A 115343-nucleotide genomic window follows, 5' to 3' on the forward strand; every position below is an offset into this window, starting at 1 on the left:
TGGAATGATCGCCGCCATCACTGCGCTTGTTCTGTCTAACCGCCATCCGATTAATCTTGGTTCACCGCTGTGGAATCGGGTTATACTGCGCGAATTGGCAGGCTGGGGGTGTCCATGGCGGGTGGCCGTCTTGGGCTGAGAAAGACCCTTACTACCTGATCCGGTTAATACCGGCGGAGGGAAGCTGAAACCTTACTGGGCTCATCTTCGCCTCTGCCACAGCGAGGTTTCAAGCATGAGCGTAATCCCTGAAGATTTCATCAAAAAGACCGCCACGCTTTCCGAAGCGGTGACCGGCCCCTTCTACAAATCTCGCAAAATCCATGTCGATGGCTCCCGCCCGGATATCCGTGTGCCCATGCGTGAAATCAGCCAGGAGGCGACAGCCGCCAGCTTTGGTGAAGAGGAGAATCCTCCGATCCCTGTCTACGATACTTCAGGCCCCTTCACCGATCCGGCCCATAAGATAGATCTGCTCAAGGGGATGCCCGACCTCCGCTCCGGCTGGATTCAGGAGCGTGGCGACAGTGAGCTGCTTGACGGCCCCAGTTCGGAATATGGCCGGGTCCGGCAGAATGACCCTGCCCTTACCCATCTTCGTTTCGAGCATATTCATGCCCCGCGACGGGCGAAACCCGGGAAAAATGTCACCCAAATGCACTATGCCCGCCAGGGAATCATTACCCCTGAAATGGAGTTCGTGGCTATCCGGGAAAATTGCCGCCTGCAGGAACTGCGTGATGATCCGCGCTATGCCAAACTGCTGCGTCAGCATCAGGGTGAGCCCTACGGCGCCCGTATCCCCGATGAGATCACCCCGGAGTTCGTGCGCGATGAAGTGGCGGCCGGACGGGCAATCATTCCCGCCAACATCAACCATCCCGAGTTGGAACCGATGATCATCGGCCGCAACTTCCGGGTCAAGATAAATACCAATATAGGCAACAGCGCCATTACCTCATCCATACAGGAGGAGGTGGAGAAGATGGCCTGGTCGGCCCGCTGGGGCGGCGATACCCTGATGGACCTCTCCACCGGTGACAACATCCACGAAACCCGGGAGTGGATATTGCGCAACGCCCCCATGCCGATCGGCACCGTGCCCATCTACCAGGCGCTGGAGAAGGTCAACGGCAAAGCGGAAGAGCTGAGCTGGGAGATTATGCGCGATACCCTCATCGAGCAGGCGGAGCAGGGGGTCGACTATTTCACCATTCATGCCGGCGTATTGCTGCGTTATGTCCCCCTGACTGCCGAGCGGGTCACCGGCATCGTCTCCCGCGGCGGCTCGATCCTGGCCAAATGGTGCCTGGCCCACCATCAGGAGAATTTTCTCTACACCCACTTCGAGGAGATCTGCGAGATCATGAAGGCCTACGACGTGGCCTTCTCCCTGGGCGACGGCCTGCGTCCCGGCTGCCTGGCCGACGCCAACGATGCTGCCCAGTTCGGCGAACTGGAGACCCTGGGCGAGCTGACCAGGATCGCCTGGGAACACGACGTACAGGTTATGATCGAGGGGCCGGGTCATGTGCCGATGCAGATGATCAAGGAGAACATGGACAAGGAGCTGCGGGACTGTTTCGAGGCGCCTTTCTATACCCTAGGCCCCCTGGTCACCGACATCTCCCCCGGCTACGACCATTTCAGTTCCGGAATCGGCGCTGCGCAGATCGGCTGGTATGGTACCGCCATGCTCTGCTATGTGACACCCAAGGAGCACCTGGGGCTGCCCAATAAAGAGGATGTGCGCGAAGGGATAATTACCTACAAAGTCGCCGCTCATGCTGCGGATCTGGCGAAAGGCTTTCCCGGTGCCCAGTTGCAGGACAACGCCATGTCCAAGGCGCGATTCGAGTTTCGCTGGAGCGATCAGTTCGCCCTTAGCCTCGATCCTGAGAAGGCGATGGCATTTCACGATGAGACACTCCCCCACCAGGCCCATAAAGTGGCCCATTTCTGTTCCATGTGCGGGCCACACTTCTGCTCCATGAAGATCACCCAGGATGTGAGGGAATACGCCCTTTCCCAAGGGGTGGGCGAGGATCAGGCACTACAACAGGGAATGCAGGAGAAGGCGGTGGAGTTCAAACACCAGGGTGGTGAGATCTATAAGGAGCTGTGAGACTTGATCGCTATCTCTGCCAAACCACCGATCTGACCCGGTCCCAGGCGCGCAGCATCATCCGGGGAGGCAGAGTCAGTGTGGGGGGCGCTCCGGTCACACAACCCGCCAGCCAAGTGGATATGCAGGCCGAGGTGGTGCTTGATGACAGCTTGCTGTCCCCGCCTTTACCGCGCTATTTCATGCTCAACAAACCCCTGGGCGTGGTTTGCGCCACCCGCGATCCCAGTCAAAGGACAGTTCTGGATCTGTTCGACGTCCCCAAGCGGAATGCGCTGCATATTGCAGGGCGGCTCGATATCGATAGCACGGGATTGGTGTTGGTTACCGACGACGGCCAATGGTCGCATCGAATCACCGCTCCCTCGAATCACTGCCCCAAAACATACCATGTCATACTCGCTGAGCCGCTGACGGTGGAACAGGCCTCCAGCGTGGGTGCAGGTCTGTTGCTCAAGGGCGAAAGCAGACCCACAAAACCGGCAACCATTGAGAGGGTATCGGAGCTTGAGTTGCACCTGACGATCACCGAAGGCAGATATCACCAGGTGAAGCGTATGTTTGCGGCACTGGGAAATCGTGTTATGGCGCTGCACCGGCTGTCGATTGGAGGGCTGTCATTGGACCAGTCTCTCGTGCCTGGAGGGTATCGTTCATTGAAGCGACAAGAGATCGAACTGTTTTAGGGCCTGTTAACACTAATCCAATACACCCTGCTGGGGCTGATTTTGTGCCCAGCAAGGCAGAATGAGCGTAGTGTAGTTATTCTACATGAGCGAATGATAACGCCGCTGGGGGCGAAAACAGCCCCAGCCCTTCGGGTTGTGCCTGAAAAAGCGCCACTCGGCGTTGCTCGTCGCTCATTTGGAATAACCAAACCTCTCTCCTCGCGCCTTGATTGGCGCTTTTTCAGACACAACAGGGCGCATTGGATTAGTGTTAACAGGCCCTAGGGCCTGTTAACAGGACCTAACCATCTGCTGCTCACTTCTCTAATCCCCGGTTTACCATTGTGGATTAAAGTTCCAGTAAGGGTCGGCCGATCCTATATCAAGTCAACCTGCTTACGGGCAGGTCTTCGTATGCGGAATAATAAGGACAATGACCTGATGTTTCCTATCATTGTTAACCGCCTGAGACGGCGGATAATTTCAGGAACTGATGACCAGGCGCTGAAAGACTCGGCCGCTGCATATCTCATTGAGTATTTATGACTACGATATAAAGTGTTTTACGAGAGGTAAGGTCGTGCAGGGGAAGGGGTCAACAGAGGCGCTGCAGACAGGGGTCTTTAGCCAGAGTGATCTGGTGCAGCTGCAGGAAGTGATCGACGCTTGCGATGTTGGGCTCTGCCTCATAAACACCGATCGCCGGGTGGTTGCCTGGAATCGACATCTATCTGACATTACCGGAAAGACGGATCAAGAGGCGCTAACCGAACCGCTGGAAGAGCTTATCCCACAGCTGGCCGGACCCCGTTTCTCTAAAATGGTGCACACTGCAGCGCAGGTGCCTCAATCCGATAGATCGCTGCAGGCCTATTTCTCCCTCTCCGGTTCCCGCCACCTGTTCAGAATCGATGAGAATTGTTTTATTCGGGTCAGTGTCAAGCCGCTGATGATGCACCCGGGCTACTGTCTGGTGCAGATCAGTGAAATCGACTCAACACTGGCTCAACGGGATAAGCTGACTACGAACACCCTAGCGGAACAGCGGACTCGTGCGATGCTTTCATCTGTGGAAGATGCTGTCATTCTGCTCGATGCCTCTGGCAGGGTCGAATTTGCCAATCTGGCTGCGGAAGGGATGACAGGCTATTCCAACCGGCAGATGACGGGACGTCGATTGACAGAGGTGTATCGGGTTTTCGACGAGTCGGATACGGAGAAAAAACCGCTTCCATTTGAAAAGATCGTCGACAGCGAGGGACGTCAGCTGGTATTGATGCACAGAGAGGGCTTGAGTCTGCCGGTACAGCAATCGATTACCAGTCTCAGGGATGAAGCGGGGAATCTGGAGAGTATCGTGCTGGTTTTCAAAGACACCAGTCAATCAAGAAAACTGGCGGCGCAGTTGAGCTGGCAATCGAGTCATGATCCGGTAACCCGGCTCTACAACAGAACCGAATTTGATCGTCAATTGACCGGTTTGTTGGAGCAGCCTGCGATAGAGGATTGTGTGCATTGCCTGCTCTATCTCGATATCGACCGCTTCAAGATCGTCAATGATAACTGTGGCCATGCCGCAGGGGATGAATTGCTGCGTCAACTGGCCAGTCTGATCAAACGTTCCATCCGTAACAGCGATCTGCTGGCCAGATTGGGCGGAGATGAGTTCGGCATACTGTTGACACAGTGTTCCGTTGAGGCGGCTGAACGTATCGCGGACAGCATTCGCCTTTCAATCCAGGGTTTTCGCTTTGTCTATGGAGATAAGAGCTTTTCGCAAAGTGTCAGTATCGGCATGGTACCGATAGACAATCAGAGCAATAATCCGGAACAGATTTTGAGTTTGGCGGATTCAGCCTGCTTCTCCGCCAAGGAGGAGGGCAGGAACAAAATCCATATCTACGATCCTCTTGGGAGTTCTGCCGCCAGGCGGCACGGTGAAGCGAAATGGGTAACCCATATCCGCAGTGCGCTGGATGAAGACCGCTTCACGCTCTATGTGCAGCCTATTATATCGATCAACAACAATGCAGCAGAGCATGTGGAAGTATTGATACGCATGTTGGATGAGTCGGGTGAATTGATTCTTCCACGGGCCTTTATTCCAGCGGCGGAAAGGTTCGGCCTGATGCCGAATGTGGACCGCTGGGTGATCGATCGACTTATACGCTATATAGTCGATAACCGGGAGGTGTGTCTCGCGGCGGGACGGCGTTACTTTATCAATTTGTCGGGCCACTCTTTATGTGACGAGGATGTCCTGCAGATGATCCTGGACAGAATTAAACGTTATGACATTCCAAAGGGGATGCTCTGTTTCGAAGTCACTGAAACCGCGGCCATATCCAATCTGACTTCAGCCGAGCACTTCATGCGCACGCTGCAGCGAATCGGCTGCGAATTTGCCCTGGACGATTTCGGCAGCGGCCTCTCATCTTTCAGCTATCTCAAGCATCTGCCGGTGGAATATCTGAAGATAGACGGGGCGTTCGTCAAAGAGATGCTCGATAACCTAATCGATGATTCGATGGTGGATGCTATCAATCGGATCGGGCATATCATGGGATTGGAGACCATTGCGGAGTTTGTGGAAAACGACAGCGTTTTGCATCGCCTGAAGGATATCGGAATCGATTACGCCCAGGGCTATGGCATCTGCCGGCCATACCCTATCGAGAAACTCTTCGAGTAGGCGGGTTCAGCACACAACTATCGCTTCACCTATAGTCCTTCCCGGCTGCCCACTTTATTCAGTTACCTGATTACTCACAATACTCAGCCGCCGATCAGGTGATCGTGATCTTTGCAAACAAGCCGCAAATACTCGCCAAATAGTTCTAAGTCCGTAAATGAACGCAAATCTATCTATTAACTCTCCAACAAAGTTGATTGGATGGACCCAATCCTGCAGTTTATGCAACACCCTTTTCCGATTGAGTGTGTCACGAGACCTGTGATGACTGTCTCACCTAAGCTTTTGGATTAAACCGCTAAGAATGTGTCTATTCGCGTATATTTGCGGATTATTAATATTATGCGTCAATTTGCGGCCTGCATTCACAGCACCCTCAGTGACGGAGAAGTAGGCTAAAGCAGATAGTTGAGCATGATGGGTAATCGGGTTGCTCTTTACGTAAACAGTTTCGGGTCACAACGTGACAATCAGGCGCACTGCATCCAGACGAACCCTGGTGGCCTGCAGATGCTTGTGTAGTGCAAGGCCCTGATCCTGCATCAGGCGGATCTCCTCCTCGCGTATCCCCGGGTTGTGTTTTCTGAGTGCCATCATCCGTTGAATCTCTTCCGTGTAGTGCTCCATCATTCCATTGACGGCACTGTTTTTAAGCGGCTCCATGCTGCGATGAGCGGCGGTTTCAGTTTCTTTGACCATTGCTCTTATTTGTTGACGGTAGCTATCGATGACCGGTAGCAGGGTCTGTGTCTCCAGGGGCTGGGCATTCTCCAGCAGATCGTCGCAAGCGATCAGTTGATCCCATCTCTTGCCGTTGGCATCGAGCATGATGCGGATCAGTGTCGGTGGCAGGAAACGGGCGACATGCAGTTTGCGCGGAGCCAGACACTCGACCACGAACAGGGACTCCAACAGAAGCTGTCCCGCTTTCAGTTTGGCGTGCTTGCAGGCGAGAGCGGTGCTGTTACCGGTCTGCTGACCGATGACATGTTCCATAGCCCCGCTGACCAGGGGATGTTCCCAGGTCAACAGTTGACGCTCCTCATGGGCAAGGGCATCGCTGCGACTGTAGGTCACCGTCATCCCCTCGCTTGGCAGGCCAGGCAGCTGGCCCGCGATAACCTGTTCCCCGGGACGCAGAATAAAGCCTGACCCCAGCTCCTCTGTGTCGATGTTGTAACTGTTGAACAGTTGCTCGAGATAGTCGCGAAGATGATGAGATCGGTCTTGCGCACGCAGCTCCTTGACCAGCCAGCTGGCAGTGGGCTCACGGCAGGCACCCAACTCCAGCAGATGGTCGCGACCCTGTTGCAGGCGCTGTTGGGTCACCGTCCTGAGTTGTCGGGTCTGTTCCAGGAGCCGTTCCAGATTGCCTTCCCCGCCGATATCCTCCAGTGATTCCCATAGTACCGGACTGAGCTGTTTGTACAGTTCATGGGCGCCAGGCACCGGGTGGCTAAAGGCATCCAATCCATCCCTGTACCAATGCAGCAGTATCGATTGCGGGCCCGGTTCCAGATAGGGGAGATGAATCTGTACGGTCTCTTTCTGGCCGATCCGGTCGAGTCTGCCAATACGTTGCTCCAAAAGATCCGGATCGAGAGGGAGGTCGAAGAGGATCAGGTGGTGGGCGAATTGAAAGTTGCGACCCTCGCTCCCGATCTCGGAGCAGATCATCAGTCTGGCCCCCTCCGGGTCGGCGAACCAGGCTGCCGATCGATCACGCTCGATGATGCTCATCCCCTCGTGAAACAGGGCGGCACCGATCCCGGTCTGTACCCGGATAGCCTCCTGCAGCTCGATGGCAGTCTCGGCATGGGCGCAGATCAGCAGGTATTTCCTGGAAACATGTTGCTTCAACTGTTCGATCACCCATGCAACCCGGGGATCGACAAGCCACCAGGCGGGGTGTCCCCGGTCGGCATGTAAACGTTCAGGGGTGAGGCACAGTTCCGGTGGAACATCGCTTTCTGTCCCTGCCCCCTCATATTCCACAGGCAAGGGTAGTGGGTAGTTGTGCAACTCCCGTTTGGGGAAGCCGCTAACACCGACACGGGTGTTTCGAAACAGCACCCGGCCGGTACCGTGTCGATCAAGTAGCATTGAAATCAGGGTTTCCCTGGCCGTATTCCGCTGCTCTTCATCGGCATCGCTCTCTTCGAGCAGAGTAAGGAGGGGCTGTTGTTCACTCTCGTCCAGGATATCCCACAGTTGACTTGCAGCCGCCTTCGATATCCTGTTGTGTCGGAGTAGTTGCTCTACCGCCTCTGCAACAGGCTGGTAGTGGTGCTCCTCCTCCTGAAAGGCCTGCAAATCATAGTAGCGATCCGGATCGAGCAGTCGCAGACGGGCAAAGTGTCCTGCCCGCCCCAACTGTTCCGGCGTGGCGGTCAGAAGCAGTACTCCCGGTGTTTTAAGCGCCAGGGCCTCAACCAGTAGATACTCGGCACTGGGATCGTCGGCGGACCAGGTCAGATGGTGTGCCTCGTCCACAATCAGCATATCCCAGCCACCATCCAGGGCCTGGCTGAGGCGTTGAGTATTGTGATGAAAAAGATCAAGGCTGCAGAGCACCAGCTGTTCAGCGTGGAAGGGGTTGTCGGCCTGTCCGGAATCCTGGATGGCCTGGCAGGTCTCTTCATCGAATATGCGGAACTTGAGATTGAAACGTCGCAACAGTTCCACCAGCCATTGGTGTACCAGGGGGTCCGGAACCAGGATCAGGGCTCGGCATGTGCGCCCTGTCATGAGTTGATGATGCAGTATCAGGCAGGCCTCGATGGTTTTGCCAAGTCCCACCTCGTCGGCCAGCAATACCCGTGGATTTGGCCGGTTGGCCACTTCGTGGGCGATGTACAGTTGATGAGGGATCAGATCGATCCTGGGTCCGCCCAGGCCGAGTATGGGGGACTGCAGGTGTCGTCCGAACCGGCGCAGTGTGTGATAGCGCAGATTGAACCAGTGGGGTGGATCGATCTGGCCCGCGGAGAGGCGTTGCTGGGGTTGGTCGATACGCAGTGAGTCGTTCAGATCCGCTTCTGCCAGTGTGGTCTGCCTGCCGGTCTGATCTTCTCCCAGATAGTTCAGGCAGCCTTTCTTCTCGATCACGCGGGAGACCAGCAGCGTGTCGCCATTACGGCTTTCAACCCTGTCTCCGACCGAAAAGGCGACCCGTGTCAGGGGAGCCCCTTGTCGGGCGTAGACCCGGGTTTCTCCCACTGCGGGAAAATGGATGGAGACTGTGCGTCCTTGGCACTCAACGACACTGCCCAAACCCAGCTCCGATTCGCTATCACTGATCCAGCGCTGGCCGGGTAAGAAAACTGGCATTTGGGTATGATCCTGGCAAAAAGAGGCAGATGATATCATTTCACTGTTTTTGATCCAGTGCGACCATGTCTGTTCGTGCGGCCTGTGGATGGTATTGGGGCGGGAAAAGACTTGAGTCTGGGCGGCGGCTGGGAATAATAGTCCGACGACAAACTGAGTATGGTGAATTGTGGAAAAGAAGTTTGAAAAGATTCTCTGGAGCAGCCGGCTTGTAGTCCTGGCTGCCGTTGTGGCAAGCATGGCTGCGGCCATCGCAATGTTCTATATGGCTTCGGTGGACGCTGTTTACATGATCTCTCACCTCGGAGATTATGCCTCCCCTTCGCTGAGTGCAGAGCAACGGATCGATTTACGATCCTCCACTGTTACCCATGTGGTGGAGATTGTGGACGGTTATCTGTTGGCGACGGTGCTACTGATCTTCTCCCTCGGCCTATATGAACTGTTCATCAGTAAAATCGATTACGCCGAGAACTCTGAGAGCGCCTCGAATGTTCTGATGATCACCAGTCTGGACGATCTCAAAAGCCGACTGGCGAAGGTCGTGATGATGATTCTGGTGGTGCGCTATTTTGAGTTTGCGCTGAGCATGGAATTCTCCACACCGATGGATCTCCTGCAATTTGCGGGTGGCATTGCTCTGCTTGGATTGGCGCTTTATCTGGCCCATTTGTCAGACAAGGATGGTGCCCATTGATTTGCCTGAGCTTTGTAACAAGTTGATTAATAAATGGAATTTCATGACAGTGAGTGTGTCATTAAGTTGTCGTCAATGGGGTAAAGTGTGTTGTGATTTAATGTAAACTAACCTGATTGATAATTGTCTTTGATAGCCAATGGTGGTCTATTTACTTTATAATCCGCCGGGTTTAAGGGAAGGGTGATACTGTTCCCTCCAGGTGTGTAAGTGATAACTGTTTGAATTTAGAGGATAATACCTGATGAATAAGATGAAGATGATGCTGCTGGCAACCAGCGCGACAGTTCTGTCTCTGGGCGCCGTGGCAACTGCTAGCGCTGATCCTGTGGCACTTGCGACTCAACGTGGCTGCATGGCCTGCCACCAGCTTGAAACCAAGGTAGTCGGACCTGCTTATAAAGAGGTCGCTGCCAAGTATAAGGGCCAGGAAGGCGCCGCCGAGATGCTGGCCGCAAAGGTTAAGGCAGGCGGATCCGGTGTATGGGGTCCTGTACCCATGCCGCCTAATGCGCATGTCAGTGATGAAGACATCAAGGTCATCGTCGACTGGCTGTTGACGCTCTGATCCAGTACATCCATCCAAATTGGATGTCGGAAAAGCGCCTGCTCCAGTGTCAGGCGCTTTTTTTTTGTACAAATAATCAGAAATTGCGATCTATCGGATGGGTCAAATGACGCGTCTTGTGTCAAATGGCCTATAAATGCCATGAATTGACATAATTCACTTCGATTTGGATTGCCTTGGGGTAGGCATTGATGTCATTCTCGTCAGCCTTTGAGTCAGCCATATACGGCTACTTCCGTCGAAGATTGATTGAAGATAGTGATACGCACGAGGAGTTCAGCAAGATGTCCTGTTTCAAACGTTTTTCTCTAGTCGGATTGTTTCTCATCTGTGCCGGTCAGGCAGCTGTCGCGGGCAATGTCGCTGATGGCATTATGGTGGACGATCCCTATGTCAGGGCTGTTCCGCCGGGTCAGCCGAACTCTGCATCTTTCATGGGTTTGCACAATATGGGTAAAGCGGGGAGTGCCTTGACGGCTGCCAGCAGTCCTGCCGCTGAAGTGGTGGAGTTGCATACCCATACAATGGAAGAGGGAATGATGCGTATGCGCAAGGTGGAGAAGATTGATCTGCCTGCCGGCGAGATGGTCAAGTTGCAGCCCGGTGGGCTGCATTTGATGCTGATCGGTCTGAAGCAGAAACTGGTCCCGGATGCGAAGGTGTCGTTGACCCTGACCTTCGAGGATGGATCGAGCCTGCAAGTGGATACCCCGGTGCGTAAATTGCAGATGCGTATGAAACAGGATGGCCAACAGGGCCATATGCATTGATAGTTGATTACTGCGCCGCCCTTTAATTCCCTTGAGGTACTGAAACAGGCATTCACTTCCGGGTTGCAGCGGTTGCTGAGCAATCCCGGTCTTGGCAGCTATATCCTGGTGCATGCCAACGCCTGTTTTGACGCTGATATCTATCAGATACTCAAGCGGAATTTGGCGCACCGTTTCGATAACCTGTCCGCATACTGCCGGGAAGCCTTGAGCGAAGGCCGTGAACTGGCTGGCGCCGAGGATGATCAACTGGTCTTCCTGAAGCTGATGGCGATCGGATTTGAGGGTATACAGGCCACCGAGTTTCGCGAATCGGGGGAGTGGGAACTGCAGTTCAATCATGTTCGGGCATTTCGGCCCTCCCGCATGAGCCGGCAGCCTGTGCAGGGAATCAGTCGTCCCTTCGACCCGAACGGATTCAACTTCAATAAGCCCTATATTCGTAAAGAAGTCCTCTGGGCGGGGGAGTTGCGGGGGAATGAGGTCGAACTGCTCTATAACAAATTCCCCTTCGCACCACTGCATGGGTTGCTGGTACCGGACAGGCGTGCGCGACATCCACAGCTGTTGAGTGCTGGCTACCATGACTATGTCTGGTCTCTGGCAGAGGAATTGGGGTCAGGATTGCCGGGGCTGGGTATCGCCTACAACAGTTATGGTGCCTACGCTTCCGTTAATCACCTTCATTTTCAATTCTATGTGCGCTCATCTCCTTTGCCCATTGAAAGGGCATGTTGGCATCATAATGGTGGTAGATTGCATTATCCCCTGTCGTGCGAGGTGTTCAGCTCTGCAGCTGCGGCCTGGGCGCATATACGGACACTGCATGAACACAAGACCAGTTATAATCTGATCTTTCGGCCAGGCCGGCTCTACTGTCTCTCACGCAAACGGCAAGGTCATTATCAGCATGCGCCCTGGACGAATGGTTTTGCCTGGTATGAACTCGCCGGCGGTATTACCACATTCAGTCGATCGGATTTCGAAACCCTGGATGGCATGGCGATCGAGCAGGAGATGGGTAAGCTCAGGGTGTGATCGGGATTCGTGGGGGATGGGGCATGACTATAACCATCTCAACAGGTAATAGAGGCGAAATCCTTCGGACGAGCGTGAAGGCCCCATCACCTCCGCTGCGTGACGGTCTTTCTGCTCTGAGGCGGCTGCCAGGGCATCTTCAGCGCTGGCGAACGGTTGTACGCAGTTTTCCGGGAAGCGCTTACGGCGTTGGCTGGGGGTGTAGATAACCGCGTAACAGCGCTTCACGATGGTTTGGTCGGGGTCTTTCTGCATAGATAGAACCTATGTCGAATCGGAGTGTCTGATTTTGACCTTTATTAGAAAATTCTGCTATAGTTTCGCAGCTTTTTTGGTGGCTTTTGAGGTTTCCGCCGATGGGTAGGTGGGGCAGCAAAGCTCGGAATTTCAACATATCCAGCAGAATCTAGAGCAGGATTGATCATGAATAAATGGTTCATAACCGCAACTATCGCCCTTGGCATCGGTTTCAATCTGGCCCATGCCGCCGGGAATGCAGATGAGGGAAAAAACAAGGCTGCAATCTGTGCAGGATGCCATGGCGCTGATGGGAATAGCCCTATCAATCCCCTGTGGCCGAAAATTGCGGCACAGTCTCCAAGATACATCGAGAAGCAGATCAAGGATTTTAAATCGGGCGCCCGTGTCGATCAAACCATGTCACCGATGGCAATGCCGCTCTCCGATCAGGATATTGCAGACCTGGCTGCCTACTACTCCAGTCAACCACGGCAGATCGGTGAGGCTGCAGCGGACAAGGTCAGTGCCGGTGAAGCGATCTATAGAGCCGGGAATTCCGAGACCGGCGTGGCTGCCTGTATGGCCTGCCATGGCCCTGCAGGATCAGGTAACCCGCAAGCTAACTTTCCTGCCATAGCCGGCCAGCATGCTCCCTATGTGGAAAAGGCGCTGAAAGATTTTCGTGACGGTAAGCGTACCAACGATGCGAGCAAGATGATGCAGGGAGTTGTATCCCGTATGAGTGACGAAGAAATGGCGGCGGTTGCCCAGTATGTCCAGGGTCTGAGCAGGTAATCACCATTTTCTGTACCTATAACCGATACAATAAGGCGGCTTATGGCCGCCTTTTTACGTTTGCATGCTATTGTATTAACAACTTGTGCGATGACGCTCAAGTTTTAAACCAGTGTTGCCGTAAAGACTAGTGCGGTAGAGGTAATAATCAAAACACGCGCCAGAACAACGATGCACAATCAAATCATTCAGAACCAGTCCATGCTGGACGGTACAGACAGACTGCGCCTGCTCAGCTACAACATACAGGCCGGTGCCGATACCAGGCGCTACCATGAGTATGTCACCCGTGGCTGGAAGCAGATGCTGCCGCATAAGCAGCAGCTGGGGAACCTGAATCGGATTGCGCATCTGTTGAAGGATTTCGATGTGGTGGGGCTGCAGGAAGTCGATTCAGGCAGTCTGCGCAGCGGTTTTATCGACCAGACCGCCTATCTGGCCGAGCATGCGGGCTTTCCCTACTGGTACCGGCAGGTGAATCGTAAGTTGGGCAAGCTGGCTCAACATAGCAACGGTGTGCTCAGCCGGGTTGAACCAAGCATCATTTCAGAGTACCGACTGCCCGGATTACCCGGCCGTGGTGCCGTATTGATGGAGTTTGAGACCAGCGAGAAGCCTTTGGGTATCTGCATGATGCACCTGGCATTGGGCCGTCGGGCACGTCTGCGCCAGCTCTCCTATGTCAGCGATCTGGTATCTCACTACTCACATCTGGTTTTGATGGGGGATTTCAATTGTGGCTGCAGTTCCCAGGAATTTCGCTACCTGATCGAACGGACCAACCTGCAAGGCAGTCCCTGCGACATGATGACCTTCCCCAGTTGGCGCCCGAGTCGCAAGCTGGACCATATCCTGGCTTCGCCCACCCTGAAAGTGGCCAAGTCGGAAGTGCTCAACTATGCACACTCGGACCACTTGCCGGTCAGTCTGGAGATCGAACTGCCGAAAGATGTTGTGCTGCCCATGGCCGCATGAGGGATTTCCTCGACAATACCTGGATTTGGTTGCTGACAGCATTACGGTTACGCTTTACATACTCTCGCGAGAATGGCGATAAGCGATGAATGAGAAAGACTGGAAAGAGCGATACGAAGAACTGCTGCGTCAACATGAAAGCGAGGATGAAGCCAACCGCGAGCTGGAAGAGTTACTGACTCGCACCATCATACGCTTGACCCTTGCAGCCAACGGTCTCGATCCCCGCCTGGACCCCCACCTGAAAGGTGTCCGTGACGCTGTCCGCGGTGGCGTCAACGATAAACTGAAGAGTAAACTGAACGCTCTGTCGGATGGATTGCTCCACTTCTCGGAAGATGCCGGTGAAGAGGATGTCGATACGACAGGCGACTATATCAAGCTGCTCGATTCCCTTCAATTAAACAAAAAACAGGCACAGGAAGCGGCTGGGTTAATGCATCAGCTGGCCGATGATCCGTCACAGATGGAGATTGGTCAGTTCTCCCGATTGGTTCAGCTCTTGAGCAGGGACCAGCCCGCAAAAGTGAAAAAGACAGGGTTGTTCGAACGTCTGCTGGGTGGTGCTCAAGGTGAACATGAGCAGGGACCGAAACCCAATGATATTCTGCTCAATTTACTGGAGCAGGCCTCGTGGCCGGGACATTGGGGAGATGAAATCAGTCAATTGAAACGGCGTCTCGACGGAAAGGCATCAACCGATGCCTGGTCGGAAGTCCTGCGTGATCTGCTCGAACTCTCGGCAAAATCCTATGGCCAGGTCCAGATGGAGATCAAGGAGGCAGAGGATTTTCTGGAAGAACTGACCCAGCGGCTGCAGGATCTGGGTGTGCATCTGCAAAGTGCCCACGATGGACGAAATCAGATCATCGAGTACGGTCGGAGTTTGAGCGAGAAGGTGACCGGCCATGTCGGTGATCTGGGTGAGAGTGTCCAGACGGCGACCGATCTGCAACAGTTGAAGACGGCCGTGCGTGAACGCTTGAGCCTTATCCAGAGTAATATCGATGACTACCTTCACGAAGAGAAACAGTGGCACCAAAAGACCGAAGAGAGTGAACAGGAGTTGAAACATCGGTTGGCGAAACTGGAGAAGGAGTCCAGCGAACTGCGTTCACGCATGGTGGAGGCCCATCATCTGGCGCTGATTGATGCCGTGACCGGATTACCCAACCGACTGGCCTACGAAGAACGGGTGGAGCAAGAGTATGCCCGCTGGAAGCGATTCAACGACCCACTCTGCATGCTGGTCTGGGACATCGATGATTTTAAATCGATCAATGACCGCTTTGGTCATCAGGCCGGAGACAAGGCCCTGCGGGTCATCGCAAAGAGTCTGCAGTCGCGTCTCAGAGTAACTGACTTTATTGCCCGCTATGGTGGTGAGGAGTTCGTCTGCCTGCTTTGCGGTACCGAAGGTGGCGAGGCATTGAAGGTTGCTGATGAGATGCGCAGGTCGGTAGAGACCAATGGCTTCCATTCAGCCGGAAAACCGGTTCCGGTGACCATCTCGTGCGGTATTGCGCCCTTTACGGGGAGTGATTCAATCGACAGCGTGTTTTTACGGGCGGACAAGGCCCTCTATGAGGCGAAGAAGGCCGGCAAAAACCGTTGTCAGTTGGGTTAAGCGTCGGCAACATATCCGAGCCTGGGGGACAGAGCCCGGGATGTTCAACCCGGAGATCATATCTGCTGATAGAAATAGCGCCACGGATGCCCAATGCAGGCCAGTTCCAGAGCCGTGAGCAGTGTGGGTGATGGGATCGCTTCCTGGGGGAAGATGTTTTCCACAAATAGAAACAGGCGTCCGCAACCGGCGCTCTGCCGGAAGTCGTAGGTAAACGGATCCTGACGGTGACCGCAATGGGGACAACCGACCTTGCAGCCGTGATTATCCGTCAGGCAGGATTCGAAACTGTCACGCCACTCAATCAATCGTTTGCGGCAGGCCTCGCAACGAGGGGGCTGAGTGTTCGTGCCGCAAAGCAATTTGGGGCGGGGGTAAGGGCCGTCTAGTAAAAGGTGGCAGAAAGGCTCGCCAGACGCATCCGCTTGCAACCGGATATAGGGAGAGCACCCCATGAAGGTCACCAGCTGCATGAAATGTTCCCCCAGCAGATACCCAGGGCCGCTCTCCAGGGCTCCTTCTATCAAACCTATCTCATGTAGTTTGGTGAGGATAGCTTCAGGATCATCAGGTAGCAGATAGGGATCTTCCGGTGTCAGCACCAGGCGACCGGTATGCAGCGGTTGGTTCATTGGCTGTCCGGGCCGGGTGCCGGGAGTGGTGCCGGTCGATAGAGTGGTACCGCTGTGATGCTGTTTTTCGGCGAACCATCCACCAGTTTATCGCTGTAAGTCATATAGACCAGGGTATTGCGTTTTTCATCATAGAACCTGACAACCTGCATCGTTTTGAACAAAATGGATGTGCGTTGTTTAAAGACCTCTTCACCATCCCGTGATTTGTTCAGAATGTCTGTGGCCAGCTTCACCGGACCTGTCTGTCGGCAGGCGATTGAGGCGTCTGAGGTGTCCTCTGCAATACCGATGGCGCCACCGACGCCTCCTGTTTTAGCCCTGCTCAGATAGCAGGTGACACCGGGAACAGCCGGATCATCGAAGGCTTCGATGATGATCTTATCGTTTGGACCTACAACCCGGAATTTGGTACTTACCTGCCCCAGCTCTTCCCCTTGCAGCAGAGAGGAAAAAAGCATAAACAGCAGCGCGGCCGTGATGGTGTATCGCCTCGGATGGTCTGGGTTGTGTGTGGGCTGTAAAGCGACTTGCGGCTTGAGAGTCATGGTTCAAGGTTTTTTTGTGTCCCGATTGTTCAGGGCCGGCTGGGATGGATCCAATCTCAGTACTGCCGGAGCAGTTTTTCATCCAGCAAAGTGGAATGAGCGAATGATAACACCGCTGGGCGTGAAAATGGTCCCAGTGCTTCGGGTTGCGCCCCGAAGGAAGTGCCCTTGGGGTGTGTCTGAAAAAGGCGTCGCTCTGTGTGGTCCGTTGTTCAGTTGGATATTTCCAGACTATACCACGCCATCACTGGCGTTTTATCAGGCACGACAGAGCCGGATGAATCAGTGCTAACAGTATCTGGGAAAGAGTACAGGAGCCCCTGAGCAAGGCGCCCCTGTGTCACTACTGCTCGTGTTGTTGGGTAACGCCAGACTGCGAAAGTCTGTCGACTACAGGCAGCTGCGCCCGACAGGCCTTGTCAGGCCAGCAAAACGGCATGCCATCTTTGCGCCACCGGGAAAAAGGGTCTCAATATAGCGTTTGGTCCAGCGGCAATCGTTTTGGTCCTTGCATAGATTGCGGGCCAGGATCGGTATCTCCGGTGCGATCTCATACTCTTTGTAAAAACGATGCAGAAAATCGATCAACAACCAATGTTCTTCGGTCAGTTTTACACCAGCGGCTTCTGCCAGGGCTTCAGTTACTGCAGGACTCCAGTCATCGAAGTCGAGTAGATACCCTTCATCATCAATAGCGATCATCCGACCTTCTACTTCGATGGTCCTGTTAGCCTTTACCGCCTCAGGCGGATCGGCTATATCGGGGTGTTCAAGCCTCATGTTGGTCTCCTTGGTGTGCATTTTGCCGTGTTTTTATTGTTGTTGTCTTTTAAAAATAGCAGGATAAACCGGTGATTTTCCAACCTGATGTTGATATAAATCAACTCTTTTATACTTAAGAGATATTGAATATAGTCGGTTTCTATAACCAACTGTTCATAAAAAGATTTTTTGGATCAGTGGGCTATTAATCCGCACCATTATTTCCCCACGGAAATTGTGCCGACCCGGCATCAGGCATTGGCCGGAAGTTAATAGGAGTGCGTCATAGATCAATTCGATGATCCTGAGCCTGGCCATTTACGGAGACGACATATTTCCGCTCCAACTCTTCATTGGGAGGGCTGGTGAGTCGATGAGGATTGTGAAATCGAAACCTTGAACAAGGGTCTCATGCCTGTTGTAACAGATTGTGAATCGCCTGATTCCAACCAGCAGGGCCGGGCAGATCAGTGATCGTGGCATCGGGTCGTTGTTCAAGTGTGATATGAGTGCCGTCAGGTTTGCGTACTATGATCGGAATATCGACTGCCAGCAGCATCTCCCGATCAATGTTGCTGTCACCCAGGCCCACGGTTTTGGTGACTGCATATCCGTTCCGCTTCAGATGTCTGGTCACATATCCGATTGCCTTGCCTTTGTCCGTATCACCCAACAGGTGGTGGAATCGGTCGCCTTGTAAAAGTCGCAAACCAGCATGGGTGACATCCAGCCGGAACTGGCTTAGTCCGGCTTCGCTGCCTTGCCAGAAAAACGCCTCTGAACCGAGTCTGTGCATGGCGAGCTGCGCCATCTCCTTTTCCAGTCCGGTATATGCCATGACCTCATCCACGGTCATGTCTCCGAATCCCAGGGTGTCGTAGCTGGGATTTGTCCGGCTATCGACGAGAAAATCACGGATCTGCAGATAGCCCGGAGGAGCGATCTGTGGGGCCTCACCGGGATAGATGATAACGGCGCCATTCTCACCGATCATGGGTCCTTCGAGTCCGAGTCTTTGCATTAAAACAGCAAGTTCAGCATGGGTCTTGCTTGACACGGGAATGACCGGAATATGCCGTTCTCTGAGTCTCTGCAGCGCGGGAAGCGCCTCATGATGATCGCGACTATTGTGATCCAATAGTGTGCCGTCAAGGTCTGTGAATACAAGCCATCCCATTGTCATTGCTCGGAATTCTATGCCTTCTGAGGGATTAAATCAGGTGTGCTGTATAAAGCCCACAGTCAAACAGTGCGCATTAGCATACCTTGAGATTGGTATATCTGAATGATCTGGCGCAATTGACTGACTATTCGTCACACCGCAGGATAGGGTGAATATTAACCTGGCACCTGAATTGTGATAATCATGCACTGTAAAAAACAGAGAGTGGATGAATTCCATGCTCGGCCTTTGGGATGAGATCTGATACCAATGCAGCTGTCACAACACACCATATGCCCTGATATTGCTAAATCACATGTTTAAGCTACTCCATCGACAGCTATCATTATATCCTTGTCAACAGGCCCTAAAAGCGTTTGCAGTATTCTGACCCGCATTGTGTCGCCATGGAACTCGACCGGCAGCTATGCTTTCAAAATGCTATTAAACCCATTATCAATAAAACCTCTCCCGCTGAGGGATATAGTGAATAGACTTTCAATAGCCACTGCACTGTTAAATTTCAAAGGAGTGCTGACTGAGACAATCAGTTGGGATTCTGCCGCCAATTTCTTTCCGGCAAGAAACAATGTGGACGTGACGCTTGTGACTCCCATGGCTGGAAAATATTCCGCCAATGGCTTGTTGGTCTGGCCATACCTGTTGTTTTTGATACTGATCTCCACGTCCGGCTGGGGTGCGGATAAGCCGGCCCCCCTGGTAATCGTTGCGGAAGTCCTCGAGGATGATTTCATCGAGCGGATCGAGGCATTGGGTACACTCAGAGCGAATGAATCGGTCGAATTGACAGTGAATGTGACGGAGACGGTCAGCGCGATTCATTTCGATGACGGTGAGCGGGTTGAGACCGGACAGGTGTTGGTGGAGATGACAAACCGTGAGGAGCATGCCCTTTTGCAGGAGGCCAGGGCCACTCTCAATGAGGCCAAGCGCCAATATAACCGGGTCAGTCGGCTCGAATCTCAGGGAATCGAGGCGCAGTCACTGCTCGATCAGAGACGACGCGAAGTGGATACCGCTCGCGCCCGCCTGGCGGCCATCCAATCCCGTCTTGCGGATCGGCTGATCACAGCGCCCTTTTCGGGTGTCATCGGTCTGCGCAACATCAGTGTCGGTGCTTTGGTTGAAACCGGCGATACCATCACCACCCTGGACGATGACACCACCATGAAGCTGGAATTCGCTGTGTCATCCGTCTATCTCGCGGATCTGCAACCCGGCTTGATGATTCGTGCCCGCAGTCGTGCCTTCCTGGATCGTATCTTCGAGGGTGAAGTGAAGGTCGTGGATAGTCGGGTCGATCCGGTCAATCGCTCGGTCCTGGTGCGAGCCATGATTGCCAATCCGGAGCGATGGTTGAAGCCGGGCATGCTGATGACAGTCGAACTGTTGCACAATCCCCGTCGTACCCTGCTGATACCCGAGTCTGCGCTCATGCCAAAGGGTAGCGATCAGTTTGTTTTCGTTGTTGAGGGTGAAGAGAATCGGGTGAAGAAAAGGAAAATCTCCATCGGCTCACGCCGCCCTGGCGAGGTGGAGGTGGTCAGCGGATTGATGATAGGGGAGCGTGTCATCACCCATGGCACGGATAAGGCCAAGGCCGATGGGAAGGTACGTATCAAGGGCGTGCAGAAAGGCGAGGTTGCCATCGACGCCTTACTCAAGCCATTGGTCAAGGCCACCAAGGGCAAGCCATGATCCTTTCTGACATCTCAGTCAAAAGACCGGTCTTCGCTTCTGTCCTCTCGCTGTTATTGATTGCCTTCGGTTTGGTTGCCTTCGATCAGCTGCCGTTGCGCGAGTACCCCAATATCGATTCACCGATCGTTTCAGTGGAGACGATCTATCCCGGAGCGGCCGCCAATGTGGTGGAGACCCGTATCACCCAATTGATCGAGGATAGAATCTCCGGTGTCGAAGGGATCCGTTTTATCTCATCGGTGAGCGAGGATGGACGCTCCGTGGTCACCATCGAGTTTGACGTGCAGCGGGACATAGACGGTGCTGCCAATGACGTGCGTGACCGGGTATCGGCCATTCTGGACAACTTGCCGTTGGAAGCCGAGCCGCCGGAGATCCAGAAGGTCGACAGTAATGAAGATGTCATTATGTGGCTCAACCTGGTCAGTGACCGGATGACCGTACCCGAGCTGTCCGATTATGCGCGGCGCTACCTGGTCGATCGCTTCTCGGTGCTCGATGGCGTGGCCCGGGTGCGGGTGGGCGGCGGCCAGACTTTTGCCATGCGCATCTGGATCGACCGACAGGCCCTTGCGGCACGCGGCTTGACGGTAACCGATGTGGAGCAGGCCTTGCGCGCCGGGAATCTGGAGTTACCCGCTGGGAGCATCGATTCGGTCGACAGGGCGTTCACGGTACGGGTGGACCGGACATTTCACTCCGCTGACGATTTCGCCAGGCTGGTGCTCGCCCGGGGTGATGACGGTTATCTGGTGCGGCTGGGTGAAGTGGCCCGGGTTGAAAAAGGTGCCGCAGAGACACGTACCTTCTTCCGCGGCAATGGTGTGCCGATGGTCGGTATCGGTATCATCAAGCAGTCCACCGCCAACACCCTGGCTGTGGCCGAGGCGGCCAAGGCAGAGACGGAGCGGGTCAATACCACCCTGCCCGAGGGTATGGAGATCAAGCAGAGCTTCGATAGTTCTGTATTCATTGAAAGAGCTATCAGCGAGGTTTACAAGACCCTGTTTATCGCCATTCTTTTGGTGGTTACCGTGATCTTTCTCTTCCTCGGCAGCGTGCGTGCAATGATAGTACCGGCGGTGGCGGTGCCGGTTTCACTGATCGCCACGTTTCTGGTGCTGCTGATACTCGGTTTCACCATCAATATACTGACCCTGCTCGCCCTTGTGTTGGCGATCGGCCTGGTGGTGGATGATGCCATCGTGATGTTGGAGAATATCCATCGTCGTATGGAGGAGTATGGTGAGTCAAGGCTTGTGGCGGCCTTTCGCGGCGCCAAGCAGGTTGCCTTTGCGGTGATCTCAACCACCGTAGTGTTGGTGTCCGTGTTCACCCCCATCGCTTTCCTCGGGGGTGATCTCGGACGGCTCTTTTCAGAGTTTGCCCTGACCATGGCCGCAGCGGTCGGCTTCTCCAGTCTGGTCGCCCTGACGCTGTCACCCATGCTGGCATCCCAGATCCTGCCTGCCGGCAATGTCGGCAGGGTAAGCCTCAGCCGATGGGTGGATGGACTGTTTGGGCGTATCCGGGATATCTATATCAAGACACTTCATGTGGCAATGCGCCATGTATGGCTGATGCTGTTGTTGTTCGCCGGTATGGTGGCGATGGCTTACTGGCTGTTGCAGCAGATACCGGATGAGTATGCCCCCAAGGAGGACAGGGGTGCCTTCTATCTGATCGTCAACGGTCCGGAGGGTGCCTCCTATGAATATATGAAGGAATATATGGATGAGATCGAACGGCGCATGATGTCCTATGTGGAGTCCGGCGAAATAACGCGCTTGCTGGTAAGGGCGCCCAGGCGATTCAGTAACTTCGCGATCTTCAACGGCGGTATCGTCATCAATGTGTTGAATGAGTGGAACTCGCGCCGTAGTGCCTGGACGATCATGAATGAACTGCGTAAAAATCTGTCCGATCTTCCCGGTGTGAAGGTCTTCCCGGTGATGCGCCAGGGCTTTGGCCGACGCATACAGAAACCGATCCAGTTTGTGATTGGAGGGGGTACCTATGACGAGTTGGCGGAATGGCGGGATAGGCTGCTGCAACAGATCGAGCAAGACAATCCGGGTTTAGTGGGTCTCAACTGGGACTATAAGGAGACCAAACCGCAGTTGAAGGTGGATATCGACTACGATCGGGCGGCGGAACTGGGTGTAACCGTCGAGACCATCGGCCGTACACTGGAAACCATGTTCGGTTCGCGCAGGGTAACGACCTATATCGAGCAAGGGGAGGAGTACGATGTCATTCTTGAAGGTGAGCGCAGCGATCAGCGTACTCCCACAGATCTGAATCATCTCTATGTCCGCTCCACAGCAAGCGGTCAGCTGGTGCAGCTCTCCAATCTGGTGACGCTGCGGGAGGTTGCCGACTCGATCAGCCTGAATCGCTATAATCGTGTGCGTGCCCTGACTATCGAGGCCAATCTGAAACAGGGGTTGGCCTTGGGTGCGGCGTTGGGATACCTTGAGGGATTGGTGAGGGAGCATCTGCCCGCCCATGCCATCATCGACTATAAGGGGCAGTCCAGGGACTACAAGACCGCAGGCAGCTCCGTCGTATTCGTGCTGATACTCGGCGTGGTGGTGGTCTATCTGGTACTTGCCGCACAGTTCGAGAGTTGGTTGCACCCATTGGTTATCATGTTGACCGTGCCCTTAGCCATGGCGGGGGCGCTGCTGGGTCTCTATCTGACAGACCAGACGCTGAATATCTACAGCCAGATAGGTTTGATCATGCTGGTGGGACTGGCGGCAAAAAACGGTATCCTTATCGTTGAATTCGCCAATCAGCTCAGAGACGCGGGCAAGGCATTTTCAGATGCCCTGATAGAGGCGGCCCATGTGCGATTTCGCCCGATCGTGATGACCGGTATAACCACGGCTGCCGGCTCCCTGCCTTTGCTATTATCAGCCGGTGCGGGTTCCGAGACACGCACTGTGATAGGTACTGTCATCCTCTCGGGTGTCATTGCCGCGACCCTGTTTACCCTCTATATCGTACCTGTCGCGTACCATCTCCTGGCCAGGCACAGCGGATCACCTAAGCAGCTCAGCCAGCAACTGGAGAAGGAACTGACGGAACAGCAGAACCAGCTGGAATAGCGTGAATAATCATAGAACCAACCATGAAAGCAGCATTATTTCACCGCTAATATACGCAAATCACCACAAACCAACGCTAGTGGAATATTAATGGCTTCAGCGGTAGCCATGCACATCGTCATACCTTTAACGCTTGTTATGCAGTGATTGGCGTTCATTTGCGGCTTATTCCTTGTCTGGATAGTGGCTTCTTGATTAAGGGTAGAATCCTTAATACATATGTTGACCCCCATTCACAGAAAGTGTCGATCCGGTGATGAAGCTTGCATCGTCAGCAACCAGGAACAACACGGAACGGGCAATATCTTCCGGTTCTCCGAGACGCCCAACCGGTATTGTCTTGATGATTTTCACCAAAATATCCTCCGGTACGGCACGCACCATGTCGGTTGCCACATAGCCCGGCGCCACAGCGTTGACGGTAATGCCTTTGGTGGCGCCCTCCAAGGCCAAGGCTTTTGTGAAACCATGGATACCTGATTTCGCCGCCGCATAATTGACCTGTCCATACTGTCCGGCCTGGCCGTTCACAGAACCGATATTGACAATGCGGCCGAAACCCCGCTCACGCATACCACTGATGACAGCGTGACAGGCATTGAAGCATGAGGCCAGATTGGTCTGGATGACCTTGTCCCATTTTTCAAAGTTCATTTTATGCATGGTACCGTCTCGGGTAATTCCGGCATTGTTGACCAGGACCTCAATTGGCCCGATCTCTTCTTCAATCTTTGCGATTCCAGCCTGGACCGCATCAAAATCACCGACATCGAACTTATAGGCGGGGATGCCGGTACGTTCAGTAAATGCCTTGGCCGCCTCTTCATTGCCGCCGAAGTTTGCGGCAACCGTGTAACCCGCATCTTTCAATGCTACAGAGATTGCCTCACCAATTCCGCGTGTTCCTCCAGTCACTAATGCTACACGTCCCATAGATCATCTCCTCTGCTTGATTGTTGATTTATTGTTTATTCAGATACGCTCGAAGGCTGCTGCGATACCCTGACCGCCACCGATGCACATGGTGACCAGCGCATTGCGTCCACCGGTACGCTGTAGTTCATGGATTGCCTTGGTTGTGACGATTGAACCTGTCGCTCCGATGGGGTGGCCCAGGGAGATACCGCTGCCGTTGGGATTGGTTTTATCCATTGGAAGATCGAGGTCTCTAATCACAGCCAGGGCCTGGGCCGCAAAGGCCTCATTGACCTCCAATACATCAAAGTCGGTGATTGACATACCCGTATCCTCCAGAAGCCGCTTGACCGCGGGTACGGGACCTATGCCCATGTATTTGGGATCACAACCGGCAAAAGCGTAGCCTATCAGCCGTGCCATCGGTTTGAGCCCCATGGCTTGCGCCGTCTCCGCCGCCGCCAACACAACGGCTGATGCGGCATCGTTGATGCCTGAGGCGTTTGCAGCCGTGACTGTGCCGTCTTTCTTGAAAATGGGGCGTAGCTTGGCCATGCCGCCCATATCGGCATCGGTACGAAAATGTTCGTCTTTTTCGAACAGTATGGTGCCTTTACGGGACTTAATCTCGATTGGCACAATCTGATCTTTAAAACGACCTTCTTGCCAGGCGGTTGAAGCGCGTTTATGGCTTTCGACGGCCAGTTGGTCCTGTTCCTCACGGGTTATTCCCCACTTCTCGGCAATATTCTCCGCTGTGATCCCCATATGGACATTATCGAAGGGGTCCGTGAGTGCGCCTACCATCATGTCGACAATTTTGCTGTCCCCCATGCGCGCCCCCCAGCGCTGGTTGACTGAAGTGTACCCGGCGCGGCTCATACACTCGGCGCCACCACCAATTGCGACATCGCAATGGCCGGTTTCAATTTGCTGGGTGGCTGAGACAATCGCCTGCAGACCGCTACCGCACAGGCGGTTCAAGGTAAATGCAGGGGTATCGACCGGCAGGCCTGCGTTTACCGACGCAACGCGGGACAGATACATATCTCTCGGTTCTGTGTGGATAACGTTTCCCAATACGGTATGTCCAACAGTATCGGGATCAACCCCGGCACGTGCGACCGCCTCTTTTATGACGGTTGCCGCCAATTCGCACGGAGCAATATCTTTAAGGGTGCCGCCATATCCGCCGACGGCTGTACGTACTGCGCTCAATACGACTATGTCGCGGGTTGTTCCCATCTCCCCCTCCGTATCATTAGTGAATTCTATCTCAGCATAAATATATTAGCATGGAAAAATCATCCGTTTGTAAATTGCTCGTCCCTACAGTGGCACAAAGTGAGAAATGGCTGTAACTGCAAGGGTCATCACTCCCGGTTTTATTTGTCATTATGGGGCATGCGGATTCGGGCAGTGGCATGTCTGATCCGTAAAGGCAGCCGATCTCAAAAAACTCACGAATCTAAAAAATTTCCGTCCGCGTATTTAGATACAGTCTCCTGTTCTCCACGAATATAGCCCTTGGAGGAAAATAACAACACCAATAACACAGCATCGATAATAACCGCCCTGTGATCCTGGCTGATAACTCAACACGCATATTTCCGTAACGCTTATCCACTGAAAAAAGAGGAGAGTAACGAGATATCTAATATATGTGTAAAAATGCCTGGAATCGGCGTGCTAACCATGCTTTTTATAATGCTATTGAACGCATCGGCCTACGATTTGAGCGATGTCTTCGGAGGTGACGTAAATTCAGTATCGGCGGCTATGCCAAACTGAGTGCAATGTGGACGGATACCGACAGCGGCAGCCTCGCAGGCGAGGCGGGCGGTACCGGGCGCACATTCTATCTGCCATCATCCATACCCACTGGTGGATCTGATGGTGATGCGGTATTCGATATGACCGCGTGTGAATCTTACTCCTAAGCATGAAGACAAGCACATGGAGAGCAAGGCATACTCAGAAGCATGCGCCAAGGTTGTCAAGGCTATTGATAAAATACTTGCCTGATCATATTACGTTTATTAAATGATTCAACATCGCTGGTTCCCCAACACTTTGAGGGTGTTGGGGAGTTGTATCGCTCTATGACTTTCATTCAAGAAATAATGCCTTCGTCCAGACGGCTTGATTCAATCAGGAAATCGTAGCAGCGATCGCGATTCCTCTTGTCCGCGCGCAGCTTCATGGCGGCACGCGGGTGTTGATTGAGGTGTCCGCTGATGCCATAGATGTCATTGAATCCCCATTCGATCTCTTTGCGTAGAGGGACGAACTCATCCTGGATCGCTTTGTATATGGGTTCGACGTCAAACTTGGGGTTTTTCAAGAAATTGAGCAGCAGTTCAAGGTTGCAGTTACCAGCACCGCGACCGATGCCATTGATGGTTGCGTCGAGAAGGTTTACCCCGTCGATTATCGCCTGCTGGGTATTGGAGAAGGCGAGCTGTTGATTGTTGTGTGCATGGAATCCCAGTTCCTTGCTTGGCGCGTATTTCTTGTAGAGATTCAGGTAATCGGTCACCTGTTCGGAATAGAATGCGCCGTAGCTGTCGACGAGATAAAGGTAATCAAGTTCGGCAGTCTCCTCAACCTGGTTGAGGGCCTCGATCAACTCGGTACGAATGGCGGCAGAGCAGGCCATGATATTGATGGTTGTTTCGTACCCCATGTCCTTTGAGCGTTTGACCAGGTCCAATCCTTTGTCGATGTCGGGGACATAACAGGCCACGCGCGCCATGTCGAACGGACTTTGATCTCTGGGTTTCAGGCTATTGATATCCACCCGGCCGATATCGAACATCACCGCGATCAAAGGTGGGTTTTCACATTCATGGGAGTCGATAATCATCTTCAGATCATCATCGTCACAGAAGTTCCATTTGCCGAATTTATCCCGACTGTATTCCTCACTGACGGCAAGCTTCTTGCCCAGTTCGATAATATCCACGGCGGAATCACAGGCAGCGCGATAGACCGCCTTTACGAAATCATCGGTAAAATGGTAGTTGTTGATCAGACCGCCGTCGCGAATGGTACAGTCAAGTACTTTGAGCTCTTTGCGAAACACGTTGGGATTCCTCGTGACATCAGGTGGGATTGAATCTGCTGATTCTAGCCGATCGCATGCGCACGTACTATAGGTGAGTTTCTGAACGGATCGATATCATCATGAAATGAATTACAGGTTTATTCGATAATCTGTGCGTTGACAGTCAGAGCTATGCCATTGGGGTCAGTGATGAATGGCCCTAGGAGGCTTTACTGAGTGGTGCGAGTGTTTCCAATAGCTTATCAACCTCAGATTCGACGGTTTCCGATATTTCGAGGCAGATATCAGATGAGACATTGGCGCTGTCCAATGCCGATGGATGAGGTTGCAGCGTCCCCTGGTCAAAGGGCTGGTCTTCATTCCAGGATCTGGATAGAAGCACGGCGATGTGTACGATAGAGGTTTCCAAAAAGAATTTTCTGGAGCGCAGGGGTTCCGGGTGAAATTCGGTTGTTTCGATCAGGGAGTCCGGCAGTTGCCATTGTCGCATCAGGACAGCGCCAACCCGGGCATAATCCAGACCCAGCAATTCGCGTTCGACCTCCACTGGTGGCAGTTGTTGCTCTCGAGCGAGGTTATCGGCCCTTATGATCTCCTGGGGAACGCTTTGATAAAGGATCAGGTGGCCGATGTCACTCAGTAGGCCGGCGACAAACAGTCGCTCACTATCCAGCACGCCCCGCCGCTTGGCGAGCTGTTGGGCGGCAAGTCCGCTGAACACGCTGCTTCTCCAAAAACTGCGCATATCCAGGTGGGCGGGATCGATACCGCTGAAGGCGTGGGCGACGCAGGTTGTCAGCGCCAGATCGTGGATTTGCTGGGCGCCGAGCATACTGACGGCTCTTATCACGGTCTTTATTCGGCCGGCAAGGCCGAAATAGGGGCTGTTAACCAGTTTGAGCACTCGGGTCGTCAATGCCGGATCTGTACTGACGGCATCGGCAATTTCGGTAATCTCGTAGTCGGGTCGCTCGACCACCGATTTCAGTCTTAAGTAGGCTTCAGGCAGGCTTATGAGTTTGGCTTCGCTGGTCACCTTTTCCCAGAGGGTTGGCATTTTATTACCTCAAATCGCTGCGTACCCGATCACTTGGCGCCACGGTACTATTGCTAGCCTCCGGTTTCAATGCGCAGCATGAATAAATATTGGTCGGTGGCGTATAGGGGAATTATATCAGCCCTGCGCTATAATCGAAGTGCGGATTATAAGGCGGGAGTGTATGGCCGTGGTGTTTGACTCACCAAAGGAAGGTGTGATTCCGTCGCATTGAATTGGCAGTGGCCCGGGATGGGTGCCTGTGAGTTGCCTGTTTGGCGTCCGGCTTACTGCTTTTATAGTGCCACCAGGCGTCCAACCAACCGAATGACTGTCAACTGTTATAGATTCGAAGTAGATCAGTGGCTTGTTCCATAGTGACGGGATCGCTGTAAAAGGATCCCTGTATCTCATCGCATTCAAGCTGCGAAAGCATATGCTTTTGAGTCTCGGTTTCCACACCGATGGCTGCGACCTTTAAGCCGAGGCTTTTAGCCATCGAGATGATTGCTTTAACAATAATCAGGTTTTGGCTGTCGGGGAGGGTGCTGTCGATGAATTCCCGGTCGATCTTGATATTCCTGATCGGCAGATTAGGCAGGTAGCTGAGGGATGAAAATCCCTTCCCAAAATCATCCAGGGTGAACTGAATTCCGGCTTTACTCATGGCATGCATTGCTGCTTGAGTCTGATCGAAGTTTTCAATAAGTGTACTCTCAGTGATTTCAAGTTCGACTTTGTTGGGCGGTATCTTGCGCTTGTTGCATATTCGAAGGAACCTTTCACTGAGTGTGGACTCATCCCTTAATTGGACAGGTGAAAGATTGACTGCGATACGTAGATCACGGAAGCCCATTTTATGCCAGCGACGCAGATCCAAACAGGCTTTTTTAAAGACCCAGTTTCCCAGCTTGTTAATCAGACCGGTATGTTCGGCAACAGGAATAAAGTCGTCTGGCGGTATGGGTCCGACCTTGGGATGTGTCCAGCGGGTGAGTGCTTCCATGGATGTAATAAGGCCGGTTTTGGCATCGATCTTCGGTTGGTATACGACCTCAAACTGTTGCTGAATTATGGCTTTATAAAATTGCATCTCCAGCCAAATGTCGTGGAATGCATTTCTGTTGAGGTCTCTCGAAAAGAATTTGATGTTATTGCTTCCAGGATTGCTTTTGGCAGCGTGTCTGGCGCTATAGGCCATTTGCAGAAGGTCGAAAGTGGTGTCGCCGTCGTGCGGATAGAATGCGGCGCCAACACTGAAAGAGACAAACAGTTCCTGGTTATCGACCTCCATGGTTTTCTTTAATCTGCCAAGAATACGGCGTATCACCCATGTTACGGACTGAATATCTTTGATATCGCTGAGAACCAGGGCGAATTCGTCGTTGTTCAAGCGGGTTATGGCAGGGATTTCATCGTTCTCCTCTTTATCCAGCACTGCAACGGTGTCGGATCTGCGGAGTGAATCGATCAGTCGTTCAGCTACGATTTTCAGGATCTGATCGCCTATTCCTTGCCCAAAAGCCTTGTTGATGCGTGAAAAGTTATCGATGTCCAAGGAGACCACGGCAACCGCGTGTTTGTTACGCTCTGCCCTGATAATGTCTCTCGATACGCGGTCATCGAACAAAAGTTTGACGGGTAAACCGGTTAATTCATCGCTTTTACCCCGTTTGCTTATCTCATCCCGGGTGTACTCAAGCTCGGATTCAAGCCGCTTGACGATCGTTTGAAGATTATCTACTTCGGCCTGCAACAGACCTGCTGTGGCCGTGTCGATCGCATTTTCAGGTACCGGAATGATCTCTTCTGCTTTGTCGTTATCCCGTTTTACATTTTTCTTTAATCCGGGTTTCCAAACGATGACCTGATTTTTGCCTTGCTGCTTGGCCGCATAAAGCGCATCGTCCGCATTGTTGACCAGTAATATCGAATCTTCCATCTGCTGTTGTAAGGCAGCAAGGCCAAAGCACAGCGTAACCTGCTGGCGATTGGTGAACAATGTGCGGCATTTATTCTGTATGTCCAGGCGTAGTCGATCTGCGATGGTCGTCGCCTGTTTGATATCTGCATTCGGTAATGCCAGTGTAAACTCGTCACCACCATATCTGCCGACTACATCCTCGGGTCTTGAATTGCTGTTCAGGATCTCCGCTACAAGCTTAATGATTTTATCGCCGTTTGCATGGCCATACAGGTCATTTATCCACTTGAAATTGTCGATATCGACCATCATGAAAACCAGGTCGTGTCCTTTCGATTTGGACTGCTCGAATAACATATCAAGCTTATTGAAAAAGGCGCGGCGATTGAGGCATCCGGTGAGTGGATCTCTTGTCGCGAGATACTCCAACTCAACGGTTTTGTCCCGCAGTGCCTTTTCGGAAATCCTCAGTTTGCTGAGTGTAGAGCTGAGTTTTCTATGCTGCTTTTCCAGATCGGTAAGATCATCGAATGTGGCGAGTACGCCACGGATGGTTCCTAGCGAATCAAAAATGGGTGCTGTATTGACTGAGAAGGTTTTTGTCTTATTGCTATATTCCAGACGTACCGGTACCCCGGTTTTGCGTTCACAATTGTACAAGCTGAAATGCCAGGGCAGGATATCACCATCCATGCCGCCCTCTCTCTGCTTCCACTGCATATGGCCGATTTTTTTACCAATAACCTCTTCTCTATTTTTTTGTCCAGTTTTCGCAATAAACGAGTCATTGGCCAAGACAATCCTCTCTTTCTCATTGACAATGACGAGTCCTTCGGAAAGCGCATTAAACGCGTTTCTGACTTTTTCGGGGATAATTGAAATCGTATCGAAATGGTGAGTGAATTTCTTGTTGAAAAATAGATAAGTGATCAGGATGAGTAATATGGTGATGAGTACGAATACAGCCAGTTCGATCAGCGAATATCTCATCACATCCGATTGGTGGCCAAAGGCCAATTCAAGCGTTCCCACCACCCGGTCATTTTTCTCTATGGGGACCTTTATCTCCTTGTAGATCGGGCGGTCCGGGACAAGCTCCCCGGGATGCGAATGGTGTCCTCCGACTTCCAAGTGTATTCCGTCATTGAGATAGACGGCCGCGGATATAATTGCAGCATGCTCTTCTACGACTTCATTCAGTAGGGACTCAACGGATGGATGGTGGTCAAGCGATACCAGCGATGACAGGCGTGAAGCTGTGTCTGTGGCCGTCTTCATCTGGTTTGATACTTGTCGCCGGTCCCCCTCTGGGACACTGTTCGACAGCTGGAGCAGGGTGAGTACTCCAAGTGTGATGATGATAGCGACGATGCCTAGTTTGTACGAGAGGATGAGTGGACGCATCTGAATGGTAGAGGTTCGGCCGGTTCGACAGTTGTTTGGTTGGTTGTCACGGTATCTAATTCAGCATTTTGTTAAATATATGTCACAGTTTCTGTATCGACGGATTCCTCGTTTTATTTAGTACGCATATCAATACGAGCATCATTGAGTTGAGAGATGCGCAGGTGGCGTGAATGGACATGGAAGTGTCTGCCTGAGTAATGTAACCAATTGAATAAAAAACAATAATATGTGTCATGTACTTTTTTCTCTGTGCCCGGACCGAAACGACGGCATGCCCCGTTTGTGGTGTGCAGACTAACCAAACGGATCATACTTTACAGGTGTAGGGGCCACGTCTGATCAAGTGTGCAATAACAACAGGTGATTTATTGCGGATCTCAATGGGGACTTTTTATAATTTACACAAGTCGGCAGATCAACCGTGAATGGGTAATGCCATGACAGACAGCCGTGTTGAGTTGAATACCCGCGCCTTAATTGCCATATATCGATTCCATCTTGTTGGCGATACGGCTTTGATTCTTTACTTCATTCAATGGGTATTTCACGATGACGCCATATCGTTTCAGTTCACCGATCCTGATTTCCGCATAGGGAACTTCGTTGCCCAATTCTGCCGTGACTTTCACGTTATGTCGTTCAAGACAGTCGCTCTTATTGGTCAGGCCGCAGTAGTTTGCCGGCTGACTGATAATATCGATCAATTGTTCAAGGTAGTTGCTGATGTTCTCCAGTCCACGTGAGGATTTAGCGGGTTTCTGTTCCATATCGGCTTTTTTCCGTTATGACGGTTTATGGTCACGGGTCATCAGCTTCTTGACTACACTTGGTTAACTGTAACAGAACTGTCATAAAGGATTGCTATGGTCATTGGAAACACGGGTGGAGAGCGTGAATATTTAAGGCGCCAAGGGGCAAGATATGGGTAAATTTGCAAGCAAGTTACGCATTGGGGAGAAGATAGGATTCGGCTTTGGTCTGGTGGGTCTGCTGTTTCTTGGTGTAATTTGGCAGTATCACTCGACACTGCAGCAATCGCTGGGTGACTACCAGCGACTCCAGGATGTCTATGGTGCAAAAAAGAGCTATGCGCTGGAGATCGAAAACAGCATGCTCGAGGCACGCCGGGTAGAAAAGCTGTTTCTTATCGATCGCAGCGAAGCGCGTGTGGAGGAGGTAGGCGGGCATGTGCAGGATGTACTCCGGTATGCAGAAGAACTGGGAAATATCGATCAGTCCGCCGCCAAAACATCGAGTCGAATCTCTGAGCTCAGCCATGCCTACAATCAGCAATTCCTGATGATTGCAGACGCCTGGCGAACAAAAGGACTGGATCATAATTCAGGTCTGCAGGGGGCATTTCGTAATACCGTGCATGAGCTGGAAGCAATGGCCGGCCGTTTTAAAGTGGGAAACCTCTATTTGCAACTACTGCAAATACGTCGAGGAGAGAAGGATCTCGGACTAAGACGAGAAGCGCAATACCGCGACAGGGTTTTTCAGCTTATCGAGGAGTATAAACAGAAGTTAGCCGACTCAGAGCTGGAGCAGCCGGTACAGGAAAAGTTTTTGCAGGAGATCAATACCTACCGTGATACTTTTACGGTCTATGCGCGTGATGTGCTTGCGAATCAAAACGTTGCAGGCGGTAAGGGGCCGTTTCGGCAAGCAGCCCACCGGCTCGAAGCGCTCATCAACGGTCATTATATACCCGACCTGGAACAACATATTCTGCAACTTAGGCGACGGGAAAAGGACTACCTGCTCAGGGGTGACAAGGTCTATGTGGACATGGCGCTCCACGAACTCGAGCTTATCAATGCCCAGGTCGAGGGGTCTGGTATCTCCATCAAGGATAAAGCCATGTTTGGTGGTTTATTGGCAAAATATAAAAATGACTTCCTGGCACTGGTAGAGCAAAACGGGAGAATTGAACAGGTCACTGAGGAGATGAAAAAGGCGGTATCCGAAATTGCCGGCCTTGTGGAAGCCAATGTGGTCAGCGCCAACCAAACGATGAATCAGATGGCATCGGATATCAATTTCACGTCCAGAGAGAACGAGAAACTGATGTTGTGGATTGTAGCCGGTGCTGTCTTATTGGGAATATTCTTTGCCATTACCATCACACTGCGTATCGTCCACCCGCTGCGGAAAATGGCGGGTATACTGGATCAACTGGCGTATGAAGAACCGGCGGAACGAATGCCGTTTGTTCCTGAAGGACGGGATGAGGTTAATTCCATGGCCGAGTCGGTCAACACGATGGCCGACCATAAGGCGCGTTTTATAGCCTGGTGGAAGATGTCGATGGAAGAGGCCGATGTCTGTGAGCAGCTTAAGAAGGTCATCACGGCGGGTGACGGGCAAAAGACTCAATCGCTTGGAGAGGCTGAAAAGGAGCTGTTGAACGCAATCGCGGCAAGGAGAGAGTTACTCACGGAACAGTACCGTGAGATATCGCGACTCAACAGGGGCATATCCGAGCGGGCGGAAAGGTTGCTGAAGGAGCACCACAAGGGTGAATCGGGTACATCGATCAATACGATTTACCATTTGACGCAATCGATACGCAATATTCTTGAGATGACGGCGACACCGCACAATTCCAAAGCGATGACAGGCTAGTGTTGGATTCGGGGGAGTGAACGGCGTAGCTGACGAAAGGCCTCATATTCGTCTATCAGCCGGGCGTATCGCTTATCGGTTACTTAGGCATGCGGGTCATACCGGAATGGGTATTACCATGACCGGCACCTTGGAGTGACGGATGACGCGACGTGCGGTGTCTCCCATCAGGCCACCTCGCAGAATGCCTTGGCCACGCTTACCGATAACCACCAGGTCGTAGCCGCCGGAGTGGGCCTTTTCCACGATTCTGTCACCCGGTTCGCCAATGTCGACGGCCACGTCGTAGGTTACATAGGGTGAATCGTCGCTGCTGTCCATGCATTCTTCGCAGAACTGTTCGATACCCTCTTTAATCGAGGCGTCGCTGCGTTTCCGATTCACCAGGATCTCCCTGGCGTCTTCCACGTTGCGGTTTCTGATCTCGTTCCAAAGCTCCTCATTGAAGTAGCCTTCGAGAAACTTCTCGAACTCACGGGATTCCACCACGTGGAAGACGGTCAGTGCGGCATCGTAGGTATGTGCCAGACTGGCGGCATGAGGAAAGGCCAGGCGGCCCTCTTCAGAGAGATCGGTGACATAGAGGATCTTTTTATAGCCGATACGGGGTAGTTTTCTATTAGGCATATCCGATCTCGCTTATCAGGTCTTTACCGGTGATTTCTTGAACCAATCCAGCCAGATGCCGCTGAGCAGCCAAGCGTAACCGTAGGTGCCGATGAGGATCAGTATGAAGGTGACGGCGATATCCTTCGCTGTGCCATCCAGTGAAAAGCCGGGTACATAACCAAACAGGAAGGGACCGAGGTAGAGGAACTTGGCGAATTTGAATGATGTGAAAGCGGTCTTCCACATATTCGCCTTGGCGATGGTGGCGCCGGCGAAAGCGGCGATACAGACCGGCGGCGTGATGTTGGAGTCCTGCGACAGCCAATAGACAATCATATGTGCGGCAATCGGGTTGACGCCCAGTTCGGTGAGTGCGGGTACCGCAACTACCGCTGTAATCAGATAGGCTGCAGTGACCGGAACACCCATACCGAGAATCAGCGAAGCCAGGGCGATTAACAGGATGGTCAGCCAGAGTGCGCCATCCGCAAGCTCGATGACGATATCGGCAAAGGTAAGCACCAGGCCACTGTAGGTGAGTACGCCGATGATAATACCGATGACGCCTACAGTGGCACCGATCTTCAAGCTTGATTCGGCGCCGGCGCGGGACGCTTCCAGGAAACCTTTCAGATCGATGCGTGTATCCTTGCGGAACCAGCTGACGACAATACAGGCCACGATGCCGAGGATGGCTGAGTAGCCGGGCGAGTAACCGAGCAACATGAAGATGGTGATAATGACCAGCGGCAGGACGTAGAACCACTCCTTTTTGAGTATCTCCTTGGCGCTCTCTTTCGATCTCTCACCCACGATGTTGAACCGCTTGGCCTCATAGTGGACCATGACGAATACACTGAAGAAGTACATCAGGGCCGGAAAGATGGCCACCAGCATGATCGTGGAGTAGGGCACGCCGGTCAATTCGGCCATGATAAAGCCACCGGCTCCCATGATAGGCGGCATGAACATACCGCCGATGGAGGCGGCCGGTTCGATGCCGCCAGCCACGTGCGGCCTGAATCCGGCCTTCTTCATCATCGGAATGGTAAAGGCGCCGGTGGATACGGTGTTGGCGATGGCGCTGCCGGAGATGGAACCGAACAGTCCTGATGCGATGACAGATACCTTGGCTGGACCGCCGATCTTGTGACCGACAGCGGCAAGGGGGAAATCGATGAAAAAGCGTTGAGCGCCGCTCCTCTCCAGGAAAGCGCCAAAAATCACGAACAGGATGATATAGGTCGCCAATACATTGGCCATGATGCCGAACACACCATCGCTCTTGTAAAAGATGCTGGTGCACAGGTCAGGGAAGGTGTCTCCCGCATGCGATATTATCTCCGGGGCGTACTCGCCATACACGCCATAGAGCAGCATGATCGCACCGATAATGACAAACACGCTGCCGACTACCCGCCTGGCAAGTTCGACGCCTATCAGCACACCGACCATGGCAATCCACTTATCGAGTTCGGTCTCTGCACCGGCACGATAGTTGATGGCCTCGAAATTGACAATCCAGTAGCCGATCGACCCGATGGATGCCGCGATCAGTATATAGTCCCACACCCGACCCCAGACAGTGGGTGTGCGGTAGAGCATGAAGACGAGCATATAGGTGATGATGATATAGATGCCACGATGGTACTGGGTGGCGGCGGGTTCCAAAACTGCGGAGTAGGAGTAGAAGAGCACCAGTCCCAGTGCCAAGGCGTCGAACATGATCTGTTCGATTTTATGGAGTTTTTCATAAAGCATCGTATGATCCGCTAGCTGGGGCCTGTTAACAGGCCCTTAGACTTTTCAACGCCGAAAGAGATCGCCTTATGAGAGGTTATCCTTCCGGCTATGTTGAACATTTTACTCTTATCCTTTCTCTACCCAGTATTGCTTTGCGTCTGGATGTGACGGTGTGACGATCCCGTTGACACCGGTGCGAAATGAACATCCGGATTATGAAGCCGATTGTTAAAACGCTATATGCTGTAGTGATAATGCGCCATTCTCGTTGTTATCTTGGCATTTAAACATGATGCGGTCGAACTGAGTTCTTACGCCTTTTGATCCATACAACATAGACGAAAAAGATGATCTATGCCAGCAGATGACCAAACAATCAGCCAATTCATGACCCATGAAGCGGATCATGATATTGGCTTCATGTTGAATGGCTTAAGCGGATGACTCACGCAGTAGACCTGCGGCCCGCTGCATGGCTTCAAGCGCCGGTACGACTTCCTGCCAGCGTCTGGTCTTGAGACCGCAGTCGGGATTGATCCACAGTCGATCTGCCGGGATCCGCTGCATTGCCCGCCGCATTAGCGTCATGATCTTATCGAGGGATGGGATGTTTGGGTTGTGGATGTCATAGACACCCGGTCCGATTGCGTTAGGGTAGTCGAATGCCTCAAACACCTCCAGCAGCTCCATGTCCGAACGGGATGTTTCGATGGTGATCACATCCGCGTCCATGGCGGCAATTGCCCCGATTATGTCGTTGAACTCCGAATAGCACATATGTGTATGAATCTGGGTCGAATCCTTCACGCCGTTGGCACACACGCCGAATGCATGAGTGGCCCATTCCAGGTAACCCTGCCATTCACTGCGTCTCAGGGGTAGTCCTTCCCGCAATGCCGCCTCGTCAATCTGGATGATTGCAATCCCGGCCTGTTCCAGGTCAAGCACCTCGTCTCTCAAGGCGAGCGCCAGCTGAAGACAGGTGGCCGCACGGGGCTGATCATCGCGCACGAATGACCAATTGAGCATGGTGACCGGGCCGGTGAGCATCCCTTTCAAAGGTTTTGTCGTAAGGGACTGGGCATAGTCTGTCCATTCACCGGTCATGCAGTGATGACGCTCGATATCACCGTAAATAATCGGCGGCTTTACGCAGCGTGAACCATAGGATTGCACCCAAGCGTGCTCCATAAAGGCAAAGCCATCCAGCTGTTCGCCGAAATATTCCACCATGTCGTTGCGTTCCGGTTCACCATGTACCAGCACATCCAAGCCGATCTTCTCCTGTTGCCGGATGCAGTAGGCGATCTCCTGTTTCATGGCCTTTTTATAACGGTTCCAGGTCAGCTTGCCGTTACGATAATCCCTGCGGCATTGACGTATTGAACCGGTTTGGGGGAAGGAGCCGATAGTGGTGGTGGGGAGGGGTGGCAGATTTAATCTCTGTGCCTGTACCTGGCTGCGGACCTCATAGGGACTTCGACGTTGTGCCATCGATGGAGTGATTTCCGCTATACGCTGATGAACAGACGGCTTGATCACCCGGTGAGATCGCTTGCGTGTGAGCAGAGCGTTGGCGTTGTTCTCCAGTTCGGTTGTCACGCTGTCTCGCCCCTGATTGAGCGCAGTGGCGACGAGTTCAAGCTCAATCAGTTTCTGTTTGCCAAAGCTGCACCACGCTTTAATCTCCGGATCGAGTCTTTGTTCACGTTCCAGGTCGAGTGGAACGTGCAGTAGTGAACATGAGGGGGCGAGCCATAGCCGTTGCCGGAGGCGGCTATGGATCGGCTCCAGCCACGCCAAAATAGCCTTGAGGTCACTCTTCCAGATATTTCGGCCATCGATAATACCCAGGGACAGGATCTTATGCATGGGCAGCCAATCGATGATCCGGTCGACCTCCTCCTGTTGTCGGCTCACATCGATATGCAGCCCGGCAACGGGCAGTTCACATGCCAGTTGCAGGTTTTCCCGCAACTGACCGAAATAGGTGGTCAGCAGCAGTTTGACCGGACTGCTTTGCAGTTGGTAATAACTATTGCGCAGGGCATGTTGCCAGGTTGCGCTGAGTTCGGTCGCCAGTATCGGTTCGTCGACCTGCACCCACTCTACGCCAGCCGCTGCAAGTTGAGTCAAAAGATCGGCATAGATGGGCAGCAAGCGCTGCAGTAGATCGAGTTTGTCGCTACCGTCCTTGCTTTTACCCAACCAAAGATAGGTGACCGGGCCAATGATGACCGGTTTAATCCGCTGGGTGTCAGTGCCGGTTTCGGTGATTTGTGTGAGCAGTGTATCGATCGCCAACCGAAATTCCGTGGCGTGCTGAAATTCCGGTACGATATAGTGGTAGTTGGTGTCGAACCATTTGGTCATTTCAGCAGCCGCCTCCGGTGGCGTATCCTGATTGGAAGCGCCCCGGGCAACCTGAAAATAGTTGTCAAGGGTGGTGATCCCAGCTTCCTGCCGGAAACGGGGTGGGATATTGCCGAATAGAAAACTGCTATCCAATACCTGGTCGTAGAGCGAAAAATCTCCCACTGTCAGCATGTCCAGTCGAGACTGCAACAGCAGATTGTCCCGGCGAATTTGACGGGCCGTCCGTTCCAGCTCCCGCTGGTCAAGCTCCCCCCGCCAATAGGCCTCGAGGGCAAATTTCAATTGTCGCTTGGTACCGATGCGGGGTAGTCCGAGGTGATGTGTTGTGGCCATAGTCCTTGCTCTGAGATGTCGTTATTACCAGGGCGCTATTGTAAGGAGGCAAATTATGAAAATATAATGATCATATTGCTATAAAATATGAAGAAAACTCATACTATGATAGAGCTGACCCACCTCAAGATCATCGCTGCCCTGAAGCGTCATGGAACGCTCACTGCCGCAGCCGATGCGCTCTTTCTCAGCCAGTCTGCGCTTTCACACCAAATACGATATTTAGAGGGAAAGCTGGGTGTTGAACTCTGGGAGAGGCAGGGGCGCCGGTTGAGGTTGACCCGTGCCGGCATACAGTTATTGAAGACGGCGCATGAAATTCTGCCCATCCTGGAGCAGACTGAGCAGACCTTAAAAGCCTTGGCTGAAGGGAAGCAGGGGACATTGCGTATCGGAGTAGAGTGCTATCCCTGTTATGAATGGTTGAAGGACGTTATTGCTGACTACTTGAGCCGTGAACCGGATGTGGAGGTGGATATTTTTCACCGTTTTCAATTTGCCGGGCTGGAAGGGCTGTTGAATCGTCATATCGATCTACTGATCACTCCGGATAGGGTGGATCAGCCTGGGCTTGGTTTCGATACGCTTTTCCATTATGAGTTGATGCTTTTGGTATCCGATTCCCACCCGTTGGCTGATGCATCATGGATTAAGCCGGAGCAGTTGGCGCAGGAGAACCTTGTCACTTTTCCGGTGGCGCCGGAGCGTCTGGATATCCTCACCCTGTTCCTATGGCCGGCGGCGGTGAGAACAATAAAACAGAAGCAGATTGAATCATTCGAGATTATGCTGCAGATGGTGGCCTATAATCGTGGCATCTGTACTTTACCGGACTGGTTGGCCGTCAAAGTAAGTGCGGAGCTGCCTTTGAAAGCGCTACATTTAGGGAGTCAAGGCATCAATAGGAAGTTGTATGCGGCCTATCGTCATGAAGATGGAGGGATCGGCTATTTGCAGCGATTTCTGATTAGGGCAAAACGATTTAAACCCTAAGATAGGCATTTTCAGGATAAAATAAGATCCTCGCACCATGGAAACAAAACAGCTGAGCAGACGTATGTTTCCTCAATCTCATCATGGATATACCGACCTATGAAGATCAGGTACAAGGTTGCAAGTGGAATCTTTGGCTAGTACGGGGCAGTGCAATAGATCGGTGGCGGACCAATGAAGAGATTTCTTACTTGGCGGGATGACTGGTATCTGGGGATCGATGAAATCGATCAGCAACATCTCCATCTGGTGGATCTGGTCAATCAGGTGGCAGACTCGGTTATGACGCAAAATTCAGAATCGAATGATGACGGAGCTGCGATGCGGCTGGTGCTGCAACTTCAAGAGGAGACCAGGCAGCATTTCAGGGATGAGGAGGCCTTTATGCGTAATCATGAATATCCTCAGGTCAGCAGTCATCATCGGGAACATGCACTGCTTCAGGCTGAGATGAGTGATTTGATAAGAGAGATAGAAGAGGGGAAACGCAGGCTCGATATAGAAACCCTGACTTCACTCAAGTATTGGCTTATCGATCATGTCATAGACAGCGATATGGATATAGCCCGTTACATGAACAGTCGATAAAGACCATGCAGGGACAGAGGCTGTTGGCCTGTACCTTACATCTTCAAAAGCCTACCATGACAATACAGCAGTATATGCGGCGATACCGTCCGCAGCTCAGGCTGGCTGTGTACGCGGTCAATGACAGAGCCTAACAATCAGCATGGACTGAATGATGCTTAAAGCGGTCGGTGATAAAGAACAATGCATTGAATCAGTCGGGAGTTGGCTGGCATGGCGGTGAGTGTTTTCGATCTCTTCAAAATCGGCATAGGCCCTTCCAGTTCCCACACCGTCGGGCCGATGCTGGCGGCCAAGCGATTTGTGGAAACACTGTCGGATGAGCGCCTGCTAAAGGTTGCACACAGAATTCAGATAGAGCTGTTCGGGTCATTGGGAGCTACCGGCAAGGGGCATGGGACGGATAAGGCACTATTGCTCGGACTCATGGGAGAGTCGCCCTCAACGGTGGATGTCCAGGCCATACCGCAGCGGATCGATGCTATCCGTGAGCAGAAATCAGTGGTGCTGGGCAGTGGACTGCGGCTCTGCTTCGATATGGAGGGTGATCTTCAGTTTCATCGGAAAAAACAGCTCAAACTGCATGCCAACGGTATGCGGTTCACGGCCTTCGACGATAAGGGGAAGGAGATTTCACAAAACCATTTTTATTCCGTTGGAGGTGGTTTTGTAATTGAGGAAAATGCGCAAGGCGAGGTTGTTATCAGTGAGGATAAAACCCTACTCAAGTATCCTTTTCATAGTGGCGAAGAGTTGTTGCGGGTCTGTGACGAGCAGGGGCTCTCCATCAGCCGGCTGATGTTGGAGAATGAAAAGTCATGGCGTAGTGAACAGACGATTCGCGACAGTTTGCTGCAGATATGGCATGTCATGCAGCAATGCGTGGAACAGGGTTGCACGACTGAAGGGGTGCTGCCGGGTGGATTAAAGGTTAAACGACGCGCTCCACGTCTCTACAGGCAGCTCAGTAACGATGCGGAACTCAATCAGGTGCCGCTTGGCACCATGGACTGGGTCAATCTGTTTGCTCTGGCGGTCAACGAGGAGAATGCCGCCGGAGGCCGGGTGGTGACCGCTCCCACTAATGGGGCTGCCGGAATTGTTCCCGCGGTACTCCACTACTATTGGCGTTTTTCACCGGGAGCAACGGAGGATGGTGTGATCAGATTCCTACTCTGTGCCGGTGCGATCGGTATCCTGTACAAAGAGAATGCCTCGATTTCCGGTGCCGAGGTGGGTTGTCAGGGTGAGGTCGGTGCTGCCTGTTCCATGGCTGCGGGTGCATTGGCCGAGGTATTGGGCGGCACGCCGCGCCAGGTTGAAAATGCCGCGGAGATAGGAATGGAGCACAATCTGGGCTTGACCTGCGATCCGGTAGGCGGCCTGGTGCAGGTGCCGTGTATCGAGCGTAATGCCATGGGTGCGGTAAAAGCCATAAATGCCGCGCGCATGGCCTTACGGGGAGACGGGTCGCACTTTGTTTCACTGGATAAAGTCATAAAAACCATGCGAGAGACCGGCGCGGATATGAAGACAAAATATAAAGAGACATCGAGGGGAGGGCTGGCAGTCAATCTTGTCGAGTGTTGAAATTGATCTAAAAAAGGGGAAGGATTAGCTGAATCTGACCGATAAAGGATGATAGAAACCAATATGAATGAACAAGGCGTCTTTTACAGCTGGGAACAGGCCTGTGACTACGTCGGTGACAGTCGTTTTCTGCATGAACTTGAAGAGTTCTATTTCCACTTCAACGGGTTCGCTTCTGTCGAGGTGGAGAGCGGAACCTTTGACAGGGTCTATGTGGACGGTTATCTCAAGCTCTACGCCACTGATGTCAACGAGCTGAAAAAGAATCTGCCGGTCACCTACAGCAGTGCCATTATCGATCACAACATCACAATTAATGGTGTTGTTCGTGATGACCTGTTTCAGAAGTTTCTGGTATTCGACGAAGAGCTGCTCATTGGCGACGGGAAGGGCGAAATGGATAATGAGTTCAACTATCCTGCCGACATGCACTTCAACCACGACGATTTGAATCGTGTCTGTGATACTTACGGTATACAGCGTCCGGATTCAGAACCTCAATCCAAGCCTATTGTTGTCAAGGATGAGGTAACGCTGCAGGTGATCGGAGCACTTGCCTGTATGCTGGCCATGAACAACGATCTCGAGGCCTCGCTGCACAACCAACAGCACATATCGGAAATCATTATCGACGATCTTTTTATTATGCTCAGCGGTATGGGGATCGAGGTCGACGGTAAACAGAAATTCCTCTATGAAAAACTCATTTCAGAAGGTGTGAGAAGCGTCATCGAAGCTTGATCTGTGTAGCGGGAAACCCTTGTGCCACTGGGGTATGGTGTCCCTGCAAATAAGTAATGAATGCTGTTACTTATTGTATTTGATAGTTATTTTCAGCCCATCCGATTTCACGCCAGTGATTACCTTAGTATTTCTCTAGGGTATAGCCCTTGCAAATTATAATACCTGACTATATTACTGTGTTATTAAGTTTCAGCAGTCGGCCGGCATTGGCCAGGGGCAGTAAAAAATGAATCTATTCCCGCAATCTGTTTACCCCATTTCTTTTGCTGTAACAGCCGCAATTGCATACCGCAGGGGAGATGAGACATGGGTATGACCGATAGTAGTGTGGAGAATCTCATAAGCACCGGATATGCAGAGGGATTCGTCACTCGGATTGAATCGGATACGCTGCCGCCAGGTTTGGACGAGTCGGTAATCCGTGCCATATCGTCACGCAAAGACGAGCCGGAATGGATGCTTGAAAAGCGCCTCCAGGCGTATCGCCATTGGCTGAATATGCAGCAACCGGACTGGGCAGCCATCCGTTATCCCGCTATCGATTTCCAGGCAATCTCCTACTACTCCTCACCGAAGAAAAAACCGCAACTTGCCAGCCTTGACGATGTGGACCCGGAGTTGCTGGCCACCTACGAAAAGTTGGGGATTCCCCTTGACGAGCAGAAGGCACTGGCCGGCGTGGCGGTGGATGCAGTCTTTGACAGTGTTTCGGTGGCGACAACATTCCGGGAGACACTGGCTGAAGCGGGTGTGATCTTCTGCTCCATGTCGGAGGCGATACGCGAATATCCGGAACTGGTGCAGCGCTACATGGGATCGGTGGTCCCCTATAAGGATAACTATTTCGCCGCTTTGAACAGCGCGGTGTTCAGTGACGGAACCTTTGTCTATATACCCAGGGGTGTGATGTGTCCGATGGAGTTGTCCACCTATTTTCGTATCAATGAGGCACAGACAGGGCAGTTTGAACGCACCCTGATCGTCGCCGAAGAGGCTAGTCAGGTAAGCTACCTTGAAGGCTGTACCGCTCCGATGCGGGATGAGAATCAACTCCATGCGGCAGTCGTGGAGTTGGTGGCCATGACTGATGCAAAGATTAAATATTCAACGGTGCAAAACTGGTATCCGGGCGACAGTGAGGGCCGTGGCGGTATATACAACTTCGTGACCAAACGGGGGGATTGCCGGGGTGACCGTTCACACATCTCGTGGACCCAGGTTGAGACAGGGTCCGCGGTTACCTGGAAGTATCCCAGTTGTATCCTGCGTGGGGATGACAGTGTGGGTGAGTTCTATTCCGTGGCTGTGACCAAGGGCAGGCAACAGGCGGATACCGGCACCAAGATGATCCATATGGGCAAGAACAGCCGCAGCACCATAGTATCCAAGGGTATATCGGCGATGCAGGGCAGCAATGCCTATCGGGGTCTGGTACGCATTGCGGCGAAGGCGGAAAACGCGAGAAACCACACCCAGTGCGATTCCCTCTTGATCGGTGATCGTTGTGGCGCCCATACCTTTCCCTATATCGAAGTGAAGAATCCCACCGCCCAGGTGGAGCATGAAGCCACAACCTCGAAGGTGAGTGAGGATCAACTGTTCTACTGTCGTCAGCGTGGCCTCTCGGATGAGGATGCGGTGTCGATGATCATTAACGGCTTCTGCAAAGAGGTCTTCAACGAGCTGCCGATGGAGTTTGCCGTTGAGGCTCAGAAGCTGCTTGCTGTGAGTCTGGAAGGGGCGGTTGGTTGAGATGGAAGAGAGGTTTCCGATGTTGACGATAAAGAATTTACGGGCCAGCGTGGAAGACAAAACGATCCTGAATGGGGTCGATCTGCAGATCAATGCAGGCGAAGTGCATGCCATCATGGGACCTAACGGGTCGGGAAAGAGCACTTTGGCGCATGTCCTTTCAGGAAGGGATGGTTATCATGTGACTGACGGTAATGTGAGTTATATGGGTGAGAATCTGCTCGACCTGGAGGTTGAAGAACGGGCGCACAGAGGGCTTTTTCTCGCATTGCAATATCCGGTTGAGCTACCCGGAGTGAACAACATGACCTTCTTGCGGGAATCGATGAATGCGATACGCAAGGCTAACGGTGAAGAGGAGATTGATGCGGTCAGTTTCATGAAGCTTGTACGCGCCAAAGCAAAACAGGTGAAGCTGGATGAAAAGCTGCTCAAGCGTTCGGTGAATACGGGTTTCTCGGGGGGTGAAAAAAAGCGCAACGAGATTTTTCAGATGGCTATGCTGGAACCGCGGCTGGCTATTTTGGATGAGACGGATTCCGGTCTCGACATAGATGCCCTGCGAACAGTCGCGGATGGTGTGAATATGCTGCGTTCAGAAGAGAGAGCCTTGCTGGTGGTAACCCATTATCAGCGTTTGCTTGACTATATTCAGCCGGATTTCGTCCATGTGCTGGTGGCGGGCCGCATTATTCGTTCCGGAGGCAAGGAGTTGGCGTTGGAGTTGGAGGAGAAGGGGTATGGCTGGCTGATTGATGAGGATGCGGCATGAATATGCACGGCTACCGAGAGACGGCGCAACGTACCATTGACAGCCTGGCCCATGACAATGGAGATTGGCTCATTGAACAGCGACGTGCTGCGATGGAGCGCATGACTGAACTCGGCTTTCCCCATGCCCGCCAGGAGGCCTGGCGTTATACGGGTGTGGAGGGTTTGTTGCAAAAGGGGTTTATATCGACCCCTTCAGTATTGGATTCATCCCGGGATATCGCCATCGATCGTATGCTCGAGGGTCCTGTTGCTGGGCGTCTGGTGTTCGTGGACGGTAGCTACCACCCCGGGCTGTCGATGGACATTGAGCAGACAGGGTTCAGGATAGGAAATCTGCGCGCAGCCATGGCCACAGGTGATCAGTCGGTGCTCAGCTCGGTGGGTAATCTGTCCGGGGTGGGAGATCATGCCTTCGCCGCCATGAATATGGCGACCCAACAGGATGGCGCCGTAATTCAGCTGTCGAAAGGTGTTGTGATCGAGCAGCCCATAGAGTTGTTGCATATAACAACCCGTAAGAGAGGCGGGCATGCACAACAGATACGCCACCTGGTCGAGTTGGATGCGGATGCTTCGGTTAGCCTCATAGAGCGTTATCTGTCGGCGGGTGATGACCACGACTACTTCAACAATGTCGTTTGCGAGATCGATCTGGCGGAGGGAGCAACCCTGAGACACCAACGTGTGCAGCAGGAGAGCAATCATGCCTATCATCTGTGCGGCCTCTATGTCAGTTTGGGCCGGGATGCCCGCTATCTGGGTGTGAATGCGGCACTGGGCGGTGCATGGTCACGTACTGAGTTCCATCATCGGTTCTCCGGGGAAGGTGCGGAATGTGAAATCGACGGCCTCTATGTGGCGGGTGATGGTCAATTGACGGATTTCCATCTCGATGTGGATCACAGCGTGCCCCGTTGCCGAAGCCGGGAGAATTTCAAAGGTATTCTGCATGGGGTGGGAAGAGCGGTATTTGACGGTTTGATCCGGGTCGGGATCGATTCGCAGAAGAGCCAGGCGCATCTGCACAACGCTAATCTGATGCTCTCAAACAAGGCCGAAATCGACACTAAACCCCAGTTGGTTATCCTCGCGGATGATGTGCAGTGCAGCCATGGTACAAGTGTGGGCCGGCTGGATGAACAGGCACTCTTCTATCTTCGCTCGCGGGGAATCGATGCGCATCAGGCACGGCGTCTGTTGTGTCTCGGCTTTGCCGAAGAAATTATCGACAGGTTTGTCACAGATTCCCTGCGTGTAGAGATCAGGAGTGATCTGGAAAAGCGGATGCGGTTTTGATTTTCGTGGGTTTTTCGCACTGAAACGGCAATTGACGGTATTGGCAGATGAGTGGACTGCAAATCAACGAAACCGGCAGCAGAACGCTACCCACACGGGATGCGTTGATTGAGGCCCTGTGCACTGTTTACGATCCTGAGATACCGGTCAATATCTATGATCTGGGATTGATCTATCGCCTGGAAGTGGATGCCGAGGGCAAGGTCGAAGTCGATATGACCCTCACGGCACCCGCCTGTCCGGTGGCGGGTACGCTGCCATACGAGGTCGGCAGAGTGATCGATGCAGTGCCGGGCGTCACCGATGCCACCATAAGGTTGGTGTGGCAGCCTCCCTGGAGCCAGGAGAGGATGAGTGATGAAGCAAAATTTCAGCTGGGACTACTTTAAAAATCCTTGCTGATTATACGGCAGGGCAGTTATTGGAAAGAGATGGTTTAGATCGTAAAAGCTGCTGAAAAGTTTTGAGTTGATAGGCTGCGCTTGTTTTTACATAAATTCTAAACTCAAAATTGTGGAAAGTCGCTTGCCAAATGGCTGATTAGAGTGGGCAACCAGGGTCCGTTTCGGTACTTTGTTTGCCTTAATTAGAGGTGTGTTATGGCAATTCAACTGACTGAGAGCGCCGCCGGGCATGTCAAATCGATGCTGTCTCATAGAGATGGCGCAATTGGATTGCGTCTGGGTACCAGAAAGAGCGGCTGTACCGGTTTCGCTTATGTGGTCGACTATGCAGTACGGGTGGGAGAGGATGATCGATTGTTCGAATCCCATGGTGTAAAAATCGTTGTCGATAGTAAGAGCTTGCCGATGCTCGACGGTATGACAGTGGATTATGTCAAGGCGAATATGCTCAATGAGGGTTTCGATTTCATCAATCCGAATAGCAAGGAACAGTGTGGTTGCGGTGAGTCTTTCAGTGTGTAAACAGCCGCCTCAAGGTCTGGAGAACGGGATGAGCGAAATCGACGAGATCGTGGAAAACTTCGAGTTTTTCGACAATTGGGACGGGCGTTATCAATACCTCATTGAACTGGGAGAGGCGTTGCCCGCCATGCCGGATGTTTTGAAGGTGGAAGAGAACTGGGTCAAGCCCTGTATGAGTACCGTTCACGTCTCAGCACATCGGGATGAAGACAATCCGGCGCTGATCTTTTTCAAAGGCGATTGTGATACCGCGATCATCAAGGGTGTGCTGGCGCTTTTGATAGACCTGCTATCCCATCGTACCTTGAGTGAAATTCATGAGTTGGACGTGGATGCTCTCTTCACGCGACTTAAGCTGCAGGAGCATCTGAGTCCGAGCAGGCATGTCGGCATCTATGCCATTGTGGAAAAAATGATCGAGAGGGCCGAGGCCCTCTCGAAAGTCGAGACATCAAAGCTCGAGCCAACCATTTTGTCGTAATCTGTAACGGCCTTCAAAGGCGTCTGCCATGGCCGTCTCTATCATTGTGCATCATCCGTGCACAGGATATGCGCATTAGACTCGCCAGACTGTGCCAATCCCTCAAGGTTCGATATGACCTGCATACTGGCCTCTTCCATCATGCCGATGTTGTTGATACTGGCCTGTTTATCCCCGCTTTCAAGATGAATAAGGGCCTGTTTGCCGTATTTGTGAACGTCCTGATGGGGTGCTTCGATTTCACGATAACCGGGAAGGTTGGAGAAGCAAGAAACCCCTTCGCCGTTATAATACCACTGGCCCAGGCGGCAACTCCTGTGATCAGAGAGCGCGTCGGCGGGGAGCTCGGCCAGACCGAGAAAGGCCTTGTAGATGCTGAACTTGAAAACCAGATGATCGAACTTCGCCAGCTCCACGAAGGTCCGCAGTGAGGTTGAGGAGATGGTCTCCTCCATCGATTTCGAAAGCTCGAATTGCTGTTTGATGGTTGCGATGGAATCTGAGACCTGATTCTGAAAATTGTGGGTTACATCCATCATCGATGACATGGTATCCATCGATTTCTTTGTCTCTTGCGTGATGGTGTCAACCAATGCGGCGATTTCCGTTGTAGCCTCCCGTGTACGCCCGGCCAGACTGCGAACTTCATCGGCGACCACGGCAAACCCCCTTCCCATCTCGCCAGCACGCGCAGCCTCGATTGCCGCATTCAATGCCAGCAGGTTGGTCTGTTCCGATATGCCCTGAATGATACTGACGAAATTACTGATGTTATCGGCGATCGTACCCAGTTTATCAACACTTTCGGAACTCTGTTGGGAGATCTGGGTGACACTGTCGATTTCACTGTGCATGACCTCGACGCTGGCGATTGCCTGGGTTGAAATCTCAGAACCGCGGATGGCATTCACCTTTTCATCTTTCATGTTCGTGGCTGTATGCATCAAAGAGTGCTGAAGCTCACTGAAAGAGTCACTCAGTGTGGAAAAATTTCCCAGTAACTGTTGTTGCAGATGCAGTTCTTTTGATTCCTCTTCAATCCGTTGACGCAATTGTGCATTCTCTTCCTGGAGTGTGGAGATCTGTGCGGCCTGCAATTCGACCTGACCGCTCTTCTCTTCCAACTGCTGTTGTAACTGAGAGATCTGTTTCTTATTAGATATGCCAAACATAAGAATTCTCGGATGAAGAAAGTTAACGACTACGAGTTTTACTGAATTAGATATGCCTATAGCGGCCGATAATCGCAAAAATAAAGGTTAAAAAGGTTACGAAAATGTAAAATACTGTGAGAAAACATAGACATCTTTATTAAAGGTATTGCTGTCGGTGCTGTCCCGGCCATATGTTGTATAACCTGGGGTCTTGCTTGGTTATAAGGTTTTGGATTAAATCCGGAGTGATCTATAACAGCTTTCGATGGGCAGCGAAATGTATGATTTCTTGTATCCAGCCGGGAGACATCAGCGGTCTCCTAGGGTACTTCAATCTTCATGGAGAGACGGTCCGATCGGTTATTAGCGATTCAGGGGCGTCGTTACCGGTCTAACTGCAACTCGATGGTGCCGGTGGCCTCGATGCGCAGTGTCTGACTTCCCGCAGCGAGTGTAGGGGCAGCAGATGCTCCCTCCAGGGCCATCATGTTGGCGCGCATTCGGAAAGGCTGAACCGGCCGGTCCGATGCCTGTATTGATATTTCCACCAGGCGATATGCGTTTCGTCCAAACTGTTTCGTCACCAGGTCAGCACGTTTGCGGAAGGCGTCGATCGCCTGCAGCGTCAGCGACTCCTCCACCTTTTCCCTTTGCGCCGGCGAGATTGCATAGCTGATTGAGTCCAGAGCCAGGGTTGACTGCAGCTGATTCAGCAGTTTACTCAGCCTGTCGCTGTGGGTGCTCTGCAGGCGGATCGATTGGCGTACACGCCAGCCAGTCAGCCTCTGCTGCTGGTAGATTGGCGAAGTCTGATAGCCGAGGGTCTGTACCTTGATGCCTTCTCTGCCTGTTGCTTCACTAACGGCCTGAGCGATCAGGCGGTTGACGCTATCAGTCAGCGATCCAGGGTCACTCCCCTCCTTCTGTGCATAGAGGACCGCGATCAGGGTGTCGTTCTCAACTTCAGCCGAAGCACTGCTGTGTAGTTTCACATGATCGTAGTGGTGGGTCTGTCCCTCAGCCTGTAGTGGGGATTGCGGCACCATCAGGCTGAGACAGACGAGGAGAGATGCGGGTAGTTTCTGTATGCTCGATCTGGACATGCAACCTCCTGTCATCGTTTTGGTTATGCCCATCTGCAATGGGTCGGCTGGTATCAGTCGCTGCTACCCGCTCACACACTGTCCGGGTTCAGACCTGTCGGTATAATCCTATAGTAATTGTCTGATAATTATGTACAACTGCCAATTTGTATCCATTAATGGGTAGGTGGAGCGGATCCACAGGCTTCCAGGGAAGATCGGATTCTTATCCTCCCGGCGAACTTAAAGTTATTGTCCAGTCAGGCGATATAGATTACTGCAGCTTGCAGGAAATAGTTGAAATTCCGCGGGTTGAAATGGAAGGCAATATTCCGCCCTCAGGTAATGAAGTGGTTCTGGAAAACAATAACATTATCGTATCAACATCGGGTGCTAAAGGGAGAATCAGGTAGGTAAACCGGGATTTCATGCATAGCAGCGGTCTCTGTAAAAGTGGACTGCTGGGTAAGCCGCACAATATCATCCGCCACCCGGATAACCCGCGTGGTGTTGTCAACAGGCTTTGGGAGACCATTGCTATTGGCGTAGCGTGTTTCGCGAACCACATTAGTGGGTCAAGCCATATGTGTGGAAGGGTTTAAGAGTTATGAAACGTCTGTACTTAGCCACCAGGCTGAAGGTCCTTGTAGCGGTTTTCGTTATCCTGAACCTGCTGACCATTCTATCGGTCCTGTTGTCGGGCGGTTACCAACACTGGCTCTGGATATTTCCTTTGCTTTCCATCTCAACTGCCGTGCTGGTCGGACATCGGATGAAGATGCCGTTCTATGTCATGCAGGAGATCGAAAGGGCATTGCAGGAGATGCTTCAGGGGCAGTTCACTTCCCGCATTACCAGGGTGCCCTGGATGGGGGAAGCAGGGCATATCGCATGGAACCTGAATGAATCGCTGGATCAGTTAGAGACATTCTTCAGAGAGGTCAAGACCAGTTTTGAGCTGGTTTCCAACGGCCGCTATTATCGCCGCACCTTGCCTACTGGATTGCATGGTGAATTGGAAAAGACTCTGGCGCGTATCAATGAATCACTGGATGCAATGTCAGAAAATGCAAATTATATCAAACGCAATGAAATGGCGGCTGAGCTGCAGGAACTGAATACCAGTCAGATCATGAGCAATCTGTTGCTGAGCCAGAATGATCTTATACGTATCACCGATGAGATGCAGAAAGTCTCTTCCATAGCCACTGACAACATGCAAAAGGCCGAAGAGAATCAAGAGGCGGTGTCACATGTCGTCGATTCCCAGACCAGAACCCTTGGCCTGATAGAGCAGAGTCACCAGACCATGGGTAAACTCAATACCATGAGCGATGAGATAACCGGCATCCTGGGCATGATCGGTGAGATTGCCGACAAGACCAATCTATTGGCCCTGAACGCCTCCATTGAGGCGGCACGGGCCGGTGAGCACGGCCGTGGTTTCGCGGTGGTGGCGGACGAGGTGAAAAAGCTGGCCGAGAGCACCAAGACAGCGACCGATGAAATTCGTGGTGTGGTGACCACCTTTCAGGGTGAAACTACAGTGATGCAGTCCCACTCCGATGAAATGCTGGAAATGGCGAACAGTGTGCAGAAGGCTGTGGAGGAGATGAACACCAGTTTCAATCACTTCGCAGACAGGGCGCAAAAGACCTATGTCTCCGTCAATTTTGCACATGACATCTGCTATGCCTCACTGATCAAAGTGGATCATATGATCTACAAGCAGAAGGCCTACAAGTCGTTTTATGCGGGAACCGATAATCCCGATGCTCAGGCCGTGCTGGTGGATCACCATAATTGCCGGCTTGGCAAGTGGTATTATGAAGGTATTGGCAAGGAGAGCTTCGGTCACCTGCCAACCTTCAAGCAACTCGAGACGCCGCACACGGCAGTACACAGCCACGGCCATGCAGCACTCAACTATCTGTCGGAGGATTGGCAAAAGGATCAGCAACTGCAGAAAAAGATTATAAGCACTTACACGGAGATGGAACACGCAAGTGACCAGGTGATGGATCGTATCGATGCCATGATTTCTGAGAAACACAACTAGCAGGGGTGGGGCCATGAAGCGAGCTATCACGCCGACCGATCGGGAAATCCTTATGGATGAGAACGATTTCATCGTCTCCAAGACGGATTTGAAGGGACGCATAACCTACGCCAACCGTATCTTCATGAAGATTGCCGGTTACAATGAAGGGGAACTGCTTGGTGTACAGCACAATATTATTCGTCATCCCGACATGCCGAGAGGGGTCTTTCGTCTGTTGTGGAATGTGATCGAGTCAGGGAATGAGTGCTTTGCCTATGTCAAGAATATGGCGAAGAGCGGTGACTTCTATTGGGTTTATGCGAATGTCACGGTCGATTACGACGATAACAACAATCCCATCGGCTATTTTTCGGTTCGCCGCAAACCCAGCAGGGAAGGAATCGAAGCCATGATTCCAGTCTACAAGGAGATGTTGAGGATCGAGCAGCAGGCCGGTGCGCGCGATGCCCCCAATGCATCGTTGCAATGGCTGGTGGATGTGCTGAAGAGCAAGAATACGACCTATGAAGAGTTCATTCATACCTTGGGTCATTGATATTCAGTCAAGCTATTGAAACTGATTCGCCATGCTATTGACAGTCATTGTTGTTCACATTCCTGAATCCGGGTGATTTCTTTGTTCGATTCGGAATGCGGCATTCCGGAGTAACCTGTCGATTCTCCCTGATTAATTTTGAGTCCTGATTCATAGGTATTTGTAACCCACTCGTTATTGTTGGATGGGCTGTTATTTATGAATTGATCGAAGGGTTGCAAATCAATGATGGCTCGAAATTAAGAGAGGGCCAAATTTATCAGTCACGGGATTGTTCCCATAGGGTGTGTTGTAACGGAAAAGGTACATCCTTTCCAAACAGCGCTACACTAAACACTCTATGAGTCAGGGAAAACGAATATCTGATCCGTTTCGTCTACTGTTCGGTCGTGAGAACAGTGCCATCTGGCTGGTTGCCGTCGTAGGTTTGAGTCTCTCGTTTGCCGCCATGTTGCTGATGCGGCAGCAACTGGAGGCACACAGCATGCTGGACTTTGAATGGGTTGCGCACAATCGTATCCGTGCCCTGACGCATGGTATAGATAACAGCATGCTCGCAGTGACTACTCTTCGCGACCATGTCATAGCATCCGGCGAGGTCAAGGGTGAGGAGTTCCAACTGTTCGCCAGCTCCCTGCTGGATCGCTACCAGGGTGTTCAAGCGCTGATCTGGACGCCGCGGGTCAAAGGTACGGATCGGGATCGATTCGAAGCCTCAGTTACATCGGGCAGTAAAACCTTTCAAATTTCGGAAGGCGACGGACATTTCGAGCTGCTGCCAGCCGCTGAACGGACAGAATATTTTCCAGTGAGCCATGTCGCCCCTGAGAACAATGGCACCATACCGTCCGGGTTTGACCTGGGGTCGATACCCAAATTTGCTGACGCCTTGTCACGCGCCAGAGATCTGGGACGGATGGAAGCGAGCGGAAGAATCGCATACCCGGTGTCACAGGATGGCGTTGAGTACGGTTTCATGGTCGCCAGTCCGGTGTACGCTGAAGGTGAAGCAACTGATACGGTAAGCCAACGCCGTGCAAACCTGAGTGGATTCTTAGTTGGTTTTTTTCGCCTTGCCAGTCTGACCAATGCCGCCATATCGTTACTGGAACCACGGGGCGTTGAGATCTTGATTCTGGATGAATCGGCTCCGGCAGCTGAACAATTTTTGCATTTTTACACCAGCCGACTCTCCCCCAGGCGAATCGGGGTTGACGAGTATGAGGGTTGGATGAATGATCCGGATGAGGCGAAGGTCATGGAACGCGTGCGGATCGCCGATCGTGTGTTGGCGATCGTCTGCGGCCGAACCAATATGTTCCGCAGTGCCGAGGCATTTCAGGAAGGCCCCTGGATGGTGTTGATAGCGGGATTGCTGTTTACCATGTTGTTGGCATTCTATCTGGCCAGAATACGCGAGAATATCCGACAGCGCTCGGCCATGGAACTGCAATTGGTCGAGCGGGAGGAGTTGTTCCGGCAAATGACAGAGACAGTGGACGAGGCGTTCTGGTCCACGGCGGTGAATGAAGGCAGATTGCTCTATCTCAGTCCCACCTACGGCAGGATGCTGGGTATCGCCAGTGATATCAAACGCCAATCCTTACTCGATGCGGCCTATCCCGAAGATCGGATGAAATTAAGTGAGGCGCTGCTACGTATCAGCCGCGAGGGTGGCGATGTTGAGGTCACACACCGGATTCAACGTGCAGATGGTACCCTGCGATGGGTGCGAACGCGGGGATTTGCTGTGCGCGACATGGATGATCGGATTTACCGCCTGGTAGGCTTCATCGAGGATATTACCGAGCGAAAGCTGGCTGACGAGGCGCTGCGCGAATCCGAAGCCAAGTTGAGAGATCTGTTTCAGCAGACACCTGATATCATTATGACCGTCGATCGCAAGGGTAAGATCCTATTGATGAACCGGTCGATTCCGGCACTGCCGGCAGAGAGGGCGGTTGGGCGAAACTCCCTGGCACTGATGCCGAGAGATTTTCGTAAATGGTTCCGCAAAGCGTTGAAAAAGGTGTTCCGCAAGGGAAGTACCCGGCAATTTCAATATTCGGCAGACGATGGCACCTATTGGGAGGGGCGTATTGTACCCATATCCAGTAGCGAGGGTGCAGTGACGGCCGCGATGGTTATCGCCGGTGATGTCACGGAAAAGCGCAATCTGGAGGCTCAGGCTTTGCGTAACGCCCGTCTCGCCTCCATCGGTGTGCTGGCTGCCGGTGTGGCGCATGAGATTAACAACCCCAACAACGCGATACAGTTCAACGCGTCATTGATTTCACGGGGTTGGCAGGATATCACACCCATATTGAACGAATATTATGAGACGCATGGCAATTTTGCGTTGGGCGGTATGCCTTTCTCAGAGGCCAGGGAGAGTTTTCAACAACTCCTTGCGGGAATAACCGGTAACTCAGACCGCATTCGTCGCATCGTGCAAAACTTAAAGCACATGTCCCGGCAAGATGCTGGTGAGCTCACCGAAAAGGTGGATATCCAGCAGGTCCTGGAGGAGACAGTTATGATTCTCCACAATCAGATCCAGAAGTTCACCGATAACTGTTCCACGGATATACCGGACGACCTGCCTCCGGTGCAGGGTAATTCACAGCAACTCGAACAAGTATTCATCAATGTTTTATTGAATGCGTTGCAGGCTCTGCCCGATCGAAGCAAACGAGTGAATATCGAGACCGGCTACGATAGTGACGAGAGTGAATTATGGGTGGCTGTCCATGATCAGGGTCGGGGCATATCGGAAAGGGACCTGAGTAAATTGACTGAACCCTTTTTCACCACTCGGACAGACGCCGGCGGTACCGGTCTGGGCCTGTCCATTTCACGCTCAATTGTGGAGCGGCATGGTGGCAGTATGGGTTTCGAATCGGTATTGGGTGAAGGGACCTGTGTGACAATCCGCTTCCCGGTCATTCAGAAGGCATGAGGGTACAACAAGATGGAGCATGAATCGAAGATGGCTTTCCCGGTTGTACTGGTGGACGATGAATCCAGTGTACTGTTCAGTTCCAAGATGATTCTGCAAAGTGCGGGTATCAAGGAGGTACTTACGCTCGGGGATAGCCGGGAATTGATGCCATTGCTGGCTGAGCAGGATGTGGCGGTGGTGGTATTGGATTTGTTCATGCCTTATCTGTCCGGTACACAGTTGCTGCCGGAGGTCGTCAGAGAGCATCCAGAGCTTCCGGTAATCGTCATGACCGCAACCCAGGAAGTGGAGACTGCGGTTGCCTGTATGAAAGGGGGAGGTTTTGACTACCTTGTAAAACCGGTGGAGGAGAATCGCTTCGTCTCGAGTGTGAAGCATGCCATGGAAGTCAGGGCTTTACGCCAACAGGTGAGTGCCCTCAGACGCAGTCTGATGACGGATCAGCTGGAGCATGGGGAGGTATTTTCCAATATTGTTACAGTCAGTCGGAAAATGCGCTCTCTATTCCAGTATTTGGAGGCTATCGCAGTCTCTACGGAGCCTGTGCTTATTTCGGGTGAGACAGGCACCGGCAAGGAACTGCTGGCAAAGGCCATTCACCGGTTGAGTCATTGCAAAGGCGCCTTTGTTCCGGTCAATGCGGCTGGACTGGATGACACTCTGTTTTCGGATACCTTGTTCGGTCATCGCAAAGGCGCGTTCTCCGGAGCGGACACAACTCGAGAAGGCATGGTTGCCAAAGCAGAGGGCGGCACCCTTTTTCTTGACGAAATAGGTGATCTGACAAACGCCTCCCAGGTTAAGCTGCTGCGGCTTCTGCAGGAGCGACGCTACTATCCTCTGGGTTCGGATATGGCTAAGGTTTGTAACACCAGGATCCTATGTGCGACCAACCGCAATCTGAATGAACGCATGTCTGCCGAGTCATTTCGCTCCGACCTCTACTACCGTCTTAGCGTGCATCAAGTGGAGATACCGCCATTACGTGAGCGCGAAGAGGATATTCCTGCACTGGTGGCCTACTTTATCTCAGAGGCCGCTGATTCCCTGGGAAAAGGCGCGCCTGAAGCGAGCCCTGAATTGTTGACTCTACTTGCGAACTATCATTTTCCGGGCAATATCCGAGAGTTAAGGGCGATGGTCTTCGATGCGGTGGCGCGCCATAAATCGGGTCATGTGCTTGGGATAGAGAGTTTCCGCAACACGGTCAAGTTACAGCAGGTGGCTACTGAAGAGAGACAGGATGAGATTGCCGCCGTGGAAGGGCGATTTCCAACCCTGAAAGAGGCAGAGCAGTTGCACATTGAGAAAGCGCTGGATCGGGCGGGGGGAAATCAGGGTACCGCCGCCGCCCTGTTGGGTATTTCACGACCCGCTCTAAACAGACGCTTGGCTCGCATGCGGGCACGCTGATTTGAGGGCTGTCAATATGAAATGTTGTTACCGGTAACAGCCACTAGATCAGGCTCAGTATCGCAACGATGGAAAAAATGCCGATGATAAACAGCATTGGCATCAAAAAGAAACTGAATGAAGGTTTGACCATTCCGGCATTGTTTCTAGACTGCATATTTCGCTCCTTTAAAATAGTGTCATTGTATATGGCATGCTATGGCTGACGGGGTGAGTGTAAGTACGCTATGCGTTGAGCATGCTGTAGACTTTATTTGCCGCATCCAGCTCCTTCTTCAGCTTTTTACGATTCGTCGTTGAACTCTCCCTGGTCAGTTTCTTTCGCAGTTTTTGTTTCTCCGCCTTGACTTGGCTGAGATAGCACTTCAGTTTTTTCCGTTGTTTTTCCCGCTTTTTCTCAACGGTGTCTAGAAGGAAGTTTATTTCTTTAACCAACTCTTGATGTTTCATTGATTTCCTTTGCCTCCACATAGGGATTTGAATGCTATCTACATTACTCACACGCATGAATAGTGCCAACCAGATGGATTTGTGATTAGCGGTTGAAAATCAGATAGATAGGGTGATTTATAGAAACAGGGGAGGCAAATGATAGGTGTAACAAGATGAACGCACTTCCCTGCTGTCGTCAGGTCTATATTGCTATAGGTCTTGTAGATCAGAAGGTTATAATGCCTTATTCGTCATACTGTACGGCATGTAACAGGTTAAAATGTTACACCCCCCTTGATGACATCATCCCAGTAATCGCCTTTCACCCAACCAGATGGCAAGGCGTTGCAGAGGGTGGCGATTCCCGCCGGGTCGCCAGGTACGGCGTAATCGGTTTTGGTAAGCATCGAACTGGAGACCCCATGGTGCGGCCAGGACCTTCCCTCTACCGAGTAGGATTTTCAATACCTGGGTTGCGGCAAGGCCCGCGCACAATTCGCATCCCATTGGTGTGGAAGGCCCCTTTTTGGCCACCAGGTCAATCCGTTCGGGTAATACCAGAGAGGTGGCGTGAAGTGCGGCTGGCGCCAGGCCGACGAGAAAGTGCAGATATTGCTGATACTCGCCTTTTCCTTCCAGCTGAAAGTACGCTTCAAAGTTCATTCCATCAGGCAAAAAATTGAGCAATGCCGATCCCATCCCCAGAGGTGCAGCGGTGACTGCAGGGATCTTCATCCGATCACAGGCGGAAAAAAGAGCCCGTCTCGCTTCGAGGGCAAAGAAATCAAGTCCATCCAGATAGAGATCACAATCACTGAGAAAGTACTCTGCCCGGGCAGGTTCCACTCCCCGCTGGAACTGATTGATATCGAGTTCGGGATTGATCGACAGGGCCATTTCCAGCAGTACATCGAGCTTGGGTCGGCCAATCGTTGTCAGGTTGGCGCCCGCCTGGCGATTGAAATTCTCGATTGCAAAGGTATCGAAGTCAGCCAGATTGAAGCCCCCCACGCCAAGCCGGGTCAGGGTCAAAAGATGGCTGCCCCCCACCCCTCCCAATCCGGCAATGGCGACTCGGGAGTTGCGCAGTCGCTGCAGCTCCGACTCCGTTACCCAGCCGGTGGTACGTGAAAATGCCTTATGGAAATCAAACTGGATCATTGTACTGCCGATCGTCCATTTGCGATTTTCCCTGCCATGACTGGCTATCCAATTCACTACGAATTAAATCGTATAGCGTTAAGATTTGGGGGTTCATGTGACATGTCAGATCACTGCGTGGCAACTCATACAGCGCTCGCTCGCCTTTCAGCTCAAAGGTGGAGCTGATCTGCCTGAACAGTAATCCATAACGTTTCAGATGGCGTTGCAATCTCGGTTCCATCACCACCAGGGCGAAATCGAGCTTGCAGATATCCACCATGGCGATGGCCGAAAGATAGAGACCGATGGAGATGTTGGGGAAATTGCGCCGTTCATCCTTGGTAAAAAGTGTAGGATTATGACTGCCGAGGATAAAAGGTTTACCGGCCTCATTGGCCCGCCGGCGAAAACAGCTCGGTACCGCCAGGCGGGATATCTCCCCAACTTTGCTCTGGGTAAGGCGACTCAGATTATCACTCCCGGTGATATCGATGTCGTGGAGCTGACAGGGCAGGCGGGCCTGCCTGTTGCCGGCCGGTGGTACTACCAGACGTACGCAACCGGCGATATCCCCCGTCCGTTTGTGCTCCAATAGGCAGTGATGTGCGTAGTTGTCACATTCATCACGCTCGAGACGACTCTCATTCAACGGTTCCCAGCCCAGTTCCTCGGCATAGACCTGATAACGAATGCTATAGCTGAATCGCCTTTGGTGGTGTGTTGCTGCGTAACGGGGATAAAAGTAGATCGAAAAATTCCTTGCCAGGTTATCCATTCCTATCTCCCTGATATAGTACTAATGCCGGATATAAGGTTATGGCATGATTTCCTGATGGCGCTCAGTCTCAACAGACTATCGAAATAGTGTGATTGATCCGCTGCAGTTGCCATGTGAGACAGGCAGTAGTCCTATAAACATAGTCAGTCTCCGGAGAAGAGACAAATGTTTCAGATCGCTTGGAAACCCGAACTGCAGCAAAGAATTGCTTTGTCCCGGATCCATACCCTTTCCTCAGGCTGTGGACAGGTTTGAGAATGGTGCTGTGTGCGGTAATTGACCTGGATCACGGTTTGCTCTTTTGATTGTTAATTAAATGTTACATTGAGCGCTATATTTACGTCCACATTGGTGTCGGAAGATATAGGGATGTGGTAGGGATGCAGTAGACATGAAGTACTTAATAAAGATGTATATATCACTGATCGAGTCATTAGGAATTTACACCACGGATCAGCTCTATGAGTTGATCAGCACCAAACAGCACGGAATGCCCATCTCCCGTCATCGTGCTGCGGTCATGCAGAGTCGCATTTTTTTCTTCAGTGTGATTTTTGCGGTATTGGTGCCCGCCTGGTCGGTAATCGATATCCTCTATCTGCCCCAAGCGCTGTGGAGTGAATTATTGCTGATCCGTTTACTGGCTGCCGCCAGCTTCGCAATCATTGCCTGGCAAACCCGCAGAGAACCCAATCTCAAGCTGGCCCGCATGCTGCTTGCCGCCATGTTGGCGATAACGCCACTTTTCTACCTCCTCTCGGATCAGATCATTGCAGATCAACAACTCGGCGGAACGGCCATGATACTGGCGGAAGTCTATGCCCTGCTACCCTTTGTCATGGTGGCTGGTCTGACACTGTTTCCATTGACTATATCTGAGTTTCTCAGCTATGCCGTGCCGATCTTCCTGGTGGTGGTTTACTCCGTCTATCCGGAGAACCCGGCTGAGATTGCCGAAGCCGTCTCAACGCTCTGGCTGCTGATACTGTTGCTGGGTGTCGGCCTGTTTGCCTCAATGACCCAGCTTCGCTACATGCTGTCGCAGGTCAGTCATGCCAGTTACGATATCCTGACAGGCATGCTCTCCCGTCGTGCCGGCATCGAGATACTCGAATTGCAGTTTCGTCTGGCGCTGATGAGTGAAAAACCCCTGTCCATCCTCTATTTTGATCTGGATAATTTCAAGGCAATCAACGACACTTACGGCCATGATACGGGTGATACCGTATTGAGAGTCGCCTCCCGGCAGATTCGCGATACGGTGAGAAAAGGGGATAGTGTCATTCGCTGGGGCGGTGAAGAATTCATTGTCGTACTCCCCACTGCCGATCATAAAGAGGCAAACGATGTCATTACACGGATTATGCTGGCCGGTCTCGGTAATCGACCGGATGGCTCACCCGTCACCGCCAGCATCGGTATAGCTGAAGTTCAGCAGGACAGATTAAAAGACTGGAAATCCCAGGTCGAATTGGCGGATCATCGCATGTATACCGCCAAATCCAACGGCAGGGCACGCTGCGTTGGGGTCGGTGGGCATTCGACGGAGTGGGTGACGGCCCTGGAGCAGTCCGCTGGTTTTTAATTGTCTGTCCAAGGCAGATTCGTTTGTCTTCAATTTACACCTCCCCCGTGTCTAATGACGCTGGGTAGTCTGTCTATGAATCGATCTGCTTGTGTCAGTGGTCGGGATGAACCCTGTTGCCGTTGACGCTAACGGCCTTTAGTTCCTGGCCTCGATTTCGATTCCCTCCGCAATCTTGTCGCCAGGGTGCACAACCACGCGTTCACCGGTTGATAGTCCTGAAAGGACTTCAGCCTCCAAGCCGGTACGTTTCCCCAGTGTGACCCGGCGTTGTCTTGCTTTGCCTTCATGCTCCACGAATACCGCCCACTCATCGCCATTTCTGAACAAGGCGGTCAAGGGCAGTTTGAGCACACCGCTGCCGCGCCACAGGACAATGCGCACATCAACCTGATAGCCGTGGGCGATGCGCGACCACGCTTCCTTCGGAGAGGTGAAATCGATGATCACATTCACCCGCTGCTCTTCGATGCCCAGGGCCGAGACCTTGGTGAAACCGAAGGGTTCCACCCGGCGTACTTTACCCGCCAGATCGGTTTTACCCCCCCAGTTTTCTATGGTCACCTGTTGTCCGGGTTGAACCTTGACCGCATCTGAAGAGAGCAGATCAGCGACGATCTCCAGTTCGGTTGGATCACCTATCTCCACCAGTGGTTCACCGGCGTTAACCACCCCCTCGCTCTTGTGCAGGATCTTCAGGATTCGGCCATCCACGGGTGCCTTGATCGGTACACATTGGCAAGCCTCAGAGTTGTTCCGTGTCTCAACGGGGGAGATCAGTTGTGCCCGCGCCCTTTCCAGTTCCGCCTGGCGTGCCTGGCGGGTGGCGATGGCAGTTTCCAATGCCGCCTGGCGGGTCTGGTGGGTGCGCTCCGCCGCCTCCAGCTCCCGTTCCGAGATCACGGCTTCCTGGCGCAGGCTGCGTGCCCGTTTCAGTTCACTGAGGGCGAACGCGAGTTCAACCCTGGCTTCCTTCACTGTCGCTTCGGCAAGTATCAGGTTCGCTTCGGCCGCGCGGATATCGGCCCTGGCCTGGGCTTCGCTACGAGGATCGAGCAGGGTCGGGTCGATGGGCTCGATCTCCGCTATCAGGGTCTCTGACGCGACGACTTCATCGCCTACTTCCGCATCGATACGCATTGCCCTGCCGCTGATCGGGGCCGACAACACGAACACGTCCTCTACCCGGGTCTCACCCTCTTCATCCACGGTCACCACCAGTTCGCCGGGGCTCAGGGTGAGCAGATCCACCGGGATCGGTTTGGGGATGAAAGCCCATACCAGTGTGCCTATCAGGATCAGGCTCAGCAGGCTCCATAACAGTATGCGTTTCCAATATGCGTTCATGTCTCTCACTCACGTGTCTTAAGTACTGCAATCAGATCGAGATGGTCGAGCCTGCGTCTGACCACTGCTGCCGAAAAGGCGGTGGCGCCGAGGGTGACCAGGACCGCTGTTGCGTCGGTGGCGGCCTTGATGACAAGGGGAATGCGGTAGAGTTCGGAGTCCATGGCGCTGGTCATCACCCAACCCAGGCCGTGCCCCACGAAACAGCCCAAGGGCAGTCCGACAAGAATCAGCAATGCCGCCTCACCCAAAAGGATGTAGGAGATCTCGCCGCGATGGAATCCCAGCACTCTCAGCGTGGCCAGTTCACGCCCGCGTTCGGACAGGGCGATGCGGGTACTGTTGTAGACCACACCGAAACCCAGCGCACAGGCAAAGGCGGCGAAGAAGGTGATATAGATCATGATGGTTTCGGCCATGGTGTCGTTGAACTCTTTCACTGCCGCGTCCTTCAGCACCACTGCCGAGACCTTGGGGAGCGATTTCAGGCGTTGGTAGAGGGAAGAGAGCTGATGCTTGTCCACCAGCAGATTGACCGCTTCCAGGCTGGGCCGTTGATCCATCAAGCGGTTCAGGGCTTGAATATGCATATAGGCGGGAGTACCCATGTAGGTTTCAAACAGGTCCACTACTGGGATTTCCCGCTTGGGGCGACGATCCTGCAGAACCTCGACCCGGACAGTGTCGCCAATCCCCACGCCCAGTTTCGACGCCAGTCTGGTTGAAAAGATCAGGCCGTCCGGCGGCACTTGGAGTACCTCCCCGCCGGCATCGTAAACACGCTGCAGATGGGGGTTCGGCAATACACCCTCTATGGCGCCCCGATGGCTGCGATTGCCAACCAGGAAGTCGGCGCTTACGGCACGCATCGGCTCGGCAGCCAACACCCCGGGCATGCGTCGGAACTCGTCCAGGACGGTGTCCGATTGGGTCTCCACCAGACCTACTGTCATGCTCTGTCGCTGGGCATCGTGAAAGTAGACCTGGACGATCTTATCGATGGAATCGATCCACTGCAGCGCCATTATCATCACCGCCACCGACAGGGCGATACCCAAGCTGGTGAGCAAGGCCCGGATCGGTGATCGGAAAATCTGTCTCAGAATGATCCGGGTCGGCTGGTCCAACATGTGTCCGGCACGACTTTTGGAAAGTGCGGTCTTGCGGAACATCGGGGGTGCGGGCGGCAGCATCGCCTCGGCCGGAGGCAGGGTCGCGGCATAGCGCACCGAACCCAGACTGCCTGCCAGGGCAGCGATCAGGCTGACGATGGCACCAATGGCGAAAACACCTGCATCCGGGCGGAATATGAGCAACGGAAAGCGGAAAAACTCCGCGTAGAGCTCAGTGTTGACCCGCCCCAGCCAGGCGCCGAGGAGCCAACCCAGCAGGATCCCGACACTAGCCATCGCCATCGCCAGCTTGGTGTAGTGCCAGCCCACCTGCCAGTTGCTGTAACCAAAGGCCTTCATCAAACCGATCTCGCTGCGGTCGGTGGCGATGAGCCGGCTCAATACCATATTGCTGAGAAAGGCGGCCACGGTGAGGAAGATGATCGGCAGGATCGTCGACATGTTTTTCAACTGTTTGATTTCGTTCATCAGAAACCAGTTCGAGATCTGATCCTTGCGTGCAATCGCACCTTGGCTGCCGTAGCGCTCGAGCAGACGGTCGAGTCGTTCGATTACCTGCCCAGGATTGGTGTCGTGAAGCAGACCGAGACTCAAGTCGTTGAAGGCGCCGTCGAGGTCGTAGGCGGCAGCCATCGCCTCCTGGCCGAGCCAGATAATGCCGTAGCGCTTATCGTCGGGGGTCAGGGCCCCTGGCCCGATGGCGTAGATGAATTCCGGGGAAAGGGCGATACCGACCACCGTGAGGGTGCGTTGATTGCCGTTCATCAACGCCTGCAGTCGGTCCCCCGGTTGCAGGTCATGCGCCTCGGCGAAGGGTTCGCTAAGCACAGCTTCGTCGGGGTGACCCGCGGTGACCAGGCGCCCGCTGCGCAGTACCAGTCGATTCAGGCGGGGCTCACCCTGTTCGGGGATGGAGACCAGTTGACCGATCACCGGCTCTTCAAATCCCTCGATGGAGAGTGTGGCGAACTGCTTGATGCGTGCTTCAACCGAGCGCACACCGGGGATGGTACTGATGCGTTCGACCAGTCTGAGAGGGGCGCGTTTCACGTTGCTGAAGACTTCTGCAAAGCGTTGTCGCTCGTAATAGGCGTCTGCGGTGTCCTGCAGGGCCTGCTGGGCGGAGAGAGACATCACCAGTACCGCCACGCCAGAGGCGATTACCACAGCAATGGCCAGTACCTGACCGCGCAGTTTCCACAGGTTACGCAGCAGTTTCAGATTCAATGCGCGCATGATGTCACCAACTCAGCTCCCTTGCCGGCTGGCGGCTGGGATTGCTGACACTGTCGATGACCTGGCCGTCACCGAAGTGAAGCACCCGATCGGCCATGTTGCCGATAACGGTATTGTGGGTAATCACCGCCGTGGTCGTGCCCAATTCCCTGTTGACCCGCTCAATGGCCTCGAGCACAAGGATTCCGGTATAGCTGTCCAGGGCGCCGGTGGGTTCATCGCACAACAGGATATCGGGGCGCTTGGCGATGGCCCGGGCGATGGCCACCCGTTGCTGTTCGCCGCCGGAGAGCTGCGCCGGGAAGTGATCGAGCCTTTCACCCAGTCCGACCAGTGAAAGCGCCTCCGCAGGCGCCATGGGGTCGACGGCAATCTCGGTCACCAGGGCCACATTCTCGCGTGCCGTCAGGCTTGGTATGAGATTGTAGAACTGAAACACGAAGCCCACGTGATCACGCCGGTAACGGGTAAGCAGTGACTCATCCCCTGAAGTGACATCCAGATCGCGAAAGCTCACCTCTCCGCTGCTCGGGGTGTCGAGACCGCCCAGAATATTCAGCAGGGTCGATTTGCCGCTGCCGGAAGGGCCCAGCAATACCACCAGTTCACCCTCAAACAGGGATATATCCACCCCACGCAAGGCGTGTACGTCCACCGCGCCGGTGTGGTAGGTCTTGGTAAGAGACCGGCCCCGCAGGGTGATCGTCTGTTGCGTTGCTGGGTTCGGTGGGAACAAGTCTTTCATCACTCCTTGAAGCCAGAATGATCAACTCAGAGAGTGCAGGCGCCGCAAGTAAACCAACCAGATACAAAGCGGCTCACCTCTCCCTTCTAGAAGTATAACCGGCCATGGGGGAGATGAGTTGACTGACAACAAGCCAAGCTTCGAAAGTGTGCCGCGCAATTTATTTATCAGGTAAGCGGGCAATAGTGGTGAGTGAGTATGACAGAGCCCTTGGGGTGGTAATTACTTTTTTGTCGAAGGCCCGGCGGAGGTCGGCAGCAGGTTGATCTCGCCTTTCTCGTTAAAGGGAAGGGACAGCATGCTGTCCGGTGTGCTCAGGTTGCCGCTTATCTGATAATCGAAGGTCCCGTTCTGGCGTTCCTGAAGCGCGCCAAACTGTTTGATCAGACCGAACACTGTACTGCTTAACCTAACTTCGAGTATGGATTCGCTGAAACCCTGAACGGTGGTTTCCTGATTACTGACGCCGGAGGCGAACCGCTTGCCGTTCAGATCCAGGTCGAAACTCATGCCGTCGATATTCAACGCCTCTTTGGAGCGGTTTTGCAGGCGGATTTTGACCAGATAGCGCTGCTCCATGAGGGTCGACTCAAGTGGCTTCAAGTCGGCAATGGTTACCCTGATTCTCTCCTCCTGGGATTGCAAGGAGGTGCAACCGGAAAGGATCTGGAGAAGAAGTAACAGGACAGTGCAGGCGGTCAGCCTGGCAAATGCATGGGCTTCTATTCCGGGATACCGGTGGCGTCTCTGAATCATTCTGTTTCTTCCTTCGTTCATCACTGCGGACCCTGTTCCGTATGTTCAATCGGTGTTGGTTCTTGCGGCTCGGGTTTTCGCCAGGAACCGAACAGTAGTGTCAATAGCCCCAACAACAGCTCGTCCGCGAAAGGGATCAGATCGGGTATCAACAGATCGATGACAAACAGCGAAGCGGTCACCAGAAACAGCTGACGGAACTTCAGTCGGTCGGCATATTTCAACAGGGCTGCGATAATGGGTATTTGAGTCATCTGGTTTCGGATTCTCAGCCTGTTATGTGAAAACAGCACTCAGCAACAAGTTTGCGCTGCAAACCGCATCGATCTCCACTGTTAATGGTCTCCGAAGTGCAGGTGCCAGTCCAGTTCAGAGTGTGAAATATTATGACCTTGTCCGGTCATGCGGGTGGTCATTCCAGCCGTTCCACCGCCTTAAGGTGGGTAATTACTAATATGAGAAAGTAGGGTAACTACCCATAATAAACATGATTGCCATAGGGTAATGTTAATGCGAAGGAATTCTTAAGAATTAACATAAGTTGAAAAAAACTAAGAAATTTTAGCTCTACTGAGGCTGTTTCACGAATTTGAGTTCTCGGTAAAAACAAAAATTGGAGAATGGATGGGGTGACCGGTAGGTGTGCAGGCTCTTCTGCTAATGAATCGGGTTTTTAAGGGGTTCTTTTTGGATTTTGGTGTGCTCGCTCTTCAAGCTGGATGGGGCTTGACTCCGATATCTCAAGGGAAACCGGTTCATTGGCAGGTTTGTACGCCACGCTGGATATAACAACAACGCCAATCGTGTAGGCATGGTGCTAAGTACGGCCGGCTTCGTAGGCAGTCTGTCGCCCGCACGCAGTCACCACCTTCCGGGTAAGTCAAATATTTCACCACCCTTCACCATGATTACTTGGATGCATTATTGCGTGAGGTCGCTTTTCACGCGGCATCCAATGAAATGGGGTCGTTGACTGGTTATGGGAAAATCGGTGGCGCTAGCCGCTGTCGCGTTCGGAATGACCGCAAAGCAGTAACAAACGACTGAGTTAAATTTAGCTTTCACATTCTGGAGAAGCGTATGACTAATAGACTCACGATGTTGCATGGCTATGCAATGGGGATATTGATACTGATAGGGAGCCTGGTGCTTCCGCAACCGGCGGATGCTGTGCCCGCTTTCGCACGTCAGACAAGCATGCCCTGCACGGCCTGTCATTTTCAACACTTTCCAACGCTCAATTCGTTCGGTAGATCATTCAGGGCGGGTGGCTACACACTGACCGGTGGTCAGGGCATGATCGAGGGCGATGATATCTCCCTGCCGTTGATGTTGAACGCATCGGTGATAACCAAGCTGCGTTATGTAAAGAGCAACGGCAACACCAATGTCGGCAGCGACTATGGTGTTATCGAGTGGCCGGACGAAGCGGCTCTCCTGGTGGGGGGCAAGCTGGCCAAGGATGCCGGCTTTCTCATGGAGCTGGGATTGACCGATGCCAACTCTTTCCTCTCAACCAAAGTCCATTTCAACGTGGGTAAGGCGGGAGGTACCCAATTCAGTGTCATACCTTTCTCCACCGATGGCCTGGGATCGGCATACGGATTTGAGTTATTGAATACCGGCGCCCAGCGCTCACAGCGGCCGATCGAGGATCGTACAGGATTCAGTGCCGCCCAGGCGCTGGGTTTGGGCAGTGGTGAGGCTACCGGTATCGCGCTTGTTGCCTCGAGTCATAACTTTTTCATCAACTACACCCCATGGGTGCCGGGTTGGGAAGAGAATAACGTGGAGGTCAAGCCGTCCGGGCTGGCTCACTACCTGCGCGCTGCCTACACTCCGTTTATCGGATCCTGGGATACCGGGTTTGGCTTTCAGCTCTGGTCGGGAGATGCGGAAGTCGCCGATGGCGCAGGTGGCGAGACCCTGATTGCAACCGATGGCTGGGTCGTGGATGGCCAGATGCAGGGCAGTGTGGGTAGTATGCCATTGGGCATCTATGCCAGTTTCGGCAGTTGCTCCGCCGATGAGTCACATTTTCTGGAAGGCTGCACAAATACCGATGATGGTGAGGCGTTCGGTATTCTTGCTCAACTGGGTATCCTGCCCAACAAAGCCAATGTCTTCGCTGCCTATCGTGCTCTCGACGACGGTTCGGAAGAGGATTCTGAGTTCAATTCCACCACAGTCGGCTTAAACTATCTGTTCTCTCAAAATATTCGTTTTGAACTCTTCTATGTGAAAGAGAGTGGTGATGGTGTGGATGCACGCGACAATGATCGTGACAGCAAATGGTTGTTCCAGCTCTTTGCCGGCTATTAATGGACAGCATGCACACAAATCTAAAAACGAATCGACTTCTCAGTCGCCTCGGCTGCATGTGGATTGCAGTCAGAACCAAGTGAGGACTAACTCATGAACAGAATTGTTACTAGAATGGCTGGATTCGCAGCGTTGGTTAGCGCATTCGGATTGATTTCACTCCCTGCTTACGCGGGTGATACCTATCAGGGCTATACCCTTTATAATCAGTCTTGTTTTCTCTGTCATGGAACAGATGGCAAGGGCAATGGACCGTTGGCAAAAAAACTCGATGTGGCGCCTGACGACTTGACCGATGGAGATAACGGCGCGGCGGAAAAATCTGACCGAGAGCTGTTTGGTATGATACAGGGCACTATCAAGCACGGTTCTGGCGCCAGCGCCATGCCGCAGTGGGGGTTGGCCATGCCGGGTAATCAGATCAATTCCCTGGTCGCCTACATCCGTTTTCTACAGAGGTCCAAGCACCCCCTATTGGGTGATCCTGTTGTGGGGAAGAGTGTATATGACAATAATTGCGCCGCCTGTCACGGTCGCTCGGGTAAAGGGGACGGGCCGCTGGCAGCCGTGCTGAATCTGAAACCGAAGGACCATACCGACAGTGCTGAAATGAACAAGCACCCCAACTCCCACATGGTTGAGATCGTGACCAATGGAACACCGGGTAAATCGCTGATGCCCGGCTGGAAGGACATGCTCACAAAGGCGGAAATTGAAGGAGTGGTCGGTTATCTGCGTCTGTTATCAACCTACTAGATAACGAATAGAATGAACTGGGTAGGGCCGCTGCCAAAAGGCAGCGGCTTTTTTTTACCGCTTATAATGTGTCGAGAATATTTTTCCGGGCTTGTTGATACTCCTCTTCCGTAATCAAGCCCTCCCGCCTGAGATCATCAATGCGGATCAGGCGTTGTCTAACCGTATTATTCGCCGGTTGTTTGCCGGCTTCGATTTTTTCATTCTTTGGTGTATGCCGTGGAGTGGGACTCGGTTGAGTAACGGAATGAAGCTTTTGCTCCACCTCCATGTTTTTGGCTGCTGGTGGCCTGTCTTGTTGTGAAATAACTGAAGGAGCTATTGCCTTGGCTGGTTGGGAGGCCTGTTTGCTGGCGCTTGACTGGGTTCCGCTGCAGTTGAGTTCGATCGACAACCCGCTGTTGAATTCCTGGTAACGGATGCGTCTTCTAAGATCCTGGCAACCCGACTTTCTGATCAACAGTGTACCGTACATCGGCTCTTTTTTGGCATCATAACCCGCAGGGTAGATCTGCTGTTGCGGGATTGAGATTGGTGTTTCACCGATCGCTTTTCCCATCACGTAGACGGTGGCTCCACTGGGTTCAGTATCAACATTAAGCGGCATGTCACCCGAAACTCCGCCTATACCCGTACAAGCCTGGAGCAAAGGCAGGCAGGCTGTGATGCAGATCGCATCTTTTATCCCCGGTAATAGATAATTCCCCATTTTGTGCCCTCTTTAACAGGATTTTGTTCTGACCTGCAGGCACTATAAATCAAGCCATGACAAAAGACACGTTCATTAGGAGGGCTTGCCGATTCTTTGGGAAGTCCCGGTTCTGTCATGTCTGGCGGAGCGTTTCTGCGACACTGGAACCCTATAAAAAATACAGAGACTCCTTAACGTTTAATTAAGCGGTAACTACTGGTTCACATTTTTGTTTATCTGTTTTGGCTTTTAAGTTTTGGTTAAGAATGGGCTACTAATTTTAACACTAAAGAATACGACCGCCCTGTAAATCAGGAGAGGAACACTGCACTAAAGAGCCGTCACTCAGGGGGGGTAAAGCCTGGCAAGAGATGTGATGGCTGTTGCAAGTTGATGGATATATGCCGGAGCTGTTGGGGTTTTGTGGTCAGGGCAGCGTTGTGGCCCTTTTTAGATTTGTTAAGACTTGAAATGTTGCAAGTCATTTTATGAGTTTGTGTAACTCTGGAGGTTTTAAGATGAATTCAATTGTACAGTTTTTTGCTTCTTCTGTTATGGCGTTGTCGCTATTATATTTGCCTTTATCTGCATCAGCCGATGAAATGGTCAGGTCGACCAATGGGATGGCTGAGGTCTCCTCCGACAGCCTGACTGATACACTGGTTATCGTTGACAGGATCGTGGGTGTCGATGCTAAGGGCAATCATCATATCCTTTATGACGAGGAGGATGGACGTGTATATCGCTTGGATAATATCGAGCAGGCGATCCATGACATGAATGCCAAGGGCGTCGATACCAAGGGAACCTTCTGGTCTCTGCAAGCGGTGCTGAGTGACACTGTCTATTTAATGGGTAAGAACAATAATCCCTATCCAGCGCAGCGTGTCGAGACCGCCATCCCTGAAAGCCTGCCGTTGGCGGTGGAGAATCTGCGTATAACCAAAGACAGGGTTATCGCTATCTATACCACTAACTGCGATAACAACTCGATTTAACAATCAATCAATCCTCCCTGACAGATTTGCCAACAAGCGAATCTGTCAGCGCAGAGGATTTCTGTGTTTCTAGCAAATTGTCTGATTTTTTTAATTGTTTCTCTGAATGCAGAAGTGGATTGTTGCAAGTCTGACAATGGCGGGTGTCGGCTGATTGGTTGCTGATTGAGAATATGGGAGTGTCCGTTCACGCCAAAATCAATTGTCACAATCGCTTATCGCGATGAGAAAAGTAGCAGACATGTAATTTTGGTCGGGGGCATTACCATTGCAACAGATAAGCAGTGGAACCGGTATTCAGGGAGAAGGCACGGCTTGGCGAGAAAGAATGAGCAAAATCGGCAATGATATCATCGTTCTGCCTACTACTCCTTACGACGCCGAACCCCTAACCGTACCGATTTCCTGCCGAACTTATCGCTTACCGCATCCATGGTTTGGTACAGACGCTCCTGTTTGGGGTCGTAGTCAGTCGTTATCTCATCAAACAGGTCAGCCTGCTCCGCAGCCTTGGTGGCACCGCAATCCCAGCCACTGACACCCAGACCTACCAGTCGCACCGGTCGTCCGGCCCATTGTTCGGACTGATAGAGCTCCCATGCCTGTTGAAAGATCTCCTGGTCCGCCGATGTCGGCGTCGCCAGGGTCCGGCTTCGGGTATGGGTCTCGAATCCTTGAAAGCGTATTTTGACCGTCACAATACTCCCCCTGCGGCCCTCCTGGCGGGCGATGTAGCCCACCTCCTGTGCCGCCCAGTGCAGGGTATCGCGCACAATCTCCGGATCGGTGATGTCTTCATTGAAGGTGGTCTCTTTGGAGATTGATTTGCGCTCGCTATCGAGGTGAACTTTGTCCGAGGCGATGCCATGAGCCTGCTCATGGATTTTAGTGCCGGCCAGGCCGCCCAGGTGACGCCTCAATTCCAGCAGGGATAGTCGACGCACATCGGCCACCGTTCGCAGGCCGATACGTTGAAGAACCGGGGCGCTTTTCGCACCCAATCCACGCAGGACGGTCAGGGGTTGGGGATCGAGGAAGGCTTGTACTTGATCCGCCAGTACGATGGTGAGGCCATCAGGTTTCTGGTAGTCGGAGGCAAGCTTGGCGATCAGGCGATTGGGTCCGATACCAACCGATGCGGTCAATCCCACACACTCCAGAATAACCGACTTGGCGCGGCGTCCGATAACCTCGGGGGGGCCGGTCAGGCGCTGCATGCCGGAGATATCCAGGAAGGCCTCGTCCACTGAGACCTTCTCCACAGCCGGGGAGATACTCTCCAGGGCCTGCATGATCTGTCGCGAAACCTCTCCATAACGGGCCATGCTGGGACGCAGATAGACCGTCTCCGGCGGCAATCGACGGACGGCCTCGCTAATCGGCATGGCCGAGTGTACGCCATAGCGCCGGGCCTCATAGGAACAGGTAGCGACCACGCCGCGTTTGCCCGGTTTCGCACCCACGACCAGCGGGCGTCCCTGATACTCAGGGTGGTCTCGTTGCTCGATGGATGCAAAGAATGCATCCAGGTCGATATGCATTATCAGTCGTTGGGCCATATTTTGCAGTATATAAACACGATCTCCATGATCAATCCGAGCTCGTCCTTTTCCGTCATAGTGGGTAAGGAGACAAGTCTTTCTGCATATGATGCGCTTACCGCGCCGACCAGTGCATCCAGGATATCATCATCTGCGAGATCCTTTTTTCTCCAGCTATGGCGTGCTTCGCCTACGATCGTTTGGATGTGGGGAAGATGGCGTTTGAGAAGTGCAAACCGCTCCGATTGACCCGGTGGCTTCTTCTTATTGTGGGCCATTGGTCGGCCGTTATTGAGGGTACAAAAACAGACTTCCGGGTGCATCTCTCTCAATTTTCCGGGTTCGGGCAGTTCACGGATCAGCCGGTCCGCCTCAGCGATCTTTGCTACGATCCCCCAACTCTGTCGCGATAGTCTTCTCCCGGTCACCGAATGGTTGACGGCACTCCCCTCCTGGTAGCTCATACATTCGAGTACCTGACGACAGGGGACAGGGAAGACACTCGATGCCCTTGGACCCAGTAACCTTCTTGCATCACGATCACACTTTCGTTCTTCCTCACCAAACGATTTCAGACCAATCGGTATATCGATCAAGGTGAGATCCGAAGCAGTGATGGTGTTGCGTAGTGCCTGCAGGTGCTCGACCACGCCAAGCCTGAATCGTGCCGAGTCCAAGAGTTGAGCGAAAAACCAGCCTCGGCGACAACCGTCGATGCCGACGACGTTCATCGTTCTGTCCCTGGCGGATGGGCGAAGCGGCAATGCATATGATCAGTATAACCTGCCCTGATCCTACACTTTAAAATCGAATCTCTTGCGCAGCCGTTTTAACGCTATCACCGCGGCTATTGACAAAGGCCTGGTTGCGCCCGGCGTTCTTGGCCGCGTAAAGGGCCTTGTCGGCATGGCCGAGAAGGGTGTTGAGGTCGTCGCCGGGGTGATCGTCCACACAAGCAAGACCGATGCTCACTGTGACCCCGATGCCGACAGGGTTGAGCTTCTCCACTGCCATGCGAAGATCTTCGGCGCGGGCCGGTATTTCAGGACCATGGGCGATGACGACAAATTCCTCGCCGCCAAAACGGGCGGGTAAACCGTCATTGAAGCGGCGGTTCAGTAGTCTGCCCAGCGCCATCAGCACCTTGTCGCCCATCAGGTGGCCATTAGTATCGTTGATGCGCTTGAAGTGGTCCAGATCGATAATCAGTACCCAGCCGTTTTCGATACTGGAGAGAAATCGCTGGCCTTCGTCCACCAGATAGCGTCGATTGCGAGTGCCTGTGAGGGCGTCTGTGGTGGCAATCCTCTCCATGTCCACCGTTTGACGAAGCAGGGCGTCATACTGATATTTGACTAGCAACAATGAGCGTATCCGTGCCATGACAACCTCTTCCACCAGGGGTTTGATGACGAAGTCGTTGGCGCCGGCATTGAAGACCTCCACCTGGGTATGCGTCTCATCGTTGCCGGTGGTTACCAGTACCGGCAGTTCCTGCTGAGAGTAGTGCATGCGTACCCGCAGGAAATAGAGCAGATCGCCACCGGTCATTTCACCCTTCAGATGGAAGTCGGTGATTACCAGGTCAAAACCTTTTGCACGTTGAGTCCGGGCGCTTTCAAGCAGGGATTGAGCCTCTTCCACCGAGGTGACGTGCAGGACCTCCATGCCGTGCTGTTCCATTATCTGTCGGGTGACGGTGGCGGCAGTCATGCTGTCCTCGATGTATAGGATGCGACCACAGAGATCGGGGTTCCGTTCCATGAATGATTTGATGAACTGTCCGAAGGCCTTGAAGCCGAGAGCCTTGTCAAAATAATCGGTGACGCCTGCATTAAAACCTTCGTGCAGCAGACGCTGATCGGCATCAGAGGAGACCACGATGACGGGAGTATAGCGATTACGCTTACTGGAGCGGATGCTGCGGCAGAAATCCAAACCGTCCATGTCAGGAAGCAGTAAGGCGGTGGTTATCAATGAATAGCGGTCTTGTTCAATGAGTTCCAGTGCCTTGGTGGCGCTGGCACAGCTGGTGATAATGATCTCAGGCATGGCTATCTGCAGCCGCCGGGTAAGTACTTCGCGAGCGGCACTGGAGCTATCCACCAGCATGATACTGTTGCCCATACTTTTCTCACAATCCTATGATCGGATAGTTACATCATTTTCCTATACCAACCACGGGCGCTTGCAATAATTGTGCAGAATGCGCGGTTGGTAGCCGTCAGGGGAGCAGCGCATGCCTGCTCTGTCCTTGAGTAGAAGCCGTACTTAAATATTTCATTCAGTTTGGGTTAACCCGGCACCCCAGACTTGGAGGAGTGGTGAAGGACGCGGGAATTATAAAGCCGCAGCCCGCCAGCTCCAATCAGGATCCATCTCTTCATCCTATCCTTTGAAGAGTATGGGCAGATCCTGACCTCAGAAAGGATAAATGCCCTGTTTACCCAAGTCCAGTGATAGATCTCCGAATGTTCACTAATCCTCTAATGTACACTGTTCTCCTGCTGGAGCGGGTGCAAATTCACAATGAAATAAAAGTTAACTTCAAACATTATTTCTGCGACTACCCGGGATCGAGATATGCTTGGCGGCAGTTCAGCGAAGTCCATAGTTGATGGGAATGGTGAACTCCCATTGATCACGTTTAAACTCCTCGGGAAAGGGCAATCTGCCGCTGATCTTCTCAACCGCTCGACGAGCGGCCGTATCTAGCAATTTGCTGCCTGAACTCTCGACGATTCGCAAGGCCCCGATGACACCGTCCCGGCGGACGGTAAAACCCACCAACACCTCACCCTCCTGGCGCAGGCGCACGGCCCGACGGGGATAACCTTTGTTGTTTTCGATCGCCTTGCGCAGTGCGGCCTTGTACTCCTCCTCGAGGCGCCGGATCAGGCCCATATCGATGGCAGGTGCGACCGGTAGCGGTGTCTGCTTTAGCGGTTTAATGGGTTGTTCCACTGGCGGTGGTTTGGGCCTGGGCTTCGGTTCAGGCCTGGGCTTGGGTTTCGGTACTGGCTTGGGCGCCGGTATTGGCTTGGGCTTGGGCGGTGGCGGCTCGACCACTTCCGGCTCCGGTTCTGGCTCCACAACAGGCTCTGGTTCCTGGATAGGCTCCGGTTCAGGTTCAGGTTCCGGTTCAGGTTCCGGTTCAGGTTCCGGTTCGGGTGGAGGAGGGGGTGGCTGAAACATCTCAAGGCGCACTGCCAGCCGGGTTTCCGCGGCGCTATCGCTGGGTAGCTGGGCGACGCCGGTCAATACCAGTGCCAGCAGCCCCAAATGGATCATGGCGGAGATGAGGAATGCCGGTGTATGGGTGCTCATCGACTGCCGCGCGCAACGATAGAGAGCGTCTCCAGGTTATTCGCTTTGAGAAGATCAACGACTGTCACGAAACGTTCGAAGCGTACCGACTTGTCCACGTAGAGAACTACCGGAGTTTGTTCATAGAGTGTGCTCAGCTGTTCCCCAAGCGCATCCTTGTCTAGCGCAATCTGATTGAAGAAGATCTGCTCATTGGCGTCGATGGTAATCTCAACGCCCTCTATATCGCTGAGCGTTTCAGCGTGTTCAGCCTCGGGCAGATCGAGGGTGATCTTACCTTGATAGATGAAGGTCGCGGTGGTCAACACAATCGCCAGCAACACCAGCATGATGTCGATGAAAGGGATGACGTTGACAGTGTCGATGCGTTTCATGATCGTTGTAACCGCTTCCAACGTTCAGTGATGACGTCGACCTTACGCAGCAGGGCATTGTAGAAAAGGATCGCCGGAATCGCCACCACCAGTCCCATGGCGGTCGCCTTCAATGCCAGGGCCAGTCCGAGCATGATCGTCGCCGGTTCGATATCACCGCCCTGACCCAGGTCGTAGAAGGTGATCAATATCCCCAGTACCGTGCCGAGCAGGCCGATGTAAGGTGCATTGGCGCCGATGGAGGCAATGGTCGTCAGGTGCGCGGTAAGCGCTATATTGAGGGTGTCTGGGTGGTCATAGTCAGCGAGACTGATTCGGGCGAAGAAGAGGTAGCGTTCGATGACGAACCAGACCATGACGAAGCTCATCAGGCCGAGCAGCCCAAAGATAAAGATATCGAGATATTGTTTTACAAACTCCACAAAGCCTCCGACTGCAATCCCGGAAAAAAACAAGGGCCGAGATCATATTTGGATGATGCCTGATTGTAGACCCTGAGGTCCACTCACCCAAAACCGATCAGTCGGCCCATACCGAGGATATAAACCCTTTTTTCCTGAGTTACGATCCGTTCCCTTGCGAAGGTAGGGGCAGGTTATGAACTCCAAGAAACTCAATCTAACTGAAATATTCTTTATAACTCCCGGCACCTCCATAGGTGTTCGAAACAGGGCCTGTTAACACTCATCCAATCGACCCTAACTGCTTTCACTCAGTAGAACCTGTAACTGAGCCCCGCCCAGAATGCCCGTGGCGAGCCGGGTGAGAGGAAACGAGGATCTTCATAATCGTCACCCAGTACCTCGTCGGCTTCGCCATAGAGGCCGAAGGTTTCGTACTCGGTGTCGAACAGGTTATCCACCTTGGCGAACAATTTGAGATTGGCGGTAGCCACATATTCGCCGCGGATGTTGACCACACTGTAGCCGTCGATCTCCTCATCAAGATTGGCCTCGTCACCACGCAATACGATATCCGAGCTGTACTGGAGATCGGCGCCCAGTGAGAACTTGGATGTCATGCGATAGGTCAGGCCGGCCTTGAGCAGGTTCTCCGGCAGTCCGGGTAGACGGTCACCGGGTTGCACAGCGAGTTCACCATCTATCGCAAAGGGATTGTTGGGACTGGCGATGGTCAGGTTATCCTCGAACGTGGCTTTCAGGCGGGTGTAGCTCAGGAACCAGTCGAGCCGGTTGTCGACCAGGCTGCCATTCAGGCTGAGTTCAATCCCCTGACGTCGGGTTTCGCCTACATTGTCGAAGAATCCCTCATTGGTCAAGGCACCGGCGCTGATGAAAAGGATGTCATCCTCATTGACGGTCTGAAACAACCCGACATGCCACTCCAGCCCCGCCCGGGAGCCCCGGACACCGGCCTCCCAGGTTTTTGCCACGACTTGATCCAACGGCGGATCGGAGAGGAAAGCGTTGGGCAGGCGGCAGGGATCCTCGGGATCGGCACAGGTCAGCTCCATGGCCGTGGGGGCGCGGTTAGATTCACTGTAGCCGGCATACAGGTTGATTCCCTCTCTCAGGTCGTAGGCGAGGCCCACGGCCGGATTGAAGCGAGTGAAGCTGTGATCCCCGTTCAGGGCTGTGCCCAACTGGTCGCGCAGTTTGATCTCGGTCTTGTTCCAGCGGCCGGAGAGGGTCAGAGCGAGCTTTTCGTTATAGGACCATGTATCGGTAAAGTAAAATGAGAGATTCTTGGTTTCGGTCTCCACCTCGGTGAAACTCTCCTCGACGAAGATGCCGCTGCCGATCGCCTTACGGCTGTCGTCGAGGCTGCCGAGTTCCGTATCGGAGGAGAAGTCCACCTCGCTGCGGTCAGCCGCGATGCCCACGATCAATTGGTTTTCCCTGCCCCCCAGGGGTTGCAGAAAGGCTGTCTGCAGGCTCAAACCAAAGGTGTCCTGATCACTCTCGGAGCGGTTCACGGTACCACCCTCGACCTCATCGTCAGCTAGGATAGGATTGCCATCCTGATCGAAGACAAGCTCCTCCTCGTCTTCCTCCTCTTCACAGACGAAGCCTGCGTTTTCGCTCTCCTCGCACTCTTCGAAATCGGAATCGTCACCGTTGAGCGTGTCGATCTGACTGTTGCGATAGTAGACCGCACCCTCCAACACAACCTCGTCACCCAGAAAGCGTTGTCCCCCCAGGCGCAGCAGTGTCGCCTCCTGGTCGGTGATATCGGGACGGGTGAAGATCGTCTCCCGGTCCTCCTCCAGCAGGTCCGCCGGCAGTGCTCCGTTGCCTATCAGGTTGCTGTCGCTCAGGCTTAGGGTCAGGTCGAGGGATCCCGCTTCTCCCTGCCAGGCCAGGTTGCCGAAGAGCTGATTCGATTCCGAAGGGGAGTGGTCACGCCAGCCGTCCTCATCGAAGTAGTTGCCGGTGATGAAGTAACCCAGGTTGTCCTGTCTGCCGCCGATGCTGGCCTGGGCCGTATAACGGCCGAACGAGCCGCCGGTGATCTCAACCTCGGCGCCAGGGTGGGTGAAGCCATTCTTGGTGCGTACCGAGAGGGCGCCACCCAGGGTATTGAGCCCGAACAGGGGATTGGAGCCCGACATCAGGTTGACTCCCGCAATGGCGGACTCGGGAATCACCGACCAATTGACGGTATCGCCGAAGGGTTCATTGATGCGCACGCCATCCATATAGACCGACATGCCCTGGGGCAGTCCGATCAGGGGCGAGGCTACGAAGCCCCGATAGAGCAGATCCGATTGCAGGGGATTGTTCTGCGCCTCGTTTAAAAAGACGCTGCCGAATCGCTGGTTCAGAAACTCGGAGAGATCGAGGCTCTGCAGCTGCCGCAGATCATCGTCAGTGGCGATCTCGGTATGCATCGGCAGACGGGTGCGTTCGATCTCGACCCCGTGCAGCGGGGTGGTGCTGATTACATCGATCGACGGTAAGCGTTCGTCCGCCCACCCTGTCCCGGAGCCCGTCAGGACGAGGGAGGCGGTGAACAGCAACCTATTGTGGTTTGTCTGTCGAAGCGGAACGGCGTACATGGTCGTTTTCTCACTTTTTTGTTGACTGCTTTGAGAGAATTTATATGCCCTTCAGGCCTTGAGTTGAAGAGGAGCTTTTCTCGGGGTTTCGGGAAATTTTCCCGTACCAATTTTGAACAAATTTGAGCAGTGTCACATGTGACACCATTAAACATTGTCAACAAGTTCACGCATTGGATCTGTATTTGGACAAATGTGGGGTGCGGCTTGCCGCACCAAAACGCTAGCATGGACATGGTGCGAGCGTACTTAGGTTTACGGTGCGGCAAGCCGCACCCTTGTATCTCTTCTGATGAATTAACTAGTTCCCACGCTCCAGCGTGGGAACTCATACCGCGTTCTATTGTGTTCCTGGATCTATGCATTCCCACGCGGAGCGTGGGAACGAGCGTGTAACATCGTCAGTTTACGGTGCAGCAAGCCGCACCCTTGTATCTCTTCTGATGAATTGTTTAGCTAGCAATTCATCACACGGTGATAAGACCTGCACCGCACCCTGAGACCACGAGTCTGTTTTGTAGATACAGGCTATCACCGATTCTCTATAAACTGAATGGTATCGGAGTCCCTCCGGCATTACGGAGAGAGGCTGCATGAACAAGGTGAGTGAAGAGAATGAAAGCGATAATTGGCATTGATGTGAGTAAAAATAAGCTGGATTGTCTGTGGTTACGCAGTATCGAACCACGCAAGGTCAAGTCGAAGGTCTTTCCTAATACACCAGCCGGCCATGACCACCTACTCGATTGGTCACAAAAACAGACTGGTCAGCCACTGAGTGGGTTACGCTTTGTCATGGAGGCGACTGGCATCTACCACGAGCGTCTAGCCTACGGTCTGCATGAGCAAGGTGGTGAAGTCGCGGTGCTTAACCCGGCCCAGGTGAGAGATTACGCCAAGGGTATCGCGGTGCACACCAAGACCGACAGAAAGGACTCGCTGGTGTTAGCCTTGTATGGCGCCAAAGAACCCCTGCATCTGTGGAGACCGGAACCGGCAGAGATACGTAAACTCAAAGAGTTACTGTCACGGCTGGAGGCATTGCAAGGCGATATCCAGCGTGAACGCAACCGCCTGGAGAAGGCTTTGTCAGGGATCAGTCATCCAGAGGTTGGGCACTCCATCTCGACCGTGCTCAAAGGCCTGGAGCAAGAACAAAAGCGTCTGGAAGCGATGATCGATGAGCATATCGACACCCACCCCCAGCTGAAAAACGACCAGCAGCTGCTAGAAAGTATCCCAGGCATTGGCCGGACCCTCAGTCGAATCATGATGAGTGTCTACCGTGCCCGGGATTTTGAGCATGCTAGTCAAATGGCCGCCTATCTGGGAGTGGTGCCCATCGAGCATCAATCCGGATCCAGCATCAACAAGCGACCACGACTGTCGAAAGCAGGCAGCGCGAGGATCAGGGCCAAACTCTACATGCCTGCTATCGTGGCCAGTCTACACAACCCGACGGCCAAGGCCTTATACGAGCGGTTGCTCGCGAGAGGAAAATGCAAAATGTCCGCATTAGGAGCCGTTATGCGCAAATTAGTACATCTGTGCTTTGGGGTACTCAAGCACCAGCAAGTTTACTCCCCACAAGCCGCTTTATAGCTACTTGTGGGAGTAAGGGAGAGATGGTATCTACACGTAAAAGTAAGATTTGCGTTTATTAGCGTTCATTTGCGGACCAACCAAAACTATTCGCTGACCGGGTCGATGATCCCATGTCGAATGGCAAGGTGTACCAGTTCTGTGGAGGTCTTTACATTGAGTTTGAGCTTGATCTGGGTGGTGTAGTTGGCCACGGTCTTATAACTCAGCGCCAGTTCGCTGGCGGTCTCTGACGGTGTCTTACCATGGGCCAGGAGGTTGAAAATCTGGAATTCACGGGTGGTCAGGCAATCGAATATCTCACCACCTCCGCCAGCCCGGCGCAGGGCCAGATTCTGTGCCAGTTCATGATCGATGAAGGCCTGGCCCGAGGCCACCGCGCGGATTGCATCGACCATGATCTCGGCGGCGCTGTTCTTGGTGATATAACCCCGCGCACCGGCGGCCAGCGCCTTTTCCACGAAGGCTGTGTCGTCGTGCATGCTGAATACCAGTATGGCCGCTTCGCTGTCACGGGCGATGATACGGCGGGTCGCTTCAAGACCGCCGATGCCGGGTAGCGATAGATCCATCACCACCACATTCGGAAGTAGCTCGGCGAAACGCTGACAGGCTTCTTCACCCCGCTCCGCTTCGGCGACGACCTTGATGTCGGGTATGCCGTCGAGCAGGGTGCGGTAGCCTGCCCGCACCACAGCGTGGTCGTCGACCAACAGTACCCGGATTGGATTCATCTGCAATTGCCTCTGTCAGCCGGTCTTCTGGGTGAAGGGTAGATGGATATCAATTGATACACCCTGATCAGGTTCACTGGCAAGGGAGATTTTCCCATTCAGTGCCTCGACCCGCTCACGCATACCCAGCAATCCCATGCCCTTGTGTTTGCTGCTTTGGTCGAAGCCATGTCCATCGTCCCGTATATACAAAGCAATCAAATCTTCTGCATTCCGTTCGAGTCGAATCTCGATCTTTTCCGCGGCGGCATGCTTGGCCACATTGGTCAGTGCCTCCTGCACGATGCGATAAAGGGTGATCGCCGTATCCTCGTCTACCCCATCGAAGTTGTCGCTGATTGTGAGGGCGCAGAAACACTCCTCCTGGCGGTCGTTCCAGCCGTCCACCAACCGCTCGATTGCCGTTACCATCCCCAGCTCCTCCAGAGCTACCGGTCGCAGGCGGTTCATCATGTCCCGTACCACGCTATACATATGGTTGCAGACACCAATGATGGCATTGGCACTCTCCGGTTTTCCGTCGGCTTGCAGCTTGAGGGTCACCGCCATCGCTTTGATGGCGCTGATGGATTGTCCCAGTTCGTCATGCAATTCCCGCGACAGGTGGCGACGCTCCGACTCCTGTACCGACAGCAGCCGCTTGTTCAGCTGTCGGTTTTCTCTCTGCTGTTCATCAAGCACCTGCGCCATGTGGTTGAACTGCTGAGACAGGCGATTGAGTTCTGGCAGGTTGAAATGGGGCAGACGGGCGGCATAGTCCCCCGACTGAATGATTCCAAGGCCGGTGCTGATCTCGTTTACCGGCTGCAGCGAGCGGCGGATGATGATGGCCATCAGAATGATGCAGAGAATGGTGAAGGAGACGATGAGCAGAACGATCGAACGCGCTTCCCGCCATGCATCTTGGATCTCATCGGTGGGATCGGCCAGGATAACGATCTCGCTGGTACCGATCAGAGGGCTGGCGATACGCTTGCGATACTCCGCCGGCGGCGGTTTAACCAGATCGATGAACCATCTGGGCACACTCAGTTGGCGTGCCTGTTGGCGTTCGCTGAATGGATAGATGATCGTGCCGTCACCACGAACCACTGCGATGTTGAGGTGGCGGATATCGTTCAGCCGCTGAAGATGGCTGATCAGGATCTGCTGCTCCGCCGGTTGGTTCTCGGCAGTGCCGCTGATCAGGGCTGCGCTCATCAGTTGCATGGTCAGGCGGGCACTCGACTTGATCTCGTCTGAAATATTGTCGCGCGTGGCGTCAATCGCATAGTAGGCGCCACTGGCGAGCATACTCATGACGATTACGATCACCAGCAATATCAGGCGATGTGTCAGGGTCATGGGAACCCCCGGTCGGTAGTTGTCGGGAAAATATCCCTTGGCACCACTAAGACAACTGGATTATTTATAAGGATATACAAGCCGTCCATTCTATCGGAGTCAAACACGATGCCTGATGTTCGTCAAACTCTACTACCCGCCGTATTAATATTCATTGCCTTCCGATTCAGCGTCGCCATTGCCGATGAAGCCGGTAGAGCGACCGCCCTGGACGATATCTCGGTCACCGCCACGCGGGTCGAAAAATCACTGGAGACCGTGCCCGCCGCTGTCGGCATCGTGCAGCAGGAGGAGATCCAGTTTGCCGAGCCGCAGCTGGGTCTGGACGAATCCCTTGCCAAGGTACCGGGTATCTTCATGCAGAACCGCTATAATTTCGCCCAGGATCTGCGTGTCTCCATCCGCGGCTTTGGCGCCCGCTCCGCCTTCGGTATCCGCGGCATCAAGGTATTGGTGGACGGTATCCCCGAAACCCTGCCGGACGGCCAGGCCAATGTGGATAGTATCGATATCGGCTCAATCGGTAACATGCAGGTGATCCGCGGGCCCGTCTCCGCCCTCTATGGCAACGCTTCGGGAGGTGCGTTGCTGATCGAGTCCGAGCAGCCGCCCGATACCCCCTTCATCTCCTTTCGCCCAACCTTTGGCGAAGATGGATTTCAGAAGCACCAACTCAAGTTTGGCGGCAAGCATGAACGCTTCGACTATCTGCTCAACATCTCCGATCTGAGTTATGACGGCTATCGGGAACACAGCGCCACAGAGCTCAGCGCCCTCAACAGTAAATTCGGCTTCGATTTCGCCGGCGGCGGCCGCCTCACCACCGTACTCAACTACACCGACTCGCCCCAGGCCGACGATCCCGGCGGCCTGACAGAGGCCCTGGTCGACGAGGATCCGACCCAGGCATGGACCCGCAACCTCAGCCTCGATTCCGGCGAGAAGCTGGAGCAGACAAGGCTCGGTTTTGTCTACGACAGGCCGCTGGGTGAGCGTGGTGAGCTGCGCGTGCGCAACTACTATGTCTCCCGTGACCTTGCCAACCGTCTGCCTATCGGGGCGACCGGTCATGGCATTCTGTTGGATCGTTTTGCGTTTGGCGGTGGAGCACAGTATACCCATACCGCTCCCTTCTCGGGACACGCCAACCGGCTTACGTTGGGAGTCGATCTTGATCGTCAGGAGGATGAGCGCAAGCGATTTCTGCTGGCGGGCGACAGCCTGGGCACGAAGATTCAGGACCAGGACGAACAGGTCGACAGTATCGGCGTCTACATACAGAACGAATACAGCATCAGCGAACAGATGGAGCTCACATTGGGTGGGCGTTACGACCGTCTTGACTTCGATGTGGATGACAACTTTCTCAGTAATGGCGACGACTCCGGCGATCGCAGCTTCCGTAAGTTCAGCCCGACCCTGGGACTGCGCTACACACCCAGGCCCGGACTCAATCTATATGCCAATATTTCCCGCTCCTTCGAATCGCCCACGGCTGTCGAGCTGCGTGACCCCGACGGTGCCGGCTTCAACCAGGAGCTCGATCCACAGGTTGCCACCAGTTATGAAATCGGCGTCAAGGGCGTGCTGGGGGGCGAGGTCCGTTATGACCTGGCTCTGTTCACTATGGATGTCACAGACGAGTTGGTTCCTTTTGAGATTGATGATACCGAATTCTATGAGAACGCGGGTGAATCGAGACGCAACGGATTGGAGGCTCAGTTGGTGTTTGAACCGATTAAATATCTGATCGCTACCCTGGCCTATACCTATTCTGACTTTGAGTTTGATGAGTTCATCGATGACAACGGCAACGATTTCAGCGGCAATGTCATTCCCGGTGTTCCCGAAAATCTACTCAGCGCCGATTTCACCTATACCCATCCCAACGGTATATACAGCCAGTTTACCGCCCTCTATGTGGATGAGATCTACGCCAATAACGCGAATACGGTCACCAATGATTCCTATACCGTGGCCGACCTGCGTCTCGGCTATAGCAAATTTATCGGTCCCTGGGAAATTTCACCCTTCGTCGGTGTGAATAATATGTTCGATAAGCAATACAACGGGAATGTGCGCATCAACGCTTTTGGCGGACGCTATTTCGAACCGGCGCCTGACCGGGATGTCTATGCCGGCTTGACCCTGCGTTACGACTTTGAAGGATAAGTCACCTAGGGTGCGGCTTGCCGCACCGAATTGATGAGACATTGCGGATAATTAGGGCCTGTTAACAGGCATAAGCAGACGACAACCATCTAAGGAGAACAACCATGGCACTGAGCGACCCCTGCTGTACCTTGGTCCCGTACTTCAAGATCCACGAAGGAAAACTTGATGAGTTTCGTGACCTTGGTGAGCAGTTTGTGGAGAAAACCGGGACAGAGCCCAGATGTATGCACTACGGTTTCAGTTTCAATGGCATGCAGGCGCACTGCCGCGAAGGCTATATCGATGCGGAGGGGATACTTGCACATCTCGATAACGTGAGCGCACTGCTGGATCAGGCCTTGAAGATCGCTGATATCACCCGGTTGGAGATTCATGCGCCTGCCTCCGAGATCGAAAAACTGCGCGAACCCCTGAGTGCATTGAATCCGGATTTCTTTACGATGGAAATCGGTTTTCGACGTTAATGCCTCTGGGCCTGATAACAGGCCCTGACTTATGCCGCATGAATTGGAAGTGATATCTACGCTTTCGGTATGACTCCATATCTAATTGCGAGTCGAACAAGTTCGACAGGGGAGTTAATGCCGAGCTTTTGTTTGATGCTCGTTTGATAATTGGCGACGGTCTTGTGTCCAATATCCAGGTGGCTGGCTATCTCCTCAACAGTGTTGCCTTTTGCCAACAGACGGAACACTTCAAATTCCCTTGTTGTCAGTCTTCGCGTGGGATCATGATCGCCGGTCTCACTATGCAGGGCTACTTTCTGAGCCATATCCGTGCTCAAAAAACTTTTCCCAATACTCGCTTGCCGCACGGCATTTATCAGATCGTTTGTAGACCCTGATTTTGCGACATATCCCATGGCGCCGGCTGCCATTGACTGGATTGCGTAGGTGATGTTTTCATGCATGCTGTACATGATAATCTTCGCATCGGGCCAACGTCCTATAATTCGTCTCAAAGCCTCGAGACCTCCCATGCCGGGCATCGACACATCCATAACCAATACATCAGGCATGGATTCACTGTATAATCGGTAGGCTTGCTCACCATTCTCAGCTTTACCTATCACGACCATGTCGCTGTTTTGTTCCAGTAGTCTGGTCAGCCCGGACCTGACAACGACGTGATCGTCCGCCAGCAGGACGTTGATGGTCTGACTCACATGACTTCTCCTTGCTTAGGGATGCTTACCCGGATGATCACGCCCTCTCCAGGTCTGCTATTGATATCGATCAGACCATTCACACTGCTGACCCGTTGCTGCATCCCTGACAGGCCGAAACCGGGTCTCTGCTCCGACATGTCAAAACCCTCTCCGTTATCTGCCACCTCAAGTTCATAGGTTGTCGTGCATTCCTCCAATTCAATCCTGATTTCAGTGGCCTTTGAGTGACGACTGATATTTGTCAGGCATTCCTGCAGAATACGGTACAGGGTCAACTGCATGGTTTCGTCAAGTGCGGAAAACTGTCCCTGTATATGATATGTGAGATCTGTCTGTGAATGCCGTTCTTGCCAGGAATTGATGAGCTCTTGCAGCGCTTCAATGAAGCTTAACTCATCAAGACCACCGGGTCTCAGGCGCTTTAACATGCTTCTCAGAATCACGATCATTTGGCACGCAACCTCATCGATTGCCTGGGCGCTTTTTATACTGGATGATAGATCCTTGGATTGCTGTATCACTGATGCGTCAACATGTATCGCTGTCAAATGCTGACCTATCTCATCGTGTAGCTCTTGCGCAAGACTTTTTCGCTCTGCCTCTTGCAGGGATATGATCTGCTGGGTCAGGCGATGGTTATCCCGGATGCTGCTTTGCAATGTCGATGCCATCGTATTGAACTTGTGGCTGATACCCGCCATTTCAGGAAGCTTGAAGATTGGGAGACGCGTTCCAAGCTGCCCTGACTCAATGTCGGACAAAGCCTTTGTGATATGTGAAATCGGTCTCAGTGCATGTGATACAACAATATAAACCATTATGTTTACAGCCAGGAATACCAGAGAAATCATCGTCAGCAACATTTTGGTTTCTTCCCACGCCTCCGCAATTTCGCTGTTCGGCTCCGGACTGATGACAAGCTCCCCCTGTTTGGCCGTATTGACATAGACGGGCAGTCGTTTCTTGGTTATGTCCCGCAACGCTGTCTGCATCAGTTGTTTGAACCAATCAGGAGTGGAGTCGCTGTTTTCCGGGGATGTTATGTCGTTACTTTCAACCAGATTATTCTGAAGGTCGTAAAAAGCGATCTGAAGATGACGAACATTTACCAACCGATCCAACTTGAATGGGGCAGGCTGTTGCTGTCTGAGCTCCTCGGTCTGATAAACATGCCGTAGCTCTGCCGCCAGCATATGCGCGGCAAACACCATCGCTGACGCCAATTCGGCACGGACGTTTTCCCGTGCGTTATTGATCGCCTGTATGGCGCTGATAACAAGGATGATCAACAGTACCAGTGTCACGATAAGATTGAGTCTGAATCGAAGGTTCACACATTCTCACCTAAATAAATAACAGGTCGGCTTATTCTAATATTGTGTATGCCAAAGTTTAGATAGGAAAAACTTCATATCTGGACCAAGTATAAGCCTATTGACAACATCACAATGCTGGATGATGCAGAGATGGCTGAATGTAGGCGGATCCCGGGCTGGGCAGGTTATGCATGGTTATATTCAAAACGATTGATCTTGATCCGGCATATCTCCATACAGCTTCAAGATGATTGCGCTATACGACGCGATTGCGAATCTTACCGGCTAGAAAGGCCTGGATATTGACAGTCACGTCATCGACCAGCCGCTGCCTTGCTTCACGGCTGGCCCAGGCGATATGGGGTGTGACAATCAGATTGGGGACCTCAGGGTCGAGCAACGGATTGCCGTCTACCGGCGGTTCCGCGACAAGCACGTCTATTCCGGCCCCGCCAAGCTTGCCGTTAACCAATGCTTCCGCCAGTGCTGATTCATCCACGATGCCACCGCGGGCGGTATTGATCAACAGGGCATGAGGCTGCATCAAGGCCAGTTCGCGGGTGCCGATCAGGTTGCGGGTGTTCGGTGTCAAGGGGACATGCAGTGAAAGCACGTCCACCTGGGGCAACAGCTCATCCAAAGGTACGCGTTCGGGGCTTGGTCCGCTGCCAGGCCGCTGGGCCACCAACACGTTCATACCGAATGCCTTGGCCAACCGGCCCACCCCACGGCCAAGTTCGCCGTAGCCCAGGATGCCCATGCATTTACCCGATAACTCCCAGATGGGGTAGTCAAGGAAACAGAAATGGTTTGCTCGCTGCCAGTCGCCTCTTGTGACCGCTTTCTGATAATTCTGTTGTTGAGTAGCGAGAGAGAGAATCAGTGAAAATACGTGTTGTACCACCGAGGGGGTGGCGTAGCCGGTAACGTTTGTTACAGCGATGCCGAGTTCGGCGGCCGCTTCAAGGTCCACATTGTTGCTTCCGGTCGCAGCGATACAGATCAGCTTGAGATTTCGGCAGGCGATTAACTGGGAATGATCGAGCACCACCTTGTTGCTGATCACCAGTTCGGCATCGATGATCCGTTCCATTGTCTGTCGGGATGCAGTAGCCCGATGCCAGCCCCAATGGCGGGCCATGGCTTTGAGTGGCGACCAGACGATGTCACTAGGGTCGACGGAGCCCACATCAAGAAATACACCCTTATCAAACAAATCCGCCTCCAATATGGGTTCTATCGGGTATTCCTGAACGTGTAACGCTCAATGCGGTTTTTGCGCGATTCCGCTGATTTTCCGGCTGTCGGGGAATATCCGTCCCTTGATGGAAATGGCGCGCCCGACAGGATTTGAACCTGTGACCCCCGCCTTCGGAGGGCGGTACTCTATCCAGCTGAGCTACGGGCGCTGAATAGGAAGCGTAGTGTAACGACAGGCGCTGGCGGCGTCCAACCCATAATCGACCGCCCCGAATCAGAAGGATGACAGCCCGGGATAGAGTCGGTTCGAACTTTTTGCCGCCTGTGGGTATAATTGTCGGGTTTTGCGAACAGCCCAGGCCACTGGCCTCAAGAGTAACAACGGAGGAAGAGCCCGTGAAGATTAAAGCCGTATCCCTGTCTGTCCTCATCGCCCTGGCGGGACTAACCAGTCAACTGATGGCCGAGGAGCGGGCGGATGTGCTCGAAAGAATTGCCCCTATCGGTAAGGTGAGCGTGGCGGGCGAGGCCAAACCCGCCGCCGCGCCGGCAACCCAGACCGCTGCCGCTGAAGCGCCTGCTGCAGAGGCCCCGGCAACCGAGGATGCCCCCGCTGCTGAAGCCGCAACAGCCGCAGAAGCCGCGCCTGCCGCGGGTGGCGATGCGCTGGCCCTGGCCACCCAGTCCGGCTGCATGGCCTGTCACCAGGTCGCAACCAAAGTGGTCGGTCCCGCCTACACAGAGGTCGCCGCCAAGTACAAAGGTGACGCTGGCGCCCTGGATATGCTGGTGGCCAAGGTGAAAAGCGGTGGTGTGGGAGCCTGGGGCCAGGTACCGATGCCGCCCAATGCCCATGTCTCCGATGACAATATCCGCACTATCGTCAGCTGGGTGCTCACCCACTAAGGCAGTTTACAGTCCGCAAATGAACGCAAATGTTCTCAATGTGCCTATCGTGCGGTGTATCTCACGCTTGCCGGGGCATATTGTCATGATTAATTGATGGGCAAGCCGCACCCTACGCGGCTGCGTGGCAATAAAATATCATTTGCGTTAATTCGCGTTCATTTGCGGACGCTTATCAAAAACGGCCTCATACAGCCTGTTATGAAAGCAGGGATTTCAGGTTGGCCAGATGGGCCGATCCCCGTTGCTGCTTCTCCTCCTGGCTGAGCTGGCTGTTGCGGCCCTCCCAGCTGAGGTCCTCTTCGGGTAGTTCCTGCAGGAAGCGGCTCGGCTCGCAGGGGATCATCTCGCCGAAGCGCTTGCGTTTGGCGGCATAAGTGAGGGTCAGGCTGCGTCGTGCGCGGGTGATGCCCACATAGGCCAGGCGGCGCTCCTCCTCGATGTTCTCTTCCTCGATACTGCTGCGATGGGGCAGTAGCTCCTCTTCCATACCGACCAGGAAGACGTGGGGAAACTCAAGTCCCTTGGCGGCATGCAGGGTCATCAGGTGGACCTGGTCCTGCTGCTCCTCCTCATTCTGCCGCTCCAACAGGTCCATCAGGGTCAGGTGATTGACCATCTCCTCCAGGCTCTTCTCCTGCAGCTCACCGTTGTAGAGGGCTTTGATCCACTCCAACAGATCGTTGACGTTTTCCATGCGCCTGTCCGCCACGCTGTCGCTGCTGGCGTTGGCCCTGATCCAATCTTCGTAATCGATCTCCCGCACCAGACCGCGGACCGCCTCCACCGGGCTGTTCTCAGCCTCACTTGCGCGTGCCTCTATCAGCCGGTTAAATTGTTGTAAGCGATCATAAGCGCGCTGATTCAACACCCTCTGCAGTCCCAACTCGCGGCAGGCCGGTAGCAGGCCTGTTTCCCGTTGACGGGCATAGGCGCTGAGTTTTTCAAGGGTATTGGGACCTATCTCCCGGCGCGGCGTGTTGATGATCCGCAGAAAGGCGCTGTCGTCGTCGGGATTTGCCAGCAGTCTGAGGTAGGCCATGACATCTTTCACCTCGGTGCGTGCGAAGAACGAGGTGCCGCCGCTGAGAAAATAGGGGATATTATGACTGCGCAGCGCCTGTTCGAACTGCCTCGCCTGGTGATTGCCGCGATAGAGGATTGCGAAATCACTGTTGGCGGCCTTTGCCGTGAACTTCAGATGGATGATCTCCGAGACTACCTTCTCCGCCTCCTGCGCCTCGTTGCGGCATTCGAGCACACGTAATTCCGGGCCTGGGCCGAGATCGCTCCAGAGCCGCTTGTCGAACACATGGGGATTGTTGCTGATCAGGTGGTTTGCCGAACGCAGGATCCGTCCGCTGGAGCGGTAGTTCTGCTCAAGTTTTATCAATTTCAATTGCCTGAAATCGGACTGCAGCTTTGCCAGGTTTTCCGGGCGGGCACCACGCCAGGCATAGATAGACTGGTCATCGTCACCGACAACGGTGAACGCGGCACGCACACCGACCAGTAGCTTGACCAGTTCATACTGGGCCTGGTTGGTGTCCTGATACTCGTCAACCAACAGATAGCGGATCCGGTTCTGCCAGGTTTCGAGGGCATCCGGATGTTGCCGAAAAAGGCTCACGGGCAGCAGGATCAGGTCATCGAAATCGACGGCATTGAAGGCCTTCAGGTTTCGCTGATAGGCGGCATAGAGATGCGCCTTCCTGGCCTGCAAATCGTCCTCTGCGCCACTCAGTGCCTGTTCAGGGGTTATCAGGTCGTTTTTCCAGCCCGAGATGGCCCACTGGATTGCATTGAGCTCAGACTCATCTCCCAGGTTTCCTTTACGCAACAGCTCTTTGAGCAGGGTGTCGCTGTCCTGTTGGTCGAAGATGGAGAAGCCGGCCTTGTAATCCATTCGCTTCAACTCCCGGCGTATGATATTGAGGCCCAGGGTGTGAAAGGTGGAGATGGCCGGGCCCGCGCCGTTTTCGAGGCCTATCATGCCAGCCACGCGCTGCTTCATCTCCCTTGCCGCCTTGTTGGTGAAGGTGACCGCCGTGATAGATCTTGGATCGATTGCACAACGTTTTATCAGATGGGCGATCTTGGCGGTGATCACCCGCGTCTTGCCGCTGCCCGCTCCGGCGAGCACCAACAGTGGGCCATCGATATAGTTGACCGCTGCTTGTTGACGCGGATTGAGATCAGACATGGGTTGCAGTCTTGTAGGTAGTCCAGGTTAGAGGGATTGAAATCGAAAGGCGGAAGGTTACGCAGTGACGGGGTCCATTTCAACAGGATGTCTTGCTTGCTATGATGCGTATTTCATGTCGCTGTATAAAACGAGAACGAGTGAACATCTGATGGCGATGACAAGAGACCGGCGCCGTACCCCCAGGGGAGGCAATGAACGTCAGCTGACCCGAGAGTCCTGGCGGGTATTCCAGATAATGGCGGAGTTCGTCGAAGGCTTTGAGCAGCTGGCTCAGATAAGTCCTTCAGTCAGTTTTTTCGGCTCCGCACGCACCCCGCGTGATCATCACCATTATGCCCTGGCGGAAGAGATTGCACGACTGTTGTCCGACAGTGGATTCTCCGTGGTCAGCGGTGGCGGCCCCGGGATCATGGAAGCGGCGAATAAGGGGGCCTTCGAGGGGAAATCCACCAGCATCGGCCTGAATATCCAACTCCCCATGGAGCAGGCCGGGAACCCCTATCAGGATATTGCTCTCAACTTCCGCCACTTTTTTGCCCGCAAGGTGATGTTTGTGAAACATGCATCGGCCTATGTGGTACTCCCGGGCGGTTTCGGCACACTGGATGAGATGGCGGAGATACTGACGCTGGTTCAGACCGGCAAGACCCGTAAGATTCCGATCATCCTGGTTGACGGGGCGTTCTGGCAGGGATTGCTCGATTGGTTCCGCGATACTCTGTGTACGGCAGGCACCATCAGCCCCGAGGATCTCGATCTGGTGCAGGTCTGCAATCAACCTAAAGAGGTGGTGGACGCAATTTTCGCCCATTACGAGACACGCCGTTTTGAACCCTCTCCCGCGGAGCAGGAGATTCTGCTCGAACTCTAACCTCGGTGGCTGATAGACTCTGCATAGAGGATATCCGGTGTTACCGGGAATAGCCGGCTAGAAGTTGATGCACCTCCCAGGAGGGAGAAGATGTCTAATCATAGTTATGCGATCATTCCGGCGTTGCTCAGTCTGGTGCTGAGTTCCGCCGGATTAACAGCAGCGGAGGATCAGGGCGCACCTGAACCTCCACAGGTGCCCCTGCCCGAACTGGTCGTCGACGGTGAGGTGATCGAACCCGAAGTGACGATTATCAAGCGGGAGGAGGGGACTATCTATGAATACCGGATCAATGGCCAGCTCTATATGGTAAAGGTCCAGCCTGACGCCGGCCCACCCTACTATATGGTCGATCGGGATGGAGATGGTGAATTCGATTCCCGTTCCACCGACCCCACCAATATTTCTGTACCGCAATGGATATTGATGCGTTGGTAACGGTTCGAAACACTTCATGAAAGGCGTTATATCGCTACTCGAACGGATTGCCTCGCTCTTCGAACTCATCAATGAATGGTTGGGACGTGCCGTATCCTGGCTGAGCCTGTTCATGGTGCTGGTCACCTTTGCCGTAGTCGTGTTGCGTTACGTCTTCGACCTGGGCTGGATCTGGCTGCAGGAGTCGGTCACTTTCATGCATGGGGCGCTGTTTCTGGTGGGTGCCGCCTATACCCTGAAACATGAAGGGCATGTCCGGGTCGATATCTTCTTCCAGCGTTTCTCACCGCAGAGACAGGCATGGATCGATATGCTCGGCAGCCTCTTGCTTTTAATGCCGGTGTGTCTGTTTATCTTCCTGATCAGTTGGGATTATGTGGTTCAGTCCTGGTCGCTGCGAGAGGGTTCCAGGGAGGCCGGTGGCCTGGATGGGGTGTATCTGTTCAAGAGCCTGATTCTGATGATGGCGGGTTTGTTGCTGATTCAAGGAATCAGTACGGTCATCCGCAGCCTGTCACGCCTGATGGGCAGGGTTGACGAGGTGGAGGCGGGAAGCGATGGCTGAGTATCTGCCGTTGATACTGTTTCTGGTGGTCTGTCTGGTGTTGCTGCTGGGCTATCCGGTTGCCTTTTCCCTCGGCGGCACCGCATTGGCATTCGCCTGGTTCGGCAGCCTGAACGGCTATTTCGACGATGCCTTCCTGCAGGCCCTGCCCAATCGCTTGTACGGCATCATGACCAACGAAACATTAATCGCGGTGCCGCTGTTCGTTTTCATGGGGGTCATGCTCGAGCGTTCCCGGGTGGCGGAAAATCTGCTCGATACCATGGCCGCCCTGTTCGGTCCACTGCGGGGTGGGCTCGGTATATCGGTAACCCTGGTCGGTATGTTGCTGGCGGCAAGTACCGGCATTGTAGGTGCTACGGTGGTCACGATGGGTTTGCTGTCGCTGCCGACCATGCTGAGACGCAACTACCATCCGGCGATTTCAAGTGGTGTTATCTGTGCCGCCGGTACCCTCGGCCAGATCATTCCGCCTTCCATTATTCTGGTCTTGCTGGGCGATGTGCTCTCCGCCGCCTACCAGCAGGCGCAACTGAACATGGGGATCTTTTCCCCGGATACGGTCTCCGTTGGCGATCTGTTCGTTGGTGCGATGATCCCGGGCCTGCTGTTGGTGATGCTCTACCTTATCTACCTGGTCATCGTCGCCTTCGTCAAACCGGATTCGGTGCCTGCCATTCCCCGTGCCGAGCGGGAACAGGAACAGCAACTCCTGATGCGGGTGTTCAAGGTGCTGATGCCGCCCCTGCTACTGATCGTCGCTGTGCTCGGTTCCATACTCGGCGGCCTGGCTACACCCACCGAGGCGGCCTCCGTCGGTGCCATAGGTGCCATATTACTGGCGATCGGCCAGCGCCAGTTTACTTTGAAGACTCTGAAGGATGTGATGAGCGGCACCACCAAGGTCACCAGCATGGTGTTCATGATTTTCATTGGCGCCTCCCTCTTTTCTCTGGTTTTTCGTGGATTCGGCGGTGACGAACTGGTGACTGAACTGCTGACCGATCTGCCGGGCGGTGTGATCGGCGCCATGGTGGTCGTGATGCTGGTGATGTTCCTGCTCGGTTTCATCCTCGACTTCATCGAAATCACCTTCGTCGTGGTACCGATCGTCGGTCCGATCCTCCTCTCCATGGGGCTCGATCCGGTCTGGTTGGGTGTGATGATCGCCTTGAATCTGCAAACCTCCTTTCTGACACCGCCATTCGGTTTCGCACTCTTCTATCTTCGTGGTGTCGCCCCGAGAGAGGTGACCACAGGCGCCATCTACCGTGGCGTGGCGCCGTTCATAGTGATTCAGCTGGTTATGCTGGGGCTGTTGGCCTACTGGCCGCAACTGGCAACCTGGCTGCCGGCCATTGTTTACGGTTAGGGCTGATTGGGATGGGTGTTAACGGGCCCTGAAAAGATTGGGATCAGGGGTGTTGATATGTATCGGCGATCCCCGGCAGACCGGGGATTCAACCAATATGTTGATACCGCTTGATCGACGCTTTGAATCAATCCAATGGTATACGGATCTTCTGGCCGGGGTAGATCAGGTTGGGATCTTTGATGACCTCGCGATTTGCTTCGAAGATTTTCGGGTAATCGGACGCCTTGCCGAGAAAGCGTCTGGCGATTGCTGAAAGCGTATCGCCGCTCTCAATCGTATAGTACTCTACCTTGGCCTGTTGTTGTGGTGCGGTGACAGCATCGGCGGTGACTTCACTGACACCCTGAACATTGCCGGCGATCAGGACCGTCTTTTCCAGGGCTTCGGCACTTTCCGCGTTGCCTGACAATACCACCTTGCCATCATCAAAACTGACATCCAGGTCCTTGATGCCCGGATTGTCCGATTCGATCTGCTGCTTTATCTTTTCAGCAGGATCGTCATCCTTGCCAAACAGTTTTTTTCCCAAATTTGCGGCGAAATCAAACAGCCCCATTGTCTACTCTCCTATCGTATGTTAACTAAATTCATTTCGGTGTAATCCTCCCTGGAAATCCGGCCGGATAGCGGGTCAGTCTTTCAATACGAAAGTGACCTTCAATGTAACGCGGTACTCGGTGACCTTGCCGTTACTGACGGATACCTGTTGATCCTTGACCCAGGCCCCCTTGATGTTTTTCAGCGTCTTGTTGGCGCGTTTGATGCCTTTGGTGACGGCATCATCAAAACCCTTATTGGATGAAGCGATGATTTCAGTAACTTTTGCGACTGACATGTGATATCTCCTTTATGGGATTTATTATGCGATCTGTGATTCGTCAACCTGTCGGTACGGTGGAAAATGATCTGATGCAAGCTGGACAGATCGATGTGCCGACAATTCAAGCTTAGGCAACCTTAAGATTCTATATCACGTCCTCTTTGTTGGGTTGTAGCGATCGCAGAATTCTTTTTTTCGCGCGCTGCGAAACCCTGGTCCGCGGGTTCTCGCAGAGGCTGCAGATCAGCCTGTAGCATAGGATAGTGGGGCGCTTCCCAACAGGAGAAGCCAGGAAAAGACACAAAAATTTTCAAACAATCGGCAGCGTATATGTGCCGCAGTGGTTAGCCGCTCAACGCGTGCAGCAGTTTTTTGAGAGCCTGTCCCCGGTGGCTCAGGCTGTTTTTCACTTCCGGTGCGAGTTCTGCAGAACTGCAGTCATGGGTGGGGACATAAAAGATCGGATCATAACCAAACCCGTTTTCTCCCCGCGGTTGGAGCAGTATGCGCCCTTCCCATGTGCCCTGGCAGATGATCGGTGTCGGATCCTCGGCGTGTCGCATATAGACCAGCAGGCATTGGAATCTGGCACTGCGCTGCTCCTCGGGTATATCTTTGAGATGATCCAGCAGTTTCTGCAGATTTGCCTCGTCTGTCGAGCCGGGGCCGGCGAAACGGGCGGAATAGATTCCGGGTGCGCCATTCAGGGCATCCACTTCGATACCTGAGTCATCGGCTATGGCGGGTAACCCGCTCAGGCTTGCTGCATGACGTGCCTTTTTGATGGCGTTCTCAACAAAGCTGAGTCCATCTTCGATCGCATCCGGAATATTAAACTCCTTTTGTGCGACTACCGTGATCTGCTCACTCGCAAGCAGTTGGTTGATTTCGCGAACCTTGCCTGCATTGTTGCTGGCCAGAACAATTTTCTCGCCTGTATGTTGTCCACTCATTCCTGTCTACCTGTTCCCATTGTTGGAGAAATATCCTTAAAATCCGGCTATCCCTTTTTATGCATTGATTTCCATAAGCTTGTGTTCTGACCCTGTTCAGTCGTTGAGAACCTGTTTCTGAATCTGGATTATCTGCGCTATGCCTTGCTGGGCCAGGTCCAGCATGGCATTCAACTCATCACGGCTGTAAGCCACACCCTCAGCTGTGCCTTGGACCTCGATGAATCCACCCTGGTCATTCATCACAACATTCATATCAGTCTCGGCATTCGAGTCCTCGGCATAGTCAAGGTCGAGCACCGGTTCGCCATTGTAGACACCCACTGAGACGGAGGCGACCATGTCCAGCATGGGATCATCATCCAGCAGCCCGAGACTGCGTGTGTGATTGATGGCGTCGACCAGCGCGACACAAGCACCGGTAATGGATGCGGTTCGGGTCCCGCCATCGGCCTGGATTACATCGCAATCAAGGGTAATGGTTCTTTCGCCCAAACGCTTGAGGTCCACTGCGGCACGCAGCGAGCGGCCGATCAGACGCTGTATCTCGAGGGTGCGTCCCCCCTGCTTTCCACGGGCCGCTTCTCGTCCCATGCGATCGGTGGTTGACCTGGGCAGCATGCCATATTCAGCGGTAATCCAGCCTTGGCCAGTACCCTTGAGAAACCGCGGTATCTGTTCTTCGACGCTGGCGGTGCAGATTACCTGGGTGTCGCCGAAGCTGACCAAGACCGATCCCTCGGCATGTTTTGTATATTGACGCGCAATGGTGATCGGTCGCAGTTCGTCAGCTTGGCGTGCGGATGGTCTCATCAGAGAATCGACTCCATTGTTACTATCGGGTTCCGGCCTGACTCGATCAAACCGCTGTGAATATCGGGGGCGACATTATCGGTGAAAGCGGCAGTGTTGTCAGCCTTTCAGAAAAATTGTCACAATTCGGCGAGTGCCACTACCAGCGTAGAGTGCGGCTTGCCGCGCCATAACCCTGCATCAGCGTGGCACTGGTATGTCTAGAGGATCAGTGGTGCGGCAAGCCGCACCCTACATTTTTTTTACGCTAGATCATTTTAGTGATGGTGATGTTCAGCCACGGCCACCGATGATTGATCCCAGGATGCCACGAACGATCTGTCGTCCCAGTTTCGATCCAATGGCGCGCGCCACCGACTTGGCGAAGGCCTCGCCGACACTCTGCCGCCGGGAACCACCGCTGCTTCTGCCGGCCTTTTTCCGAGCCTTCTCTTCGGCTTCTCTCTTCGTCTGCTCCTGCCGTCGCTTGATCAACTCCTCTTCTCGTTTCTTCAGCATTTCATAGGCTGATTCCCTGTCGATCTCCGCACTATAGGTGGTGTTGAAGGGTGAACGCTTGATGATCTTTTCTCGCTCAGTCTCACCGATCGGTCCGAATTGAGAGCGGGGAGGGGACATCAGTGTCCGTTCCACTACACTGGGTACGCCTTTTTTGTCCAGGGTGGAGATCAGGGCTTCGCCCACCCCCAGATTGCTGATCACTTCCACGGTGTCGAAGGCCGGGTTTTCACGGAAGGTTTCAGCGGCAGCCTTGACGGCCTTTTTGTCCCGCGGGGTAAAGGCCCGCAAGGCGTGCTGGATGCGATTGCCCAATTGACCTATCACCTCATCCGGCACGTCGTTGGGGTATTGGGTTATAAAGAATACCCCCACACCTTTGGATCGTATCAGCCTGACAACCTGGGTGATTTTTTCCAGCAGTGCCTTGGGTGCACTGCTGAACAGCAGATGCGCCTCATCGAAAAAGAAGACCAACTCCGGCAGATCGGCGTCACCCCTTTCCGGCAGCTCCTCCATCAGTTCGGAGAGAAGCCACAACAGGAAGGTGGCATAGATGCGCGGTGAGTGGTACAGGGTGGTGGCATCGAGAATGCTGACCACACCCCTACCCGAAAAGTCAGTCTGCATAAGGTGCTCAATCTGAATCGCGGGTTCGCCGAAAAAGACCTCGCCGCCGGCCTCTTCCAGGACCAGTAACCTGCGCAGAATGGCGGTGACACTCTGCTTGGAGACACGGCCGTATTCCCGTTCCAGTGTCTTGCTGTTGTCCGCAACCCAATTCAGCATCGATCTCAGGTCTTTCAGGTCAAGCAGCAACAACCCCTCGTCGTCAGCCAGACTGAAAGCGATCTGCAACACACCCTCCTGGGTCTCATTCAACTCCAGCAGGTTCGCCAGCAGGGTCGGCCCCATCTCGGAAACCGTGGTACGCACTGAGTGTCCCTGTTTCCCGTAGACGTCCCAGAAGAGTACCGGGCAGGGCTCGAATTGATGGCCCTCGATTTTGATATATTCCAATCTCTCCGTGATTTTGGGGTGTGTTTTGCCGCTACCCGCGAGGCCCGATAGATCACCCTTGACGTCGGCGGTAAATACCGGCACACCCAGGCGTGAAAAGGACTCCGCCAGTACCTGCAGGGTGACTGTCTTGCCGGTGCCGGTGGCTCCCGTGATAAGACCGTGTCGATTCGCCATGCCTGCATTGAGCAGGATCTGCTGAGTGCCATTGCCGCCAAGCAGGATCTTGTTGTCTGTCATCATCATTTTTCCCGGGTCGCGAGTTGACAAATATTTAACATTCTCGACTGTTATGCATCACTTTTTCGGTTAGACTCAGCCAACGATAGGTCATAAGTCCATATCCCGGTCACACTATTTAACATGCCTGTCGGGATTTGGCGAATCGACGAGTCTGTAATGTTCACGGATAATGTTTTCGTCAGGGATTGTACCGAACTGACCCTGGGTTGAGGCCTTAGCAGTCTGGGGTTGGCTCTGGAGCGAACGGGTCCTACTCACGATTGGGGAGTTGACAGATGCGTTGGAGAGGTCAGCGAAAAAGCGACAATATCGAGGATCGCAGAGGTATGCGTGCGCCATCCCCGATGGGCGGGTTTGGTGGCGGTGGCGGTCTGCTCAATCTGCTGCCCGCGGTGTTCAAACTGCTTGGATTCAAGGGTGGTATGGTCGCGGTTCTGGCAATTGGCGCTTATGCCTTGATGAGCGGCAATCTTGGATCCATCCTGGGAGGGGGTGGGGGACAGGAGAATCTCTCCACCCATGAGGCCGGTCCGGTCAAACAAAGCGCGGAAGAGAAGAATCTGGTCGATTTCGTCTCGGTGGTATTGGCCGATACCGAGGATACCTGGCATAAGCTTTTCAGTCAGTTGGGCAGCAAGTATGAGGAACCGAATCTGGTTCTGTTTCGAGGTGCCACCAAGACAGCCTGCGGCTTCGGTCAGGCGGCAATGGGGCCGTTCTACTGCCCCGGCGACCACAAGGTCTACATCGATCTCTCTTTCTACAGTGATTTGAAAAATCGCTTCAAAGCGCCCGGTGACTTCGCCCAGGCCTATGTGATCGCCCACGAAGTCGGGCATCATGTGCAGACCCTGCTGGGGATTTCGCAAAAGGTACAAAAGGCGAAACGATCACTGAGCGAGGTGGAGGGGAATAAGCTCTCTGTCCGCCAGGAGCTGCAGGCAGACTGTTTTGCGGGTATCTGGGCCTATAATGCTGACCGTTCACGCCAATTACTGGAATCGGGGGATATCGAGGAGGGATTGAATGCGGCGAGCGCTATCGGTGACGATCGCTTGCAGAAACAGTCGCAGGGCTATGTCAGCCCGGACTCTTTCACCCATGGTAGTTCTGCGCAGCGGGTCAAATGGTTCAAGATCGGTTTTCAGGGTGGCGATTTAAAACAGTGTGATACCTTTTCCGCGAAATCACTGTAGTTAAATCTGATGCGGTATCCCATGTGCAATCATTGGTGGGTGTTGTCAGCCAAACAAGGTTATGCATGAAGGAACCCGTGACGAGAATAAGTTGATAGGAGAGGATTAGTTATGGGTATAATTTCCTGGATAGTGCTTGGACTGATCGCAGGTGCGTTGGCTAAGTGGTTGATGCCCGGTAAGGATGGTGGCGGTCTGATAATAACCACATTGTTGGGGATAGCTGGCGCTATGGTGGGCGGTTATGTCGGTTCATTCATCGGACTGGGCAGTACCGCCGGACTGAGTATCCCCAGTATTCTTACTGCCACCGCGGGTGCGTTTCTTATACTCTTCGCTTACCGGCTGGTCAAACAGCCCGATAAGGGGAATGACACTGGCGGTGCTCCCGACTAGGGTCTGTTAACACGCATCCAATTGGCCCTATTCAATATCGATATCGTCGACAAACTTGCGCAGGTCTTTGATGGCTTTCGTCACATCGACCTGCTCTGCAGGGGTGCTGAGCAGATCCCTTTTCTTGCGTGAAATGGACATGCTGAAATCGGCGGGTGCCAGCTTGGCTTCCTTCTCCCGCCATTTCAATGCGACCACTGTGACGTTGTCGCTCTCGGGGTGGCTCGTGGCTGCGGCGTTGTTGGCCAGTTGGGCAATTTTTTTCACCAAAGACGCCTGATCCTTGTACAGGGTATCGACCATCGGGCGCTCTGCCAGCGGTCCCCAAAAGCCATCGCTGCAGAGCAATACCACGTCACCTTCCTTGAGTTCATGCGGTCCGCTGAGTTCCGCGACCGGACGGTTGTTGGTGCCGCCAAGGCAACGGGTTACATAGTTGCGGAATTTATGCGTGTGTACCTGTGCCGAAGAGATGAGCCCCTGTTGACGCAGATGTTCCACATAGGAGTGATCGTCGGTACGGAGATGGATCACCCCATCGCGCATAATATAGAGACGGCTGTCACCGATATGCGCCCAATAGGCGTTATCCTCCTGAACCAGGCACAGCACCCCCGTGGTGCGGGGTTCTATCGGCGGCTCCTGCTTGCTGCCGAATTCGAGGATTTCCCGATGACTCATCTCCATCAGTCCGGAGAGGAAAAAGCGTGGATTGGCAATGGGTTTGCGGCTGGTGAGGAATGCCTTGCGTGCATTGTCCATTAATATCTGCGCAGCCATCTCTCCCTTAGGGTGGCCACCCATGCCATCCGCCAGGGCCAGCAGGATGGAATCAGGCGCCTCCATGATCAGGTAACGGTCCTGATTCATGGTACGGTCTCCCAACAAGGTATATTGCGCCGTTTCGTATTTCACGAAATCGCCCTCTCCTCACCGATCAGGTTCGAAATGGCGCTTTCGCTATCGAGCTTGTCGACCTGCAGTGCCTGCAGCAGTTCGCCGGCATTCTGGGGCCGCTTCTCATACTCGATCTCCATTGCCCAGTCGATCGCCTCCAACATGCTTGCCGGATAGCGGCGACGGTAGATCCTGGCTGCGGGTTTCAATTTTTCCTTGGCATGGCGTTCGATGGCGGATGGCGGTGCTTTGCCGTCGAGGCAGGCGCGCATACTGGCGCCGATGGCATACACGTCGCTCCAGGGTCCGACATTGCCCGACTGGTAATATTGCTCGACCGGAGAGAAACCTGTCGTGACCACACGTCCTGTCCGACTCCCCTCATTCTGCACTTCATGCACTGCGCCAAAATCGAGTAGCAGCGGATTGCCGCCGGTACGAAGGTGGATATTGCTCGGCTTGATGTCCAGATGAAGCAGGTGGCGCGAGTGAATCAGGTTGAGGGCATCGAGTATCGGTGGGAATACGGTCATCAGGAAGCGCGTGCTGAGACTGCCGCTACGCTTTTTGATGTAGCTGGCAAGGTTCTTGCCGCGCTCATGATCCATCACCAGATAGCCGGTGTTGTTGGCAAGAAAGAAACCTCTTACCTGCACGATATTGGGATGACGCAGCGAGGCCAGGACCTTGGCTTCCTGATAGAAGAGTCGCAGGCTGCGATTGAAATTATCGGCCTGTTTGTCATCCAGGGGGATCACCTTGCCATTGCCCCCTCTCTTCGCAAGCTTTTTGGGCAAAAACTCCTTGATGATGACCTCATCCTGAGTATCTTCATCCTCGGCCAGATAGATCAGGCTGAAGCCACCGCTCGCGACCACCTTCATGATCACGTAGCAGTCGATTTCAGTACCTTCCGTCAGACTGTCTCGGAGCTTATCCATGCAGTCCCCGTTGAAAATGTTTAGCTGTCAAAGATAGGATGAGCATCACACTGATTATAAGGACATATTTCAGAAATACTTCGGTATATTGAGAATTTTGATCCAGAGACCGGTAAAAAAGTGATTTTCTTCAAAAAAACGGTTGATATGACGACACTGAGGATGTATTGCCACGCTGACTCGGCCACCCATACCCAAGCATAGCGGCTTGGATCACGGATTCTGTAATCGTGGCAATGTCAGCTGCCCCATTGTCAGGTATCATGCCATAGGCCATGAAATAACGTGAGCCATCGGGATGGTGATTGCATTCCCTCCCCAGACTAATCAGGAGACCTCAGGCAGGACTATATGATCAGCAGTATGACAGCCTTCGCACGGGAGGAGTATCGGGGTGACCTGGGTATCCTGAGCTGGGAAATCCGCTCAGTGAATCATCGCTATCTCGAGATGTTTTTACGCTTGCCCGAGGAGTTGAGGGTGCTTGAACCGATGATACGGGAGCACATCAATGCCAGGCTCGGGCGGGGCAAGCTTGATATCAGCCTGAAATTCAAACCGGGCGGGGTGGCGGAAGCGGGATTGAGTGTCAACCAGCGCATGGTCCATCAGCTCGTGAATGCGGAACGGCAAATAGCCGATATAACCGGTCTGAATGAGAGTCTTCGCAGTGGAGACCTGCTGCGCTGGCCTGGTGTGCTTGAAGAGAACGAACAGGATTTGACCCCGGTTAAACAGCAGGCAATGGCGTTGTTGGAGACCACCATCGACAGCCTGATCGATAATCGCCTGCGGGAAGGGGAACGCCTTGGTGAGATTATCCGGCAGCGCTGCCGTAGCCTGAAGTTGCAGGTTGAGCAAGTGCGCGACCTGATGCCGGAGGTGCTGGATGGTTTTCGAAACCGGATCAGTGAACGCCTTTCAGAGGTATTGGATGAGATGGATGAGACCCGCTTGGAGCAGGAGATGGTAATCCTGGCGCAACGCCTCGACGTGGATGAGGAAATGGATCGCCTTGAAACCCACCTCGATGAAGTGGAGCGGGTGTTGGCGGCGGATGAACCCATCGGGCGAAGACTCGACTTTCTGATGCAGGAACTCAACCGTGAGGCCAATACGCTGACATCCAAGTCAACCAGCGTCGACGTGACCCGCGCCGCGGTGGAGATGAAGGTGTTGATCGAACAGATGCGTGAGCAGATCCAGAATATTGAATAAACCCGACATTGAGATACCAATAAAGATCGGATGAAAACCATATGGGAACAGTATCGATGACGGCTCAGGGTACTCTGTATATCCTTTCCGCACCCTCTGGAGCGGGTAAGACTAGCCTGCTGAAGGCCTTATACCAAAAGGACAACAAAATAAGAATTTCCGTTTCTCATACTACGCGCCCGATGCGTCCAGGTGAGGAGGACGGAGTAGATTACTTTTTTATTGATCAGGAGAGCTTTCTGGTCAAGGTGAAACGGGGCGATTTCCTCGAGCATGCGGAGGTCTTTGGCAACTACTATGGCACGGATGAGGCCTCTGTCCGTAGTCAGCTTGAGGCCGGCGAGGATATCGTCCTGGAGATTGACTGGCAGGGGGCAGAGCAGGTGCGCCGGCGATTTCCCGATGCGGTCTCGATATTCATTCTTCCACCCAGCCCGGGGGTGCTCTACGAGCGATTGAGCAACCGTGGCCAGGATAGTCATGAGGTGATCCAAGGACGCATGCGCGAGGCAATTAGCGAGATGTCCCACTACGCCGAGTTTGACTACCTAATCTTCAACGACAATTTTGAACTTGCGCTGAGTGAGCTGTGGTCGATTGTGATCGCACATAGATTAAAACTTTCCCGTCAGGCAGCGGTACACGCAGAAACTATATCTCTATTGCTGCTGTAGTGTGGCTGTAACAGACACGCTGTCATGAAACTGTGAAGTACCCTGGACTGCGTGGCTGTTGCTGAGGTAAAGAAGGGTTGTTAAACCAAAAGTTTCTTGCACCTTAGTTATTTTTTATCTGAATAGGGGCGCTCATAATTTTGTCTTATGTATGGTAGGACCCTATCTCAAATTCAAGTTATCTACCCACATCTCAGGTAGTAGTCCACCTACCTAACTGTTTTTGATTCTCCACACAATACTTAAATTCGAGAGAGTTAAACTGTCTTGGCTCTGCAAATTGTGGGCTAAGGATATGCGAACTGATTATGGAGGATTAGCTATGATTGCACAAAAACATCTGGGTGCAGCATTTGCGGCACTCATTCTATATGCTGGCTTGTCGTTTGCTACAAGCATTACAGAGAGCGACTCCACTCAACCGCGAGGATCTGTACCCGGCGTCAATGCCAACGGCCAAGTGTTGGATCCGATTATAGATGGTTTCAGAAACCCAGCCCGTTTTCCAAGCGTCTTTCACGACGATTGGGCAGGCAGCATCATGGCGCATGCCACCAGAGACCCCTCATTCTTTGCTGCGCTCAACGTGGCCAACCGGGACTACATCAATCTGCTGGAACATGTTAGCCAGGGGGGCGATACTCCTCCATTGACCGACCTGGGCCTATCCACCGCCCTGGATCTCTTGGACAAGACTGAAGAGGAACAGGCCGTTGTGGGTGATTTCTGCCTTCGCTGCCACTCGCCTGTGGGTTGGTTGGAGGGTTTTTCCGAGCCGCCGAATGTCGCGGAGCCCCATCTGCGTGGCGACTTCTGGGGCGCGAGCCTGCAGGAGTTTTCACCGACCAGCGCCCAGGCCCCGGACCCGTTGCACAACAAGGATTCGGAAGGACATATGGATGGCATCACCTGCGATTTCTGTCATCGCGTGATCGACAACCAGAAAGATGCCGGCGGCATCAAGGCGGCAGGTAACGGTGGCATGTTCGTGACACCGTATGAGTTTTTTACTGTTAATCCGGAGTGGGAGGGTGGCATGCAGCCGGGTGGTCCGCGGGTCTTGGATCCCTTCCAGAGAGAGAGTGAACTCTGCGGTACCTGCCATGAGGTGACCAATCCCTTTCTGATGACCCTGACCGATCCCGACGGTGATGGTACACCGGTCAATGTTCCCCATCCCATCGAACGCACCTATACCGAGTGGTACAACAGTGCTTTTCCTGATAAGGCAGAGGGTCGTTGCCAGGATTGCCATCGTCCGATGCGTTTCCCCGGTGCCCAGACCTGGATGCTCACTCATCTCGAACGGCTATGGGGTCCCATCGATCAGACCTGGACCAATCTCGGATATAACGTCACTTCCTCGCGGCAGGCCGCGCTGGATGCCCGGGTGTTGGATAACCTCGATTTCGTCGATGGTGCCACTGCCAGGATCAGTGTGGTCAACCAACCTGAGAGTCTTCGCCCTGGAGATACGGGCAGCGTCAAGTTCAGAATCACCAACCTGACCGGGCATAAGCTACCCACCGGTTACGGTGAAGGGCGTCAGATGTGGCTGCATGTCAGGATCTGGACCAAGAGTGGCACTATCCTCGAAGATGGTGCGGTCGATCCGGTTAGCGGCGAGGTGCTGGTAGCCGATCACGATGATATCTTTGAGATGCACGCTCTGGCCGAAGGCTATGGAGATCTGCTTGACGAGGACAGCGACGGCCTGGTTACCGAGCACGAAAAGGAGTTCCACTTCGTCCTCCTGAACAAGGTTGTGAAAGACAACCGGATACCACCGGAGGGATACGACAAGGCGGCCTACATGGCGCAGGGCGCCTTCATTATACCGGCGGACGAGTACGCTGACGGTCAGAACTGGGCCGACAGGGAATACACCTTCACCGTGCCGGCCAATTCCAGGGGCAATATCAAGCTGGAGGCGAAGCTGATGTACAAGACCTTCAGTAATCACTATGTGGATTTTCTGGCTGAAAAGGATAGCGAACCGACTGTCAGTAATGGCGGTCACGCCCGGGATCTCCCTACCGCCGGTTCTATGACCTCCAATCCACAGCACTGGGGAGAGGCTTTGAAGGAGATCTATGAAGTCTCGGGTAATGGACCCGCTGTGCAGTTCGCGAGAAAAAAGACCGAGATTGAACTCATCCGCGAATAAATATCTCCCCAAGAGTAATTACTCTCTACGCCTTGGTTGACCAGGGCGTTTTTTTGTAATTTTAAAAAATATTTGAAGAGGAACAGTATTGGCGAGGGTATCCGATTGCTTTCCCATTGACCTGTGTTGGATGCCTGATTCCTATTGACTTCATGGTTTCGGTAGTGCTTTTCCCATGTTGACGTTGAGCTGAAGGTAGGCGAACAGCTAAAATGGGTGCTTGTCTCCCTGACACACGAACATAATGACCAGAAAACTCTATATTAAAACCTTTGGCTGCCAGATGAACGAATACGACTCTTCGCGTATGGCGGACGGGCTGCGTGTGGCCGAAGGGCTGGAATTGACAGAGGAGCCTGAGGCGGCTGACGTGTTGCTGCTCAACACCTGCTCGATTCGCGAAAAGGCGCAGGAGAAGGTCTTCTCCCAGCTCGGCCGTTGGCGCCCCTGGAAGGAGAAAAATCCGCAACTGATCATCGGAGTCGGCGGCTGTGTGGCGAGCCAGGAGGGGGAGGCGATCCGTGAGCGGGCGCCCTATGTGGATCTGGTATTCGGGCCCCAGACCCTGCACCGGCTGCCGCAGATGATCCGTCAGGCCCGTGCCCAACAGGCCCCGGTTGTGGACGTCTCCTTCCCCGAGATCGAGAAGTTCGACCGGCTTCCTGACCCCTGCGCCGAAGGGCCCACCGCCTATGTTTCGGTGATGGAGGGGTGTTCAAAATATTGCACCTATTGCGTGGTCCCCTTTACCCGCGGCGAAGAGATCAGCCGACCCTTCGACGACGTCATCGCCGAGGTGGCGGGACTGGCGGCCCAGGGAGTGCGCGAGATCAATCTGCTGGGGCAGAACGTCAATGCCTACCGGGGCGAAATGACCGACGGCGAGGAGGCCGACCTGGCTTTGTTGATCGAATACGTGGCGGCGGTGAAAGGGATTGAACGGATTCGTTTCACCACCTCTCACCCGGTGGAGTTTTCGGACTCGCTGATCGAAGTCTACGGCCAGGTGCCGGAGCTGGTCAGCTTTCTCCACCTGCCGGTGCAGTCGGGTTCCGATCGTGTGCTGGCGATGATGAAACGGGGCCACATGGCCATTGAATACAAGGCCAAGATACGCCGTTTGCGGGAGGTTCGGCCCGATATCACCATCTCATCCGATTTTATCGTCGGCTTCCCCGGCGAGACTGAGGAGGACTTCGAGGCAACCCTGCAACTGATCGAAGAGGTTGGCTTTGACCACTCCTACAGCTTCATCTTCAGTCGCCGCCCCGGTACCCCGGCAGCCGACCTGCAGGACGATGTACCGTTGGCGGTCAAACAGCAGCGGCTGGAGCGTTTGCAGCAGTTGGTCAATAGCCAGGCTCAAGGTATCAGTCGCCGGATGGTCGGTACTGTACAGCGCATACTGGTGGAACGGCCGGCGAAGAAGAACCCGGCTCAACTGGCAGGACGCACCGAGAACAACCGGGTGGTGAATTTCGATGGCCCCATTGAATTGATCGGTCAATTTGTCGAGGTGCGGATTACCGAAGCGCTACCGAATTCCTTAAGGGGCGAGTGGTTGCAACCCGCGAACGATAGAGCGGCAAACGCCTAGGACTCACGCTTGGCTGAACATCCCGAATCCCTGGATCTGCTCCTCGAACCCGCCGACAACGAAAGGCTGGCCAATCTGTGCGGTCAGCTTGATGAGCATCTGCGCCATATAGAGGGCCGCCTTGGCATCGAGATCAACAATCGTGGAAATCGCTTCCGCCTGATCGGGGAGCGCCCCTCGATTCAGGCGGGCGAACGGGTGATATTGGATCTCTACCGCGCCACGACGAGCGAAATACTCGATTCGCAACGGGTCCACCTCTATCTGCAGGAGGCGGGTGTGGATGAGCTGTTGGAGCAGAAGTCGACGAACGATCTGCCTGAGACTGTGATCAAGACAAGGCGCGGATTGGTTCGGCCGCGCGGGGCGAATCAGAAAGAGTACCTGCACAAGGTATTGACCCATGATATCAATTTCGGCGTCGGACCGGCGGGTACCGGCAAGACCTATCTCGCCGTCGCCAGTGCGGTGGACGCGCTGGAACGTGATCAGGTTAGACGCATCCTGTTGGTCAGGCCCGCCGTGGAGGCGGGAGAGCGGCTCGGCTTCCTGCCCGGTGATCTGGCGCAGAAGATAGATCCCTATCTGAGACCCCTCTACGACGCCCTCTACGAGATGCTCGGTTTCGAAAAAGTGGCGAAGCTGGTGGAACGCAATGTCATAGAGATCGCCCCCCTGGCCTATATGCGAGGCCGTACCTTGAATGAGTCGTTCGTTATTCTGGACGAGGCGCAGAACACCACGCCGGAACAGATGAAGATGTTTCTTACCCGTATCGGTTTTGGTTCAACCGCGGTGATCACGGGTGATGTGACACAGATCGATCTGCCCCGTGGTCAACAGTCCGGGTTGCGCCAGGTCACGGAAGTGCTGGCCCATGTGGAGGGGATCAGTTTTACCTTCTTCAATGCCAGGGACGTTGTGAGGCATCCGGTGGTTCAACGGGTTGTACGCGCTTACGATGAGTTTGACCGCAAGGGTTGATTCGATGGACAAGCTGATGGTGGAGATACAACAGGTCGCGGTGGCATCCGGTGACCTGCCCACGGAGGATGAGTTCAGGCGGTGGGTGGAGGCGGCGTTGCCACAGGATCACGATCCCATGGAAATGGTGATTCGCCTGGTGGATGAAGAGGAGAGCCGCCGACTCAACCGTGATTTCAGGGGTCAGGATAAATCCACCAATGTACTCTCTTTTCCGTTTGAGGCCCCCGTCGAAGTACCCCTGCCGCTGCTGGGAGATCTGGTGATCTGTGTTCAGGTCGTGGCGCGGGAAGCGGTTGAACAGGGAAAGGATCCACACGCTCACTGGGCCCACATGGTGGTTCACGGGGTACTGCATCTGCTGGGGTATGACCACCAGAACGCTGCTGAAGCTGAGCGGATGGAGCAACTGGAGCGTGACATCCTGCACAGCTTGCACTTCACTGATCCCTACAAAGATGAGGTGCGATGAACCGTGAATCTTGACTTTGCCACGCCTGTTCCCAAACCGGCATAACATACGGATCTGATCTTGCCGATAAGCTTAAAGCAAACCCTACCGGTTTTCCTGCGTTATCCGAATCTTCTGGCCCTGGCGGCAGGTGGTATCACGACGCTGGCATACGCGCCGTTCAATGTCTGGATTATGGCGCTGGCCGGGCCCGCCGTGCTTTTCGTGTTGTGGCTGGAGCGACCTCATCTCTGTGTCAAGACAGGCTTTGTGTATGGACTGGGTCTGATGGGCAGTGGTGTATCATGGCTGCATGTCAGTATCGCCCAGTTTGGGGATCTCGGCTGGCTTTTCCCCCTTGTTGTGACCCTTGTATTCATTGTCCTGATGGCGCTCTATTATGCCTGCCTGGGTTGGTTGGCGGGGCGCTTCCGGACTACCCGGAGTCAATCGCTGATACTGCTCTATCCCGCTCTGTGGGTGTTGCTGGAGTGGCTGCGGGGTTGGTTTCTGACCGGCTTTCCCTGGTTGCAGATAGGCTATTCGCAAATCGATTCCCCACTGGCGGGATATGGACCGCTGCTGGGTGTGTTGGGGATCAGCTGGATGGTGCTTGTTACAACGGGCCTGTTGCTCTCCCTGACAACCCCCACGCGCTATCGGCTCGGTTATCTGAGCGCGGCGGTGTTGATCTGGGTGGCGGGCTGGATGGGGACAAGGATCGACTGGAGTCAGCCGATAGGAGCGCCGATCAGGGTTGCCCTGATTCAGGGGAATATACCGCAAGCGGAAAAATGGCTGCCTGAACAGTTGCTGCCCAGCTTGGTGTTGTACGCCAACAAGACCAAGGAGAACTTTGATCGTGATCTTATCGTCTGGCCCGAGACGGCGGTCTCGGCGTTTCAGTTCCAGGTGGATGACGCCTTTATCCGCCCCCTTGAAAACACGGTTAAAAAACACCAGACGCACCTGGTATTCGGAGTCGTGCAGATGGATCAGGAGCGGAAGCATTATTTCAATGCCATGGTGGCCCTGGGTAATGAGGAGCGCGATCACTACTATAAAAGCCATCTGGTGCCCTTCACCGAGTATCTGCCGTTGAAGGGCATACTCTGGCCGCTGATCGATCTGTTCACCATTCCGATGTCGGATTTCAGCACAAGGGAGGAAGCCAAGCCGATAATGCGGGTCGGTGATTATCTCGCGGGACTTTCGATCTGTTATGAAGACGCCTTCGGCAGCGAGATGATCGAGGCCCTGCCGGAAGCGGCATTTCTGATCAATGCCAGCAATGATGCCTGGTTCGGCAAGTCACTGGCGCCCTATCAGCATCTGCAGATCGCGAGGATGCGGGCGTTGGAGACCGGACGCTATCTGCTGCGTTCCACCAATACAGGAATCTCAGCCATTATCGGACCAGGCGGTGACATCCTGGCGGCGTCACCGCTGTTGGAGGTCGATGTATTAAAGGGGGAGATTCTGCCCCTGGAGGGTGTCACACCCTATGCAAAATACGGTAATCTTTCCGTACTTGCTCTGATGCTGCTCGCGATTATCGCAGGATTTCCCTGCCGATATTCAATACTCGGGGATCGCTGCGGCAGGTCTCGGGAGTGAAAGCGCGTCCAACTCATCAAGCCGCTGTTGATATTCCAGCTCCTCATAACGTAACAATTCATGCAGTTGATGGATCACCATCTCTTCCGCGCTCCAGTCAGAAGAGGCTACTGGATGTGTCGACGTGGATGTATCGCAGCCGATCAGGCAAAACAGTAGAATAAGATGTACTCCGACAGTATGGTGGATTATCGTTGGAAGGTTGTTTCGATTGTGCATGGTTGTGTTTAAGGATGGTTTCAGGGCTAAGTATAGGCCCTGACACAGCCCGTTTTTTTAGATAATTTACATTAAAAATATGATGAAGAAATGTATCTTGATAACCGGCGCATCCTCCGGATTTGGTGAGGCTTGTGCACGTCGATTCGCCGCCGCCGGTAGTGACCTGGTGTTATGTGCCAGGCGCCTGCAGCGGTTGGAGACATTGGTATCGTCACTCCCATCGTCATGTCGTGTCCATGTACAGCAGTTGGATGTGACTGATCGAAAAGGCGTAGAGGCATTCGTCGATCAACTCCCGGATGATTTCAGGGAAATCGATGTTTTGGTGAACAATGCCGGACTCGCTCTGGGTCTGGAACCGGCCCATGAATCCAATCTCGATGATTGGGAGACCATGGTCGACACCAATATCAAAGGCTTGATGGGTATGACCCGCCAGATTCTGCCGGGAATGGTGGCGAGGAGACGTGGTCATATTGTGAATATCGGTTCGGTGGCGGGCAGCTGGCCCTATCCGGGCGGCAATGCCTACGGTGCCAGCAAGGCCTTCGTTCAGCAGTTCTCACGGGGTTTGCGTGCCGATCTGCTGGGTACCCCCGTGCGTGTCAGCAACATCGAACCCGGTTTGGCGGAAACTGAATTCTCCCTGGTGCGTATGAAGGGTGATGCGCAGAAGGCCGGGGATGTCTATACCGAAACCCATCCTCTTTGTGCCGAGGACATCGCCGAGATCGTCTATTGGGTGACTTCGCTTCCGCCTCACGTGAACGTAAATGCCTTGGAGGTGATGCCGGTGTGTCAGGCATGGAATCCGCTGGCGGTCGACCGCACACTCGGTAACGAGGTTTGAATATAAAAACACACAAACTGTGCGCAATGGGAATAGGATGGTAGCCATGCTCATTGTCATGCCATTCGCGATAGTTTGCATTGATTGGCGTCCATTTGCGACCTGTTCCTCGTCAGGTTGTCACCCCCTTGATGAGGGAGAGAGCCTCGAGAAAAAGAGTGGTGAGTCTGACCGCCAATTGATCAGTGAAGCGAGGTTGCAAGCTTGATGGCCCTGTTGAAAAGTGCGGTCGATCTCTGCCTGTTACGCAGTGCACCCCAGGATTTACCTGCCTCGATCCATCTACTCTGGTTATTGATACTATTGAACCTGCTGGTCGGTACGGCGATGGTTTTGGATGGGCGGTTGGGACTGTTTCGCGCCGTTTTGGAGAACCTGTTCGGTCTGGCGCTGATGCTGGGTGTACTCACCGCGGCCCTGAGCATGAGAAGCCGGTTGCCGCGTTTCATTCAGACAGCCAGCGCGACGCTGCTCAGCGGTCTGCTGTTGAGCCTTCTCGCGCTACCCTTGGTAGCATGGAGGCATCGCAGTGAATCGAGCGAGTCGGAACTTTTGTTGCTGGTACTGTTCGTCTGGAGCATCGTGGTACTTGGCCACATTCTTCGTCATGCATTCGAGATCAGCCTGAACCTGGGTATTGGCTTTGCACTGCTCTATACCCTCATGGCCTGGAGTATCATGAGTCATCTGTTTCCGGTTGCTGTCTGATGCACATACATATCCTCGGAATCTGCGGTACTTTCATGGGTGGAATCGCACTGCTGGCGCGAGCCCTGGGTCATCGGGTCAGCGGTTCGGATGCCAATGTCTATCCTCCCATGAGTACACAACTTGAAGGGGCGGGGATAGATCTGATGGAGGGATTCGAGGCGGATCACCTGCAACCTGCGCCCGACATGGTCGTGGTGGGGAATGCCATGTCCCGCGGCAATCCAGCGGTGGAGGCGATGCTGAATCGGGGATTGCCCTATACCTCCGGACCACAGTGGCTGGCGGAGCATGTTTTACAGGGGCGTTGGGTGTTGGCGGTGGCGGGAACCCACGGCAAGACCAGTACCGCCAGTCTGCTTGCCTGGATCCTCGAGCAGGCTGGCCTGCAACCGGGATTTCTGATCGGCGGTGTTCCGGAGAACTTCGGTCTATCCGCACGCTTGGGTGACTCTCCGTTCTTCGTGGTCGAGGCGGACGAGTACGATACCGCTTTTTTCGACAAGCGGTCCAAATTCGTCCACTATCGGCCACGCACATTGATCATGAATAACCTTGAATTCGATCATGCCGATATATTCGATGATCTGGCGATGATACAGCGCCAGTTTCACCATCTGGTCAGGACCGTTCCCGCCGAAGGATTGATCATCAGTCCGTTGAACGATGGTAATATCAGTGACGTATTGGATATGGGGGTGTGGACGCCCCTGGAGTTTTTCGATCCAGAGATCGAAGCGGGATGGCATGCCGAACATACCACCGCCGATGGTCACAGTTTCGATGTTGTCTGCGAGGGTGAGATGCAGGGACGGATCAGTTGGGAACTGATCGGGAATCACAATGTCGCCAACGCCCTGGCGGCGCTTGCCGCTGCCCGCCATGCCGGGGTGCGGCCAGGGGCCGCCATCGAGGCCTTCAGCGGCTATAAGAACGTCAAACGACGCATGGAATTGTGTGGAGAGGTGAACGGGGTGCGTGTGTATGACGATTTCGCCCATCATCCAACAGCCATAGAGACCACCCTCGATGGTTTACGCAAACAGGTTGGCGATGCACGAATCATCGCCCTATTGGAACCCAGATCGAATACCATGAAGCGGGGTGTGCATGCCGACCGCCTGGCAGATGCGCTGCGGGC

The 115343-nt window shown here is 53.5% G+C and carries 99 protein-coding genes, 1 tRNA gene and 1 riboswitch (1 of these 101 only partly in view); of the genes, 52 read left to right on the forward strand and 48 right to left on the reverse strand.

Annotated elements, in window-relative coordinates; genetic code table 11:
* Positions 1–94 precede the first annotated feature (94 nt).
* A riboswitch (TPP riboswitch) is annotated at positions 95–199 on the forward strand.
* Between the two features lie 36 nt (positions 200–235).
* The 3 genes from thiC (at position 236) to AB8516_RS15605 (ending at position 5485) form a co-directional block, all read left to right on the forward strand.
* A complete protein-coding gene (gene thiC, locus AB8516_RS15595; protein WP_369162037.1) occupies positions 236–2125 on the forward strand; it encodes a phosphomethylpyrimidine synthase ThiC in 1890 nt (629 codons plus the stop codon).
* The gene (locus AB8516_RS15600) at positions 2122–2811 is read left to right on the forward strand and encodes a pseudouridine synthase (RefSeq protein WP_108295256.1); all 690 of its coding nucleotides are present in this window, start codon (positions 2122–2124) and stop codon (positions 2809–2811) included. Before thiC ends, AB8516_RS15600 begins: the two co-directional genes overlap by 4 nt.
* 562 nt (positions 2812–3373) lie before the next feature.
* Positions 3374–5485: an EAL domain-containing protein gene (locus tag AB8516_RS15605; protein WP_369162038.1), complete on the forward strand. Its 2112-nt coding sequence runs from the start codon at positions 3374–3376 to the stop codon at positions 5483–5485.
* A gap of 456 nt (positions 5486–5941) precedes the next feature.
* On the opposite strand, the gene rapA is transcribed toward AB8516_RS15605, so the two are convergent.
* Positions 5942–8815 carry an RNA polymerase-associated protein RapA gene (rapA, locus tag AB8516_RS15610; protein ID WP_369162039.1) on the reverse strand — a complete coding sequence of 958 codons (2874 nt, stop codon included), beginning with the start codon at positions 8813–8815 and terminating at the stop codon, positions 5942–5944.
* Between the two features lie 169 nt (positions 8816–8984).
* On the opposite strand from rapA, the gene AB8516_RS15615 reads away from it, so the two are divergent.
* The 4 genes from AB8516_RS15615 to AB8516_RS15630 all read left to right on the forward strand — a co-directional run bounded on the left by AB8516_RS15615 (position 8985) and on the right by AB8516_RS15630 (position 11888).
* Positions 8985–9512, forward strand: a complete 528-nt coding sequence (locus AB8516_RS15615) for a YqhA family protein (RefSeq protein ID WP_369162040.1) — start codon at positions 8985–8987, stop codon at positions 9510–9512.
* 244 nt (positions 9513–9756) lie between these two features.
* On the forward strand, positions 9757–10080 hold the full coding sequence (locus AB8516_RS15620) for a c-type cytochrome (protein WP_235615122.1): 324 nt from the start codon (positions 9757–9759) through the stop codon (positions 10078–10080).
* Positions 10081–10271: 191 nt separating this feature from the next.
* On the forward strand, positions 10272–10850 hold the full coding sequence (locus AB8516_RS15625) for a copper chaperone PCu(A)C (protein WP_369162041.1): 579 nt from the start codon (positions 10272–10274) through the stop codon (positions 10848–10850).
* 3 nt (positions 10851–10853) lie between these two features.
* Entirely contained in the window at positions 10854–11888 is a 1035-nt protein-coding gene (locus tag AB8516_RS15630) for a hypothetical protein (protein ID WP_369162042.1), read from the forward strand.
* A 27-nt stretch (positions 11889–11915) separates the two neighbouring features.
* On the opposite strand, the gene AB8516_RS15635 is transcribed toward AB8516_RS15630, so the two are convergent.
* Positions 11916–12143 (reverse strand): hypothetical protein, encoded by a 228-nt coding sequence (locus AB8516_RS15635; RefSeq protein WP_069121368.1) that lies wholly within the window; start codon positions 12141–12143, stop codon positions 11916–11918.
* A gap of 168 nt (positions 12144–12311) precedes the next feature.
* Here AB8516_RS15635 and AB8516_RS15640 point away from each other — a divergent pair, with 168 nt between their 5' ends.
* The 3 genes from AB8516_RS15640 to AB8516_RS15650 all read left to right on the forward strand — a co-directional run bounded on the left by AB8516_RS15640 (position 12312) and on the right by AB8516_RS15650 (position 15525).
* Positions 12312–12923 (forward strand): cytochrome c, encoded by a 612-nt coding sequence (locus AB8516_RS15640; RefSeq protein ID WP_369162043.1) that lies wholly within the window; start codon positions 12312–12314, stop codon positions 12921–12923.
* Between the two features lie 171 nt (positions 12924–13094).
* Positions 13095–13898 (forward strand): endonuclease/exonuclease/phosphatase family protein, encoded by an 804-nt coding sequence (locus AB8516_RS15645; RefSeq protein WP_369162044.1) that lies wholly within the window; start codon positions 13095–13097, stop codon positions 13896–13898.
* Positions 13899–13983: 85 nt separating this feature from the next.
* The gene (locus AB8516_RS15650) at positions 13984–15525 is read left to right on the forward strand and encodes a diguanylate cyclase (RefSeq protein WP_369162045.1); all 1542 of its coding nucleotides are present in this window, start codon (positions 13984–13986) and stop codon (positions 15523–15525) included.
* A gap of 56 nt (positions 15526–15581) precedes the next feature.
* Here AB8516_RS15650 and AB8516_RS15655 read toward each other — a convergent pair whose 3' ends face one another.
* The 4 genes from AB8516_RS15655 to AB8516_RS15670 form a co-directional block, all read right to left on the reverse strand.
* Positions 15582–16157, reverse strand: coding sequence for a hypothetical protein (locus AB8516_RS15655; protein ID WP_369162046.1), 576 nt, complete (start codon positions 16155–16157; stop codon positions 15582–15584).
* Positions 16154–16618 (reverse strand): CreA family protein, encoded by a 465-nt coding sequence (locus AB8516_RS15660; RefSeq protein ID WP_369163305.1) that lies wholly within the window; start codon positions 16616–16618, stop codon positions 16154–16156. Before AB8516_RS15660 ends, AB8516_RS15655 begins: the two co-directional genes overlap by 4 nt.
* 477 nt (positions 16619–17095) lie before the next feature.
* Positions 17096–17485: a TusE/DsrC/DsvC family sulfur relay protein gene (locus tag AB8516_RS15665; protein WP_369162047.1), complete on the reverse strand. Its 390-nt coding sequence runs from the start codon at positions 17483–17485 to the stop codon at positions 17096–17098.
* Between the two features lie 391 nt (positions 17486–17876).
* Positions 17877–18644 (reverse strand): HAD-IIB family hydrolase, encoded by a 768-nt coding sequence (locus AB8516_RS15670; RefSeq protein WP_369162048.1) that lies wholly within the window; start codon positions 18642–18644, stop codon positions 17877–17879.
* Between the two features lie 471 nt (positions 18645–19115).
* Between AB8516_RS15670 and AB8516_RS15675 the strand changes: the two genes are divergently transcribed.
* Positions 19116–20348, forward strand: a complete 1233-nt coding sequence (locus AB8516_RS15675; protein WP_369162049.1) for an efflux RND transporter periplasmic adaptor subunit — start codon at positions 19116–19118, stop codon at positions 20346–20348.
* Positions 20345–23464 carry an efflux RND transporter permease subunit gene (locus tag AB8516_RS15680; protein ID WP_369162050.1) on the forward strand — a complete coding sequence of 1040 codons (3120 nt, stop codon included), beginning with the start codon at positions 20345–20347 and terminating at the stop codon, positions 23462–23464. The genes AB8516_RS15675 and AB8516_RS15680 overlap by 4 nt, the downstream gene beginning before the upstream one ends.
* A 210-nt stretch (positions 23465–23674) precedes the next feature.
* Here the strand turns inward: AB8516_RS15680 and phbB are convergent, their stop codons facing one another.
* Together phbB and AB8516_RS15690 are read right to left on the reverse strand one after the other, a co-directional pair.
* Positions 23675–24397 carry an acetoacetyl-CoA reductase gene (phbB, locus tag AB8516_RS15685; RefSeq protein WP_369162051.1) on the reverse strand — a complete coding sequence of 241 codons (723 nt, stop codon included), beginning with the start codon at positions 24395–24397 and terminating at the stop codon, positions 23675–23677.
* Positions 24398–24436: 39 nt separating this feature from the next.
* Positions 24437–25624 carry an acetyl-CoA C-acyltransferase family protein gene (locus AB8516_RS15690; RefSeq protein WP_369162052.1) on the reverse strand — a complete coding sequence of 396 codons (1188 nt, stop codon included), beginning with the start codon at positions 25622–25624 and terminating at the stop codon, positions 24437–24439.
* A 551-nt stretch (positions 25625–26175) separates the two neighbouring features.
* Here AB8516_RS15690 and AB8516_RS15695 point away from each other — a divergent pair.
* Positions 26176–26319 carry a hypothetical protein gene (locus tag AB8516_RS15695; protein WP_369162053.1) on the forward strand — a complete coding sequence of 48 codons (144 nt, stop codon included), beginning with the start codon at positions 26176–26178 and terminating at the stop codon, positions 26317–26319.
* Positions 26320–26492: 173 nt separating this feature from the next.
* Here the strand turns inward: AB8516_RS15695 and AB8516_RS15700 are convergent, their stop codons facing one another.
* The 4 genes from AB8516_RS15700 to AB8516_RS15715 form a co-directional block, all read right to left on the reverse strand.
* The gene (locus AB8516_RS15700; protein ID WP_369162054.1) at positions 26493–27464 is read right to left on the reverse strand and encodes an aldolase catalytic domain-containing protein; all 972 of its coding nucleotides are present in this window, start codon (positions 27462–27464) and stop codon (positions 26493–26495) included.
* A 181-nt stretch (positions 27465–27645) separates the two neighbouring features.
* Positions 27646–28503, reverse strand: coding sequence for an HDOD domain-containing protein (locus AB8516_RS15705; RefSeq protein ID WP_369162055.1), 858 nt, complete (start codon positions 28501–28503; stop codon positions 27646–27648).
* A gap of 313 nt (positions 28504–28816) precedes the next feature.
* Positions 28817–31684: a diguanylate cyclase domain-containing protein gene (locus AB8516_RS15710; RefSeq protein WP_369162056.1), complete on the reverse strand. Its 2868-nt coding sequence runs from the start codon at positions 31682–31684 to the stop codon at positions 28817–28819.
* Between the two features lie 602 nt (positions 31685–32286).
* Entirely contained in the window at positions 32287–32580 is a 294-nt protein-coding gene (locus tag AB8516_RS15715) for a hypothetical protein (protein ID WP_369162057.1), read from the reverse strand.
* Positions 32581–32734: 154 nt separating this feature from the next.
* Between AB8516_RS15715 and AB8516_RS15720 the strand changes: the two genes are divergently transcribed.
* Positions 32735–34441, forward strand: coding sequence for a hypothetical protein (locus tag AB8516_RS15720; protein WP_369162058.1), 1707 nt, complete (start codon positions 32735–32737; stop codon positions 34439–34441).
* 96 nt (positions 34442–34537) lie between these two features.
* Here the strand turns inward: AB8516_RS15720 and AB8516_RS15725 are convergent, their stop codons facing one another.
* The 3 genes from AB8516_RS15725 to metE all read right to left on the reverse strand — a co-directional run bounded on the left by AB8516_RS15725 (position 34538) and on the right by metE (position 39502).
* Positions 34538–35068 carry a universal stress protein gene (locus AB8516_RS15725; protein WP_369162059.1) on the reverse strand — a complete coding sequence of 177 codons (531 nt, stop codon included), beginning with the start codon at positions 35066–35068 and terminating at the stop codon, positions 34538–34540.
* Positions 35069–35083: 15 nt separating this feature from the next.
* Positions 35084–36811: a TRAP transporter permease gene (locus AB8516_RS15730; RefSeq protein ID WP_369162060.1), complete on the reverse strand. Its 1728-nt coding sequence runs from the start codon at positions 36809–36811 to the stop codon at positions 35084–35086.
* Between the two features lie 414 nt (positions 36812–37225).
* Positions 37226–39502 (reverse strand): 5-methyltetrahydropteroyltriglutamate--homocysteine S-methyltransferase, encoded by a 2277-nt coding sequence (gene metE / locus AB8516_RS15735; protein ID WP_369162061.1) that lies wholly within the window; start codon positions 39500–39502, stop codon positions 37226–37228.
* Positions 39503–39607: 105 nt separating this feature from the next.
* Between metE and AB8516_RS15740 the strand changes: the two genes are divergently transcribed.
* The 10 genes from AB8516_RS15740 (at position 39608) to AB8516_RS15785 (ending at position 48646) form a co-directional block, all read left to right on the forward strand.
* Positions 39608–40495: a LysR family transcriptional regulator gene (locus tag AB8516_RS15740; RefSeq protein ID WP_369162062.1), complete on the forward strand. Its 888-nt coding sequence runs from the start codon at positions 39608–39610 to the stop codon at positions 40493–40495.
* 174 nt (positions 40496–40669) lie between these two features.
* On the forward strand, positions 40670–41083 hold the full coding sequence (locus tag AB8516_RS15745) for a bacteriohemerythrin (RefSeq protein ID WP_369162063.1): 414 nt from the start codon (positions 40670–40672) through the stop codon (positions 41081–41083).
* 213 nt (positions 41084–41296) lie between these two features.
* Positions 41297–42673 (forward strand): L-serine ammonia-lyase, encoded by a 1377-nt coding sequence (locus AB8516_RS15750; protein WP_369162064.1) that lies wholly within the window; start codon positions 41297–41299, stop codon positions 42671–42673.
* Positions 42674–42736: 63 nt separating this feature from the next.
* Positions 42737–43414 carry a hypothetical protein gene (locus AB8516_RS15755; RefSeq protein WP_108294782.1) on the forward strand — a complete coding sequence of 226 codons (678 nt, stop codon included), beginning with the start codon at positions 42737–42739 and terminating at the stop codon, positions 43412–43414.
* A gap of 315 nt (positions 43415–43729) precedes the next feature.
* On the forward strand, positions 43730–45169 hold the full coding sequence (sufB, locus tag AB8516_RS15760; RefSeq protein WP_369163307.1) for a Fe-S cluster assembly protein SufB: 1440 nt from the start codon (positions 43730–43732) through the stop codon (positions 45167–45169).
* A 19-nt stretch (positions 45170–45188) separates the two neighbouring features.
* Positions 45189–45941: a Fe-S cluster assembly ATPase SufC gene (gene sufC / locus AB8516_RS15765; RefSeq protein ID WP_369162065.1), complete on the forward strand. Its 753-nt coding sequence runs from the start codon at positions 45189–45191 to the stop codon at positions 45939–45941.
* The gene (gene sufD, locus AB8516_RS15770; RefSeq protein WP_369162066.1) at positions 45938–47239 is read left to right on the forward strand and encodes a Fe-S cluster assembly protein SufD; all 1302 of its coding nucleotides are present in this window, start codon (positions 45938–45940) and stop codon (positions 47237–47239) included. The genes sufC and sufD overlap by 4 nt, the downstream gene beginning before the upstream one ends.
* Positions 47240–47286: 47 nt before the next feature.
* Positions 47287–47628: an SUF system Fe-S cluster assembly protein gene (locus AB8516_RS15775; protein WP_369162067.1), complete on the forward strand. Its 342-nt coding sequence runs from the start codon at positions 47287–47289 to the stop codon at positions 47626–47628.
* Between the two features lie 210 nt (positions 47629–47838).
* Positions 47839–48165, forward strand: coding sequence for a HesB/IscA family protein (locus AB8516_RS15780; protein ID WP_369162068.1), 327 nt, complete (start codon positions 47839–47841; stop codon positions 48163–48165).
* Positions 48166–48193: 28 nt separating this feature from the next.
* Positions 48194–48646 (forward strand): SufE family protein, encoded by a 453-nt coding sequence (locus tag AB8516_RS15785; protein ID WP_369162069.1) that lies wholly within the window; start codon positions 48194–48196, stop codon positions 48644–48646.
* Positions 48647–48687: 41 nt separating this feature from the next.
* Here the strand turns inward: AB8516_RS15785 and AB8516_RS15790 are convergent, their stop codons facing one another.
* Positions 48688–49818, reverse strand: a complete 1131-nt coding sequence (locus tag AB8516_RS15790; RefSeq protein ID WP_369162070.1) for a methyl-accepting chemotaxis protein — start codon at positions 49816–49818, stop codon at positions 48688–48690.
* Positions 49819–50183: 365 nt separating this feature from the next.
* Entirely contained in the window at positions 50184–50903 is a 720-nt protein-coding gene (locus AB8516_RS15795; protein ID WP_369162071.1) for an SIMPL domain-containing protein, read from the reverse strand.
* Between the two features lie 586 nt (positions 50904–51489).
* Here AB8516_RS15795 and AB8516_RS15800 point away from each other — a divergent pair.
* The 4 genes from AB8516_RS15800 to AB8516_RS15815 all read left to right on the forward strand — a co-directional run bounded on the left by AB8516_RS15800 (position 51490) and on the right by AB8516_RS15815 (position 57854).
* A complete protein-coding gene (locus AB8516_RS15800; RefSeq protein WP_369162072.1) occupies positions 51490–52941 on the forward strand; it encodes a methyl-accepting chemotaxis protein in 1452 nt (483 codons plus the stop codon).
* A 13-nt stretch (positions 52942–52954) separates the two neighbouring features.
* Positions 52955–53479 carry a PAS domain-containing protein gene (locus AB8516_RS15805; RefSeq protein ID WP_369162073.1) on the forward strand — a complete coding sequence of 175 codons (525 nt, stop codon included), beginning with the start codon at positions 52955–52957 and terminating at the stop codon, positions 53477–53479.
* Between the two features lie 340 nt (positions 53480–53819).
* Entirely contained in the window at positions 53820–56438 is a 2619-nt protein-coding gene (locus AB8516_RS15810; protein WP_369162074.1) for a CHASE domain-containing protein, read from the forward strand.
* A 12-nt stretch (positions 56439–56450) separates the two neighbouring features.
* Complete coding sequence (locus AB8516_RS15815) at positions 56451–57854, forward strand: sigma-54-dependent transcriptional regulator (RefSeq protein WP_369162075.1); 1404 nt, start codon at positions 56451–56453, stop codon at positions 57852–57854.
* Positions 57855–58079: 225 nt separating this feature from the next.
* Here the strand turns inward: AB8516_RS15815 and AB8516_RS15820 are convergent, their stop codons facing one another.
* The 3 genes from AB8516_RS15820 to AB8516_RS15830 all read right to left on the reverse strand — a co-directional run bounded on the left by AB8516_RS15820 (position 58080) and on the right by AB8516_RS15830 (position 60204).
* The gene (locus tag AB8516_RS15820; protein ID WP_369162077.1) at positions 58080–58304 is read right to left on the reverse strand and encodes a hypothetical protein; all 225 of its coding nucleotides are present in this window, start codon (positions 58302–58304) and stop codon (positions 58080–58082) included.
* A gap of 285 nt (positions 58305–58589) precedes the next feature.
* Entirely contained in the window at positions 58590–59447 is an 858-nt protein-coding gene (locus AB8516_RS15825) for a ThiF family adenylyltransferase (protein WP_369162079.1), read from the reverse strand.
* Positions 59434–60204 (reverse strand): PEP-CTERM/exosortase system-associated acyltransferase, encoded by a 771-nt coding sequence (locus tag AB8516_RS15830; RefSeq protein ID WP_108294758.1) that lies wholly within the window; start codon positions 60202–60204, stop codon positions 59434–59436. Before AB8516_RS15830 ends, AB8516_RS15825 begins: the two co-directional genes overlap by 14 nt.
* Positions 60205–60598: 394 nt before the next feature.
* Here AB8516_RS15830 and AB8516_RS15835 point away from each other — a divergent pair, with 394 nt between their 5' ends.
* Entirely contained in the window at positions 60599–61792 is a 1194-nt protein-coding gene (locus AB8516_RS15835; RefSeq protein ID WP_369162081.1) for a diguanylate cyclase, read from the forward strand.
* Between the two features lie 138 nt (positions 61793–61930).
* On the opposite strand, the gene AB8516_RS15840 is transcribed toward AB8516_RS15835, so the two are convergent.
* The 5 genes from AB8516_RS15840 to AB8516_RS15860 all read right to left on the reverse strand — a co-directional run bounded on the left by AB8516_RS15840 (position 61931) and on the right by AB8516_RS15860 (position 67263).
* Complete coding sequence (locus AB8516_RS15840; RefSeq protein ID WP_369162083.1) at positions 61931–63139, reverse strand: efflux RND transporter periplasmic adaptor subunit; 1209 nt, start codon at positions 63137–63139, stop codon at positions 61931–61933.
* Between the two features lie 5 nt (positions 63140–63144).
* Positions 63145–65508 (reverse strand): FtsX-like permease family protein, encoded by a 2364-nt coding sequence (locus tag AB8516_RS15845; protein ID WP_369162085.1) that lies wholly within the window; start codon positions 65506–65508, stop codon positions 63145–63147.
* A gap of 4 nt (positions 65509–65512) precedes the next feature.
* Positions 65513–66253: an ABC transporter ATP-binding protein gene (locus AB8516_RS15850; protein WP_369162087.1), complete on the reverse strand. Its 741-nt coding sequence runs from the start codon at positions 66251–66253 to the stop codon at positions 65513–65515.
* Between the two features lie 222 nt (positions 66254–66475).
* Positions 66476–67009: an LEA type 2 family protein gene (locus AB8516_RS15855; protein ID WP_369162089.1), complete on the reverse strand. Its 534-nt coding sequence runs from the start codon at positions 67007–67009 to the stop codon at positions 66476–66478.
* A gap of 20 nt (positions 67010–67029) precedes the next feature.
* Positions 67030–67263 carry a DUF6116 family protein gene (locus AB8516_RS15860; protein WP_069121333.1) on the reverse strand — a complete coding sequence of 78 codons (234 nt, stop codon included), beginning with the start codon at positions 67261–67263 and terminating at the stop codon, positions 67030–67032.
* A gap of 826 nt (positions 67264–68089) precedes the next feature.
* On the opposite strand from AB8516_RS15860, the gene AB8516_RS15865 reads away from it, so the two are divergent.
* Both AB8516_RS15865 and AB8516_RS15870 read left to right on the forward strand, forming a co-directional pair.
* The gene (locus AB8516_RS15865) at positions 68090–69331 is read left to right on the forward strand and encodes a hypothetical protein (protein ID WP_369162091.1); all 1242 of its coding nucleotides are present in this window, start codon (positions 68090–68092) and stop codon (positions 69329–69331) included.
* Between the two features lie 114 nt (positions 69332–69445).
* A complete protein-coding gene (locus tag AB8516_RS15870; RefSeq protein WP_369162093.1) occupies positions 69446–70087 on the forward strand; it encodes a c-type cytochrome in 642 nt (213 codons plus the stop codon).
* A gap of 61 nt (positions 70088–70148) precedes the next feature.
* On the opposite strand, the gene AB8516_RS15875 is transcribed toward AB8516_RS15870, so the two are convergent.
* Positions 70149–70694, reverse strand: coding sequence for a PEGA domain-containing protein (locus AB8516_RS15875; RefSeq protein ID WP_369162095.1), 546 nt, complete (start codon positions 70692–70694; stop codon positions 70149–70151).
* Positions 70695–71380: 686 nt separating this feature from the next.
* Here AB8516_RS15875 and AB8516_RS15880 point away from each other — a divergent pair.
* A complete protein-coding gene (locus tag AB8516_RS15880) occupies positions 71381–71776 on the forward strand; it encodes a hypothetical protein (RefSeq protein WP_369162097.1) in 396 nt (131 codons plus the stop codon).
* Between the two features lie 365 nt (positions 71777–72141).
* On the opposite strand, the gene dinB is transcribed toward AB8516_RS15880, so the two are convergent.
* From dinB to AB8516_RS15915, 7 genes are all read right to left on the reverse strand, one after another.
* Positions 72142–73335 carry a DNA polymerase IV gene (dinB, locus tag AB8516_RS15885; RefSeq protein WP_369162099.1) on the reverse strand — a complete coding sequence of 398 codons (1194 nt, stop codon included), beginning with the start codon at positions 73333–73335 and terminating at the stop codon, positions 72142–72144.
* On the reverse strand, positions 73320–74048 hold the full coding sequence (locus tag AB8516_RS15890) for a DUF429 domain-containing protein (RefSeq protein ID WP_369162101.1): 729 nt from the start codon (positions 74046–74048) through the stop codon (positions 73320–73322). Before AB8516_RS15890 ends, dinB begins: the two co-directional genes overlap by 16 nt.
* 70 nt (positions 74049–74118) lie before the next feature.
* Positions 74119–75444 (reverse strand): response regulator, encoded by a 1326-nt coding sequence (locus AB8516_RS15895; RefSeq protein ID WP_369162103.1) that lies wholly within the window; start codon positions 75442–75444, stop codon positions 74119–74121.
* Positions 75445–75915: 471 nt separating this feature from the next.
* Positions 75916–76644 carry an energy transducer TonB gene (locus AB8516_RS15900; protein ID WP_369162105.1) on the reverse strand — a complete coding sequence of 243 codons (729 nt, stop codon included), beginning with the start codon at positions 76642–76644 and terminating at the stop codon, positions 75916–75918.
* Positions 76641–77018: a TonB system transport protein ExbD gene (exbD, locus tag AB8516_RS15905; protein ID WP_108294728.1), complete on the reverse strand. Its 378-nt coding sequence runs from the start codon at positions 77016–77018 to the stop codon at positions 76641–76643. Before exbD ends, AB8516_RS15900 begins: the two co-directional genes overlap by 4 nt.
* Positions 77015–77440 carry a TonB-system energizer ExbB gene (gene exbB, locus AB8516_RS15910; RefSeq protein ID WP_369162108.1) on the reverse strand — a complete coding sequence of 142 codons (426 nt, stop codon included), beginning with the start codon at positions 77438–77440 and terminating at the stop codon, positions 77015–77017. Before exbB ends, exbD begins: the two co-directional genes overlap by 4 nt.
* A gap of 290 nt (positions 77441–77730) precedes the next feature.
* A complete protein-coding gene (locus AB8516_RS15915; RefSeq protein ID WP_369162110.1) occupies positions 77731–80037 on the reverse strand; it encodes a TonB-dependent receptor in 2307 nt (768 codons plus the stop codon).
* Between the two features lie 615 nt (positions 80038–80652).
* Between AB8516_RS15915 and AB8516_RS15920 the strand changes: the two genes are divergently transcribed.
* On the forward strand, positions 80653–81639 hold the full coding sequence (locus AB8516_RS15920; RefSeq protein WP_369158528.1) for an IS110 family transposase: 987 nt from the start codon (positions 80653–80655) through the stop codon (positions 81637–81639).
* 86 nt (positions 81640–81725) lie between these two features.
* On the opposite strand, the gene AB8516_RS15925 is transcribed toward AB8516_RS15920, so the two are convergent.
* Together AB8516_RS15925 and AB8516_RS15930 are read right to left on the reverse strand one after the other, a co-directional pair.
* On the reverse strand, positions 81726–82373 hold the full coding sequence (locus tag AB8516_RS15925; protein WP_069121322.1) for a response regulator transcription factor: 648 nt from the start codon (positions 82371–82373) through the stop codon (positions 81726–81728).
* A 15-nt stretch (positions 82374–82388) separates the two neighbouring features.
* Positions 82389–83717: an ATP-binding protein gene (locus AB8516_RS15930; protein ID WP_369162113.1), complete on the reverse strand. Its 1329-nt coding sequence runs from the start codon at positions 83715–83717 to the stop codon at positions 82389–82391.
* Positions 83718–83825: 108 nt separating this feature from the next.
* Between AB8516_RS15930 and AB8516_RS15935 the strand changes: the two genes are divergently transcribed.
* A complete protein-coding gene (locus tag AB8516_RS15935; RefSeq protein ID WP_369162115.1) occupies positions 83826–85889 on the forward strand; it encodes a TonB-dependent receptor family protein in 2064 nt (687 codons plus the stop codon).
* 104 nt (positions 85890–85993) lie between these two features.
* Entirely contained in the window at positions 85994–86356 is a 363-nt protein-coding gene (locus AB8516_RS15940) for a hypothetical protein (protein ID WP_108290152.1), read from the forward strand.
* Positions 86357–86412: 56 nt separating this feature from the next.
* Here the strand turns inward: AB8516_RS15940 and AB8516_RS15945 are convergent, their stop codons facing one another.
* The 4 genes from AB8516_RS15945 to AB8516_RS15960 all read right to left on the reverse strand — a co-directional run bounded on the left by AB8516_RS15945 (position 86413) and on the right by AB8516_RS15960 (position 89785).
* Positions 86413–87057, reverse strand: a complete 645-nt coding sequence (locus tag AB8516_RS15945; RefSeq protein ID WP_108290150.1) for a response regulator transcription factor — start codon at positions 87055–87057, stop codon at positions 86413–86415.
* Positions 87054–88394, reverse strand: coding sequence for an ATP-binding protein (locus AB8516_RS15950; RefSeq protein WP_369162118.1), 1341 nt, complete (start codon positions 88392–88394; stop codon positions 87054–87056). The genes AB8516_RS15945 and AB8516_RS15950 overlap by 4 nt, the downstream gene beginning before the upstream one ends.
* Positions 88395–88632: 238 nt before the next feature.
* Positions 88633–89592 (reverse strand): 2-hydroxyacid dehydrogenase, encoded by a 960-nt coding sequence (locus AB8516_RS15955; protein ID WP_369162120.1) that lies wholly within the window; start codon positions 89590–89592, stop codon positions 88633–88635.
* A 116-nt stretch (positions 89593–89708) separates the two neighbouring features.
* Positions 89709–89785: transfer RNA gene (locus AB8516_RS15960), tRNA-Arg, on the reverse strand.
* Between the two features lie 187 nt (positions 89786–89972).
* On the opposite strand from AB8516_RS15960, the gene AB8516_RS15965 reads away from it, so the two are divergent.
* The gene (locus AB8516_RS15965; protein WP_369162122.1) at positions 89973–90482 is read left to right on the forward strand and encodes a c-type cytochrome; all 510 of its coding nucleotides are present in this window, start codon (positions 89973–89975) and stop codon (positions 90480–90482) included.
* A gap of 199 nt (positions 90483–90681) precedes the next feature.
* Here AB8516_RS15965 and rep read toward each other — a convergent pair whose 3' ends face one another.
* The gene (gene rep, locus AB8516_RS15970) at positions 90682–92685 is read right to left on the reverse strand and encodes a DNA helicase Rep (protein ID WP_369162124.1); all 2004 of its coding nucleotides are present in this window, start codon (positions 92683–92685) and stop codon (positions 90682–90684) included.
* Between the two features lie 151 nt (positions 92686–92836).
* On the opposite strand from rep, the gene AB8516_RS15975 reads away from it, so the two are divergent.
* The 4 genes from AB8516_RS15975 to AB8516_RS15990 all read left to right on the forward strand — a co-directional run bounded on the left by AB8516_RS15975 (position 92837) and on the right by AB8516_RS15990 (position 95934).
* On the forward strand, positions 92837–93559 hold the full coding sequence (locus AB8516_RS15975) for a TIGR00730 family Rossman fold protein (protein ID WP_069121485.1): 723 nt from the start codon (positions 92837–92839) through the stop codon (positions 93557–93559).
* Positions 93560–93649: 90 nt separating this feature from the next.
* Positions 93650–93997: a DUF2782 domain-containing protein gene (locus tag AB8516_RS15980; protein WP_369162127.1), complete on the forward strand. Its 348-nt coding sequence runs from the start codon at positions 93650–93652 to the stop codon at positions 93995–93997.
* A gap of 16 nt (positions 93998–94013) precedes the next feature.
* Positions 94014–94562: a TRAP transporter small permease subunit gene (locus AB8516_RS15985; protein WP_108290142.1), complete on the forward strand. Its 549-nt coding sequence runs from the start codon at positions 94014–94016 to the stop codon at positions 94560–94562.
* Complete coding sequence (locus AB8516_RS15990) at positions 94555–95934, forward strand: TRAP transporter large permease subunit (protein ID WP_369162129.1); 1380 nt, start codon at positions 94555–94557, stop codon at positions 95932–95934. The genes AB8516_RS15985 and AB8516_RS15990 overlap by 8 nt, the downstream gene beginning before the upstream one ends.
* 127 nt (positions 95935–96061) lie before the next feature.
* On the opposite strand, the gene lysM is transcribed toward AB8516_RS15990, so the two are convergent.
* From lysM to AB8516_RS16015, 5 genes are all read right to left on the reverse strand, one after another.
* Positions 96062–96493, reverse strand: coding sequence for a peptidoglycan-binding protein LysM (gene lysM / locus AB8516_RS15995; RefSeq protein WP_369162131.1), 432 nt, complete (start codon positions 96491–96493; stop codon positions 96062–96064).
* 75 nt (positions 96494–96568) lie between these two features.
* Complete coding sequence (locus tag AB8516_RS16000; protein WP_069121311.1) at positions 96569–96772, reverse strand: dodecin family protein; 204 nt, start codon at positions 96770–96772, stop codon at positions 96569–96571.
* A 329-nt stretch (positions 96773–97101) separates the two neighbouring features.
* The gene (rdgB, locus tag AB8516_RS16005; protein WP_369162134.1) at positions 97102–97710 is read right to left on the reverse strand and encodes an RdgB/HAM1 family non-canonical purine NTP pyrophosphatase; all 609 of its coding nucleotides are present in this window, start codon (positions 97708–97710) and stop codon (positions 97102–97104) included.
* Between the two features lie 96 nt (positions 97711–97806).
* Positions 97807–98523 carry a ribonuclease PH gene (rph, locus tag AB8516_RS16010; RefSeq protein ID WP_369162136.1) on the reverse strand — a complete coding sequence of 239 codons (717 nt, stop codon included), beginning with the start codon at positions 98521–98523 and terminating at the stop codon, positions 97807–97809.
* Between the two features lie 273 nt (positions 98524–98796).
* The gene (locus AB8516_RS16015) at positions 98797–100281 is read right to left on the reverse strand and encodes a helicase HerA-like domain-containing protein (RefSeq protein ID WP_369163309.1); all 1485 of its coding nucleotides are present in this window, start codon (positions 100279–100281) and stop codon (positions 98797–98799) included.
* Between the two features lie 278 nt (positions 100282–100559).
* Between AB8516_RS16015 and AB8516_RS16020 the strand changes: the two genes are divergently transcribed.
* Both AB8516_RS16020 and AB8516_RS16025 read left to right on the forward strand, forming a co-directional pair.
* Positions 100560–101480 (forward strand): neutral zinc metallopeptidase, encoded by a 921-nt coding sequence (locus tag AB8516_RS16020; RefSeq protein ID WP_369162138.1) that lies wholly within the window; start codon positions 100560–100562, stop codon positions 101478–101480.
* A gap of 111 nt (positions 101481–101591) precedes the next feature.
* Positions 101592–101876 carry a GlsB/YeaQ/YmgE family stress response membrane protein gene (locus AB8516_RS16025; RefSeq protein ID WP_369162140.1) on the forward strand — a complete coding sequence of 95 codons (285 nt, stop codon included), beginning with the start codon at positions 101592–101594 and terminating at the stop codon, positions 101874–101876.
* A gap of 27 nt (positions 101877–101903) precedes the next feature.
* Here AB8516_RS16025 and AB8516_RS16030 read toward each other — a convergent pair whose 3' ends face one another.
* Both AB8516_RS16030 and AB8516_RS16035 read right to left on the reverse strand, forming a co-directional pair.
* The gene (locus tag AB8516_RS16030) at positions 101904–102791 is read right to left on the reverse strand and encodes a PP2C family serine/threonine-protein phosphatase (protein ID WP_369162142.1); all 888 of its coding nucleotides are present in this window, start codon (positions 102789–102791) and stop codon (positions 101904–101906) included.
* Positions 102788–103714: a serine/threonine protein kinase gene (locus AB8516_RS16035; protein WP_369162144.1), complete on the reverse strand. Its 927-nt coding sequence runs from the start codon at positions 103712–103714 to the stop codon at positions 102788–102790. Before AB8516_RS16035 ends, AB8516_RS16030 begins: the two co-directional genes overlap by 4 nt.
* Before the next feature lie 363 nt (positions 103715–104077).
* Between AB8516_RS16035 and AB8516_RS16040 the strand changes: the two genes are divergently transcribed.
* The 7 genes from AB8516_RS16040 to lnt all read left to right on the forward strand — a co-directional run bounded on the left by AB8516_RS16040 (position 104078) and on the right by lnt (position 112422).
* On the forward strand, positions 104078–104932 hold the full coding sequence (locus AB8516_RS16040) for a YicC/YloC family endoribonuclease (protein WP_369162146.1): 855 nt from the start codon (positions 104078–104080) through the stop codon (positions 104930–104932).
* Between the two features lie 56 nt (positions 104933–104988).
* On the forward strand, positions 104989–105606 hold the full coding sequence (gmk, locus tag AB8516_RS16045) for a guanylate kinase (protein ID WP_369163310.1): 618 nt from the start codon (positions 104989–104991) through the stop codon (positions 105604–105606).
* Between the two features lie 322 nt (positions 105607–105928).
* On the forward strand, positions 105929–107773 hold the full coding sequence (locus AB8516_RS16050; protein ID WP_369162148.1) for a hypothetical protein: 1845 nt from the start codon (positions 105929–105931) through the stop codon (positions 107771–107773).
* A 244-nt stretch (positions 107774–108017) separates the two neighbouring features.
* Entirely contained in the window at positions 108018–109370 is a 1353-nt protein-coding gene (gene miaB / locus AB8516_RS16055) for a tRNA (N6-isopentenyl adenosine(37)-C2)-methylthiotransferase MiaB (protein ID WP_369162150.1), read from the forward strand.
* Between the two features lie 9 nt (positions 109371–109379).
* The gene (locus tag AB8516_RS16060) at positions 109380–110354 is read left to right on the forward strand and encodes a PhoH family protein (protein ID WP_069121300.1); all 975 of its coding nucleotides are present in this window, start codon (positions 109380–109382) and stop codon (positions 110352–110354) included.
* Positions 110332–110826 carry an rRNA maturation RNase YbeY gene (gene ybeY, locus AB8516_RS16065; protein ID WP_369162152.1) on the forward strand — a complete coding sequence of 165 codons (495 nt, stop codon included), beginning with the start codon at positions 110332–110334 and terminating at the stop codon, positions 110824–110826. The genes AB8516_RS16060 and ybeY overlap by 23 nt, the downstream gene beginning before the upstream one ends.
* A gap of 60 nt (positions 110827–110886) precedes the next feature.
* Positions 110887–112422, forward strand: coding sequence for an apolipoprotein N-acyltransferase (gene lnt, locus AB8516_RS16070; RefSeq protein ID WP_369162154.1), 1536 nt, complete (start codon positions 110887–110889; stop codon positions 112420–112422).
* Here lnt and AB8516_RS16075 read toward each other — a convergent pair.
* Positions 112384–112641 (reverse strand): hypothetical protein, encoded by a 258-nt coding sequence (locus AB8516_RS16075; RefSeq protein ID WP_369162156.1) that lies wholly within the window; start codon positions 112639–112641, stop codon positions 112384–112386. The genes lnt and AB8516_RS16075 overlap by 39 nt on opposite strands.
* A gap of 79 nt (positions 112642–112720) precedes the next feature.
* On the opposite strand from AB8516_RS16075, the gene AB8516_RS16080 reads away from it, so the two are divergent.
* The 3 genes from AB8516_RS16080 to mpl form a co-directional block, all read left to right on the forward strand.
* A complete protein-coding gene (locus AB8516_RS16080) occupies positions 112721–113494 on the forward strand; it encodes an SDR family oxidoreductase (protein ID WP_369162158.1) in 774 nt (257 codons plus the stop codon).
* Positions 113495–113701: 207 nt separating this feature from the next.
* Positions 113702–114202, forward strand: coding sequence for a hypothetical protein (locus tag AB8516_RS16085; protein WP_369162160.1), 501 nt, complete (start codon positions 113702–113704; stop codon positions 114200–114202).
* A protein-coding gene (gene mpl / locus AB8516_RS16090) for a UDP-N-acetylmuramate:L-alanyl-gamma-D-glutamyl-meso-diaminopimelate ligase (RefSeq protein ID WP_369162162.1) crosses the window boundary here: on the forward strand, positions 114202–115343 show its 5' portion. 232 nt of this gene lie beyond the right edge of the window; 1142 of the gene's 1374 nt are visible here — the first part of the coding sequence; its start codon is at positions 114202–114204; the stop codon falls past the right edge of the window. Before AB8516_RS16085 ends, mpl begins: the two co-directional genes overlap by 1 nt.

It is taken from the genome of Candidatus Thiodiazotropha sp. LNASS1 (assembly GCF_964212655.1).
Taxonomy (GTDB): domain Bacteria; phylum Pseudomonadota; class Gammaproteobacteria; order Chromatiales; family Chromatiaceae; genus Thiodiazotropha.

Coding starts and splice junctions, on each gene's coding strand:
- thiC (WP_369162037.1), top strand. CDS start 236: ATGAGCGTAATCCCTGAAGATTTCATCAAAAAGACCGCCACGCTTTCC.
- rapA (WP_369162039.1), bottom strand. CDS start 8,815: ATGCCAGTTTTCTTACCCGGCCAGCGCTGGATCAGTGATAGCGAATCG.
- AB8516_RS15620 (WP_235615122.1), top strand. CDS start 9,757: ATGAATAAGATGAAGATGATGCTGCTGGCAACCAGCGCGACAGTTCTG.
- AB8516_RS15625 (WP_369162041.1), top strand. CDS start 10,272: ATGTCATTCTCGTCAGCCTTTGAGTCAGCCATATACGGCTACTTCCGT.
- AB8516_RS15635 (WP_069121368.1), bottom strand. CDS start 12,143: ATGCAGAAAGACCCCGACCAAACCATCGTGAAGCGCTGTTACGCGGTT.
- AB8516_RS15640 (WP_369162043.1), top strand. CDS start 12,312: ATGAATAAATGGTTCATAACCGCAACTATCGCCCTTGGCATCGGTTTC.
- AB8516_RS15645 (WP_369162044.1), top strand. CDS start 13,095: ATGCACAATCAAATCATTCAGAACCAGTCCATGCTGGACGGTACAGAC.
- AB8516_RS15650 (WP_369162045.1), top strand. CDS start 13,984: ATGAATGAGAAAGACTGGAAAGAGCGATACGAAGAACTGCTGCGTCAA.
- AB8516_RS15655 (WP_369162046.1), bottom strand. CDS start 16,157: ATGAACCAACCGCTGCATACCGGTCGCCTGGTGCTGACACCGGAAGAT.
- AB8516_RS15660 (WP_369163305.1), bottom strand. CDS start 16,618: ATGCTTTTTTCCTCTCTGCTGCAAGGGGAAGAGCTGGGGCAGGTAAGT.
- AB8516_RS15665 (WP_369162047.1), bottom strand. CDS start 17,485: ATGAGGCTTGAACACCCCGATATAGCCGATCCGCCTGAGGCGGTAAAG.
- AB8516_RS15670 (WP_369162048.1), bottom strand. CDS start 18,644: ATGGGATGGCTTGTATTCACAGACCTTGACGGCACACTATTGGATCAC.
- AB8516_RS15680 (WP_369162050.1), top strand. CDS start 20,345: ATGATCCTTTCTGACATCTCAGTCAAAAGACCGGTCTTCGCTTCTGTC.
- phbB (WP_369162051.1), bottom strand. CDS start 24,397: ATGGGACGTGTAGCATTAGTGACTGGAGGAACACGCGGAATTGGTGAG.
- AB8516_RS15690 (WP_369162052.1), bottom strand. CDS start 25,624: ATGGGAACAACCCGCGACATAGTCGTATTGAGCGCAGTACGTACAGCC.
- AB8516_RS15695 (WP_369162053.1), top strand. CDS start 26,176: ATGTGGACGGATACCGACAGCGGCAGCCTCGCAGGCGAGGCGGGCGGT.
- AB8516_RS15705 (WP_369162055.1), bottom strand. CDS start 28,503: ATGCCAACCCTCTGGGAAAAGGTGACCAGCGAAGCCAAACTCATAAGC.
- AB8516_RS15710 (WP_369162056.1), bottom strand. CDS start 31,684: ATGAAGACGGCCACAGACACAGCTTCACGCCTGTCATCGCTGGTATCG.
- AB8516_RS15715 (WP_369162057.1), bottom strand. CDS start 32,580: ATGGAACAGAAACCCGCTAAATCCTCACGTGGACTGGAGAACATCAGC.
- AB8516_RS15720 (WP_369162058.1), top strand. CDS start 32,735: ATGGGTAAATTTGCAAGCAAGTTACGCATTGGGGAGAAGATAGGATTC.
- AB8516_RS15725 (WP_369162059.1), bottom strand. CDS start 35,068: ATGCCTAATAGAAAACTACCCCGTATCGGCTATAAAAAGATCCTCTAT.
- AB8516_RS15730 (WP_369162060.1), bottom strand. CDS start 36,811: ATGCTTTATGAAAAACTCCATAAAATCGAACAGATCATGTTCGACGCC.
- metE (WP_369162061.1), bottom strand. CDS start 39,502: ATGGCCACAACACATCACCTCGGACTACCCCGCATCGGTACCAAGCGA.
- AB8516_RS15740 (WP_369162062.1), top strand. CDS start 39,608: ATGATAGAGCTGACCCACCTCAAGATCATCGCTGCCCTGAAGCGTCAT.
- AB8516_RS15745 (WP_369162063.1), top strand. CDS start 40,670: ATGAAGAGATTTCTTACTTGGCGGGATGACTGGTATCTGGGGATCGAT.
- AB8516_RS15750 (WP_369162064.1), top strand. CDS start 41,297: ATGGCGGTGAGTGTTTTCGATCTCTTCAAAATCGGCATAGGCCCTTCC.
- AB8516_RS15755 (WP_108294782.1), top strand. CDS start 42,737: ATGAATGAACAAGGCGTCTTTTACAGCTGGGAACAGGCCTGTGACTAC.
- sufB (WP_369163307.1), top strand. CDS start 43,730: ATGACCGATAGTAGTGTGGAGAATCTCATAAGCACCGGATATGCAGAG.
- sufC (WP_369162065.1), top strand. CDS start 45,189: ATGTTGACGATAAAGAATTTACGGGCCAGCGTGGAAGACAAAACGATC.
- sufD (WP_369162066.1), top strand. CDS start 45,938: ATGAATATGCACGGCTACCGAGAGACGGCGCAACGTACCATTGACAGC.
- AB8516_RS15775 (WP_369162067.1), top strand. CDS start 47,287: ATGAGTGGACTGCAAATCAACGAAACCGGCAGCAGAACGCTACCCACA.
- AB8516_RS15780 (WP_369162068.1), top strand. CDS start 47,839: ATGGCAATTCAACTGACTGAGAGCGCCGCCGGGCATGTCAAATCGATG.
- AB8516_RS15785 (WP_369162069.1), top strand. CDS start 48,194: ATGAGCGAAATCGACGAGATCGTGGAAAACTTCGAGTTTTTCGACAAT.
- AB8516_RS15790 (WP_369162070.1), bottom strand. CDS start 49,818: ATGTTTGGCATATCTAATAAGAAACAGATCTCTCAGTTACAACAGCAG.
- AB8516_RS15795 (WP_369162071.1), bottom strand. CDS start 50,903: ATGTCCAGATCGAGCATACAGAAACTACCCGCATCTCTCCTCGTCTGT.
- AB8516_RS15800 (WP_369162072.1), top strand. CDS start 51,490: ATGAAACGTCTGTACTTAGCCACCAGGCTGAAGGTCCTTGTAGCGGTT.
- AB8516_RS15805 (WP_369162073.1), top strand. CDS start 52,955: ATGAAGCGAGCTATCACGCCGACCGATCGGGAAATCCTTATGGATGAG.
- AB8516_RS15810 (WP_369162074.1), top strand. CDS start 53,820: ATGAGTCAGGGAAAACGAATATCTGATCCGTTTCGTCTACTGTTCGGT.
- AB8516_RS15815 (WP_369162075.1), top strand. CDS start 56,451: ATGGAGCATGAATCGAAGATGGCTTTCCCGGTTGTACTGGTGGACGAT.
- AB8516_RS15820 (WP_369162077.1), bottom strand. CDS start 58,304: ATGAAACATCAAGAGTTGGTTAAAGAAATAAACTTCCTTCTAGACACC.
- AB8516_RS15825 (WP_369162079.1), bottom strand. CDS start 59,447: ATGATCCAGTTTGATTTCCATAAGGCATTTTCACGTACCACCGGCTGG.
- AB8516_RS15830 (WP_108294758.1), bottom strand. CDS start 60,204: ATGGATAACCTGGCAAGGAATTTTTCGATCTACTTTTATCCCCGTTAC.
- AB8516_RS15835 (WP_369162081.1), top strand. CDS start 60,599: ATGAAGTACTTAATAAAGATGTATATATCACTGATCGAGTCATTAGGA.
- AB8516_RS15840 (WP_369162083.1), bottom strand. CDS start 63,139: ATGAACGCATATTGGAAACGCATACTGTTATGGAGCCTGCTGAGCCTG.
- AB8516_RS15845 (WP_369162085.1), bottom strand. CDS start 65,508: ATGCGCGCATTGAATCTGAAACTGCTGCGTAACCTGTGGAAACTGCGC.
- AB8516_RS15850 (WP_369162087.1), bottom strand. CDS start 66,253: ATGAAAGACTTGTTCCCACCGAACCCAGCAACGCAACAGACGATCACC.
- AB8516_RS15855 (WP_369162089.1), bottom strand. CDS start 67,009: ATGATTCAGAGACGCCACCGGTATCCCGGAATAGAAGCCCATGCATTT.
- AB8516_RS15860 (WP_069121333.1), bottom strand. CDS start 67,263: ATGACTCAAATACCCATTATCGCAGCCCTGTTGAAATATGCCGACCGA.
- AB8516_RS15865 (WP_369162091.1), top strand. CDS start 68,090: ATGACTAATAGACTCACGATGTTGCATGGCTATGCAATGGGGATATTG.
- AB8516_RS15870 (WP_369162093.1), top strand. CDS start 69,446: ATGGCTGGATTCGCAGCGTTGGTTAGCGCATTCGGATTGATTTCACTC.
- AB8516_RS15875 (WP_369162095.1), bottom strand. CDS start 70,694: ATGCCGCTTAATGTTGATACTGAACCCAGTGGAGCCACCGTCTACGTG.
- AB8516_RS15880 (WP_369162097.1), top strand. CDS start 71,381: ATGGTCAGGTCGACCAATGGGATGGCTGAGGTCTCCTCCGACAGCCTG.
- dinB (WP_369162099.1), bottom strand. CDS start 73,335: ATGGCCCAACGACTGATAATGCATATCGACCTGGATGCATTCTTTGCA.
- AB8516_RS15890 (WP_369162101.1), bottom strand. CDS start 74,048: ATGAACGTCGTCGGCATCGACGGTTGTCGCCGAGGCTGGTTTTTCGCT.
- AB8516_RS15895 (WP_369162103.1), bottom strand. CDS start 75,444: ATGGGCAACAGTATCATGCTGGTGGATAGCTCCAGTGCCGCTCGCGAA.
- AB8516_RS15900 (WP_369162105.1), bottom strand. CDS start 76,644: ATGAGCACCCATACACCGGCATTCCTCATCTCCGCCATGATCCATTTG.
- exbD (WP_108294728.1), bottom strand. CDS start 77,018: ATGAAACGCATCGACACTGTCAACGTCATCCCTTTCATCGACATCATG.
- AB8516_RS15915 (WP_369162110.1), bottom strand. CDS start 80,037: ATGTACGCCGTTCCGCTTCGACAGACAAACCACAATAGGTTGCTGTTC.
- AB8516_RS15920 (WP_369158528.1), top strand. CDS start 80,653: ATGAAAGCGATAATTGGCATTGATGTGAGTAAAAATAAGCTGGATTGT.
- AB8516_RS15925 (WP_069121322.1), bottom strand. CDS start 82,373: ATGAATCCAATCCGGGTACTGTTGGTCGACGACCACGCTGTGGTGCGG.
- AB8516_RS15930 (WP_369162113.1), bottom strand. CDS start 83,717: ATGACCCTGACACATCGCCTGATATTGCTGGTGATCGTAATCGTCATG.
- AB8516_RS15935 (WP_369162115.1), top strand. CDS start 83,826: ATGCCTGATGTTCGTCAAACTCTACTACCCGCCGTATTAATATTCATT.
- AB8516_RS15940 (WP_108290152.1), top strand. CDS start 85,994: ATGGCACTGAGCGACCCCTGCTGTACCTTGGTCCCGTACTTCAAGATC.
- rep (WP_369162124.1), bottom strand. CDS start 92,685: ATGTCTGATCTCAATCCGCGTCAACAAGCAGCGGTCAACTATATCGAT.
- AB8516_RS15975 (WP_069121485.1), top strand. CDS start 92,837: ATGGCGATGACAAGAGACCGGCGCCGTACCCCCAGGGGAGGCAATGAA.
- AB8516_RS15980 (WP_369162127.1), top strand. CDS start 93,650: ATGTCTAATCATAGTTATGCGATCATTCCGGCGTTGCTCAGTCTGGTG.
- AB8516_RS15985 (WP_108290142.1), top strand. CDS start 94,014: ATGAAAGGCGTTATATCGCTACTCGAACGGATTGCCTCGCTCTTCGAA.
- AB8516_RS15990 (WP_369162129.1), top strand. CDS start 94,555: ATGGCTGAGTATCTGCCGTTGATACTGTTTCTGGTGGTCTGTCTGGTG.
- lysM (WP_369162131.1), bottom strand. CDS start 96,493: ATGGGGCTGTTTGATTTCGCCGCAAATTTGGGAAAAAAACTGTTTGGC.
- AB8516_RS16000 (WP_069121311.1), bottom strand. CDS start 96,772: ATGTCAGTCGCAAAAGTTACTGAAATCATCGCTTCATCCAATAAGGGT.
- rdgB (WP_369162134.1), bottom strand. CDS start 97,710: ATGAGTGGACAACATACAGGCGAGAAAATTGTTCTGGCCAGCAACAAT.
- rph (WP_369162136.1), bottom strand. CDS start 98,523: ATGAGACCATCCGCACGCCAAGCTGACGAACTGCGACCGATCACCATT.
- AB8516_RS16015 (WP_369163309.1), bottom strand. CDS start 100,281: ATGACAGACAACAAGATCCTGCTTGGCGGCAATGGCACTCAGCAGATC.
- AB8516_RS16020 (WP_369162138.1), top strand. CDS start 100,560: ATGCGTTGGAGAGGTCAGCGAAAAAGCGACAATATCGAGGATCGCAGA.
- AB8516_RS16025 (WP_369162140.1), top strand. CDS start 101,592: ATGGGTATAATTTCCTGGATAGTGCTTGGACTGATCGCAGGTGCGTTG.
- AB8516_RS16035 (WP_369162144.1), bottom strand. CDS start 103,714: ATGGATAAGCTCCGAGACAGTCTGACGGAAGGTACTGAAATCGACTGC.
- AB8516_RS16040 (WP_369162146.1), top strand. CDS start 104,078: ATGACAGCCTTCGCACGGGAGGAGTATCGGGGTGACCTGGGTATCCTG.
- gmk (WP_369163310.1), top strand. CDS start 104,989: ATGACGGCTCAGGGTACTCTGTATATCCTTTCCGCACCCTCTGGAGCG.
- AB8516_RS16050 (WP_369162148.1), top strand. CDS start 105,929: ATGATTGCACAAAAACATCTGGGTGCAGCATTTGCGGCACTCATTCTA.
- miaB (WP_369162150.1), top strand. CDS start 108,018: ATGACCAGAAAACTCTATATTAAAACCTTTGGCTGCCAGATGAACGAA.
- ybeY (WP_369162152.1), top strand. CDS start 110,332: ATGAGTTTGACCGCAAGGGTTGATTCGATGGACAAGCTGATGGTGGAG.
- AB8516_RS16075 (WP_369162156.1), bottom strand. CDS start 112,641: ATGCACAATCGAAACAACCTTCCAACGATAATCCACCATACTGTCGGA.
- AB8516_RS16080 (WP_369162158.1), top strand. CDS start 112,721: ATGATGAAGAAATGTATCTTGATAACCGGCGCATCCTCCGGATTTGGT.
- AB8516_RS16085 (WP_369162160.1), top strand. CDS start 113,702: ATGGCCCTGTTGAAAAGTGCGGTCGATCTCTGCCTGTTACGCAGTGCA.